The 111604-nt window shown below is 63.0% G+C and carries 110 protein-coding genes, 1 tRNA gene and 3 pseudogenes (1 of these 114 cut by a window edge); 57 read left to right on the top strand and 57 right to left on the bottom strand.

Annotated elements, in window-relative coordinates:
* On the bottom strand, nucleotides 1-243 hold the start of the coding sequence (locus AC0L25_RS04350; protein WP_473594340.1) for an HlyD family secretion protein. The gene continues 939 nt to the left of window position 1, outside the view; only the first 243 of its 1182 coding nucleotides appear in the window; its start codon is at nucleotides 241-243; its stop codon lies beyond the left edge, outside the window.
* 160 nt (nucleotides 244-403) lie between these two features.
* Here AC0L25_RS04350 and AC0L25_RS04345 point away from each other — a divergent pair, with 160 nt between their 5' ends.
* Complete coding sequence (locus tag AC0L25_RS04345) at nucleotides 404-1123, top strand: TetR/AcrR family transcriptional regulator (RefSeq protein WP_473594339.1); 720 nt, start codon at nucleotides 404-406, stop codon at nucleotides 1121-1123.
* A 98-nt stretch (nucleotides 1124-1221) separates the two neighbouring features.
* On the opposite strand, the gene yihA is transcribed toward AC0L25_RS04345, so the two are convergent.
* The 5 genes from yihA to rpmH form a co-directional block, all read right to left on the bottom strand.
* Nucleotides 1222-1881 (bottom strand): ribosome biogenesis GTP-binding protein YihA/YsxC, encoded by a 660-nt coding sequence (gene yihA / locus AC0L25_RS04340; RefSeq protein WP_473594338.1) that lies wholly within the window; start codon nucleotides 1879-1881, stop codon nucleotides 1222-1224.
* On the bottom strand, nucleotides 1878-2516 hold the full coding sequence (locus AC0L25_RS04335) for a CatB-related O-acetyltransferase (protein WP_473594337.1): 639 nt from the start codon (nucleotides 2514-2516) through the stop codon (nucleotides 1878-1880). The genes yihA and AC0L25_RS04335 overlap by 4 nt, the downstream gene beginning before the upstream one ends.
* 196 nt (nucleotides 2517-2712) lie before the next feature.
* Nucleotides 2713-4536 carry a membrane protein insertase YidC gene (gene yidC, locus AC0L25_RS04330; RefSeq protein WP_473594336.1) on the bottom strand — a complete coding sequence of 608 codons (1824 nt, stop codon included), beginning with the start codon at nucleotides 4534-4536 and terminating at the stop codon, nucleotides 2713-2715.
* 13 nt (nucleotides 4537-4549) lie between these two features.
* Nucleotides 4550-4903, bottom strand: a complete 354-nt coding sequence (gene rnpA / locus AC0L25_RS04325; RefSeq protein WP_473594335.1) for a ribonuclease P protein component — start codon at nucleotides 4901-4903, stop codon at nucleotides 4550-4552.
* A gap of 16 nt (nucleotides 4904-4919) precedes the next feature.
* Nucleotides 4920-5054: a 50S ribosomal protein L34 gene (gene rpmH / locus AC0L25_RS04320; protein ID WP_008833937.1), complete on the bottom strand. Its 135-nt coding sequence runs from the start codon at nucleotides 5052-5054 to the stop codon at nucleotides 4920-4922.
* 304 nt (nucleotides 5055-5358) lie between these two features.
* Between rpmH and AC0L25_RS04315 the strand changes: the two genes are divergently transcribed.
* The 3 genes from AC0L25_RS04315 (at nucleotide 5359) to AC0L25_RS04305 (ending at nucleotide 7476) form a co-directional block, all read left to right on the top strand.
* A complete protein-coding gene (locus AC0L25_RS04315) occupies nucleotides 5359-6846 on the top strand; it encodes an ATP-binding protein (protein ID WP_473594334.1) in 1488 nt (495 codons plus the stop codon).
* 152 nt (nucleotides 6847-6998) lie between these two features.
* Nucleotides 6999-7075: transfer RNA gene (locus AC0L25_RS04310), tRNA-Arg, on the top strand.
* A gap of 86 nt (nucleotides 7076-7161) precedes the next feature.
* Nucleotides 7162-7476: a hypothetical protein gene (locus AC0L25_RS04305; RefSeq protein WP_473594333.1), complete on the top strand. Its 315-nt coding sequence runs from the start codon at nucleotides 7162-7164 to the stop codon at nucleotides 7474-7476.
* A 68-nt stretch (nucleotides 7477-7544) separates the two neighbouring features.
* Here AC0L25_RS04305 and AC0L25_RS04300 read toward each other — a convergent pair whose 3' ends face one another.
* The 4 genes from AC0L25_RS04300 to AC0L25_RS04285 form a co-directional block, all read right to left on the bottom strand.
* Nucleotides 7545-7757 (bottom strand): hypothetical protein, encoded by a 213-nt coding sequence (locus AC0L25_RS04300; RefSeq protein ID WP_473594332.1) that lies wholly within the window; start codon nucleotides 7755-7757, stop codon nucleotides 7545-7547.
* 48 nt (nucleotides 7758-7805) lie between these two features.
* The gene (locus AC0L25_RS04295; RefSeq protein ID WP_473594331.1) at nucleotides 7806-9536 is read right to left on the bottom strand and encodes a hypothetical protein; all 1731 of its coding nucleotides are present in this window, start codon (nucleotides 9534-9536) and stop codon (nucleotides 7806-7808) included.
* 266 nt (nucleotides 9537-9802) lie between these two features.
* The gene (locus AC0L25_RS04290) at nucleotides 9803-10693 is read right to left on the bottom strand and encodes an NAD(P)-dependent oxidoreductase (RefSeq protein WP_473594330.1); all 891 of its coding nucleotides are present in this window, start codon (nucleotides 10691-10693) and stop codon (nucleotides 9803-9805) included.
* Nucleotides 10694-10758: 65 nt separating this feature from the next.
* Nucleotides 10759-11523, bottom strand: a complete 765-nt coding sequence (locus AC0L25_RS04285) for an SDR family oxidoreductase (RefSeq protein WP_473594329.1) — start codon at nucleotides 11521-11523, stop codon at nucleotides 10759-10761.
* 223 nt (nucleotides 11524-11746) lie between these two features.
* On the opposite strand from AC0L25_RS04285, the gene AC0L25_RS04280 reads away from it, so the two are divergent.
* The gene (locus AC0L25_RS04280) at nucleotides 11747-12142 is read left to right on the top strand and encodes a winged helix-turn-helix transcriptional regulator (protein WP_473594328.1); all 396 of its coding nucleotides are present in this window, start codon (nucleotides 11747-11749) and stop codon (nucleotides 12140-12142) included.
* 278 nt (nucleotides 12143-12420) lie between these two features.
* A complete protein-coding gene (locus tag AC0L25_RS04275) occupies nucleotides 12421-14292 on the top strand; it encodes a tetratricopeptide repeat protein (protein ID WP_473594327.1) in 1872 nt (623 codons plus the stop codon).
* A gap of 347 nt (nucleotides 14293-14639) precedes the next feature.
* On the opposite strand, the pseudogene AC0L25_RS04270 reads toward AC0L25_RS04275, so the two are convergent.
* Nucleotides 14640-14732, bottom strand: a pseudogene (locus AC0L25_RS04270) (RidA family protein); the annotation flags it as partial.
* Between the two features lie 108 nt (nucleotides 14733-14840).
* Here AC0L25_RS04270 and AC0L25_RS04265 point away from each other — a divergent pair.
* Nucleotides 14841-15371, top strand: a complete 531-nt coding sequence (locus tag AC0L25_RS04265; RefSeq protein WP_473594326.1) for a dihydrofolate reductase family protein — start codon at nucleotides 14841-14843, stop codon at nucleotides 15369-15371.
* A 51-nt stretch (nucleotides 15372-15422) separates the two neighbouring features.
* Here the strand turns inward: AC0L25_RS04265 and AC0L25_RS04260 are convergent, their stop codons facing one another.
* Both AC0L25_RS04260 and AC0L25_RS04255 read right to left on the bottom strand, forming a co-directional pair.
* A complete protein-coding gene (locus AC0L25_RS04260) occupies nucleotides 15423-16307 on the bottom strand; it encodes an alpha/beta fold hydrolase (protein WP_473594325.1) in 885 nt (294 codons plus the stop codon).
* 209 nt (nucleotides 16308-16516) lie between these two features.
* Nucleotides 16517-16699, bottom strand: coding sequence for a DUF1127 domain-containing protein (locus AC0L25_RS04255; protein WP_473594400.1), 183 nt, complete (start codon nucleotides 16697-16699; stop codon nucleotides 16517-16519).
* 204 nt (nucleotides 16700-16903) lie between these two features.
* On the opposite strand from AC0L25_RS04255, the gene AC0L25_RS04250 reads away from it, so the two are divergent.
* Entirely contained in the window at nucleotides 16904-18412 is a 1509-nt protein-coding gene (locus AC0L25_RS04250) for a winged helix-turn-helix domain-containing tetratricopeptide repeat protein (protein WP_473594399.1), read from the top strand.
* 46 nt (nucleotides 18413-18458) lie between these two features.
* Here the strand turns inward: AC0L25_RS04250 and AC0L25_RS04245 are convergent, their stop codons facing one another.
* Complete coding sequence (locus tag AC0L25_RS04245) at nucleotides 18459-18851, bottom strand: GFA family protein (protein ID WP_473594324.1); 393 nt, start codon at nucleotides 18849-18851, stop codon at nucleotides 18459-18461.
* Nucleotides 18852-19065: 214 nt separating this feature from the next.
* Between AC0L25_RS04245 and AC0L25_RS04240 the strand changes: the two genes are divergently transcribed.
* Both AC0L25_RS04240 and AC0L25_RS04235 read left to right on the top strand, forming a co-directional pair.
* Nucleotides 19066-19674 (top strand): ArsR/SmtB family transcription factor, encoded by a 609-nt coding sequence (locus tag AC0L25_RS04240; protein ID WP_473594323.1) that lies wholly within the window; start codon nucleotides 19066-19068, stop codon nucleotides 19672-19674.
* Entirely contained in the window at nucleotides 19665-20486 is an 822-nt protein-coding gene (locus AC0L25_RS04235) for an SRPBCC family protein (protein ID WP_473594322.1), read from the top strand. The genes AC0L25_RS04240 and AC0L25_RS04235 overlap by 10 nt, the downstream gene beginning before the upstream one ends.
* 112 nt (nucleotides 20487-20598) lie before the next feature.
* Here the strand turns inward: AC0L25_RS04235 and AC0L25_RS04230 are convergent, their stop codons facing one another.
* Entirely contained in the window at nucleotides 20599-21558 is a 960-nt protein-coding gene (locus tag AC0L25_RS04230) for a LysR family transcriptional regulator (RefSeq protein WP_473594321.1), read from the bottom strand.
* Between the two features lie 255 nt (nucleotides 21559-21813).
* Here AC0L25_RS04230 and AC0L25_RS04225 point away from each other — a divergent pair, with 255 nt between their 5' ends.
* Nucleotides 21814-22353 carry a YybH family protein gene (locus AC0L25_RS04225; protein ID WP_473594320.1) on the top strand — a complete coding sequence of 180 codons (540 nt, stop codon included), beginning with the start codon at nucleotides 21814-21816 and terminating at the stop codon, nucleotides 22351-22353.
* Between the two features lie 60 nt (nucleotides 22354-22413).
* Here the strand turns inward: AC0L25_RS04225 and AC0L25_RS04220 are convergent, their stop codons facing one another.
* On the bottom strand, nucleotides 22414-23082 hold the full coding sequence (locus tag AC0L25_RS04220) for an ArsR/SmtB family transcription factor (RefSeq protein ID WP_473594319.1): 669 nt from the start codon (nucleotides 23080-23082) through the stop codon (nucleotides 22414-22416).
* A 73-nt stretch (nucleotides 23083-23155) separates the two neighbouring features.
* On the opposite strand from AC0L25_RS04220, the gene AC0L25_RS04215 reads away from it, so the two are divergent.
* Both AC0L25_RS04215 and AC0L25_RS04210 read left to right on the top strand, forming a co-directional pair.
* The gene (locus AC0L25_RS04215) at nucleotides 23156-23347 is read left to right on the top strand and encodes a hypothetical protein (RefSeq protein ID WP_473594318.1); all 192 of its coding nucleotides are present in this window, start codon (nucleotides 23156-23158) and stop codon (nucleotides 23345-23347) included.
* A 3-nt stretch (nucleotides 23348-23350) separates the two neighbouring features.
* Nucleotides 23351-24610 carry an MFS transporter gene (locus AC0L25_RS04210; protein WP_473594317.1) on the top strand — a complete coding sequence of 420 codons (1260 nt, stop codon included), beginning with the start codon at nucleotides 23351-23353 and terminating at the stop codon, nucleotides 24608-24610.
* 89 nt (nucleotides 24611-24699) lie between these two features.
* Here AC0L25_RS04210 and secDF read toward each other — a convergent pair whose 3' ends face one another.
* The 3 genes from secDF to AC0L25_RS04195 all read right to left on the bottom strand — a co-directional run bounded on the left by secDF (nucleotide 24700) and on the right by AC0L25_RS04195 (nucleotide 30311).
* Nucleotides 24700-27255: a protein translocase subunit SecDF gene (gene secDF / locus AC0L25_RS04205; protein ID WP_473594316.1), complete on the bottom strand. Its 2556-nt coding sequence runs from the start codon at nucleotides 27253-27255 to the stop codon at nucleotides 24700-24702.
* A gap of 729 nt (nucleotides 27256-27984) precedes the next feature.
* Nucleotides 27985-28917 carry a polysaccharide deacetylase family protein gene (locus tag AC0L25_RS04200; RefSeq protein WP_473594315.1) on the bottom strand — a complete coding sequence of 311 codons (933 nt, stop codon included), beginning with the start codon at nucleotides 28915-28917 and terminating at the stop codon, nucleotides 27985-27987.
* Between the two features lie 254 nt (nucleotides 28918-29171).
* Nucleotides 29172-30311, bottom strand: coding sequence for a LacI family DNA-binding transcriptional regulator (locus tag AC0L25_RS04195; protein WP_473594314.1), 1140 nt, complete (start codon nucleotides 30309-30311; stop codon nucleotides 29172-29174).
* A gap of 619 nt (nucleotides 30312-30930) precedes the next feature.
* Between AC0L25_RS04195 and AC0L25_RS04190 the strand changes: the two genes are divergently transcribed.
* The 3 genes from AC0L25_RS04190 to AC0L25_RS04180 all read left to right on the top strand — a co-directional run bounded on the left by AC0L25_RS04190 (nucleotide 30931) and on the right by AC0L25_RS04180 (nucleotide 34637).
* Nucleotides 30931-31893: a sugar-binding protein gene (locus AC0L25_RS04190; protein WP_292516793.1), complete on the top strand. Its 963-nt coding sequence runs from the start codon at nucleotides 30931-30933 to the stop codon at nucleotides 31891-31893.
* A gap of 121 nt (nucleotides 31894-32014) precedes the next feature.
* Entirely contained in the window at nucleotides 32015-33559 is a 1545-nt protein-coding gene (locus AC0L25_RS04185; protein ID WP_473594398.1) for a sugar ABC transporter ATP-binding protein, read from the top strand.
* 82 nt (nucleotides 33560-33641) lie between these two features.
* On the top strand, nucleotides 33642-34637 hold the full coding sequence (locus tag AC0L25_RS04180) for an ABC transporter permease (protein ID WP_473594313.1): 996 nt from the start codon (nucleotides 33642-33644) through the stop codon (nucleotides 34635-34637).
* A gap of 239 nt (nucleotides 34638-34876) precedes the next feature.
* Here the strand turns inward: AC0L25_RS04180 and phnN are convergent, their stop codons facing one another.
* The 9 genes from phnN to AC0L25_RS04135 form a co-directional block, all read right to left on the bottom strand.
* Nucleotides 34877-35497 (bottom strand): phosphonate metabolism protein/1,5-bisphosphokinase (PRPP-forming) PhnN, encoded by a 621-nt coding sequence (gene phnN, locus AC0L25_RS04175; RefSeq protein ID WP_473594312.1) that lies wholly within the window; start codon nucleotides 35495-35497, stop codon nucleotides 34877-34879.
* Nucleotides 35494-36633: an alpha-D-ribose 1-methylphosphonate 5-triphosphate diphosphatase gene (locus tag AC0L25_RS04170; RefSeq protein WP_473594311.1), complete on the bottom strand. Its 1140-nt coding sequence runs from the start codon at nucleotides 36631-36633 to the stop codon at nucleotides 35494-35496. Before AC0L25_RS04170 ends, phnN begins: the two co-directional genes overlap by 4 nt.
* A 92-nt stretch (nucleotides 36634-36725) precedes the next feature.
* Nucleotides 36726-37433, bottom strand: coding sequence for a DUF1045 domain-containing protein (locus tag AC0L25_RS04165; RefSeq protein ID WP_473594310.1), 708 nt, complete (start codon nucleotides 37431-37433; stop codon nucleotides 36726-36728).
* 154 nt (nucleotides 37434-37587) lie between these two features.
* The gene (iolB, locus tag AC0L25_RS04160) at nucleotides 37588-38400 is read right to left on the bottom strand and encodes a 5-deoxy-glucuronate isomerase (protein ID WP_473594309.1); all 813 of its coding nucleotides are present in this window, start codon (nucleotides 38398-38400) and stop codon (nucleotides 37588-37590) included.
* A gap of 6 nt (nucleotides 38401-38406) precedes the next feature.
* On the bottom strand, nucleotides 38407-38625 hold the full coding sequence (locus tag AC0L25_RS04155) for a DUF3329 domain-containing protein (RefSeq protein WP_473594308.1): 219 nt from the start codon (nucleotides 38623-38625) through the stop codon (nucleotides 38407-38409).
* A 63-nt stretch (nucleotides 38626-38688) separates the two neighbouring features.
* Nucleotides 38689-39606, bottom strand: coding sequence for a myo-inosose-2 dehydratase (gene iolE / locus AC0L25_RS04150; protein WP_473594307.1), 918 nt, complete (start codon nucleotides 39604-39606; stop codon nucleotides 38689-38691).
* Between the two features lie 164 nt (nucleotides 39607-39770).
* On the bottom strand, nucleotides 39771-41621 hold the full coding sequence (iolD, locus tag AC0L25_RS04145; RefSeq protein WP_473594306.1) for a 3D-(3,5/4)-trihydroxycyclohexane-1,2-dione acylhydrolase (decyclizing): 1851 nt from the start codon (nucleotides 41619-41621) through the stop codon (nucleotides 39771-39773).
* Between the two features lie 35 nt (nucleotides 41622-41656).
* Nucleotides 41657-43591 (bottom strand): bifunctional 5-dehydro-2-deoxygluconokinase/5-dehydro-2-deoxyphosphogluconate aldolase, encoded by a 1935-nt coding sequence (locus AC0L25_RS04140; RefSeq protein ID WP_473594305.1) that lies wholly within the window; start codon nucleotides 43589-43591, stop codon nucleotides 41657-41659.
* A gap of 155 nt (nucleotides 43592-43746) precedes the next feature.
* The gene (locus AC0L25_RS04135) at nucleotides 43747-44592 is read right to left on the bottom strand and encodes a MurR/RpiR family transcriptional regulator (RefSeq protein WP_165848405.1); all 846 of its coding nucleotides are present in this window, start codon (nucleotides 44590-44592) and stop codon (nucleotides 43747-43749) included.
* 156 nt (nucleotides 44593-44748) lie between these two features.
* Between AC0L25_RS04135 and AC0L25_RS04130 the strand changes: the two genes are divergently transcribed.
* Complete coding sequence (locus AC0L25_RS04130) at nucleotides 44749-45858, top strand: Gfo/Idh/MocA family protein (RefSeq protein ID WP_473594304.1); 1110 nt, start codon at nucleotides 44749-44751, stop codon at nucleotides 45856-45858.
* Between the two features lie 321 nt (nucleotides 45859-46179).
* On the opposite strand, the gene AC0L25_RS04125 is transcribed toward AC0L25_RS04130, so the two are convergent.
* From AC0L25_RS04125 to AC0L25_RS04095, 7 genes are all read right to left on the bottom strand, one after another.
* Entirely contained in the window at nucleotides 46180-47271 is a 1092-nt protein-coding gene (locus tag AC0L25_RS04125; protein WP_473594303.1) for a 3-deoxy-7-phosphoheptulonate synthase, read from the bottom strand.
* Between the two features lie 214 nt (nucleotides 47272-47485).
* A complete protein-coding gene (locus AC0L25_RS04120; protein ID WP_473594302.1) occupies nucleotides 47486-48280 on the bottom strand; it encodes an SDR family oxidoreductase in 795 nt (264 codons plus the stop codon).
* 22 nt (nucleotides 48281-48302) lie between these two features.
* Nucleotides 48303-49304, bottom strand: a complete 1002-nt coding sequence (gene iolG / locus AC0L25_RS04115; protein WP_473594301.1) for an inositol 2-dehydrogenase — start codon at nucleotides 49302-49304, stop codon at nucleotides 48303-48305.
* Nucleotides 49305-49432: 128 nt separating this feature from the next.
* Nucleotides 49433-50200: an ATP-binding cassette domain-containing protein gene (locus AC0L25_RS04110; RefSeq protein WP_352959703.1), complete on the bottom strand. Its 768-nt coding sequence runs from the start codon at nucleotides 50198-50200 to the stop codon at nucleotides 49433-49435.
* A 2-nt stretch (nucleotides 50201-50202) separates the two neighbouring features.
* Nucleotides 50203-51279 (bottom strand): ABC transporter permease, encoded by a 1077-nt coding sequence (locus tag AC0L25_RS04105; protein WP_065011676.1) that lies wholly within the window; start codon nucleotides 51277-51279, stop codon nucleotides 50203-50205.
* A 254-nt stretch (nucleotides 51280-51533) separates the two neighbouring features.
* Entirely contained in the window at nucleotides 51534-52475 is a 942-nt protein-coding gene (locus tag AC0L25_RS04100; protein ID WP_473594300.1) for a sugar ABC transporter substrate-binding protein, read from the bottom strand.
* Nucleotides 52476-52855: 380 nt separating this feature from the next.
* On the bottom strand, nucleotides 52856-53887 hold the full coding sequence (locus AC0L25_RS04095) for a LacI family DNA-binding transcriptional regulator (protein ID WP_473594299.1): 1032 nt from the start codon (nucleotides 53885-53887) through the stop codon (nucleotides 52856-52858).
* A 161-nt stretch (nucleotides 53888-54048) separates the two neighbouring features.
* Between AC0L25_RS04095 and AC0L25_RS04090 the strand changes: the two genes are divergently transcribed.
* Genes AC0L25_RS04090 through AC0L25_RS04080 form a run of 3 tightly spaced genes read left to right on the top strand, consistent with a single transcriptional unit; the run spans nucleotide 54049 to nucleotide 56765 of the window.
* The gene (locus AC0L25_RS04090; RefSeq protein WP_473594298.1) at nucleotides 54049-55158 is read left to right on the top strand and encodes a fatty acid desaturase family protein; all 1110 of its coding nucleotides are present in this window, start codon (nucleotides 54049-54051) and stop codon (nucleotides 55156-55158) included.
* Nucleotides 55159-55215: 57 nt separating this feature from the next.
* Complete coding sequence (locus AC0L25_RS04085; protein WP_095494023.1) at nucleotides 55216-55530, top strand: Rieske (2Fe-2S) protein; 315 nt, start codon at nucleotides 55216-55218, stop codon at nucleotides 55528-55530.
* A 5-nt stretch (nucleotides 55531-55535) separates the two neighbouring features.
* Nucleotides 55536-56765 carry an NAD(P)/FAD-dependent oxidoreductase gene (locus AC0L25_RS04080; protein WP_473594297.1) on the top strand — a complete coding sequence of 410 codons (1230 nt, stop codon included), beginning with the start codon at nucleotides 55536-55538 and terminating at the stop codon, nucleotides 56763-56765.
* Between the two features lie 52 nt (nucleotides 56766-56817).
* Here the strand turns inward: AC0L25_RS04080 and AC0L25_RS04075 are convergent.
* The 7 genes and pseudogenes from AC0L25_RS04075 to hslV all read right to left on the bottom strand — a co-directional run bounded on the left by AC0L25_RS04075 (nucleotide 56818) and on the right by hslV (nucleotide 61848).
* A pseudogene (locus AC0L25_RS04075) lies at nucleotides 56818-57116 on the bottom strand (type II toxin-antitoxin system RelE/ParE family toxin).
* On the bottom strand, nucleotides 57117-57374 hold the full coding sequence (locus tag AC0L25_RS04070) for a type II toxin-antitoxin system ParD family antitoxin (protein WP_473594296.1): 258 nt from the start codon (nucleotides 57372-57374) through the stop codon (nucleotides 57117-57119). It lies immediately after the preceding pseudogene.
* A gap of 177 nt (nucleotides 57375-57551) precedes the next feature.
* Nucleotides 57552-58511 (bottom strand): DUF1402 family protein, encoded by a 960-nt coding sequence (locus AC0L25_RS04065; RefSeq protein ID WP_473594295.1) that lies wholly within the window; start codon nucleotides 58509-58511, stop codon nucleotides 57552-57554.
* Nucleotides 58512-58761: 250 nt separating this feature from the next.
* Entirely contained in the window at nucleotides 58762-60075 is a 1314-nt protein-coding gene (hslU, locus tag AC0L25_RS04060; RefSeq protein WP_473594294.1) for an ATP-dependent protease ATPase subunit HslU, read from the bottom strand.
* Between the two features lie 3 nt (nucleotides 60076-60078).
* Nucleotides 60079-60678: a DUF2585 domain-containing protein gene (locus tag AC0L25_RS04055; protein WP_352955012.1), complete on the bottom strand. Its 600-nt coding sequence runs from the start codon at nucleotides 60676-60678 to the stop codon at nucleotides 60079-60081.
* Between the two features lie 28 nt (nucleotides 60679-60706).
* Nucleotides 60707-61222, bottom strand: a complete 516-nt coding sequence (locus AC0L25_RS04050; protein WP_473594293.1) for a GNAT family N-acetyltransferase — start codon at nucleotides 61220-61222, stop codon at nucleotides 60707-60709.
* Nucleotides 61223-61296: 74 nt separating this feature from the next.
* A complete protein-coding gene (gene hslV / locus AC0L25_RS04045) occupies nucleotides 61297-61848 on the bottom strand; it encodes an ATP-dependent protease subunit HslV (RefSeq protein WP_029347417.1) in 552 nt (183 codons plus the stop codon).
* Between the two features lie 224 nt (nucleotides 61849-62072).
* On the opposite strand from hslV, the gene hisB reads away from it, so the two are divergent.
* The 10 genes from hisB to AC0L25_RS03995 all read left to right on the top strand — a co-directional run bounded on the left by hisB (nucleotide 62073) and on the right by AC0L25_RS03995 (nucleotide 68467).
* Complete coding sequence (hisB, locus tag AC0L25_RS04040) at nucleotides 62073-62672, top strand: imidazoleglycerol-phosphate dehydratase HisB (RefSeq protein ID WP_473594292.1); 600 nt, start codon at nucleotides 62073-62075, stop codon at nucleotides 62670-62672.
* Between the two features lie 4 nt (nucleotides 62673-62676).
* Nucleotides 62677-63153, top strand: coding sequence for a DUF2628 domain-containing protein (locus AC0L25_RS04035; RefSeq protein WP_473594291.1), 477 nt, complete (start codon nucleotides 62677-62679; stop codon nucleotides 63151-63153).
* Nucleotide 63154: 1 nt separating this feature from the next.
* The gene (hisH, locus tag AC0L25_RS04030) at nucleotides 63155-63805 is read left to right on the top strand and encodes an imidazole glycerol phosphate synthase subunit HisH (protein WP_473594290.1); all 651 of its coding nucleotides are present in this window, start codon (nucleotides 63155-63157) and stop codon (nucleotides 63803-63805) included.
* Between the two features lie 4 nt (nucleotides 63806-63809).
* Nucleotides 63810-64100: a DUF1330 domain-containing protein gene (locus AC0L25_RS04025; protein WP_023796919.1), complete on the top strand. Its 291-nt coding sequence runs from the start codon at nucleotides 63810-63812 to the stop codon at nucleotides 64098-64100.
* Between the two features lie 3 nt (nucleotides 64101-64103).
* On the top strand, nucleotides 64104-64853 hold the full coding sequence (gene hisA / locus AC0L25_RS04020) for a 1-(5-phosphoribosyl)-5-[(5-phosphoribosylamino)methylideneamino]imidazole-4-carboxamide isomerase (protein ID WP_473594289.1): 750 nt from the start codon (nucleotides 64104-64106) through the stop codon (nucleotides 64851-64853).
* On the top strand, nucleotides 64850-65686 hold the full coding sequence (locus AC0L25_RS04015; RefSeq protein ID WP_473594288.1) for an arginase family protein: 837 nt from the start codon (nucleotides 64850-64852) through the stop codon (nucleotides 65684-65686). Before hisA ends, AC0L25_RS04015 begins: the two co-directional genes overlap by 4 nt.
* On the top strand, nucleotides 65686-66477 hold the full coding sequence (gene hisF / locus AC0L25_RS04010) for an imidazole glycerol phosphate synthase subunit HisF (protein WP_473594287.1): 792 nt from the start codon (nucleotides 65686-65688) through the stop codon (nucleotides 66475-66477). The genes AC0L25_RS04015 and hisF overlap by 1 nt, the downstream gene beginning before the upstream one ends.
* 59 nt (nucleotides 66478-66536) lie before the next feature.
* Nucleotides 66537-66863: a phosphoribosyl-ATP diphosphatase gene (locus AC0L25_RS04005; RefSeq protein WP_473594286.1), complete on the top strand. Its 327-nt coding sequence runs from the start codon at nucleotides 66537-66539 to the stop codon at nucleotides 66861-66863.
* Between the two features lie 24 nt (nucleotides 66864-66887).
* On the top strand, nucleotides 66888-67847 hold the full coding sequence (gene coaA, locus AC0L25_RS04000; protein WP_258120878.1) for a type I pantothenate kinase: 960 nt from the start codon (nucleotides 66888-66890) through the stop codon (nucleotides 67845-67847).
* Between the two features lie 188 nt (nucleotides 67848-68035).
* Nucleotides 68036-68467 carry a GtrA family protein gene (locus tag AC0L25_RS03995; RefSeq protein WP_473594397.1) on the top strand — a complete coding sequence of 144 codons (432 nt, stop codon included), beginning with the start codon at nucleotides 68036-68038 and terminating at the stop codon, nucleotides 68465-68467.
* Nucleotides 68468-68493: 26 nt separating this feature from the next.
* Here the strand turns inward: AC0L25_RS03995 and AC0L25_RS03990 are convergent, their stop codons facing one another.
* The 4 genes from AC0L25_RS03990 to AC0L25_RS03975 form a co-directional block, all read right to left on the bottom strand.
* Complete coding sequence (locus AC0L25_RS03990; RefSeq protein ID WP_473594285.1) at nucleotides 68494-69111, bottom strand: alpha-ketoglutarate-dependent dioxygenase AlkB; 618 nt, start codon at nucleotides 69109-69111, stop codon at nucleotides 68494-68496.
* Nucleotides 69112-69224: 113 nt separating this feature from the next.
* On the bottom strand, nucleotides 69225-69704 hold the full coding sequence (gene lysM, locus AC0L25_RS03985; RefSeq protein WP_473594284.1) for a peptidoglycan-binding protein LysM: 480 nt from the start codon (nucleotides 69702-69704) through the stop codon (nucleotides 69225-69227).
* Nucleotides 69705-69892: 188 nt separating this feature from the next.
* Nucleotides 69893-70330: an alternative ribosome rescue aminoacyl-tRNA hydrolase ArfB gene (gene arfB / locus AC0L25_RS03980; RefSeq protein WP_473594283.1), complete on the bottom strand. Its 438-nt coding sequence runs from the start codon at nucleotides 70328-70330 to the stop codon at nucleotides 69893-69895.
* Between the two features lie 129 nt (nucleotides 70331-70459).
* Nucleotides 70460-72070, bottom strand: coding sequence for a phosphoenolpyruvate carboxykinase (locus AC0L25_RS03975; protein ID WP_473594396.1), 1611 nt, complete (start codon nucleotides 72068-72070; stop codon nucleotides 70460-70462).
* 342 nt (nucleotides 72071-72412) lie between these two features.
* Between AC0L25_RS03975 and AC0L25_RS03970 the strand changes: the two genes are divergently transcribed.
* The 15 genes from AC0L25_RS03970 to AC0L25_RS03900 all read left to right on the top strand — a co-directional run bounded on the left by AC0L25_RS03970 (nucleotide 72413) and on the right by AC0L25_RS03900 (nucleotide 91422).
* A complete protein-coding gene (locus AC0L25_RS03970; RefSeq protein WP_023796909.1) occupies nucleotides 72413-73114 on the top strand; it encodes a response regulator transcription factor in 702 nt (233 codons plus the stop codon).
* Nucleotides 73115-73136: 22 nt separating this feature from the next.
* Nucleotides 73137-74918, top strand: coding sequence for a stimulus-sensing domain-containing protein (locus AC0L25_RS03965; protein WP_473594282.1), 1782 nt, complete (start codon nucleotides 73137-73139; stop codon nucleotides 74916-74918).
* 3 nt (nucleotides 74919-74921) lie between these two features.
* Nucleotides 74922-75368, top strand: a complete 447-nt coding sequence (locus AC0L25_RS03960) for an HPr kinase/phosphorylase (protein ID WP_473594281.1) — start codon at nucleotides 74922-74924, stop codon at nucleotides 75366-75368.
* Nucleotides 75369-75530: 162 nt separating this feature from the next.
* Nucleotides 75531-75932 (top strand): PTS sugar transporter subunit IIA, encoded by a 402-nt coding sequence (locus tag AC0L25_RS03955; RefSeq protein WP_029347440.1) that lies wholly within the window; start codon nucleotides 75531-75533, stop codon nucleotides 75930-75932.
* Nucleotides 75929-76225, top strand: a complete 297-nt coding sequence (locus AC0L25_RS03950) for an HPr family phosphocarrier protein (RefSeq protein WP_095493998.1) — start codon at nucleotides 75929-75931, stop codon at nucleotides 76223-76225. Before AC0L25_RS03955 ends, AC0L25_RS03950 begins: the two co-directional genes overlap by 4 nt.
* A 249-nt stretch (nucleotides 76226-76474) precedes the next feature.
* Nucleotides 76475-77875, top strand: a complete 1401-nt coding sequence (ahcY, locus tag AC0L25_RS03945; protein ID WP_473594280.1) for an adenosylhomocysteinase — start codon at nucleotides 76475-76477, stop codon at nucleotides 77873-77875.
* Nucleotides 77876-78062: 187 nt separating this feature from the next.
* Entirely contained in the window at nucleotides 78063-80627 is a 2565-nt protein-coding gene (locus AC0L25_RS03940) for a sensor histidine kinase (RefSeq protein ID WP_473594279.1), read from the top strand.
* Nucleotides 80628-80635: 8 nt separating this feature from the next.
* Nucleotides 80636-82147, top strand: a complete 1512-nt coding sequence (tsaE, locus tag AC0L25_RS03935) for a tRNA (adenosine(37)-N6)-threonylcarbamoyltransferase complex ATPase subunit type 1 TsaE (RefSeq protein ID WP_473594278.1) — start codon at nucleotides 80636-80638, stop codon at nucleotides 82145-82147.
* A gap of 20 nt (nucleotides 82148-82167) precedes the next feature.
* Nucleotides 82168-82914 carry a nucleotidyltransferase family protein gene (locus AC0L25_RS03930; protein WP_473594395.1) on the top strand — a complete coding sequence of 249 codons (747 nt, stop codon included), beginning with the start codon at nucleotides 82168-82170 and terminating at the stop codon, nucleotides 82912-82914.
* Complete coding sequence (gene addB, locus AC0L25_RS03925) at nucleotides 82911-86030, top strand: double-strand break repair protein AddB (protein WP_473594277.1); 3120 nt, start codon at nucleotides 82911-82913, stop codon at nucleotides 86028-86030. The genes AC0L25_RS03930 and addB overlap by 4 nt, the downstream gene beginning before the upstream one ends.
* The gene (addA, locus tag AC0L25_RS03920; protein WP_473594276.1) at nucleotides 86027-89539 is read left to right on the top strand and encodes a double-strand break repair helicase AddA; all 3513 of its coding nucleotides are present in this window, start codon (nucleotides 86027-86029) and stop codon (nucleotides 89537-89539) included. Before addB ends, addA begins: the two co-directional genes overlap by 4 nt.
* A 74-nt stretch (nucleotides 89540-89613) precedes the next feature.
* Entirely contained in the window at nucleotides 89614-89937 is a 324-nt protein-coding gene (gene trxA, locus AC0L25_RS03915) for a thioredoxin (RefSeq protein WP_027152031.1), read from the top strand.
* Between the two features lie 224 nt (nucleotides 89938-90161).
* A complete protein-coding gene (locus AC0L25_RS03910) occupies nucleotides 90162-90443 on the top strand; it encodes a cupin domain-containing protein (RefSeq protein ID WP_065011517.1) in 282 nt (93 codons plus the stop codon).
* 125 nt (nucleotides 90444-90568) lie between these two features.
* Nucleotides 90569-90919, top strand: a complete 351-nt coding sequence (locus AC0L25_RS03905) for an MbcA/ParS/Xre antitoxin family protein (protein ID WP_077374772.1) — start codon at nucleotides 90569-90571, stop codon at nucleotides 90917-90919.
* Nucleotides 90920-90927: 8 nt separating this feature from the next.
* Complete coding sequence (locus AC0L25_RS03900) at nucleotides 90928-91422, top strand: RES family NAD+ phosphorylase (protein ID WP_473594275.1); 495 nt, start codon at nucleotides 90928-90930, stop codon at nucleotides 91420-91422.
* Between the two features lie 190 nt (nucleotides 91423-91612).
* On the opposite strand, the gene AC0L25_RS03895 is transcribed toward AC0L25_RS03900, so the two are convergent.
* From AC0L25_RS03895 to AC0L25_RS03875, 5 genes are all read right to left on the bottom strand, one after another.
* Nucleotides 91613-92938, bottom strand: a complete 1326-nt coding sequence (locus tag AC0L25_RS03895) for a bifunctional folylpolyglutamate synthase/dihydrofolate synthase (RefSeq protein WP_473594274.1) — start codon at nucleotides 92936-92938, stop codon at nucleotides 91613-91615.
* 125 nt (nucleotides 92939-93063) lie between these two features.
* Entirely contained in the window at nucleotides 93064-93990 is a 927-nt protein-coding gene (gene accD / locus AC0L25_RS03890; RefSeq protein ID WP_473594273.1) for an acetyl-CoA carboxylase, carboxyltransferase subunit beta, read from the bottom strand.
* Between the two features lie 94 nt (nucleotides 93991-94084).
* Nucleotides 94085-94924, bottom strand: coding sequence for a tryptophan synthase subunit alpha (trpA, locus tag AC0L25_RS03885; RefSeq protein WP_473594272.1), 840 nt, complete (start codon nucleotides 94922-94924; stop codon nucleotides 94085-94087).
* Between the two features lie 2 nt (nucleotides 94925-94926).
* Nucleotides 94927-96177: a tryptophan synthase subunit beta gene (gene trpB, locus AC0L25_RS03880; RefSeq protein WP_473594271.1), complete on the bottom strand. Its 1251-nt coding sequence runs from the start codon at nucleotides 96175-96177 to the stop codon at nucleotides 94927-94929.
* 87 nt (nucleotides 96178-96264) lie between these two features.
* Nucleotides 96265-96924 (bottom strand): phosphoribosylanthranilate isomerase, encoded by a 660-nt coding sequence (locus AC0L25_RS03875; RefSeq protein WP_473594394.1) that lies wholly within the window; start codon nucleotides 96922-96924, stop codon nucleotides 96265-96267.
* Between the two features lie 141 nt (nucleotides 96925-97065).
* Between AC0L25_RS03875 and AC0L25_RS03870 the strand changes: the two genes are divergently transcribed.
* Complete coding sequence (locus AC0L25_RS03870) at nucleotides 97066-97284, top strand: hypothetical protein (RefSeq protein WP_473594270.1); 219 nt, start codon at nucleotides 97066-97068, stop codon at nucleotides 97282-97284.
* A gap of 9 nt (nucleotides 97285-97293) precedes the next feature.
* Here AC0L25_RS03870 and AC0L25_RS03865 read toward each other — a convergent pair whose 3' ends face one another.
* The 4 genes from AC0L25_RS03865 to AC0L25_RS03850 form a co-directional block, all read right to left on the bottom strand.
* A complete protein-coding gene (locus AC0L25_RS03865) occupies nucleotides 97294-98052 on the bottom strand; it encodes a M48 family metallopeptidase (RefSeq protein ID WP_473594269.1) in 759 nt (252 codons plus the stop codon).
* A gap of 98 nt (nucleotides 98053-98150) precedes the next feature.
* Nucleotides 98151-98651 (bottom strand): DUF2852 domain-containing protein, encoded by a 501-nt coding sequence (locus tag AC0L25_RS03860; RefSeq protein WP_473594268.1) that lies wholly within the window; start codon nucleotides 98649-98651, stop codon nucleotides 98151-98153.
* 117 nt (nucleotides 98652-98768) lie between these two features.
* On the bottom strand, nucleotides 98769-99911 hold the full coding sequence (locus AC0L25_RS03855; protein WP_473594267.1) for a benzoate/H(+) symporter BenE family transporter: 1143 nt from the start codon (nucleotides 99909-99911) through the stop codon (nucleotides 98769-98771).
* Between the two features lie 4 nt (nucleotides 99912-99915).
* A complete protein-coding gene (locus tag AC0L25_RS03850; protein WP_473594266.1) occupies nucleotides 99916-100692 on the bottom strand; it encodes an alpha/beta hydrolase in 777 nt (258 codons plus the stop codon).
* A 211-nt stretch (nucleotides 100693-100903) separates the two neighbouring features.
* On the opposite strand from AC0L25_RS03850, the gene infC reads away from it, so the two are divergent.
* Both infC and AC0L25_RS03840 read left to right on the top strand, forming a co-directional pair.
* Entirely contained in the window at nucleotides 100904-101440 is a 537-nt protein-coding gene (infC, locus tag AC0L25_RS03845; RefSeq protein ID WP_077374810.1) for a translation initiation factor IF-3, read from the top strand.
* Between the two features lie 128 nt (nucleotides 101441-101568).
* A complete protein-coding gene (locus tag AC0L25_RS03840) occupies nucleotides 101569-102213 on the top strand; it encodes a methyltransferase family protein (protein ID WP_473594265.1) in 645 nt (214 codons plus the stop codon).
* A gap of 47 nt (nucleotides 102214-102260) precedes the next feature.
* On the opposite strand, the gene AC0L25_RS03835 is transcribed toward AC0L25_RS03840, so the two are convergent.
* Nucleotides 102261-102494, bottom strand: a complete 234-nt coding sequence (locus AC0L25_RS03835) for a hypothetical protein (RefSeq protein WP_473594406.1) — start codon at nucleotides 102492-102494, stop codon at nucleotides 102261-102263.
* On the opposite strand from AC0L25_RS03835, the gene AC0L25_RS03830 reads away from it, so the two are divergent.
* The 6 genes from AC0L25_RS03830 (at nucleotide 102441) to pheT (ending at nucleotide 107899) form a co-directional block, all read left to right on the top strand.
* A complete protein-coding gene (locus tag AC0L25_RS03830; protein ID WP_473594393.1) occupies nucleotides 102441-103016 on the top strand; it encodes a methyltransferase family protein in 576 nt (191 codons plus the stop codon). The two genes, AC0L25_RS03835 and AC0L25_RS03830, sit on opposite strands and share 54 nt — an antisense overlap.
* A 176-nt stretch (nucleotides 103017-103192) precedes the next feature.
* The gene (gene rpmI / locus AC0L25_RS03825) at nucleotides 103193-103396 is read left to right on the top strand and encodes a 50S ribosomal protein L35 (protein ID WP_006201248.1); all 204 of its coding nucleotides are present in this window, start codon (nucleotides 103193-103195) and stop codon (nucleotides 103394-103396) included.
* Nucleotides 103397-103489: 93 nt separating this feature from the next.
* The gene (gene rplT, locus AC0L25_RS03820) at nucleotides 103490-103891 is read left to right on the top strand and encodes a 50S ribosomal protein L20 (protein WP_006201247.1); all 402 of its coding nucleotides are present in this window, start codon (nucleotides 103490-103492) and stop codon (nucleotides 103889-103891) included.
* Nucleotides 103892-103986: 95 nt separating this feature from the next.
* The gene (gene pheS / locus AC0L25_RS03815) at nucleotides 103987-105072 is read left to right on the top strand and encodes a phenylalanine--tRNA ligase subunit alpha (protein ID WP_473594264.1); all 1086 of its coding nucleotides are present in this window, start codon (nucleotides 103987-103989) and stop codon (nucleotides 105070-105072) included.
* Entirely contained in the window at nucleotides 105069-105494 is a 426-nt protein-coding gene (locus AC0L25_RS03810; protein ID WP_473594263.1) for a GFA family protein, read from the top strand. Before pheS ends, AC0L25_RS03810 begins: the two co-directional genes overlap by 4 nt.
* Nucleotides 105491-107899 (top strand): phenylalanine--tRNA ligase subunit beta, encoded by a 2409-nt coding sequence (pheT, locus tag AC0L25_RS03805; protein ID WP_473594262.1) that lies wholly within the window; start codon nucleotides 105491-105493, stop codon nucleotides 107897-107899. The genes AC0L25_RS03810 and pheT overlap by 4 nt, the downstream gene beginning before the upstream one ends.
* Before the next feature lie 287 nt (nucleotides 107900-108186).
* Here pheT and AC0L25_RS03800 read toward each other — a convergent pair whose 3' ends face one another.
* A complete protein-coding gene (locus tag AC0L25_RS03800) occupies nucleotides 108187-109182 on the bottom strand; it encodes an aldo/keto reductase (RefSeq protein ID WP_473594261.1) in 996 nt (331 codons plus the stop codon).
* Nucleotides 109183-109278: 96 nt separating this feature from the next.
* Between AC0L25_RS03800 and AC0L25_RS03795 the strand changes: the two genes are divergently transcribed.
* The 3 genes and pseudogenes from AC0L25_RS03795 to AC0L25_RS03785 all read left to right on the top strand — a co-directional run.
* Nucleotides 109279-110169, top strand: coding sequence for a LysR family transcriptional regulator (locus AC0L25_RS03795; protein ID WP_473594260.1), 891 nt, complete (start codon nucleotides 109279-109281; stop codon nucleotides 110167-110169).
* 46 nt (nucleotides 110170-110215) lie between these two features.
* Nucleotides 110216-110794, top strand: coding sequence for a cytochrome b (locus tag AC0L25_RS03790; RefSeq protein ID WP_473594259.1), 579 nt, complete (start codon nucleotides 110216-110218; stop codon nucleotides 110792-110794).
* Nucleotides 110795-110866: 72 nt separating this feature from the next.
* Nucleotides 110867-111435, top strand: a pseudogene (locus AC0L25_RS03785) (YceI family protein); the annotation flags it as partial.
* Nucleotides 111436-111604 lie beyond the last annotated feature (169 nt).

Here is a 111604-nt window from a genome sequence, read left to right as displayed (position 1 = left end):
GGTTGAGATCATGAAGCGCCCGTCGGTCCAGTAATCGTAGCCATACCAGGCGCCTGCGCCCAGCAAGCCAAGCGCGATGATCGGCAACAGAAAGGAGCGTGCCGAACGCTTCTTTTTCGCCGGCGTGTCGGCCGGAGGACTTATTGCGGGCTCGGTCGGTGCATTCGGCGCCTCGATTGCTGGCACGACCTTGGCGTTGGGGAATGGGCGGACGTCGGCGGTGGGGGTTGCGTTCGAGGACATGGAATCACTCTTGGCATTTCTCTGGAAACGAGCCATCTCTCTGGGAAGTCAGTCAGACTGAACCGTTCGGTTCGATGTAAACGTTGACCTAGCGCAGGGAGAGGGCCATATCAAGAGTGATCGAACCGATCGGTTCGAATATTTTTCGAGGTGTGACGTTATGACCGAACCCGACAAGGACCAGTGCGATCTGCTGGATGGCCTGCGTCGCGGCCGCCCCGCGGCGGGACAGGACCCGGTCAAGCGCAGCCAGATCATCGAGGGCGCGCGTCGTGTCTTCATCGACAAGGGCTTCGAGGCGGCGTCGATGAACGACATCACCCGCGAGGCCGGCGTTTCCAAGGGCACGATCTATGTCTACTTCGCCAACAAGGAAGAACTGTTCGAAGCGCTGATCGAGGAAGAGCGCGGCACGATCTTCAAGAACATGTACGATCTGCTCGACCGCGCCGACGACCTTCGCGAGACGCTGGTGAAGTTCGGCAAGGTGCTGTCCCTCAAGATCACCTCGGCCAAGGTCGTCCAGGCGCAGCGCACGGTAATCGGCGCGTCCGACAGAATTCCCGAACTTGGCGCGCGTTTTTACGAGCGCGGCCCGAAACGCGGCCATGACAAGGTCGTTGCTTTTCTCAATGCCGCCATCGAGCGCGGCCTGCTCAAGATCGACGACGTCGATCTTGCCGCCTATCAGTTCACCGAACTGTGCCTTGCAGGTCTTTTTCGTCAGTGCATATTCGCCTACCGCACCAAAGCCCCGAGCCAGGATGAAATCGATCACATCGTCAGGTCTGGCGTCAGCATGTTCCTGAAGGCTTACGGCACCGAAAGGCTTGCCACGGAAGAAAGCACCCAGACGATTGCGCTAGAGGCAAAGTCCTAAAGCGCGTCGTGTTTGATCGGCCTCACGCGACGCGCTTTAGGTTGTTGTTTTATGCATGTCGTTATCGCAAGCCGCTGCACACTTTTGCGCGACATGCCCTAGCCACCATTGGCCGCCAGCACGATCGCCGCGCGCAATTCCTCGAGGCCCTCGATCTTTTCCGACGACGTGGCGAGGACGAACGGAAACGCGGCCGGCCGCTTCTTGATTTTCTGCAGTGTCTCTTCGATCAGCCGCGGCACACCGGCCGCCTTGATCTTGTCGGTCTTGGTCAGCACGATCTGGTACGACACCGCCGCCTTGTCGAGCAGCGACAGCACCTCATCGTCCTTGGCCTTGACGCCATGGCGGGCGTCAATCAGCACGTAGACCCGCTTCAGCGTGACGCGGCCCTTGAGATAGTCGAAGACGAGTTTCGTCCAGTCGTCGACCTTTTCCTTGGGCGCGGTGGCGTAGCCGTAGCCAGGCATGTCGACCAGCGCCATCGGCGGCAGGTCGGCGCCTTCGCCGGAAAATCCACCCGGAACGAAATAGTTGAGTTCCTGCGTTCGCCCCGGCGTGTTGGACGTGCGCGCCAGCCCCTTCTGGTTGACCAGCGCGTTGATCAGCGACGATTTGCCGACATTCGAGCGGCCGGCAAAGGCGATCTCCGGCGGCCCTTCCGGCGGCAGGAATTTCATCGCCGGCACGCCGCGGATGAAGATCCACGGCCGCGTGAACAGCTCGATGCCGATCACGGTCTTGTTCAACGCGTTCAAACCGCTGCCTCCAGAAGAGAAATATCGGCGCCACGAATGGCATTGAGGTTGCGGCTGATCTTTTCCACCGGCCAATCCCACCACGCCGCCGCCAAAAGCCGCCGGATGGTCCTGTCGTCGAAGCGCATCTTCACCACCTTGGCCGCATTGCCGGCGACGATCGCATACGGTGGCACGTCATGCGTCACCACCGATTTCGCCGCAACGACGGCGCCATGGCCGATCGTCACGCCGGGCAGGATCGCCGCTTCCATGCCGATCCATACATCATTGCCGACCACCGTGTCGCCGCGCAATTCCCTCGACCATGTCGCCGGGTCGAAACCTTCTTCCCAGCCATGGCCGAAGATGTTGAACGGATAGGTCGAAAAGCCGGACATGGCATGATTGGCGCCGTTCATGATGAAGCGCGAGCCCTCGGCGATGGCGCAGAACTTGCCGATGATCAGCCGGTCGCCGATGAATGGATAATGATGCAGCACGCACCGCTCGGCGAATTTGTCCGGCCCGTCCGGATCGTCATAATAGGTGAAGTCGCCGATCTCGATATTCGGCGCCGTGACCAGTCCCTTCAGGAAACCGACGCGGGTATGCATCGGGATCGGGTGCTTGATGTTGGGGTTCGGTCCGATCATGGTGTGGCTCCATCGACGAAATAACAGGCAAGGTCAAAATAGCGTGATCCGCCCGGCAGCACCAACCGCGTGCGCAGCGGATCATCCCTACCTGTTCATCGACGGAGCGCTCCTGAAACGACGGCGAGCTTATAGGTCGCGGCGGCGTCTACCGCCGCGCCGGGGCTTTTCTGGATTCGCAAAAAGCGAGCGCCGGCTACTCCGCCGGCGACGGTTTCTTCCGGAACAGCGCGACCAGATTGTCCCACAACTCGATCTTGGCGCCCTGACGCTTCATGATCACGCCTTGCTGGATGATCGAAAGCAGATTGTTCCAGGCCCAGTAGATAACGAGGCCTGCCGGAAAACCCGCCATCATGAACGTGAAGACCACCGGCATCCAGGTGAAGATCATGGCCTGCGTCGGGTCCGGCGGCGTCGGGTTCATGCGCATCTGCAGGAACATGGTCAGGCCCATGATCAGCGGCCAGACGCCGATCATCAACATGTCCGGCAGCGCGATCGGAATGAGGCCGAACAGGTTGAAGATCGAGGTCGGGTCGGGCGCCGCCAGATCCTGGATCCAGCCGAAGAACGGTGCGTGCCGCATCTCGATGGTGATGTAGAGCACCTTGTAGAGCGCGAAGAAGACCGGGATCTGCAGCGCCACCGGCCAGCAGCCGGCGAGCGGATTGATCTTCTCGGTCTTGTAGAGTTCCATCATCGCCTGTTGCTGCTTCATCTTGTCGTCCGCGTACTTCTCGCGGATCTCGAGCATCTTGGGCTGCACCTTCTTCATGTTCGCCATCGACGCGTAGGATTTGTTGGCGAGCGGATAGAAAACGGCCTTGACGACGACGGTGGTGGCCAGGATGGCCAGGCCGAAATTGCCGAAGAATTTGTACATCGTGTCGATCAGGTAGAACATCGGCTTGGTGATCCAGATGAACCATCCCCAGTCGATCAAACGGTCGAACAGCCTGATATGGCGATCTTCCGCATAGGCGTTGACCTTGGCGACTTCCTTGGCGCCGGCGAAGATTTCGGTCTCGACCGTCGCCGACTGGCCGGCATCAACGGTGATCGGGTCGGTCAGGAAGTCGGCCTGGTAGCGCGGGCGGCCGTCCTCGAAATAGGCGTAACGCGGCTGGAACGGCTGCTTCTCGGTCGGCACCAGCGTCACCGCCCAGTATTTGTCGGTGATGCCGAGCCAGCCATCGGTCGACTTGCCCGGCGTAAACTGCTTGTCCTCCTCGACGGCCGCATATTTGTGTTCCTGCAGGCCTTCTGTGCCGGTGACACCGATCAGCCCCTCATGCAGCACATAGATGCTGGCAACGGCAGGCTTGTCGAAGCGGGTGACACGGCCGTAATTCGACAGGGTGACTGAGGTTGAGCCTGAATTCTGCACCGTGTCCGAGACCGTGAACATGTAGTCGCTGTCGACGGAGAAGGTGCGCTTGAAGGTCAGGCCCTTGTCGTTGGTGAAGCTCAGCGTGACCGGAGTCGCCGGCGTCAGCGTCGCATTGCCGTCGACGGTCCACACCGTTTCCGGGCCCGGCACCGTGCCGGTCTTGTCGCTGCCGACAAAGCCGATCTCGGCATAGTAGCCCGTGGGCAGCGCTGCCGGGTTGAGCAGTTCGATCTCGGGCGAGTTCTTGTCGACCGTCAGCGTGTAGTGCTTGAGCTTGAGGTCGTCGAGACGGGCGCCGGTGAGGTTGATCGAGCCCTCCAGGCTCGGCGTGTCGATTCTGACGCGCTTGGTCGACGCCAGCGCCTGCTCGCGGCTGGCCAGCGTCGTGCCGTCGGTTCCCGGTGCATTGGGTGCATTAGGAATGGCGCCTTGCTGCGGCACCGGCGTTCCGCTGCTGCTCGGACTGGCGCCTTGGGTCGCCTTCTTCTGCTCCGCTAGCCGCTGCTCTTCGATACGAGCCGCCTCGCGTTGCGCCTCGCTGTGCGGCAGCACGTAAAAATACTGCCAAAGCGACAGGATCAGCACCGACAGCGCGATGGTGATGAAGAAGTTCCGGTTGTTTTCCATCGAAAGCCTTGGCCTATCGTGTTCCGCGCAATCGGCGGGAGAGTTCGGCCTTCAGCTGGCCGAACGGAATGGTAAGCACATCTTCGCGCCCGACGATGACATAGTCATTGCCAGGCTTCATGTCACCCGCGGCATGCGTGCGCACGGCTTCTCTCAGCCGCCGCCGGATGCGGTTGCGGACGACTGCGTTGCCGACCTTCTTGGTGACCGTGTAGCCGACGCGAGGCGCCTCTGCGTCGCTGCGGTCCAGAACCTCGACGAGAAAAAGCCGCCCGCGGCGCTTTTCGCCACGCCGGACGGCCAGGAATTCCGCGCGCTTCAGAAGCCGCTTGGGATGTGCTCCCACTGGCTTGCCGGTTGCGGGCAACGATCTCGTCTTCCGTTCAGGCGCTGAGCCGCTTGCGGCCGCGGTTGCGGCGGGCTGCGACGACGCCACGACCACCCTTGGTGGCCATGCGGGCACGAAAACCGTGCCGGCGTTTGCGGACGAGTTTGGACGGTTGGTAGGTACGCTTCATTTGTTTTAATACCGCGGGGTGCGGCCCTTCTTGATTCTGTTACTCTGTAACAGGAGCTTTGCCCGGCCGGCTTTGGCGCGATCGAAACCGCGCCGGGACGAATGGCCCGAGCGTGAGCGGGCTTATAGAAAGAAGGGTTTTGGAAGTCAATCCGGCGCCGACATCCGGCACCGTCAGGCCGATGGCTGAAGTGATGGCCGAAGTCTGGGCGGTCTTATCCCGTATTGGGACGAAGGATGAAATTGGCAAAAAAGCCGCAATGGCCTAATCTTGGCTGATCAATTGATCGTGAAGAAAAAGCAGCATGAGTGAAATCCCATCCGCGGAGGAAAGGACCGACGGGGCGACCGCGGCCGCCCGGAGGGTGCCGTTGTCGCGTGGATTGTCGACAAAGCTCCTGCTGCTCACCATCGTCTTCGTGCTCATGGCCGAAATCCTTATCTTTCTGCCCTGGATCGCCAGCTATCGGCTGAGTTGGCTGAAGGAGAGGCTGAGCACCGCCGCGGCCGTCTCGATCGTGCTGGTGCAGGGAGAGCCCGCCTCGCTGTCCCGCGCCGCCCAGAACGATGTGCTGATGGCGATCGGCGCCAAGGCGATCGCCGTGCGCGACGGCGGTGTCTCGCGGCTTCTGGTCGTGGCTGAGATGCCGCCGCATGTCGATGAACATATCGATATCGCCAATGTCGGCGTTGTCGAGGGCATGACCGGCGCTCTGGACACGCTGTTTTTCGGCGGCGAGCGGATGCTGCGCGTTTTCGGCCCGGTCGGCGACAGCGACAAGGAATTCGAGCTGATCATGCCCGACTATAGCCTGCGCAATGCCATGCTCATCTATTCGCGCAACGTAGCCTTTGTCTCGCTGCTGATCTCGCTGTTCACCGCCATGCTGGTCTATGCCGCCATAGATCTGATCATGATCGGCCCGATCCGGACGATGACGCGCTCGATGCTGGCCTTCTCCGAGGCGCCGGACGACCCCGGGCGGATCATCCGCCCTGCCGCCCGCGCCGACGAGATCGGGGTTGCAGAGCGTGAGCTTTCGCAGATGCAGGAGCGGCTGCAAAAGATGCTCTCCGAGCAGAAGCATCTCGCCGACCTTGGCCTCGCCGTGTCGAAGATCAACCACGACATGCGCAATATCCTGGCGTCGGCGCAGCTGATGTCGGACCGTCTGCGCCAGGTCAAGGACCCGACCGTGCAGGCCTTCGCGCCGAAGCTGCTGCGCGCGCTCGATCGTGCCGTGTCCTATTCGGAAGGTGTGCTCGCCTATGGCCGCACCCAGGAGCCGCCGCCCTCGCGCCGCAGGCTCAGGCTGCGCCAGCTGGTCGACGACGTCCACGGCCTTCTCGACACCGAAGGCGGCATCGAATTCGTCAATGCCGTCGATCTGGCTTTCGAGGTGGATGCCGATTCCGATCAGCTTTTTCGCGTGCTCACCAATCTTTGCCGCAACGCCGTGCAGGCGATGGCGGCGGACGCGGAAAGTGCGGTGGTGCGCCGGCTGGAGGTGTCGGCCGAGCGCGTCGGCAGCGTCAGCCGCATCACCGTCACCGACACCGGCCCCGGCCTGCCGCCGAAGGCGCGCGAGAACCTGTTCGCGGCGTTCCGCGGCTCTGCCCGCAGCGGCGGCACCGGCCTTGGCCTGGCGATCGCCCATGAACTGATCCGCGCCCATGGCGGCACGGTGGAGCTTCTCGAAAGCAGAGGCGGCCGCACCACATTCGCGGTCACCATCCCCGACCAGCCGGTCCGGCTCGACCAGGCCCGCAACAGCCTGCGCCGCCCGGCCTGATCCTTGCCCCGCCCGATCCTTGCCAAGGCACGAACAACAAAACTTTTGCCGGATCGGCTTGCTTTTCGGAAATTCAGTCGCTAGGGAACACGTCACATCGCGGCCGGTCGTTAAGGATCGGATCGCGGGCCATGCAAAGCATGGCCTGTTGCGCGCCCGTAGCTCAGCTGGATAGAGCACCAGACTACGAATCTGGGGGTCAGGAGTTCGAATCTCTTCGGGCGCGCCATTTTCTCCAAAATATGCAGGAACTTAGCCGCCAAAGTCTCGCCGATATCTTCCCAGCTTTGGCATCGGGAGATCATGGGATGTAAAATGCGTGCCTTCCCGGCGCGGCGCTTCGCGGAAAGCCTAGGAGAAACGATGCCTGTCCTGAAGGAACAAATTGCAAAACGTGTGAAGGGCCAACTCGCCGAAAACGAGGACTGGTGGTACCTGTGCTACGATACCGATGCAGACACTTACTACATTGAGCATGCGTGGGACCACGTGAACGCTTATAGGGTTAGCCAAGGCCATAACAGCGACACCGAAAGGCATCCGGTTGAAGGCTGGACGGGTCCAGGGTCTGAAAAGGTGAATGAGGCTCGGGCGAAGCTAGAGGAGCGCGCACGTGCTAACCGGACCTAAAGGCTAGAAGCCCCGCCGACGTGATCGGCAACGCCGTCCGCGCCTTGTGTTGTCCGGCTTCTGGCGGGCTATCCAGACTCGGCGGGAAAATGGAATGAACACTCGTCATCGCCTTCCACAGCATCCAGCGCAAGATCGACGACGCGCCTGAACACAGCATCCTCGGCCAAGGCCGGATTGTAACGGCGGGTCGCGAAGACGCCAAGCAGAGCAAGGTAAATGCCCTTGGCGAGCAGTTCGGCATCCGTCGCGTCGGCGCCCATGAGCGAAGGCTCGCTCACGAGATATCCGGTGCGCCGCGCCCGAACATTCTTCTTTCCGTTTCGCGATCAATCCCGGCGTGGATCGTAAGGCCTGGCGGCCCGTTGAGCGACGCGCTCGCGGTATCTCGCGTCGGTACCACTTCGGTTTTCCGGCTTGGTAAGCGTTTCGACAGGCTTCCCGAGGACGACCAGCAACGTGTCCCATTCTTCCTGGCCGAGCGTCTTGTAGCGGTACTCCAGACCCGGCGAAGCCAGGAGGTGCTCGATCTCAGGCCGTGCGAAAGAGGCCGCAGGGCCAATGCGGCGAAAGCCGCTTCGCACGGCATCGGTAGCCGCGGTCAGGTCGCTGAAGCCATACTTGCCCGGATCGTAGACGGAGTACTCGCGCAGCAGCCGCAACAGGTCGGGCACGGCATCGACGCCGCGGTCGCCCTGGCGCTCGATCAGGCCGGTGGCAAAGCGGCTGACCGCCGGATCGGCGAGAATCGCGCGCTCTTCCGGCAGAGGATCGGCGTATGCACCTACCGGGAGGCCGGCCAGGGCATTGATCCAGTGGCGCGCCTCCTTCTTGTCTGTGGCCGCGAGGTAGCGGCGGCCAGCGAGCCGCCGCAGATCGGCGGAGGCGCCATCGACCTGTTTGATGATCGCCCACAGCCCGTCTGAGGATCGCACCCGCGGGTCCTCCAAGACGCGAACCAGCAGACGCCGGTCGCTCTCACCGAGCGGCTGGTCGTTCGCGCGGAACGATTCCATCCACTGATTGGCGAGCGCGAACGCGGGATCGCTCCCTGGCTTACGCGGATCGTCGAGCGCTCTGGCAAGTTCCTTGCGCGTTCTCGTTTTCGCCGCTTCGATATTCACGCCGCGCGAAACGCTGGTGTGGTCAACTAGCAGCCGGTTGACCAGAACCTCGGCGTACATCCTTCCGTCACCGAGCCGCCGACGCGCCCAGCCGAACCGGAAGTTCTCGATCCCGCCCGAAGTCCCGATCAGCAATGGCGCCGCCGGAGCAAAGATCGACAGGATCGACTGCCGCAGCAGCACCTGTTCGCCGGCGTCAGTGATGGTGAGCGCCCTGCGGTGGGGTGCGGAGGGTTCAAGCGACCAGTCCCCCGATCGAGGCTTGGCATCGGGCATGGCGGGGCCGTCCTCGATCGCGATGGTGAAGTCGGGTTCGGGAGCGTCGTCGCTTTGCAGCAGCGCCTTGCCCTCTGACATCATCAGGTTCCATTCGGCTTCCAGCGCGCGCTGAGGGGCAAGCGGATCCGAGGCATCGTAGCGCCGCTCTTCCAGCAGGCCATGCCCGATGACGGTGCTTCGTTTGCCGGGCGTCGAGTCCGGCACGACGCGATAGGTATTGGAATGACCGCGAAGGGTCTGGACGCGAACCGAAGTGACGCCCGGGGTCTTGAGCAATGCCGCGCACAATGCATCGCAACGGCCCTCGAACGGGCGGGCGAGGAGAATGTCGCCCTTGAGCGCGATCGGTGCGCTCGACTGAATGTCCGGCTCCTCCAGGCTGGCCAGCATGCCGCTCGCCCAGGTGAGGCTTGGCTGGGGGATGGTCCAGAACAGTGCCAGCGTCGCGGCGCCCGACATGACGTTCAGAGGAACCCCTGAAAGGAAACTTCCGAGCAGCAAGCGGAACAGCGCGAAGGCGACGCCATACATGAAGGCCGTTGGCATCGACGCGAGGATGAGCCCCGGGATGATCAGGAAACTGCCGATGATGACCAGCCATGGCATTGTCAGCGCCACGAACGCGCCGACGCCGGTGATGATCAAGTAAGTCTTCATGCGCGGAACCTTACCGCGCATGACTCAAAAAATGATAAAGCTGCTGTTTTCGGGTCGGAGCCGTTTTTCGGCATCCGCCCATTGACGGATCTCGCTACGCTCACCTCAAAAAGCTGTCGATGGTCCGCCTTTGGGGCTCTGGCGCTCCATCACATGACCGACTCGGGTCGGAAGAGAACGTCAGCTTTCTAGCCCATCGCGCCCGAAAACCGGAAGGACAACAGACGGCCCATCGGCCTCGGCGACCATTCGTGACTATCGGGGACTCATGAGGCAAGCTGCCTCTCGGCCTGCGGCTTAGTCCTGATCATCTCGACCAGGCTCGCCTGGTCGGCATCGCCATAGCCCGATGCGACGGCTTTTTTTAAAAGTTGGAACATCGGCGCGATCAGTTCGGAGCTGACGCCCTGGCCCTCGCTGGCCGCGATAAAGTTGTCGAAGGCCGCCGCCTGCATTTCGAGGTTCGAGACGACATCGCTGCGGTAGTCGCCGCTGTCGATCCGCCGCGCCATGTCGGGCAGCCATGTCAAGACCGCCCCGAGCCAGTTGGTCAGCATCGGCAGGAATTTTTCCGCCGGCACCTTTTCCGATCCGGTCAGCGCGAAGGCATGCGTGACGCCCGAGAACAGGCCGTACATGGCGGTGAGCAGGGCAATGTCGTGCAACGGTGCCAGCCCGGCGTCGTCGCCGAGATATCTGGCTGCCCCTAGCGCGCCGAGCGTTTTCCCGTGCGCCTCGAACGCCGCATGCGCACCGCTGTAGAGGATCAGTGCCTCGGCTTGGCCGATCATCGGCGGAACCGCCATGATGCCGCCGTCGAGGTAGTCGGCGCCCTGGGTGGCTGCCCATTGTGCCATCTCGCGCGCCTGCGCCGGCGTGCCGTTGGTGAGGTTGACCAGCGTGCGGCCGGCAAGCGCATCCTTTGCCGGCTCGAACGCCTCATACACGGTATCGTAGACAAGCAGGCAGGCGACCACCAGTTTGCTCGCCTCGACGGCATCCTTGACGCTCGCGGCGGCGACAGCGCCTTTGGCCACGAGCGCCTCAGCCTTGGCCGGCGAACGGTTCCACACTGTGACGCTGAGGCCGCTTTTCAGGAGCGCCGCGGCCAGGGCCGAGCCCATGGCGCCAAGGCCGATGACGGATACGTCGGACATTTGTTTTCTTTCTTTTCGGTTCGATCGTGAAGTTACGCGGCGAGCTATGCGTGCGGCGTTCCTATTCACCCCATGGCCGGCGACAGGTCCTGGCCGAGGCCACCGTCGACCTTGATCCGCTCGCCGGTGGTGAAGGTGGCGTCGAAGGCGAGGAATAAAACGGTGCGCGCCACCTCCTCCGGCGTGCCGTGGCGCTTCATCGGCGTCACCTCGTCGCCGACCTTCATGAAGGCGGCGCGCTCTTCCGCCGAGGCGCCCGCAACGCCCATGGTCGGCGTGTCGATGAAGCCGGGACTCACGACGTTGACGCGGATTTTTCGCGGCAGGAGTTCCGATGCCAGCACCTTGCCGAAGGCGCGCAGCGCCGCCTTGCTGGCCGAATACACCGCCATGCCGGCGGTGCCGGAATCCTCGGCGATCGACGAGGTGAAGACGATCGCACCGCCCTCCTTGATCAGCGGTATGAGGCGCTGGGTGGTGAAAAATGCGCCCCTGGTGTTGACGTTGAACTGGCGATCGTAGGACGCTTCGGTGACCTGGTCGAACGGTTCCAGCTCCGACACGCCGGCGTTCACGTGCAGGAAATCGATCTCGCCGAGTTTCTGCCCCACCTCCGCGCTGATCAGGGCGATGTCGTCCATGCTGGCGATATCGGACCGGACCGCATGGACGCTGCCGCCAAGCGCCTGACGGGCGTCCGCGAGGTTCTTTTCATTGCGCCCCGTGATCAGGACGTCGGCGTCGCCGTCGCTCAACGCCTGCGCCACCGCCAGTCCCATTCCATGTGTGCCGCCGATGATAACGGCCTTCTTGCCCTGAAATCTGCTCATGATTCGTCCTTATCCCGGCGCGAGGGGCGCCGCGGTGTGTCGGTTTGAAACTGTCGGGGGCGGCCGCTTTTGCGAGCGAAAACTGTCCCAGTGGAAGCCTTGCCGCTGGCCTTCTGCCTGCATGCTTCGGCGTCCTTGCCCGAAGCTAGGCAGGTCCTTTCGATTGCGCAAGTACAGACAAAAAAGTAAGGTACCTACCAAAGCCTCAGAATTGGAGAGTTCCTTGGAAAAAAAACAAAGAAAACTGCCGGACAGTTGCGGATTGGGCCCCGCGCTTGCGGTGATCGGCGGTAAGTGGAAGGCACTTTTGCTCTGGCAGATACACCAGGCGCAGCCCTGCCGCTTCGGCGAACTGAAGAGGCTGCAGCCGGAGATCAGCGAGAAGATGCTGATCCAGCACCTGCGCGAGATGGAGGCAGACGGCATCATCCACCGCGAGGTGTTTCACCAAGTGCCGCCGCGCGTCGAATATTCGGTCACGCCGGAAGGCGCCGAGCTCGACCTGGCGCTCGCCCCGCTGGCGGAATGGGGCAAAAAGCACCAGGAGCGGACAGAAAAGGCGAAAGCCGGAGCGGCGCGGGCTGCCCAAACCGCGGCGGAAGGAGCCACGCTAGGGTAGCGCCGGATGTTGAAAATTTCCGCTCCGCGGATGAAGCGAAGCGGATTTATGTCGCCGTTTGAACGGGTTGAGGCTAGATCGGCAGCCTCGAACCGCGCCTCCGGACGAAGCAGATGATGGCTGACGAAGGTCAGAACGGCATAGGCCACAATCATCACGCATTTATGAGCTGTGTTGATAAGCCTATCCTGGATTATGGGTCTAATCTTGGGCCGTGCGTCGCCTTAAGTGTCAGTAGTTATAGTCCGTGCATGGCCCGCCGCTCAGGAACAATGCTGATGGAACGCAAGCTCGCGGCAATCATGGCCGCCGATATCGCCGGCTACAGCCTGCTGATGGCTGAAAACGAGGCTTCCACCTACGCGAAGCTGCGCGCTGTTTTTGATGAGCTCATTGACCCGACCATTGCCCGCCATGGCGGACGCATCGTCAAGACGACGGGAGACGGCTTTCTCGCGATGTTTCCCAGCGTCAACGAAGCGGTTGATGCGGCGCTGGCCATACAGGAAGGCTTCGACAAGGGCCCGTTCGAGCTGCGCATCGGCATCAATCTTGGCGATGTCATCGAAGATGACGGCGACGTATACGGCGACGGCGTCAATGTGGCCGCCCGTCTCGAGGCCATGTGCGATCCGGGGCAGATATTCGTCAGCGGCGCCGTGGTGATGGCGGCCGACCGCAACAGCGCGGACAGGTTCGTCCGCATCGGCCGCAGGCGGGCCAAGAACATTCCCGAACTTCTCAACGTCTACCGCGTAAGGCGCACGGGCTCTCCGTGGTCGCCATGGCGGCAGGTGCCGCAGGTGCTGCGCAGCACCGCCGCCCGCTGGTCTTATGGCGCGGCCGCCATAGCCCTCATCCTCATCGGCACCCAAATCCAGCCGCTGCCCCTGGCAGCCATGGTCAGCCGCATCCCGGCGGTCTTGTCGATGGACCAGAGCCGCGCCGACCCCCGGCCGTCAGTGGCGGTCATGCCTTTTGCCGCGATGAGCGGCAGTGGCGAGCAATCGTATTTCGCGGACGGACTGACCGAGGATGTGACGACAGCCCTTGCCCGCAATTCAGAGCTGCAGGTGATCGCGCGCGATTCCACCTACGCCGTGCACGGGCAGGATACGGACGTGCGCAAGCTCGGGGCGAAGCTCGGCGTTGATTATGTGGTTGAAGGCAGCGCCCGCCGTGAAGGCGACCAGCTTCGCGTGTCGGCGCAGCTGATCGATGTAAAGACAGGCGCGCACCTGTGGTCGCGCAGTTTTGACCGGCAGGTCGCCGACGTGTTCGCCGTCCAGAGCGAGCTGACCACTGAAATCGTCGCGCAGATCGCGCCCTATATCGGCAGGAGCGAGGCGCAGGCGGCAGCGGAGCGCCCGACCGACAATCTGCAGGCCTATGACCTCGTGCTGCAGGCCCGCAACCGCTACCGCCACGGCGCCAATGACCCGCAGGACATTCTGGAAGCGCGGGGCCTCTACCAGCGCGCCCTTGAAATGGACCCGTCCTATGCGGCCGCCCGCGCAGGCCTCGCGCTGACTTTTATCGCCAGCGTGGCGCAGAGCGGTGACGGCCGGGCAAACGCGCCGGAGCTCCATCTTGGGCTTAGCGAAGCCCGGCAGGCGGTCCGCCTCGATCCCAATCTTGGCCTTGGCTATCAGGTCATCAGCTTCGGGCTTGCCCTGCAGGGCGACTATTCAGGCGGCTTGCAGGCCGCACGGCGCGCTGTGGAGCTCAACCCTAACGATCCCGACAGCATGATGGCGCTTGCAAAGGCGCAGGTTCGCTTCGGGGAGTATGATGATGCCGTCGCCAACGCAGAGCGGGCCCGCCGCCTTCATCCTATGGCGCCCGAGTACTATGCCTATGTGCACGGGCAGGCGCTCTACGCGGCTGACCGCCGCGATGAGGCCTCCGCCGTTATAGAGGAATGCCTGATCCGGGCGCCGCGCGATGCAAACTGCCTTCTGATTCAGGCCGCTTTGCAGGCCGGGGGCGGAGAGGTCGAGGCAGCCCAGCAGACGATGGCAAAGCTGGTCGAGGCGCATCCGGCATTCTCGCTGGAAGCAGAGCGCGCCTACCGCCGGTTCGGTGACAGGCCGCTAATGGAAGAGTTCCTGCAGGACCTCGCACAGGCCAAGGCTCCTGAAAGCGCCTGAAAGTTTTGTACAGAGCGACTTCAATCACATAGCGGTGCCCAGTTTCATCTCGCGTCCCGCGCGCCATTTTCCGCCATTCCAGACGCCCCAACACCGAAAATTGCCGCCCATTGCCGCTGGAACTATCCGCGCGAGGAGCGCGAAATAGCCAAGAGGCGAGGAAGCGTAGTAACGGCGGTGATCGGTGCTGAAAAAGTTTGTATCGTTTGCGGCCGAATGACGTATTTTGGCCCAAGGCCAAGCTCGCATATTCATCGTTGGACGGACATCGCGGGCCCGTGCTGGGGCGCGCTGCCGTTTCCGTCGTCGGGGTACAATCGCCAATACAGAAACTGCAGGGCGAGCGATCAGCGCGTGTCCGCCGGATGCCTGCTCGTCGTCGAAGGGATGCGGGCGATGACCTTGATCTCGAAATCGAAGCCCGCAAGCCAATTGACGCCACCACCTTCCACACCGCTTCTGCCGATCGGCCATCGGTCGATCCAGCTTATAATCGATAACGCAATCAGAGCCGCGTGGATGTGCCGCGTAAGGAAAGGAGATGGATAATGGCTAAGCTCGTGTTCGGAATGAACCAGTCCCTCGACGGCTATGTCGACCACATGGCGTTTGCGCCAAGCCTCACGCTCTTCCGCCACTTCATCGAGGAGGCTCAGGGACAGGCGGGCAGTGTGTACGGTCGCCAAATGTATGAGATCATGCGCTACTGGGACGACGATCATCCTGAATGGGATGCAGAGCAACACGCCTTCGCGGCGGCGTGGCGGAACCAGCCGAAATGGGTCGTCTCGCGCTCGTTGAAGGCCGTCGGCCCCAACGCCAGGCTTGTTGGGAATGATCTTGAGGGCGCGATCCGCGAGCTGAAGGCCGAGCGCGCCGGGGAGATCGAAGTTGCTGGCCCTAACTTGGCGCGAAGCCTCACCGAACTTGGCCTGATCGATGAGTATCGAATCTACCTGCACCCCGTCGTGCTAGGCCACGGCAAGCCATATTTCGCCGGACCCCGGCCGCCGCTCCGCCTTATGACCGCTGATCGGATTGGCGAGGACGTGATCAGGTTGACCTACGTCCCTGCTTGATCTCGGGACTCGCGGGATGGAATCGCCGCCGACTCTGGTTTCGGGTTGGGCCTAGAGCGACCGGAATTGCGTGAGTCTCTTCTGTGTTCGCTTGATGAACTCCAGCATGAGGGAGAGTGCTGGTTCGGCATGCGTCTCGAGCAGGAAATGCCCGCCGTCGAAAATATGAGCCTCCATACGTGGTAGGTCCTGCATCCACGACAGCGTCTCGGCGATATCGAAATAGGGCTCGTGACGGCCCCATAGCATGAGTGCCGGCGGCTGCCATTTCTTGAGATAGCCGGCGATCGCATCGAAACGCGCGGCGTGGTTCTTATAATCGGCGATCAGCGCGCGGTGGGTCTCCATGCGGCCGGGAAGGTTCATCACCCTCCAGTCCTCGACCCAGGGTTCGCCTTTGATCGTGGCGACGACCTCCTCCGGCAGACCGACCGTATATTGCTCGCGCGTGAATTCAAAGGTCAGGTCGGGGGTTGCGGCCGCTTCGTTCTCTTTTGTCGGTTCTGACCAGAACTTCAATGCGGCGTCCCACAGGGGCCCGAAGCCGGTACGATGTGCGTTTGCGTTCTGGATGATGAGGCCCGAAACCAGCTCGGGCGCTTGCATGGCGATCTGCAGGCCCACAGCGGTGCCCCAGTCATGCACGTAGATGAAACGACGCCCGATCACGAGGTGGGCCAGCAATTCGGAAATTGCCTCGCTGATCGCGGCGAAGGAAGGTGTCGGCGGAACGTCGGACTGGCCATGGCCCGGGAGGTCGGGCGCGATCACATAGGCTGCGCCAGCCAGTCCCGGAATCACGTCGCGGAATGCACGTGCGGAGCTGGGAAACCCATGCAAGAGGAGCAAAGCGGGGCTGGATGGATCGCCCGCAGTGACGTAGGCGAGCTCGGTTCCACCGGAGAGACGCATTCGGCGTTGGGCGGGCAGGCTCATCTCAGGATCCCGTTTTGCCGGCTGGAATGGAGTTCAACTCAAACGAGCGGCGCGAGTTCCGGATGTTGCCGAAGAGCGTGTGGCCGGTTTTCCCCGTGGTCGGGCTATTTGTCAGTGTCCGCGCGGCGACCGGCGCGAGCGGGTACCGTTCCGAGATGCTTTTGGCGCAGAACGAGGTGAATCGGCTCGCGACCTTGCGGCGACGAGGATTATCGCCGCCAGAAGGGCTTGGCGATCTCTGCCTCGACCTGCCGTCTCGTCAGACCGATATCTTCGATCAAATGAGGATTGTCCTTCAACATTTGCTCAAGTTCCCAGCGAAAGCGCTTCCGCTCGTCCCAGGCCGCGACAATGCTTCGCAAGGTGGCCAGGCTGTAATGCCGCCGCGACATTTCCGCCGGCTCCACGGGCGTTTCCAGGCGCGCTGACCGATGCGGGGTCGATGCAAGAGTATCGTTCATAGCAACCTCCATGGGTTTGAAGGTCCGGAGACCCTCGACCTGAAAGAGGCTGAATTCTGCAGGATACGAACAGCGTCGTAATTAAGCTCTCCCAAATAGTTCTCAAAACTTCCAAACGGGCTATAAATGCGCCGCATGCAGGGATCGCGCTTTGCCTTTGGTCCGTTCGTGCTTGATTCCGGTGCGGGAACGCTGCTTCGCAACGATGTCCCCGTTGCCGTTGGCTACCGCGGGCTAAAGCTGCTTGCGGCGCTTGTCGGACGGCCCGGCGAAATCCTTGAGAAGGCCGAGTTGATGGACGCGGCGTGGCCGGGCACGGCCGTCGAGGAAGGCAACCTCACCGTCCAGATCGCGTCGCTGCGGAAGTTGCTTAGTCCGGCCTCAGACGGCGGCGAATGGATCGCTACGGTTCCGCGCGTCGGCTACCGCTTCACGGGGGCCGTCGAACAGCTCGGTGGCGCGAAACGAAAACCTTTGCCGCTGCCTGGCAAGCCATCGATAGCCGTGCTGCCCTTCGTTAATCTCAGCAACGATCCCGAGCAGGAATCCTTCGCGGATGGGTTGACCGAAGACCTGATCACCGACCTGTCCAGGATCTCCGGCCTGTTCGTCATCGCGCGCAATTCGGCCTTTGCCTACAAGGGAAAGGCGATGGACGTGCGCGATATCGCACGGGACCTTGGCGTGCGCTACCTGCTGGAGGGGAGCGCAAGACGCGCTGCGGGGCGCGTGCGCATCAACGCCCAGCTGGTCGACGCGGTGAGTGGCGACCATCTGTGGGCGGAACGCTTCGATCGTAGCCTGGAAGACATTTTTGCCGTTCAGGACGAGGTCACCGGCAAGATCGTGGAGGCGTTGCTCGGCCGGCTGCGCGCCCCGCCGCCACGCAATCGGCCAAAAAATCTCGAGGCTTACGATCTCTGCGTGCGGGCGCGCAAGCTGATGGATGATTCGCCGCAGACGGCGCGCGAAGCGCACCTGATGCTCACCCGCGCGGTTTCGCTCGATCCGGAATATGCCGAGGCCTATCGCTGGCTTGCCATGAACCACTGGATGGGGCGGGTGCATTCCGGCGGACCAACCGAAACGGCCCGTAGCGTTGCTTTGGAACTGGCGCGCAAAGCCGTGGCGATTGACCCCAACGATGCCGGCTGCCGCTGGGTTTTGGCCTACCTGCTTGCCTATGAGCGCAGCTTCGCCGAGGCAGATGCGGAATTCGCCAAGGCGATCGAACTCGACCCGAACGAGGCCGATGCCTGGGCGGCATTATCCGACATCGCGGTCCTGGCCGGACGGGTCGAGGAAGGCCTTGAGCACATTCGCAAGGCATTCCGGCTGAACCCGTTTCCGGCAAGCTGGTACTACCTGGCGCTCGGCCAGGCGCAATATGCGGCCGGCGAATACGAAGCCGCTGTCGAGACATTGCGCAGGGACGAGACTTATCGTACGAGCTCACGCCGTTTCCTGGCGGCAAGCCTTGCCCAACTGGGCCGGCTCGACGAAGCGCGCGCAGAGGCCGAACTGTTCCTCGTCGGCAACCCGCATTTCACAACCCGCCACTGGGCCACGACGGAGCCATTCCGCGACGCGGCGACGCTCGAGCATTTTGTTGATGGCTTCCGCAAGGCCGGCCTTCCGGAGTGACGTTACCGGCGTGACCTCCCAAACGCCTTCGCGCGGTTCGTGCGACCTACTCCTCAAAGCGGCTTGTGGCGTCACGATCGCGCTCGTAGCGTCTCCTGAGCGGAAACGGCGGCAACCAGGACTCGCGACGGATGATCCAGCTTTCGTAGGTTGGCATCAGTTGGTCAGGGGCATCCAGGGATCCCAGGTTCAACTCGATTTCGTCTGCGGTGCGACCGAAAATTGTCGAGCCGCAGCGGGGACAGAAAAACCGCCCGGCGTAGTCGCGCGTCTCGCCTTCGATCGTCACCGCATCCTGAGGGAACACCGCGGAAGCGTGAAAAAGAGTCCCATGATGCTTGCGGCAGTCGAGACAATGACAAATGCCGACCCGGTATGGGAGTCCCGACGCCACAATTCGGACGTTGCCGCACAGGCAACCGCCGGTGAATCGGTCCATGCTGCATCTCCCTCCAAAATCAAGCCGTCGGAAATGGCTACAACGAACGGCACGGTCATTGCAATTGCCCCGCTGCGGGCGGGGACGCGTCGTCTTCCTTAGCGGGCCTCGCACCAACCTTACCGCCCTTATTGGCACAAAGCGGGTCCTTTCGCTCTTGACAAGTATACTCGTCAAGGGCATTGACAGGAAAGTTTGTCAATACGAGGGCTGCATGCTCGATATCGAAGTCATAGATCGGCCGAGCGCGGCCGCCGCCGTGTTGGAGCCCGTTCGGAGTCAGCTCCTCTCGGAACTGCGCGAACCCGCCTCGGCCGCTGCCCTCGCCACGCGGCTCGGCCTCAAGCGGCAGAAGATCAATTACCACCTGCATGCTCTCGAGGAGCACGGCCTTGTCCAGATTGCAGACACGCGGAAGTGGGGTGGCCTGACGGAGCGGCTCATGGTGGCGAGCGCCACAAGCTATGTTGTCTCGACAACCGCGCTGGGCCCGGTCGGCGCCGATCCGGATCGTACCTCGGATCGGCTGTCGGCAAGCTACCTCATCGCGCTCGGCGCTCGGCTGGTGCGGGAGATCGGGGCTCTCCAGCGCGCCGCCACGGATGCCGGCAAGCGCCTGGCGACCTTGGCGATCGACACCGAAATCCGCTTCCGCTCCGCCGCCGACCGCGCCTCGTTCACGCTTGAATTGACTGAGGCCATCACCACGCTCGCGGCACGCTATCACGACGAAACCGCGCCACAGGGACGGTCCCATCGCCTTGTCGTGACGGCGCATCCATCACCAGCCAATCCGCAAGGAAAGGACGTTCAATGCCAGTAAAAAAAGATGCTGCCGGCAACCGCTCAGTCGAGGCGCAAGTCGATGTCCCCGGTACACCGGAGGACGTCTGGAACGCGATCGCAACCGGACCTGGAATATCTCAATGGTTCGTGCCGAGCGAACTCGAAGGCCGCATCGGAGGAACCGCCGTTTCGCATTTCGCTGCCGATGGAAGCATGGATGCGGTCGCCACCATCACAGCTTGGGAGCCGCCCAAGCGGTTTGTCGCAGAAGCACCGGGTGAGCCGGGAACAGTGGCGACGGAATGGACCGTCGAGGCAAAGTCCGGCGGGGTTTGCACCGTTCGCGTTGTCCATCGCTGGTTCGCGACTTCCGATGATTGGGATGATCAGTTCGAGGGCCACAGCTACGGGTGGATCTCCTTCTTCCGCTTGCTCCGCCTCTACCTCACGCATTTTCCCCCTTCTCGGCGCAGAAAGGGGCAGCACGGCTCGGCTTTTCAGCTCTTGGTCCCGTCCTCTCAACCTTTAGCCGATGCATGGCGACAACTGGTTGAACCCTTGGGCCTGGCGAATGCGACTGAACAACAACACGTGGTCACACCTTCGGACACGCAAGCATTCGAAGGCGTCGTCGAACGAACGGGGCCGCAAGACCATCCCGAGTTGGTGGTCCGGCTGGACCAGCCCGCGCCGGGCTTCGCGCACCTCTTTGCCTTGCCGATGGGCGGGATGACATACCTCTCCGTGCGGTTTTTCCTCTTTGGCGACGATGCAGCGAGCATTGCAAAACGGGAGGAGCCAAAGTGGCGAACCTGGCTTGAAAAGCATTTCCCAACTCCCGGGGAGTAGCGCTCCAGCGGAAACTGTCAGGTTCACCAACGCTGGGCGTCATTAATCTACCCTACAGCACGCCCGAACGGCATGGCGGCCGACGAAGCTTTGCGAGCTACGACTGCCGTCTTCAGGCGGGCAGGCCGCTGTAGTGCTTGTGCGCAGTCTGCTCCACTCCTGCAAGCAGATCGAACAGCCATGCCACACCCGCATCCATCATCGCGACCTTGGGAGCGAGGGCGTTGAGCCGGAAGCCGGGCAACGGCAAAGGGGCATCGAGGCTCAGGACGCCGAAACGCGCCGCATGCATGGCGACGAACCGCCGCGGCAGGGCCGAAATGAGGTCGGTCTCGGCTATGACCGCAAGCGCAAACATGAAGTTTGGAACAGTCAACGCAATCCGTCGCGCGCGGCCCAGCTTCGCCAGCTGTTCATCCACGAAGCCATAAGGATCGCCGCTGTGCGAAACGACCAGATGCTGCATGTCACAGTATCGCTCCAGGGTCGGATCACGCGCAAACGGATGTCCAAGGCGCATGGCAATTACAAAGTCTTCTTCGTAGATGCAGCGCTTTTCAAAGCGAGGCGGGATGTCATCGGACGGAATGATCGCGATATCGATGGCGTGCGCCTCGAGATCGACAATCGCGCTTCGCCAGACGCGGACTGGCGAGGGCAGGATCTGACGCACGCCGACGTCGATGCGTGGCGCACTCCGGCTGAGTTCGGCGAGAAGCGGGCGCAGGATCACGGCTGCGACACCGTCCGGTGCGCCGATTGCGAACCGGCGCACGGCAGTGGAGGGGTCGAAGGGTGCGGCAGTCGCCATGACGCTGCGCACGCGCGCCAGAACGTCAGCGATCGGCGCGGCCAGTTCCGTCGCACGGGCCGTCGGCACCACGCCCTTGGGCGTTCTTAGGAAGAGCGGATCATTGAGGAGCCGGCGCAGCCGGCCAAGCCCATGACTGACAGCCGATGACGTCAGATTAAGCCGGTCCGCCGCTCGGCCCACGTGGCCCTCTTCGAGCACGGCCTCGAAGAGGACGAGGAGGTTGAGATCGGTGCGCGAAAGGTCAATTTCGTTCAGCATATTCCTGAAATCATATCACTAGCTTCATCGAGATCAACGTGAAATTCTGCCGTCTGAGCGGCGCATAGCTCGGCCGAACGGAGCCTTGAGCGGGAAAACGGCCATGCCGGTGATGATGATTTCCGAAGTCGGCGGCCAGTCGCCGCAAGGGTATGACGGAAACGCCGGCCGGTTGAAGGATCCGCGATCGCATCGGCTCGACGGATGTCAGCGGGCTGCGGCTGCGGATCTGTACAAACATAGGAGAAATTGCTCATGCCAGTTTCACGACGTTCTGCACTCGTAGCGGGCGCCGGTCTCGCGTCGCTCGGGATCACGAAAGCCACAAGCGACTCTGCCCTTGCCCATCAGGTCTCCATCGCCGACGAGGAGGTCGCCACGCTCGTCAGGCAGACCGCGGAAGCCAATGCGGCGCTGATGCGCGGCGACATCGCCCGATACCGTGCGTTGATTGCGCTCACCGATGACTTCACGCTGATGTCGCCTTTCGGCGGAACGCCGACGCGCGGCGTGGACATGACGAGCGAGCGCTGGGAGGCAATGGGGCGTTTCTTCAGGAACGGCACGCTCGAACAAGAGCTCGTCCAAGCCTACGGCTCGGCCGACATGGTGGTTCTCGCGGTCATCGAACGCGGCCGCGGTGAGGTCGGCGGTCTGCCGACCCAGGACTGGCCGCTGCGCGTCACCTTGGTCTATCGCCGCGAAGGATCCGAATGGCGGCTCGCGCACCGACACGCAGACCCGCTCGTCCGGGGTATCAGCCTGGAGCAGGCCGCCGCGCTGGCCGGCAGCTGAAGGTCCACGCCAGACCAGCGTCGCAATCTCCCGACGCTCTCAAAGCTCCTCGCGTTTTTTTCAGGCCGCCGTCTCGACCGGCAGGCCGGCGGCTTTCCATTCGGGATAGCCGTCCTCGAGCCGACGGACAAGAAAACCCCGCGCTCGCAAGGCGGCGACTGCTTCGAACGACAGAACGCAGTAGGGGCCGCGGCAATAGGCGATCACTTCCCGATCCGCCTCTAGCTCGCCCAAGCGGCGCTCCAGCTCGGCCAGCGGGATGTTGAGGGCGCCTGGAAGATGTCCGACCGCAAACTCGTCCTCTGGCCGCACATCGAGAACCGTGACCATGCCGTCATGCAGTCTCGAGACGAGGTCGTCTCGCGATACGGGCTCCATCGCATCGCGAGCCCGGAAGTAGTCGGCCATGACGCGGCCGATTTCGGCCACGTTCCGCTCGCCGACGCGGCCGAGCGCCTTGATCAGCGCCACCACCTCGGCGTCGCCGGCGAGGCGATAGAGCACGTGCTTGCCGCGGCGCTGCGTCTCGACGAGGCGCGCCCGCCGCAGGATCTGCAGGTGGCGCGACGTGTTGGCGAAACTCAGATGAGCTCGCGCCGAGAGGTCCTCGACGCTGCGCACGCCTTGCGCCAGGTGCTCCAGAAGCTCGAGCCGATGCGGATGGCCGAGTGCCTGAGCCACTTCGGCAAGGCTCGCGTAGATCGCCTGTTTCGGTCCGGTGCTTGACACGGCTTCTCCTCAGTGAAACATTCAGCGGAATGATTGAATGTTTTTAGCCCATCGTAGCGAGGAGCACAAGACCATGATCCTTCGCCAGTTCCTTCACACCGATCCAGTCGGCGTCTCCTACCTGTTCGGCTGCGGCAACGAGGCCCTCCGGATCGAGGACGAAGCCGCGTTCATCCGCTTCATGCTCGCCGAGATTCCGCCGGCTCCGCCGGAGGCCGCGGCACTCCGCGCCGCCAATTCCGCCCTGGTTGCGGCAGCGGCCTGAGCCATGGACGAAGCGGCATCGGTCTCTGGCAAGGCGGGTTCACCCGTCAGGCTCGGCCTCAGGGAGAACTGGCCGCAATTCGCGCTGCTCGTCGTGATCAACGCCTTTGTCGGCGGGATGGTCGGGATAGAACGAACGGTGGTGCCGCTGATCGGATCGGAGGAGTTCCACGTCACCTCGACGACACTCATCGTCTCCTTCATCGTCAGCTTCGGCGCCATCAAGGCGCTGGCCAATCTGGTCTCGGGCCAGCTTGCCGATGCGTTGGGCCGCAAGCGCGTGCTCGTTTTGGGATGGCTGGTCGGCCTGCCGGTGCCGTTCATGATCATCTGGGCGCCGACCTGGGAATGGGTGATTGCGGCCAACGCATTGCTCGGCATCAACCAGGGCCTCGCCTGGTCGATGACGGTGATCATGAAAGTCGATCTCGTCGGACCGAAGTCGCGCGGCCTTGCCGTCGGTCTCAACGAGTTCGCCGGCTATCTCGCCATCGGGGTGACGGCATTCCTCACCGGCTATCTCGCCTCGCAATACGGACTTCGGCCAGTGCCGATCTATCTCGGCATCGGCTATGCCGTCCTCGGTGCCGCACTGTCGATCCTGCTCGTGCGCGACACGCGCGACCACGTTCGGCTGGAGGCTTCATCCCACGCGCAGCAGCCCGCGCCGATCAGTTTTCGTGAGGTCTTCGCGCTCACCTCGTTCGGGGATCGCAACCTGTTCGCCGCCTCGCAGGCCGGCCTGGTCAACAATCTCAATGACGGCATGAGCTGGGGCATTTTCCCATTGTTCTTCGCTTCCTTCGGCCTCGGTGTCGAGCGCATCGGCATCCTCAAGGCGATCTATCCCGCGACATGGGGTGTCTTGCAGATCGTCACGGGTCCCTTGAGCGACCGCTGGGGTCGCAAGGGCCTGATCGTCGCCGGCATGTGGGTTCAGGCCGCCGGTCTGTTTCTCACCGCGGCGACGCGCCAGTTCGAGTGGTGGATCGTCGGCAGCCTTCTGCTCGGCCTCGGCACGGCGATGGTCTACCCGAGCTTGATCGCAGCCGTCTCCGATGCATCGCATCCGACCTGGCGCGCCCGCTCGCTCAGCGTCTACCGGTTCTGGCGGGATCTCGGCTACGCGATCGGGGCGCTCTCCGCCGGCCTCATCGCCGACAGTTTCGGGCTGTCATCGGCGATCGCCTCGATCGCCGCGCTGACGTTTCTCTCAGGGGCAGTCGTGGCTGTCGTGATGCGAGACGGTCTAGCTGGCGCATGACCCCGAAAATAGGAATCGATTTTCGCAAAGATCCTGCGCCAGATCAAATGTGACAGCGACCTAAAGAGATGGCGCCGCCGATCGTTGCGTCACAAGGCCTGTCGCGCCGGCGGCTCTTTCGCCACTGCACCTTCCTCTTGGCTGAGAGCGCCCGGCCGGAGCTTGAACAGGATCAGCAGCGGCCCGGCGACGAAGATGGAGGAATAGGTCCCGGCGAGGATGCCGAAGATCATCGCGATCGTGAAGGACTGGATGACCTCGCCACCCCAGATCGAAAGCGCCGCCAGCGCAAACAGCGTGGTCACGCCGGTCAGGACCGTTCGCGCCAGCGTCTGGTTCATCGACAGATCGAGCAGCTCGGCAATCGGCATCCTTTTATAGCGGCGCAGGTTCTCGCGGACCCGGTCATAGACAACAACCGTATCGTTGATGGAGTAGCCGACAATGGTCAGGATCGCGGCTATCGAGGTCAAATTGAACTCTATGCCGGCGACGACATAGAAGCCGATCATCAGGATCACGTCGTGGAACGTCGAAATGATGGCGCCGAGCCCGAACTGCCACTCGAACCTGATCCAGATGTAGACGAGCATCGCCAGCAGCGAGGCGAGCACGCCCATTGTGCCGTTGAACGCGAGTTCGGAGGAAACCGTCGGACCGACAACCTCGACGCGGCGGAACTCGTAATCGGTTTCAAGCGCGCTTCTCACCTTCTCAACGGCGGATTGTTCGGCAATGTCGCCGCCCCCCTGGGTGCCGATGCGGATCAGCACGTCGCGGGCCGAGCCGAACTCTTGCACCTGCACCTCACCGAGTTCGAGGCCCGTCAGCCGCTCGCGGATGTCGCCGATGTCGGCCTGCTGGCCCTTCGCCTGCACCTCGATGCTCGAGCCGCCGCGGAAGTCGATGCCGTAGTTCATGCCGACGGTGAAGAACAGCACGGCCGAAGCGATCGACAACAGCAGGGACAGCGTGAAGGCGTATTTTCGGAATGCCATGAACGGCACGCGCGTGTCGTCCGGCACCAGCCGCATGACACCGCTGGGCATGGTTTTCGGCCGCTGCCGGCGAAGCCAGAACGCGACCAGCCAGCGCGTCAGCGTGAACGCAGTGAACACGGTGGTGACGATGCCGATGGCGAGGGTGACGGCAAACCCCTTGATCGGTCCTGAGCCGAGGAAGAACAGGATGACGGCGGCAATCAGCGTCGTCACATTGGCATCGACGACGGTCGCCAGCGCCTGTCTGAACCCGGAATCCATCGACTGCACGATCGAGCGCCCTTGGCGGTTCTCTTCGCGGACGCGCTCGAAGATGATGACGTTGGAGTCGACCGCCATCCCCATCGTCAGCACGATGCCGGCGATGCCAGGCAGCGTCAGCGTCGCCCCGAGCACCGACAAGACGGCGATGATCAGGGCGACGTTGGCCAGGAGCGCGATGTTCGCGATCAGTCCCAGCTTCCCATAGGCGAACAGCATGAAGCCGACGACGAGGATCCCTGCGATGATCGACGCGAACTGGCCCGCCTCGATCGAATCGCTGCCGAGGCTCGGACCCACGGTGCGTTCCTCGACGATGGTGAGGTCGGCAGGCAGTGCGCCGGCGCGCAGCAGGACCGCAAGGTCGTTCGCGCTTTCCACCGTGAAACTGCCGGATATCTGCCCGGTGCCGCCCAGGATCGGTTCGCGGATCTGGGGCGCGGAGATCACCTCGTCGTCGAGGATGATCGCGAACAGGCGCCCGACATTGGCCTGAGTAGCCTGACCAAAGCGGGTGGCGCCGCGGCTGTCGAAGCGAAACGAGACCACCGGCTCGTTGGTGCGCTGGTCGAAGGTCGCCTGCGCGTCGACGAGGTTTTCGCCGGAGACGATGATCCGGTTCTCGATCAGATGGGGAACCCGCGGCTCGTCCGTCGAATACATCACCGTCGAACCGGCAGGCGGGCGGCCGGAGATCGCCTCCTCGACCGGAATCGACTGGTCGACCATCTGGAAGGTCAACTTCGCGGTCTGTCCGAGAATATCCTTCAGCCGCTGCGGATCCTGCAGGCCCGGCACCTGGACCATGATGCGGTCCGATCCCTGGCGCTGGATGATCGGCTCGGTCGTGCCCAATTCGTTGACGCGCCGGCCCACCACCTCGATCGATTGTGTCAGCGCTGCGGCGATCCGGTAATCGATCCCGGCTTCGGTCAGCGTAAAACGCAGCAGGCCCGGTTCCGGCTCGGCCATCTCCATCTCGGTCACCGAACCGCTCATGAAAAGGCCGGTCGAGATCGGCTGCGCCAATCTTTCGAGCGCGGTCTTAGCAGCTTCGATCTGGCCTTGGTCGCGAATACGGACCTGGATGGAATTGGCGGTGCCGGTAAGCCCGGTATAGCCGATCTGGGCATCGCGCAGCGATGTGCGGACCTCGTCGCGTGCCGCTTCGAGGCGTTCGTTGGCGAGGTCCTGTCGATCGATCTGGAGCAGGATGTGCGAGCCGCCCTGCAGGTCTAGGCCCAGCGTCAGCTGCCGCTTTGGCAGCCAATTCGGCAGCGATGCCAAGGTGGAGGCGGGAACCAAATTGGGAGCTGCGTAGAGGACACCGGCCAGGACCGTCAGCCAGATGAGAATGGTCTTCCAGCGCGAAAAATGCAGCATGTTCTTGTCCGTTCAGCCCATATCGGGCGCAAACCGCCTTCGACAAGAGCTTTGGCGTTCCGATCGGCGAGCAACTCGACGACAGCCCGGGAACGCGATGTGAAAGTTTTGGGGTCGGGGGCCGCGGTCGCGCGGCCAGGATCATGCCCGGAGAAGCGGAGGCGCGCGCGCATCAAAGACGCGCATCGGCGACAGTTTCGACCGGTCCTCAGACCCTATTCCAATCTGTGCGGCTGACGCGGTTTCGAGCGGCAGGCGCAAATCCGCGATAATGCAAAAGGGCTTGCCGTTTCCGGCAACGGCAGGCGTTCCCGTCTTGAAATGGGGGGTGTCAGCTGCAACACGGCGCGCAATGTCGCGGACAAGGATGATTGCGACCGGCTTGGACGCAGCGAGCCTCATTTGCTCTTTAGCTACATCCTGTCCGGATTGGACAGCTGTGGTCGCAGGAATGGTCCAGATCAAAAAGAGGAGCGAAGCGAGCAGCCGCAGACCAGCGCTCGCACTGAGCAGAACGCCGGGTCTAGCCCGTCTTCGGCCGCTTCGTCTCATCTCATCGGTATGGTACACTGCGATTAATACGCTTTCGCCTTCGTTGCTGAGTAGGCGGCAGGCCGCACTCTTTGTCTAACTACAGCACTTGCATTGCGAATTGAAGCGCACCTTTCACGGACTCAAAGGTCAAGCGTTGCCGATGCGCTTCCCTTTTCGATGAAGTTGGACGTTGGCTCATGGCACTTTGCCCTCGGCCGGAAACAGCGACAACCAATACCGGGCGATGTCGTTGCGGCGCATGAAGGCGGCCTCCGGCCTGGACAGAACCGTCTCGATTATGGCTTCCAATGCCGCGGCCCGGTTGGGCTGGCCGGTCCATCGCGCATGGACGGCTATCGTCATCATGCGCCCGCCTTCTTCCCTGGCTTCCCTGATCAGGAAGTCCAGATAGGCTTCGACGTTGTCGACGAAGTCCTTGGGCGTCACATAGCCGGGGCTGACCAGATAGCGGCTGTCATTCAGGGTCTTGGAATAGGGGACGATCAGAAGGCGCCCGTTCTGTGCCGGCACGAAATACGGCAGGTCGTCGTTGCACGGATCCGAATCATACAGGAAGCCGCCTTCCTCGATCAGGAGGTCGCGGGTGTTGACGCTGGGAAAGGAACGGCTGTTCCAGCCGATCGGGCGCTCACCGAGCAGCTCGATGAACAGCGCAACGGCGCGCTGCAGATGGTCGCGCTCCTCGTCACGGCTCAGGGTCCATTGTTCGGTCCAGCGCAGGCCATGGCCGAGCAGATCATGACGCGATTGGCGCAGCCATGCCGTCACCTCCGGGTTGCGCCGCAGCGCCTCGGCACAGCTCGAGATCGTGGCGTGGACGCTGTGTCGATCGAGCAGCCTGGCGATGCGCCAGATGCTGACGCGGCTGCCATACTCGAAATGCGTTTCGGTGCCGAGGTCGCGGATGCCGGCCGGCGCCGCCAACGGATATTCGCCCCAGCCATCACTATGGCTGTCGCCCTCGAACAGCGAATATTCCGACCCTTCCTCGTAGCAGATCACGAGATTGACTGCGACCAGACGTCCGTCCGGCCAGATGATCTGCGGCGGCCGCCGGCCGTAACCGACGAAATCGCGCGGCGGGCCGGGGCGATGCTGGAGCTTCATGGCAGTACAACTCCTGGCGGGTTGCCGATCCGCCTGTACGGGTCAGCGAGCCCGATCAGATTTACCCTTGGATCCAGGATTTCGCCACAACCAGCCTGCAGCAAACCCTACGTCAATCCGCAGAAATTTGGATACAAGAATCCCGGTCCACCATGCCAGGCGACAATTTGGGGACCAACCGCCCTTTGCCGGGCGCCTGTTCGGCCTGGAGCGGCATCAGTGCGGCGCTTGCATTGATGGAAGTCTGGAGGTGCTCAGCGGGCTGTCAGTCCGTGTGTGCGCCCAGGCGCCACAGCACTGACCGATTCCCGCTCGACCAGCGGGCATTCAAGCTTGGTGATGGGGTAGCGGCCGCGGCCGGGCGGTGCGGAAACTTCCAATTGCTCGATCGCCCATTGCCCCATCGCCATATGCGGCAGGATCGACGTCGTCAAAGGCGGGAACAGATGGCGGGCGATTTCCTCGTCGTCATAGCCGATCACCGAAATATCCCCAGGGATGTGCAGGCCGGCTTCCTTCAGCGCTTCGTAGCAGCCGATCGCGGTACGGTCGTTCTGGCAGAAGATGGCGGTTGGGCGGTCCTTGAGCGCCAGAAGCTTGACGGTCGCGGCGTAGCCGGCGCTCGCCGACCAGTCGCCCTCGACCACCAGCTCCGCATCGAACGGGATGTCGGCCGTCGCCAGCGCCCGGCGGTAGCCCTTCAACCGATCCTGCGCCGCCTGCATCCACGGCTCGCCGGTGATGGTGGCGATGCGGCGGTGGCCATGGCTGATCAGGTGGCGAGTGGAGCTCTGCCCGCCGGCGATTTCGCTCGGCACCACGGCAGGGAAGGCGTAGTCAGCGGTGTAGCAGTTGAGCAGGATGACCGGGATATCGAGGCCGTAGAGATAGTCGGGCGCGACGATCTCACGCGTGAAGATGGTCATGTAGATCAGCGCCGAAATACCCCGCTTGGTCAGTGCCGCAATCGCGCGCGGCTCCATCACGGAATCACCCAAGGTCTGCGCGACCAGCACGACATTGCCGGCATTCCACGAGGCCTGGCGCGCCCCTTCGATGGCGACGACCGCTTCGGGACTGGTCGCCAGTTGATCGACCGCGAAGCCGATCACCCCGTCCAGCCCCTCGAACGAGGCGATAGGGCTGCGAAGAGCAGAGAAGGCTGGTGGCGCATAGCCGAGACCCCGCGCGGCCTCGATCACCCGTTCGCGGGTCTGCTGCGAGAGCCTTATGCCCGGCGTGTTGTTGAGGACGAACGAAACCGTTGCCTGCGAGCAGCCGGCGGCCCTGGCGATATCGGTCATGGTGACGCGACCCTTGGGATTCTTGGCCGATGGCTTTCGGCGCCGGGAGGCTTCAAGGGGAGGATCGCGCAGATCCGTCGGTTCGCTCATGGCATTGTGTTCCAAATTCCCGCCTTGTCTAACCAGAGGTCGTCCTGGACGTCGTTAACGACGGCAGGACGTCCAGCGGCGCTTCGCATTTATAAAACAAGCACTCGATTAATCATTATTATCATTCTGGTAGCCGAATGGCTAGGAGCGGAGAAAGCAATATGCGGTCCTGAAAAGATCGATTTCTCGGAACGGCGCGCAATTTCCAGCCCCTAGACGGCTTGGTCGTGACGGAAGCCTCCCTTTCTCACCACACGGCAGGCAGCCATTCGCCAACGGCACCGGGGTTTCTCACCAGAGACTAATACTATTTACTAATAGGCGTAAGCGTTCTATTGTCAATTCGTCAAGGCCGGCTCGGGACCGAATGGGCCATGACGGGAAGCAGGCGCGTGGCGCGGCATCCGCGGCTCTTGGGCCGGCTAAGCAACGCCACGCAATTACCGATATGTCAGACAAATCCGACTATACGAACAGCCAATGAGTCTCTAAAGTCCAAAATCGCGGCTGGAATGGCGCCGTTCTTTCGCTGCCAGCACCCCTTGAGGAGGAGGGCGTCCAAGCCGCATTCGACAAGTTCAGATCAGCGAAAATGACTGAATCAAATGGGAGGTTGAACATGAAATCTGCGATACGAAATGCGTCCGTCGCTGCCGCGGCCCTGGCTCTCGGTCTGTCCATCACGGCAATTGCCCGTGCCCAGGATAAACCGACGCTGGCCTTCGTCGTCAACGGCGCTTCCGATTTCTGGAAGGCGGCCGAAGCCGGCGTCAAGAAGGCGCAGGCCGAACTGCCCAACTACAATCTGGAGCTCAAATATCCCGAGCAGTCTTCGGTCGCCATCCAGCAGCGGCTGATGGACGATCTGGTGACGGCTGGCGTCAAGGCGATCATGGTTTCGGCAGTCGACCCCAAGACTTCGACCGACGGGCTCAACAAGATTGCCTCGGAGACGGCGCTGTTCACCACCGACAGCGACGCGCCGCAGACCAAGCGTATCGCCTATATCGGCTCGTCCAACATCGATGCCGGCAAACAGGCGGCCGAGATCGCCAAGAAGGCGATGCCCGACGGCGGCAAATGCCTCGGCTTCGTCGGCTTGCTCGGCGCCGATAATGCCAAGGAGCGCATCGAAGGCATGAAGGAAGGGCTCGCCGGCACCAAGATCGAGCTGATCGACGTGCGTGGCGACGACATCGACCAGGCCCGCGCCAAGAAGAACGTCGAGGACGCGCTGGTCGCCAGCCCCGACGTCACCTGCATGGTCGGCTTCTATTCCTACAACACGCCGCGCATCTATGAAGCGCTTCGCGACGCCGGCAAGCTCGGCCAGATCACGGTCGTCGGCTTCGACGACGATCCGATCACGCTGGGCGGCGTCAAGGAAGGCACCGTTGCTGCCACCGTGGTGCAGCAGCCCTTCGAATGGGCCTATCAGGGCATGAAGCTGATGGCCGCCTATCTCGAGGGCGACAAATCGGGCATTCCGGAGAACGGCCTGATCATCATCCCGACCAAGATCATCGGCAAGGACGATGTCGACGCCTATGCCGCCAATCTGAAGGCAATGTCCGGCAATTAGGACGAAAGCAGTTGCGCCGGCTCGGGGCCAGCCCGGGCCGGCGGCTCGCATTGACGAACCCTGCGAGGGTCGTCAGTCTGCAGATGTGGCCAGAACGGCCCACCGGCTGCTGTCAGGCATGATGAATTATTCCGACGCATCCATCGGCGCATCCACGATTGCCCCGTTCCTCAGTCTCGAGGGAGTGCGCAAGACCTATCCCGGCGTGGTCGCGCTGGACGGGTTTTCGATGGAGGTCAGGCCTGGCGAGGTCATCGGTCTCGTCGGCGAAAACGGTGCCGGCAAGTCGACGCTGATGAAGATCCTCGGCGGCGTGACCACCCCCGACACCGGCACGATCATCGTCGACGGCGTCGCCCATGACGGGCTGACGGTCGAGGCCAGCATCGGTTCCGGCATCGCCTTCGTTCATCAGGAACTCAACCTGTTCGAAAACCTCGATGTTGCCGCCAACATCTTTTTCGGCCGCGAGCCATTGCGCGCCGGTCCGCTTAGGCTTGTCGACCGCGCCAGGCTGCGCGCGCTATCGGCGCCGCTGCTCAAGAGGGTGGGCGCCAATTTTTCGGCCGACACGCCGGTATCGACGCTGTCGCTTGCCCAGCAGCAGATGGTCGAAATCGCCAAGGCGCTGTCGATCGAGGCAAGGCTGGTCATCCTCGACGAGCCGACATCGAGCCTGCCCCTTGCCGAAACCGACAAGCTGCTCGACGTCATCAAGGCGCTGAAGGCTGAGGGGATCAGCGTCATCTTCATCTCGCACCGTCTTCACGAGGTCGAGCGGGTCGCCGATCGCGTTGTCGTGCTGAGGGACGGCATGCTTGCCGGCACGCTGCCGAAGAGCGCCATCAACCACGACCAGATGGTCAAGCTGATGATCGGCCGGATGCTGAAGGAGCGGGAGAAGGCGGCAGAATCGGCGCGCCCGCCCGGTACCGTCGCCCTGTCGGCCATGGCCGTTCGCACCAGCGCCTATCCCGACCGACCAGTCGATCTCGGCGTCAGGCATGGCGAAATTCTTGGCCTGGCGGGTCTTGTCGGCTCCGGCCGGACCGAACTGGCGCGTGTGCTTTTCGGCATCGAGAAGGCACTTGGCGGTGCGCTCCAGCTTGATGGAAAAGATCTGGTTCTTGGTTCGGCCGCCGACGCTGTGGCCAACGGGATCTTCCTCGTCCCGGAAGACCGCAAGCTGACCGGCATCCTGCTCGATCTGTCGATTGCCCAGAATATTTCGCTCCCCAATCTGCCGGCGCATGCCCGGCGGTTCCTGGTTTCTGCCGGCGCCGAAGCCGTCACCGCCGAGAAGCAGAAACGCAATCTCGGCATCAAGGCACCGTCGGTGGCGACGCGCACCGGCACGCTGTCAGGCGGCAACCAGCAAAAGGTGGTGCTTGCCAAATGGCTTGCCATGAGCCCCAAGGTGATGATCCTCGACGAGCCGACGCGCGGCATCGACATCGGCGCCAAGGCCGAGATCTATGGGCTGATGCGCGCACTGGCTGATGCCGGTGTCGCGGTGCTGATGATCTCCAGCGACATGGAGGAGGTGATTGGCGTCTCTGACCGCATCGCTGTCATGCATGAGGGCCAGATCTCAGGCATTCTCGACAAGGAACAGTTCAGCCAGGAAAACGTGCTGCTGCTGGCCGTGGGCAAGCAACCGAGATAGTTTTTTGTTTGCGCAGGTCCTGGTTGCAAAACCGTAGAACACTTTTGCGGAACCTGCCTTGGCAGGCATTGGGGAGAAGACGATGAGCAAGAAAGATCTCGGCCTGCTGATCCTGATCCTTGTGGTGGGAGCGGTGGTGGCGATCATCAATCCGCGCTTCCTGCTGCCGATCAATCTCGCCAACACATCGAACCTGATCGGTCTGTTCGGCATCCTGGCGATCGGCCAGGCGTTCGTCATCATCACCGGCGGCATCGAATTGTCGGTCGGCTCGGTGGTCGCGCTGCTCGGCGTCCTGTTCGTCGATTTCATCGCCACGCGCGGCATGGCATGGCCGGTGGCGCTGCCGCTGATCCTCCTGCTCGGCGGCATCATTGGGCTGGCGCATGGCTGGCTGATCACGCGGCTCAAATTGCAGCCCTTCGTGGTGACGCTGTGCGGTCTGCTGATCTATCGCGGCGTCGCGCGGTTCTACACAGCCGACGGCACGGCGGGTTTTGCTTTCGGACAGAACTTTCCGGAACTCGAATTCCTGACCGCGGGGCGATCCTATGGCGTGCCGAACAGCTTCATCGCGCTGATCGTCATCGCCGTTGTGATGTGGGTGGTGCTGCACCGTTCGGTGTTCGGCCGCTATCTCTACGCCATCGGCAAAAACGAAGAAGCGGCGAAATATTCCGGGATACGCACCGGCCGCGTCGTCATGGCCGCCTATGTTATCTGCGGTGTGCTGACGGCGCTGTCGGCGATCTATTTCGCCATGTATACGCGCTCGATCTCGCCGGCGAGCCACGGCCAGTTCTATGAACTCTATGCCATTGCCGCAGCGGTGCTCGGTGGCTTCTCGCTGCGCGGCGGCGAGGGCTCGCTGATCGGCGTCATCCTCGGAACCGTTCTGCTGCAGGAACTGCAGAACCTCGTCAACCTGCTCGGCATCCCGTCCTCGCTCAATTTCGCGGTGATGGGCGGCGTGATCCTCATCGGCGTACTGGTCGATCAGCAATGGGGCGTGTACCGGGAGCGGCGGCTGATGCTGGAGGCAACCCGCAAGGGCGCGGCTGGTGCGGCCGCGGAGTAGCGCTTCACGAACCTTGAGTCGGCGGGACAGCGCCCCCCTCTGTCCTGCCGGACATCTCCCCCACAAGGGGGGAGATTGGCAGTTCTGCCCGACGGTGCCTTTTCTTCAGCGCTGGAGATCGGCGAAAGCCGATGCGACATCCAATCTCCCCAAGTGGGGGAGATGTCCGGCAGGACAGAGGGGGGCGCGAAGGATCGCTACAGATTAGTTTCTGCCCCGGCTGCATCCTCTGACCGATGTCAGGGTCGGTCCGAAAACCCCATCGCCTTGCGCAGCACATCGGCAAAGCGCTCGCCGGCCGCTTCACGCGGGCCGCTATTGTCGATCGAGGTGACGCCTGGCCCGGACAACGCCACATTGGCGCTGCGCGCCAGCCGCGCCAGCACTTCGCCGCGCGACTCGCGGCCGCGCATCGCCAGCCGCTCGGCCAGGATTTCCGGCGAAGCGGTGATCTCGACGACAGCCAGATTGGCATAGCGATCACGCAGCGCCGGGATGATGGCGCGGGAGACATTGGCGATGGCGACGCGGCCATTGGCGACCGACCAGTCGACTTCAGCCGGGATGCCGTAGCGCAGGCCATGCGCCTCCCACGAGATGGCGAAGGCGCCGTCCGCTTCGGCCTCGACGAAGGCCGCGTCGGCCAGCGTGTCGTGATCCTCGCTCGTCGTGTCGCTCGGCCGGGTGATAACCCGGCGTACGAACTCCAGCCGGGTCTCGTCGGCAAACAGTGCCCGGGCATAGCCGATCACCGTATCCTTGCCGGCGCCGCTCGGCCCGACGACGGCGACGAAGACGCCGTCGCGGATCGGAAACGCAGCGGCGGACAACTCACGCTCGATCGACGCCGACACCATCACGCGACCCGCCGTCCCTGCCGCCAGACCGTGCGGACAACCGGGACATGATCGTCGAGACGGACGCGAACCAGATCGGCGCGCCGGCCCTGCTCGATGACGCCACGGTCGGCGAGGCCGACCGCCTCGGCCGGGTTCTTCGAAACCATGGCCACCGCCTGAGGCAGCGAGATGCCGTCGACCACGTCGCCGAGGAAAAAGGCCGACTGGATCAGGCTGAAGGGGATGTAGTCGGACGACAATATGTCGAGCAAGCCTTCGCCGGCGAGTGTCCGAGCCGAAACATTACCCGAATGCGAAGCGCCGCGCATGACGTTCGGTGCACCCATCAGCACGCCGAGCCCTGCCTCCTTCGAAGCTTTTGCGGCCTCCTTGGTGGTCGGGAACTCAGCGACGCGGACACCCTGTTCGATCGCCTCATCGACATGACCTGTCGTGGCGTCGTCATGGCTGGCCAGCACGATGCCGCGCTGGTGGCAGGCGGCCGCGATGAAGGCGCGGTTCGGCCCCGAATTCGTCGCCGACTCCGCCATCCGCTTCTCGCAAAATTGCTGGAATTCGCGGTCCGTCAGCTTCAGCTTGCGCTGGTAGTAGTAGGCATAGGTTTCGAGGTCGACGAACTGGCGCTGTCCCGGCGCATGGTCCATAAGCGACGCCAGCTTGATCCTTTCATCGCCGTCGAAATGGGCGAAGGCGGCGAGGCAATCCGGCGCCGAAACCTCGCAGCGCAGATGGATGAAATGGTCGGCCCGCAGCCGGTCCTGCTGGACACTGTCCTCGATCGCATCGGCCAGCTTGCGCATGTCGGCCGAATTCATGTCGGCATCGTCGTCCATGCCGACGCGCAAGGCGTCGAGCACGGTGGTGATGCCGGCGGTTGCCACCTGCGCGTCGTGGGCGAGAACGGCGGCGATCGGATTCCAGCGCACCTTCGGCCGCGGCGCGTAATGACCTTCGAGGTGGTCGGTATGAAGCTCGACCAGCCCGGGAATGATGAAATCGCCGCCCATGTCCTCGCCGGTCCGGCCGGCGCCGGCATCGATCCCGGCGATCAGGCCGTCGCGCAGCACGATCGAGCCTTCGACGATCTCGTCGGCAAGCACGATGCGGGCATTGTTGAGAACGGTCTCGACGGTCATTTCAGGCAGTCCTTGGAGCATTTTGCAGCCAATTGGAATCAATGATTGGGGTGATTGGCGTCGCACAAATGCGGTTAAAACAAATAGTCGTTTCAGGCAGTTCTTCTGACCGGGCGGCGCCCGAGCGCGTGATGGGAAAGCACCATGAACGGGGCGCCAGGTTCGGTTTCGACAAACAGGGTCAGCGCGTCCACCGGCACCGGCCGTTGCAGGACCTTCGCAAACAGGCTGTCGATCGCTAAGCGAAGACGAGGGCTTTCCTGTGACGAGGCACGGCCGGACAGCGTCATATGGAACCGGAACGTCTCGAAGACATAGGGGTAGCCCCACTGGCAGAGATTGCGGAATTCATCCGGCTTCAGCGAATCAGGGCTGCGCCGTTCGATCTCAGCCTCGCTCAGCGGCGCGCGAAAACGGTCGAAGTCGCGCACGACGTCGTCGGCGAAGCGGTTGAGCGCCGGCAGCGGTCCTTCCGGCACCAGAGCGAAGAAGCCGTCGATCTGGCTGACGACCAGGCGCGGGATCATCACCACCGGCGTCGCCCCGGCAAAATTGTCCAGCGCCGCGCGAAGCGTGGCTTCCGTCTCGTTCGAGGCCAGCCGGAAGGGCGCCTTCAGCGTCGCATGAAAGCCGTAGCGGCGCGCCGAAGCGGTGTGGAAGGCGACTTCCGCCGCCGACAGCTCGCCCACGGCCTCGACCGGCCTCGTGGCGGCGCCGAACGGGTCGCGGCCGAGCCAGTTGGCGGCGATCCGCGCCAGCGGTTCGTCTTGCCGGGGGGTGAAATAGATAGCGTAGCGCATCGAAAGTCCTCGTCAACTCCCGCTGCCATAGGCGATTTGCATGACGAAATGACGAAGCTGATGATCGCTCCTGATAACAAAGTTGTTCAGGCGGGTCATTAGCCGACGATTTTTTCGCCTTGGGCCAGTTTGCCGACCCGGACGGGCAGCGCGATCAGGCCTTCATCAGCCATTCGTGCTCGGGCGCGTTGTGAAATTTCCACGTCCGCTTCGGCCCCGCCATGACGTTGAGGTAGTAGAGGTCGTAGCCATGGCAGGCGGCGCAAGGATGGTAGCCCTTTGGCACCAGCACGACATCGCCGTCCTCGATCGCCATCGTCTCGTCGAGCGAACGCGCGCCATTCCGATCGGCATCGGTGTAGACGCGCTGGAAGGCAAAGCCCTGCGGCGGGTTGAGCCGGTGGTAGTAGGTCTCCTCGAGATAGGATTCGGCCGGCAGATTGTCCTGGTCATGCTTGTGCGGCGGATAGCTCGACGTGTGGCCGCCAGGCGTGATGACCTCGACCACCAGCAACGAGTCGGCCGGCTTGCCTTCCGGCAGGATGTTGGTGACATAGCGCGTGTTGGTGCCCTTGCCGCGAACCTCCTGGCCCAGTTCTTTCGGCGCAATGATGCGGACCGGCAGACCGCCGCCAAGCCCCGGCGCCGAGCAGACCGCGAGTTCGAGATCGGTGTCGGCGCTCACCGACCAGTCAGAGCCCTGCGGCACATAGATCGACCACGGCTTGCCTTCGAAGGGCGACATGCGTTCGCCGAGCAGGCCGAGATCCTTGCCACCCGCCGTCGCCTTGCCCTTGCCGGTGACGAACACCAGGCAGACTTCACGGTTCGCGGTTTGTCCGGAGGCTGTTTCGCCCGGCCGCAGCCGATGCAGATCGAAACCGACATAGGTCCAGCCGGCATTTTGCGGCGTCACATGGGCGACGCGGCCATGGCCCTTATCGGCTTTAACCAGCAGTTTCGACATCGCGCTTCATTCCTTTGGTTCGGTATCGGCCGAATCCTTGCCGCCGTCGGCCGGCTTGTAGAGATAGAAGAACTGCCAGACGGCATAGCCGGCGAAGCCGAGCGCGACCGTGCCCCAGAACGGCGCGCCGGTGGCAAACTCGACCACGGCCCAGCCAAGGCAGACCGCGACGATTGCAACGCGCCGCCACAAGGGCCGGAAGAACGGATGCTCGGAGTCCTTCATCGGATCAGCCCCCACATCGGATCAGCCCCCCATCGGATCAGCCCGTCGCCGGGACTATTGCATTCAAGCATTGAGGAAGCCCTGTGTTTCAACCGTGTAGCCGGCAGCAATCATCACCCGCATCAATTCCTTGTAGCCGACTTGCGCCATCTTGAGCGGCGGATTCTTCTTCGGGTCCTGCTCGGCCTCGACGACGAACCAGCCTTCATAGCCGTAGTTCGCCAGCCTTTCCACGATGGCGCCAAAATCCAGTGAGCCGTCTCCCGGCACCGTGAAGGCGCCGAGCGCCACGGCGTCGAGGAAGGATTGCTTCTGGCGGTCAAGTTTCTCGATCACTTCCATGCGCACGTCCTTCACATGCACGTGGTTGATGCGTTGGTGATGGTTGTCGATGGCGCGCAGCACGTCACCGCCGGCAAAGGCCAGGTGGCCGGCATCGAGCAGCAACGGGATGCCTTCTCCCGAATAGCGCATGAAAGCATCGAGCTCCGGCTCCGTCTCGACCACCGCCGCCATATGATGGTGATAGGACAGCGGCATGCCCTGCTCGGCGCACCATTCGCCGAACTCGGTGAGGCGCCTCGCATAGGCCTTCATCTCATCGTCGGAAAGCCTGGGCTTGGTAGCGAGCGGCTTCGAGCGGTCGCCCTGGATGGAGCGGCCGACCTCGCCATAGACGATGCAGGGCGCGTTCACCGCCTTGAACAGCTCGATCATCGGCTGGATGCGATCCTTATTCCTGGCCATGTCTTCATCGACCAGCGTACCGGAGAACCAGCCGCCGCAAAGCGTCACGTCGGCCTCTTTCAGGATCGGCAGCATGATATCAGGATCGCTGGGAAAACGGCGGCCCATCTCCATGCCGGTGAAGCCCGCCGAGCGCGATTGCGCCAAGCACTCCTCCAGCGACACGTCATCGCTGAGTTCCGCAAGATCGTCGTTCCACCATGCAATGGGGGACATGCCCAGTTTGGCTTTCAAGTCGTCACTCCAATTTTCTTAAACTTGGATGTCAGCGCTGCCCCTCATCCGCCTGCCGGCACCTTCTCCCCGTAAGGACGGGGAGAAGGGACAAACGTCAACGTTTGCGACCCCCTCTCCCCGTCCTTACGGGGAGAGGGTAAGGGTGAGGGGCAGCGCCGACATCAATCTCCAATCTTCTGCATCTGCCGCTTTTCATCATAGGCTCGGCGCGCCGCGTTCACTTGCGGTCGTGTCGAGACTTCCGGCACGGCAACATCCCACCAGCTTCCACCGGCCTCGGTCGAAACCAACGGATCGGTGTCGATAACCAGCACGGTGGTCCTTGTATTCTTCTTTGCTTGCGCCAGCGCCGTTTCCAGCCCGGCGATCGACGAAACCTTCTCGGCGATGGCACCCAGGCTTGCCGCATGCGCGGCAAAGTCGATATCGGGCAAAATCTCGTGGCGTGCGTCCTTCAGCAGATTGTTGAAGTTGGCGCCGCCGGTTGCCATCTGCAGCCGGTTGATGCAGCCATAGCCTTTGTTGTCGAGCAGCACGATGGTCAGCTTGAGGCCAAGCATCACCGATGTTGCGATCTCGGAATTGAGCATCAGATAGGAGCCGTCGCCGATCATGACGACGACCTCCTCGTCGGGCTTGGCCATCTTGACGCCGAGCCCGCCTGCGATCTCGTAGCCCATGGTCGAGAAGCCGTATTCGGCGTGGTAGGAGCCGGGCGCGCCGGCTTGCCAGAGCTTGTGCAACTCGCCGGGCAGGCCGCCGGCGGCATGAAGCAGTATCACGCCGGAGCCCATGGCGCGCTGCACGGCGCCGATCACCTGCGCGTCGGACGGATAGGCGGCATTGGTCGACGCCGTCACCTTGCCGGCATCGGCCTGCCAGTCCCTCTTGCCCTTGGCCGCATTGTCGGTCCAGGCAGCCGGCGCCTTCCAGCCGTTCAGCGCCGCGCCGAGCTCGGCGATCCCTTCCGCCGCGTCTGCGACCAGCGGCAGCGCCTGGTGTTTTCCCGCGTCGAAAGGCTGGACGTTCAGCCCGATGATGGTCTTGCCGGAATTCTTGAACAGCGCCCACGAGCCGGTGGTGAAATCCTGCAGCCTGGTGCCGACGGCAAGCACGACGTCGGCTTCTTCAGCCAGCCGGTTGGCCGCCGAAGTGCCGGTGACGCCGACCGCCGCCATGTTGAGCGGATGATCGTCCGGCAGCGAAGATTTGCCGCCCTGCGTCTCACAGACCGGGATGCCGGCGCCTTGCACCAGCTTCCCCAATTCGCCGGAAGCCTGCGAATAAAGCACGCCGCCGCCGGCAATCACCAATGGCTTAGTCGCCCCCTTCAGCGCCGCCACGGCGGCGGCCAACTCCCCACGGTCCGGACGCGGTCGGCGCTGGGTCCAGACCCGTTCGGCAAAGAAGCTCTCGGGGTAATCAAAGGCCTCGGCCTGCACGTCCTGGCAGAGCGCCAAGGTCACCGGTCCGCATTCGGCCGGATCGGTCAGCACCTGCATCGCACGGTTGAGCGCCGGGATGATCTGCTCGGGCCGGGTGATGCGGTCGAAATAGCGCGACACCGGTCGGAAGCAGTCATTGACCGTCGCCGTACCGTCGGAGAAATCCTCTGCCTGCTGCAGGACAGGGTCGGGGATGCGATTGGCGAAGACGTCGCCGGGCAGAAACAGGACGGGCAACCTGTTTACATGCGCAAGTGCCGCCGCGGTCACCATGTTGAGTGCTCCGGGGCCGATCGAGCTGGTCGCCGCCATGAAGCGGCGACGGAAATTGGCCTTGGCATAGGCGATCGCCGCATGCGCCATCGCCTGCTCGTTATGGGCGCGGAAGGTCGGCAATTCGTCGCGCACCTGATAAAGCGCCTCGCCGATGCCGGCGACATTGCCATGGCCGAAGATCGCCCAGACGCCGCCGAAGATCGGCATTTTCTTGCCGTCGATCTCGGTCATCTGGCGAGCAAGAAACCACGTCAGCGCCTGCGCCATCGTCAGGCGGATTGTCTTGGTCATGGTGTTTTCCTCCGCAGTCCTTATGCCGCGCCTTCTTATGCTGCTTTGCGGCCGCGCGCGGCAAGCCATGCCTCGGTCAGCCTCTCGAAGCGCGACGCCATGTCAGCCACCGCCTCCTCGTCCGACATCTTGCCCGCAAGCCACTGTTCGGCTGCGTTGATGAAGATGGTGCGGCCGACGGCGAAGCCCTTGACGATCGGCGCGTTGGCGGTGGCGGCAAAGGCAGCTTCCAGTTCGTCCTGCGGCGCTTCCAGGCCGAGCAGCACAACCCCGCGGCACCATGGATCGTTCTTCAGGATCACCGCTTCGATCTTTGCCCAAGCCCCGGCTGAAGCCTGCGGTTCGAGCTTCCACCAGTCGGGCTTGATACCAAGCGCGTAGAGTTCCTCGAGTGCGCGCGGGATCGTCGTGTCATCGAGCTTGCCGTGCTTGCCGGCGATGATCTCGATGAGAAGTTCTCTGCCCACTTTCCGCGCGGCCTCGAACAGGCTTTTGAGCTTCTGCTGCTGCTCGGTCTTTAGCGCCTCGGGGTCGTCCGGGTGATAGAAGGACAGGCATTTGATGCAATGGTCGACCGGCCACTCGATCAATTGCGAGCCGATATCCTGCGAGAATTCGAAACGAAGCGGCCGAGATCCGGGCAATTCGACTGGCCGGCCAAGCCAGGCGAAAGGATGGCGGGCGAATTCGAACATCGCCTCGCGGCCGTATTTCTCGTCGAGCAGCATGCCGTAGCCGGCACGGCCGGCGGCGACCCTTGCCGCCGCTTTAACCGTCAGCACCTTGAAATCATGGATGCGCGACGGATCGGCGCCGGCTTTCGCGGCGACATCGTCAAGCTGGATTCGATGGTCGCAGGCCAGCGCCATCAGCGAGGGAATATCGCGCCGGCGCGTCGTCGCCCAATGGATATGGTTGATTGCCTCGTCCTTGCGAAGCGCTAGGTGCCTGCTGCCGTTCTTCAGGAAGAACTGCAATTCCTCAAAAGTCGGGTATTCCGGCGCGCAGAGCAGCCGCGACACGGCGAAGGCGCCGCAGGCATTGGCCCAGGTCGCCGCCGTCTCCAGGCTTTCCTCGCCGAGCCAGCCGCGCAGGAAGCCCGACATGAAGGCGTCGCCGGCGCCGAGCACATTATAGACCTCGATCGGAAAGCCCTTGCCGACAATGCCGTCTTCGAGATCGTCGCTGATCGGTCCGTCATAGACGATGCAGCCCATGGCGCCGCGCTTCAAGACGATCGTGGCCTTGGACAGCGAGCGGATGGTCTTCAACGCGCTCAGGCAATCATCCGCACCGGAAGCGATCATGATCTCTTCTTCGGTGCCGACGATCAGGTCGCAGTCGGGCAGAACCGACTTCAGCTGGGCGGAGACCCGGTCGGATTTCACGTAGCGCTCGAAGCCTTCGGCATGGCCGGCGAGACCCCAGAGATTAGGGCGGTAGTCGATGTCGAACACCATCTTGCCGCCTTTGGCCTTGATGGCGCGGATCGCCTTGCGCTGCGCGGCGTCGCTGTTGGGCCGCGAAAAATGCGTTCCGGTGACGACAATGGCACGCGCCGAAGCAATGAACGCTTCATCGATATCGTCTTCCGAAAGCGCCATGTCAGCGCAGTCGGAGCGGTAGAAGATCATCGGCGAGACGCCTTCGTCCTCGACCGACAGCAGCACCAGCGCGGTCAGCCGGTCCGGGTCGGTCCTGAGGCCGGCCACGGAAACGCCCTCGCGTGTCAGCTGCTCGCGGATGAAACGGCCCATCTGCTCGTTGCCGACGCGGGTGAGCAGCGCCGAGCGCAGGCCGAGCCTCGCCGTGCCGACCGAAATGTTGGCCGGACAGCCGCCGACCGACTTGGCAAACGAGGTGATGTCCTCCAGGCGCGAGCCGATCTGCTGGCCGTAGAGGTCGACGGAGGCGCGGCCAATGGTGATAACGTCGAGCGGCGCATGTTTCGCGTCCACGGCTTCGCCCATTCGAACCTCCATCAGCCTTGTTGTCTTGGTAACACATTGTTTGGGTAACACGCGCGAGCGGCAGCGTGGCGCCGACAATATGAAATAATAATTCCAATCCATAGTCAACATGGAACGCACATTCCTTTGCTGAAAAGTGCTGGCGCGATGGCCGCCTAAGCCTTGCGCTTCCTGCCCGCATCGCGGCGCTTTTCGCCAACCGCAACGGTCAGCGCCATGGCCAGCGCCATCGTTGCCGACAGCGAGCGGAAGCCGGCGAAATCGGCCTCGGCGACCTCGAACCAGACTTTGGCGAACTGGGCGAGCGGCGAAAAGGAACTGTCGGTGATCGCCACGATCGGCACGCCTTGCTCGGAAATGACACGCGCCTCCTCGATGGCCGCCGGGGCATAGGGTGAGAAACTGATGGCGATGACGGCATCCCTGGGCGAGGCAAAGCTGATCATCTCGGCGTTGAGGCCGGCGGCCGATTCGATCAGCTGGTTGCGGATCTTGAGCTTGCCGAGCGCATAGGCGATGTAGGAGGCGACCGGATAGGAACGGCGCTTGGCCAGCACATAGATGGTCTCCGCCTTTGCCAGCAAGGCTATCGCATCTTCGAAATGGTCTTCGTTCAACCTGCCTGAAATATCGTTGAGCGAGGTGCTGGCCGCGGCGACGAAGCCGTCGAAAATCGCCCGGTGACCAGCGCCTTCCTCGGCCTTGGCGCGCAATGCCGCCAGTCTTTCGTCATAGGACGAATTGCGTTCTCGCAGGCGTTCGCGAAACACCAGCTGCAGGCTTGTGAAGCCGTCGAAACCGAGCTGCTGGGCGAAGCGGATCAGGGTCGAAGGCTGGACACCGGCGGAGGCGGCAATGCTGGCGGCGGTGCCGAAGGCAATGTCGTCGGGATTGTCGAGCGCATAGGCAGCGATCTGCGCGATGCGCTTGGGCAGGCTATGGCGCCGTTCCAGGATCGTCGTACGCAGCGTCTCGAAATCGCGGGGCACCCGTTCGTCCATCGTCGCTCCGCCCAGGCTCATCAGTCGATGCCGTGTGTGCCCAATCATAGCGAGCCTGTGCAAGAAGGCCATAAAAAATGAGGCATGCGTTCCATTTCTGGTTAAAATGGACTAATTCATCCACACAAATCGTCCTGACAGCGGAGACAAAGGGAAATGGTCGGAGTCGGTCTTATCGGCACAGGCTTCATGGGCAAGTGTCACGCCATCGCCTGGAACGCGGTCGGCACCGTCTTCCCCGACGTGGCCAAGCCAAGGCTGGTCCATCTCGGCGAGGTCGACGAGGAGCTTGCCAAACGCCGTGCCAGCGAATTCGGCTTCGCCAAGGCCTCCGGCGACTGGCGCGCCGTCGTCGATGATCCGGATGTCGATATCGTCTCGCTGACCACGCCCAACCAGTTCCACCCGGAAATGGCCATCGCCGTCCTCGAAGCCGGCAAGCATCTGTGGTGCGAAAAGCCGATGGCGCCGAGTTTTGCCGAAGCGCAAGCCATGGCGGCGGCGGCGCAAAAATCCGGCAAGGTGGCCGCTCTCGGCTACAACTACATCCAGAACCCCGCCATCCGCCATATCGGTGCGCTGCTTGACGAGAAGATCATCGGCGAAGTCAATCATCTGCGCATCGAGATGGACGAGGATTTCATGGCCGATCCGGAGGCGCTGTTCTTCTGGAAGCACGAGGCGGCGTCCGGTTACGGCGCGCTCGACGATTTCGCCGTGCATCCGCTGTCGCTGGTCTCGGTGCTGTTCGGCCGCGTCGCCCGCGTCATGTGCGACATGGCAAAACCCTATGCCGATCGCCGCGTCGCATCAGGCGGGCGTCGCGCGGTCGAGACCTACGACATCGCCAGCGTGCTGATGCATCTCGAAAACGGCATTGCCGGCACGCTGTTGGTCAATCGTTCGGCCTGGGGCCGCAAGGGCCGCATCGCCATCCAGATCTTCGGCTCGAAGGGCTCGATCCTGTACGATCAGGAGCGGATGAACGAGTTCCAGCTCTATCTCACCGCCGACCGGCCGACCGAGCAAGGCTATCGCACCATCCTGGTGGCGCCGCATCACAAGCCCTACGACGCCTTCCTGCCGGCACCCGGTCACGGTCTCGGCTTCAACGACCTCAAGATCATCGAATGCCGCGAGCTTTTGACGCGGCTGGCCGGCAGGCCGGCGCGGATCATCGATTTCGACGAAGGACTTGAGATCGAGCGCACCGTGCATGCCATGGCGCGCTCATTCGAGGAACAGCGCTGGATGGATGTGAGGTAACGACCGTAGCCCTGCGATCCTAGCCTCCACGCCACCCATGCCAGGGCAGGGGAGAGCCTGTGTTGGAGAGTGCCAATTGTCGATATTGACGCCGCCCCTTATTGCCCTGCCGGGCATTTCTCCCCGTAAACGGGGAGAAAGAAGCTGACCGCCCCCTCGGCGCCCTTCCTGCAACGCTGTCGCCGGCGAAACCGTCGATAACGGCGTCTTTCTCCCCGTCACTATACGGGGAGAAAAGCCCGGCAGGGCAATGAGGGGCGGCGCCGGCCTTTCAAGCCAAGCAGCAAGGTAGCAACCGCCGCAAATTCCGTGCCAACCGCGTCAAGCGGCGCCCGGCCGGCTCGCCATTGTCGCGCGTCGCGCTGACCGGCGCCGCGCGACGGCGTCGGCAAGGCCGTGCAGCACCGTCTCGGTGGTTGCCCAGTCGATGCAGCCGTCGGTGATGCTCTGGCCATAGACCAGCGGCTTGCCGGGCATGATGTCCTGCCGGCCGGCGACGAGGTTGCTCTCGATCATGACGCCGATGATGCGCTCATCGCCTGCCGCGACCTGGCCCGCCACGTCAGCTGCCACCATCGGCTGGTTCTCCGGGTTCTTGTTGCTGTTGGCGTGGCTGACATCGATCATCAGCCGTGGCGCTACGCCGATCCGGCCGAGTTCCGCGCAGGCGGCAGCTATGCTCGTCGCGTCATAGTTCGGCACGATGCCGCCGCGCAGGATGATGTGGCAGTCCTCGTTGCCGGAGGTCGTCGCGATGGCGCTGCGCCCGCCCTTTGTCACCGCCATGAAATGATGCGGCTGGGCGGCGGATTTCACCGCTTCGGCGGCGATCCGCAAATTACCATCGGTGCCGTTCTTGAAGCCGACCGGGCAGGACAGGCCGGATGCAAGTTCGCGATGGATCTGGCTCTCTGTCGTGCGCGCGCCGATCGCGCCCCAGGCGACGAGGTCGGCAATGTACTGTGGGGTCGCCATGTCGAGGAATTCGGTCCCCGCCGGAAGGCCGAGATTGTTGACCGCGGAGAGCACGTTGCGGGCCAGTCTCAGTCCTTTGTCGATGTTGAAGCTGCCGTCCAGGTCAGGATCGTTGATCAGGCCCTTCCAGCCGACAGTCGTGCGCGGCTTCTCGAAATACACGCGCATCACGATCTCCAGCCGGTCCGACAGGCTCTCGCGCAGCCCCGCCAGACGGCTGGCGTAGTCGACGGCGGCGGCCGGGTCGTGGATCGAACAGGGGCCGACGACGACGACCAGCCGGTCATCGGCGCCGGTCAGCACGGCGTGGATGGCGTTGCGCGACGCGGCAACGGTGCGCGTCGCCGTCAGCGTGCGCGGTATCTCCCGCATCACCTGGTCCGGCGTACTCAATTCCCTTATTTCCTTGACCCGAAGATCGTCGGTGGTGGTCAACACGGCTTTCTGCTCCTGGTTGGGAGACCTGCCGGCTGAAACAAAAAAGCCGCCAGGTCTGGCGGCTGTTCGGATGTTGTTGCTGCAATCTTCAGATCGAGCGTAATCCTCCCGCCGCCAGCGAGCTGCCGTAGCTAAAGTACCAGAACGAGGCGGTCAGGTGGATCATGCGCGCCCCTATATCGGAAGCCGCGGCGTTTGTCACGCTCAGATGGTGCTACTCCGGCGACGACCCTGCAATATTCTGGTCGTAGTCGACCAGCGATCCGGTCATGACGCCTGATTGCGGGCTGACCATATAGCTGATCAGCCGGGCAAGTTGGTCCGGCTTCACCAACTGGCCCATCGGCAGCGCGGCCTCGGCCTTTTCCAGCCAGTCGTCCGGCGCGTCGTGCCATTTCTTCTGCACGATCGCCTCGCCCTCGGTGTCCATCCAGCCGGGCAGCACGGCGTTGCAGCGGATGCGATTGCTGCGGTAGGCATTGGCGACATTCTTGGTCAGCGTCGCCAGTGCGCCCTTGCTCGACGAATAGGGCGCCAGGAACGACTGGCCACAATGCGCCGACATCGACAGCACATTGACGATCGAGCCAGGCGCCTTGCGGTCGAGCAGGTGTGCCACCACACCCTGCATCAGGAAGAAGGGGCCGCGCACATTGGTCTGGAATATCTGGTCGAATGTTTCCTCGGAGGTCTCGACCAGTGAGCCGCGGGCCGAGGTTGCGGCGGCGTTGACCAGCGAATTGACGGTGCCGAAATGAGCGATCGCTGTTTCAACGACCCGCTTGCAGTCGGCCACCACCGAGACGTCCGCGCTGATGAAGATGGCGTCGACGCCGTTTTTCCCGAGCGCGGCGACCGCCTTGTCGCCCTTTTCCCTGGAACGGCCGACCAGCGCCAGAGCGCGGCAGCCCTCGTCGGCCAGCGTCTCGGCGACGGCGAAGCCGATGCCCTGCGCGCCGCCGGTGACGATGGCGCGTGTTTCTGAATTGCGACCGACGGAACCGTTCATCGCCTTGCTCCTGTCTTGATATTCAGATGGTCTTGTCGAGGCGAATGGTCTTGCCTTCGCTAGCCGATTTCAGCGCTGCGTCCGCAAGCCTCAGCGCGACGAGCCCGTCCTTGCCGCTCGGCGCCGCCTTCTTGCCTGATGTCGCCGCCGCGATGAAGGCGGTGATCTCGTTGGCATAGGCGTCGAGATAGCGGGTCATGAAGAAGTCGTGCAGCGGCGGGCGCGTGTAGCCTTTCTCATTGGCCAGTTCGATCGATACTGGTCGCTGGTTCTCGGCCGCAACCATGCCTTTCGAGCCATGCACCTCGATGCGCTGGTCGTAGCCATAGGTGGCACGGCGTGAATTGGAGATGATGCACTGCTTGCCGGATGCGGTTTCGAGAATGACGCTGACGCTGTCGAAATCACCGGCCTCGCCGATTTTTTTGTCGACCAGCACCGAGGCATGGGCACTGACCGCCACCGGCTCCTCGCCGAGCAGGAAGCGCGCCATGTCGAAATCATGGATGGTCATGTCGCGGAAGATGCCGCCCGAGCGGCCGATATAATCGAGCGGCGGCGGGCCGGGATCACGCGACGTGATGGTGACCATCTCGACCGTGCCGATGGCGCCGTCGTCGATCGCTTTGCGCACGGCGGCGAAATGCGGATCGAAGCGGCGGTTGAAGCCGACCATCAATGTGGCGCCGGCCTTGTTGACCACGGCCAGACACTCTTCCACTCTGCCAGCGTCGAGATCGATCGGCTTCTCGCAGAAGATCGCCTTGCCGGCCTTGGCGAACCGCTCAATCAGATCGGCATGGGTGTCGGTCGGCGTGCAGATGATGACCGCATCGATATCCCCGGCTTTTTCGATGGCCTCGATAGTGCGTACTTCCGCGCCATAGGCCGACGCCAGCTCCGTCGCCGCCTTCTCGAAGGCATCGGCAACTGCGACCAGCCTGGCCTGCGGATTGGAACCGACGGCACGGGCGTGGACCTTGCCGATGCGGCCGGCACCGAGAAGAGCGAAGCGGAGAGACATGGGATTTCCTTTGAGGATTGTTCGAAATGGAAGTGCGTCTTTACTGCACCGTTCGGGGCAAGGCGCGGTAGATTTCTTATTGCGGCTGATCGGCGGCGGGTTGATGACCCGCCGCGCCGGCATTCGCCCTAGGCGGCAAGTTCTGCCTCCCCGGTCTTGGCGCCGGTGATGTATGAGACGACATCGTTGCCGTCGGTGTCCTGCTTGCGCAGATTGGCGACGATGCGGCCGCGGCGGAACACGACGATGCGGTCGCAAAGGTCGAACACCTGGCGCATGTTGTGACTGATCAGGATCAGCGGCTCGCCATTGGCTTTCAGCGTGCGGATGATGTTCTCGACCTGCATCGTCTCCTGCACACCAAGTGCTGCCGTCGGCTCGTCCATGATGATGAGCTTGGACGCAAAAGTCGCGGTTCTCGCGATCGCCACGCACTGGCGCTGGCCGCCCGACATGTGGCGGATGGTGTTGGACAAGTTGGGAATCTTGACCGCCGTGCGGATCAACGCTGCCTCGGTCGCCTTACGCATGAACTTCCGATCGAGGATCGAGAAAGGCCCGAGATTGAAAAGCACCTTTTCGCGGCCGAGAAACAGGTTCGACGGCACGTCGAGATCGTCGGCGAGCGCAAGGTTCTGGAACACCGTTTCGATGCCCGCCTCGCGCGCTGCGATCGGGCCGGCGAAGTTCACTTCCTTGCCGTCGAACCAGACCTTGCCGCTGGTACGCTGCTCGACGGCCGTGATCTGGCGCACGAAGGTCGATTTGCCGGCGCCGTTGTCACCCATGATGGCGACATGCTCGCCCTTGCGCAGTTCGAAGTTCGCGCTTTCCAGCGCATGCACGCCGCCATAGTATTTGGTCAGGTTTTCGGTCTTCAGGACGATGTCTGACATGATCAAGCCCTCATTGCCCGCAGGCGCTGCCGCCACTGGTCGAGAACGACTGCGCCGATGATGATCACGCCCTTGACCATCTCCTGGTAGTAGGCGTCGAGGCGCAGGAAGGTGAAGCCGGAGATGATGACGCCGAAGATCAGCGCACCGATCACCGTTCCGATGATCGAGCCGCGGCCGCCCGACAGCGAGACGCCGCCGATGACAGCCATGGCGATCGCGTCCAGTTCGTACATCACGCCCATGCCGGCCTGAGCCGTGAGGTTCTTGGAGCTCAGCACTACGGCGGCCAATGAGGCGAGGATGCCGGCAATGACGAAGACGAGGATCTTGTGGTTCTGGACATTTATGCCGGACATGCGGGCGGCGTCCTCGTTGGAGCCGATGGCATAGCAGTGCTTGCCGTACCTGGTGTATGACAGGATCAGCTGGAACAAAATCGCCAGCGATATGAAGATGATGACAGGCATGAGCCCCTTGCCGATGGCGGCAAAACTTTCGGTGGGGAACGAGATCGGCTGCCCCTTGGACCACCATTTGGCGACGCCGCGCGCGGTGACCATCATGCCGAGCGTGGCGATGAACGGTGGAATGCGGGTGTAGGCGACGAGCGTGCCGTTGATCAGGCCCGCCAGCAGGCCGCAACCGATCGCTACGAGCACCGGCACGATCACCGGCAGGTCGGTCCAGCCCTGCTCGATGAACATCGCCTTGGGGTTAGGGTTGCCGTTGACCGTCGCCACCTGGGCGAAGCTCATCGCGATCATCGCCGTGGCGCCGACGACCGAACCAGAGGAAAGATCGATGCCGCCGGAAATGATGACCTGCGTCACGCCGATGGCGATGATGCCGACGATCGACACCTGCAGGATGATTATCTGCAGGCGCGCCTCGTTGAAGATCGTATCGACGTTGGCGCGGGTGTTGAATAGGAAGCTGTCGCCAAGAAAGACCCGGCCTATCAGCTCGAAGGCGCCGACGAGAATGATGAGCGCCAGGAAAACGTTGAATTCGGCAGGCCATGTGCGCTTCTTCGCATCATAGCTCAGTCCGCCGACGCCATGGGTTGTCTGTGCCAAATCTGCTTCCTCCGACCGCATCGGCCCGAAAATCGGAATCGATTTTCGGAAAGCACGATGCGTAGCCTCAAAGTTTTAGAGCGTTCTTTGTGCGTCCAAATGGACGCCCGCCGCTCTAATCGCAGTCGCCCTCCCGCCGTCTGTCCACAGGCGATGAGGGGAAGAGGAGCGGCGTTTCTTTGTTCTTCGAACACCGGATTCTCAAGAGGTCCGATGCTCTGCCGCCGCTCCCTATCGAAAAACGGTCCTCTGCCTCAGTTCTTCTGCAGGAACTTGTCGATGTTTGCCGGCGTGACCAGCTGGAAGGGGATGTAGACCTTCTGTTCAACGGCCTCGCCCTTGGAAAGCTTGAGCGCCGCGTCCAGCGCCCCGGCACCCTGGCCGGCCGCATCCTGGAACACGGTCACGTCGAGATCACCCGCCTGCATCGCGGCAAGCGCGTCCTGGGTGGCGTCCACGCCGCCGACGACAACCGACTTCATGTCGATGTTGGCAGCCTTCATGGCCTGGATCGCACCGATGGCGCTTTCGTCATTGTTGGCGATCACGCCATCGAACGGCTTGCCGGTCGACAGCCAGTTGGTCATCAGGTTCTGCGCTTCCTCGCGTTTCCAGTTCGACGTCTGCTTGTCGATGATCTTGATGAAGCTGCATTCCGGAGTGGCGATCACGTCGTCGATGTCCTTGGTGCGCTGCACCGCGGCTTGGTTCGACAGCTCGCCCATGATCACGTAGACATTGGCCTCGGTCTTGCCGGCTTCCTTGAACAGGCGGCAGACTTCCTGGGTTTCGAGAGTGCCTGACTCAACCTCGTTCGAAGCGACGAAGGCCTGGTTGTCCGGCAGCGTGTCGACATTGACCGGCTCGCGGTTGACATAGACCAGCGGAACATTGGCCGCAGCCGCGGCGTCCGACATTGCCTGGGTGGCTGAGGTGTCGACCGGATTGACGATGATCGCGTCGACGCCTGAGGCGACGAAGTTCTTGATCTGGTCGAGCTGCTTGGCGACGTCGTTCTGCGCGTCCTCGACCTGCAGTTCCACGCCCTCCATGCCCTTGGCCTGCTCAATCATGCCGTTGCGCAGCACGGTGAGAAAATTGTCGTCGAACAGCGCCATCGACACGCCGATCTTGGCAGCAAGGGCGGACGAGCTCATCAGCGCCAGGAATGCGGCGCCCAACAGCAATTTCTTCATTCTATTTCTCCTCCACAGAATTGGTGTCCGGCTGCACCGATCTACCCGGAATCCCCGATTTCTCAGGGAATCTCTCCCGATTGCCATCTCCGCTCCCGATGGCGATTCCGCGTCGACTGGAACGCCAAGCCCTCTGCTTGAAACAGATGTTCCGGAACGAAAGAACCAAAATACCTATCCAGTGAAATATTTATTCCATTCCGCGTGGGGGCGTCAAGGAGATTCCGAAATCGGATGACGGATTTTCGGATAACGCGGCTGAGGGTCGGCAAATCTTCTGCAAGAAACCATCAGGCTGACGGTTCACATCATTGCCGACGCATCGTGGTGCCCGATCTGAACCTGGATGAATTGTCTGAGCCCACATGTTTTGCCCGAACCTAGATGTTTTCCGGTAGATAGATATCGAAGGGCAGGAAGGTCTGGCCCGGCGCATTGGCAGCGCCTGCCTCGATGGCATGCGCCATCAGTCCGACAAGCTCACGACATAGTGCTGCCAGCGGCGTCGAAATCACCATGGTCAGGATGTTGTCGGCGAGCGCCGCGCGCGACTCGGCGTTGATCTCGTTGCAGACGACCACCGGCATATTTGCGGGCCTCGCTGCCCTGAGCGCCGAGACCGCGCCTTCCATGCCGCCGCCGGCGACGTAGCAGCCGGCAAGATCCGGGTACCGCGCCAGAAGATCGATCATCGCATCATGGGTCACCTGGTTGGCCTCTAGATTGACCAGCGTCTCCAGCACCGTGAATTCCGGCGCATGCTCGCGGAAGAATGATCTGAAGCCGATCTCGCGTAGCTCATGGCCATGGAAGCGATGGCTGCCGACAAAAAGGGCGACCTTGCCGGGTTTCTTCGCCGCCTTGGCGATCATCCAGGCCGCGGTGCGGCCGACCTTGCGGTTGTCGAGGCCGACATAGCCTTCGCGGATGCCGGCGGCAAAGTCGGACAGCAGGGAGAAGACGGGTTGCCCCCTTGCCTTCAGGGTCTCGACGGCTGCCGTCAGCGTCGGATGGTCCGGACCGACAAGGGCGACGGCCCTGGATTTCGCCGCCAGCTTGCGCATCTGGGCGGCGATCTCGTCGGGCGCCAGCGAACTGGCGAAGTCGATGGTTGCGACGCCGCGGAAGCGCTGCGATCGCGAAACCGCCAGTTCGAGCTCCCGCGCGAAATCGCTGTAGAAAACATCATTGCCCCTCAGCAGCAGAAAGCCGAGCCGATATTCCGGCAGTTCCTGGCGCATCCGCTGCTTGATCAGTCCGGCGGCGTGATAGCCGATTTCGGTTGCCGCCTCATAAACGCGGCGTGCGGTTTCCTCGCGCACCGGCAGGCGACTGTTCAGCACCCGGTCGACGGTGGCGACGCTGACGCCGGAGGCGCGCGCCAGATCGGTGATGGTCGGCCGTTTTGCCATGGCTGTCTCTTCGCTTGCCAAAGCAGTCTACATCATTCTGATGGGAAATGATAGAAACTATCTTCATGATATTGAGCCTATCATGGCTTGGCGTTATTTTACGACATAAGCACCTGTGGCAGAGGCACCCGTTCTGACGGATGCCGACGGAGGCAGCCTTAATGGAAGCGACACTATCCGCAATGCCGTCCCGGCGAGACTACAGCCTGCTCGGCCGCGACGCGAAGCTTGCCGTCGAGACCGGGCTGGCCGCGGCCGAGTGGTATCACACCGACGTGCCCCGAAAGCGGATGAAGGAGCTGATGCAGCGCTCCGACGGGCCGGCGATCCGCGACACCATCATCTGGCTCGGGGCCCTGATCCTGAGCGGCGCCGGCGGCGCCTGGTTCTGGGGAACGTGGTGGTGCGTGCCGTTCTTCTTCGTCTATGGCGTCCTCTACGGCTCTTCCACCGATTCACGCTGGCACGAATGCGGTCACGGCACCGCATTCAGGACGCAGTGGATGAATGATGCGATCTATCAGATCGCCTGCTTCATGATCATGCGCAATCCGGTGACCTGGCGCTGGAGCCATACGCGGCACCATACCGATACGATCATCGTCGGCCGCGATCCGGAGATCGCGGTGATGCGCCCACCGGACCTGTTGCGCGTCGCGCTCAATTTCTTCGGCATTGTCGATGCCTGGCATGCCATGAGCGACATGGTGCGCAATGCGGCCGGTATCATCAGCCCGGCGGAAAAGACCTTCATTCCGGAGCAGGAGCAGCCAAAGGCGATCCGCATCGCCCGCATCTGGACCTCGATCTATGCCGCGACCATCGCGCTGGCGCTTCACAGCGGCTCGTTCCTGCCGTTGATGCTGGTCGGTCTGCCGAGGCTTTACGGCGCCTGGCATCATGTCATGACCGGCCTGCTGCAGCATGGCGGCCTCGCCGAAAATGTCATCGACCATCGCCTCAACAGCCGCACGGTCTACATGAACCCGATCAGCCGCTTCATCTACTGGAACATGAACTACCACGTGGAGCACCACATGTTCCCGATGGTGCCTTATCACGCGCTGCCGAGGCTGCATGAGCTGATCAAGCACGACCTGCCGGCGCCGACGCCGTCGATCCTGGCCGGCTATCGCGAGATGATCCCTGCCTTCCTGCGCCAGCTGCGCAATGAGGACTATTTCCTCAAGCGCGAACTACCGTCGACCGCCAAGCCCTATCGCGAGGAATTCCACAACGATAACGATGCTGTCGCGGCAGCAGCGGAATGATATGCGCCCATGCCAGGCAACATGCCGGGCAAGTTGACCAAGCAAACGGGAGGGCCAATGAGCGACTGGGTCGAGGCCTGTGACGCCGAAGACATCGACGAAGAGGACGTGATGCGGTTCGACCATGGTGGCCGCACCTTCGCCATCTATCGCAGCCCCGACGACGAATATTTCGCGACGGACGGTTTGTGCACGCATGAGAAGGTGCATCTGGCTGACGGGCTGGTGATGGACGACATCATCGAGTGCCCGAAGCACAATGGCCGCTTCAACTACAAGACCGGGGCGGCCAGGGGCGCGCCGGTCTGCGTCAATCTCAGGACATACCCGGTCAAGCTCGACGCCGGCAAAATCCTCATTCAGATCGGGTGACGGTGATGGCGAAAGGGATGGTCATCATCGGCGCCGGCGAATGCGGCGGGCGGGCTGCCTTGGCGCTGCGCGATCTCTTCTATGACGGGTCGGTGACGCTGGTCGGCGACGAGCCGCATCTGCCTTATGAGCGGCCGCCGCTGTCGAAAGAAGCGATGGCCAGCGATGCGCCCGAGATCAAGGCGATCGCCAGCGACGAGGTCCTGGCCGGGAGATCAATCCGGCATATCCATTCGGTTCAGGCGGCGGCGATCGACCGCGCGGCGCATCTCGTGCACCTGTCGGACGGTTCGGCTCTACCTTACGACAAGTTGTTGCTGGCGACAGGTTCCTTACCGCGCAAGCTGCCGATGCCGGGCCTCGGCGCGCGCTGTGTCTATCTCCGGACCTTCAACGACGCGCTGGCCATTCGCGCCCATCTCAGCGTCGGAAATCGCATTGCCATCGTTGGCGGCGGCTTCATCGGTCTCGAACTTGCCGCCGCGGCGCGCAGGCTGGAGGCAACGGTCACCGTCATCGAGGTACAGCCGCGCATTCTGATGCGCGGCGTGCCGGCCGAGATCGCGCAGGTCATCCACCGGGCGCATGAAGCCGAAGGCGTCAAAATCCTGTGCGGCGACGGCATCGCCGCCATTGCCGATGACGGCGCCGAGGTGCGCATCGTGCTTGCCGGCGGGCAGGACATCGTCGCCGATCTGGCGGTGATCGGCATCGGCGCGGTGCCGGTGACCGGACTTGCCGCGGAGGCGGGGCTGACGATCGACAACGGCATAGCGGTCGATGCCGAGCTTCGCACCAGCGATCCGGACATCTTCGCCGCCGGCGATTGCTGCTCGTTTCCGCTTGCCGTCTATGGCGGCCGGCGCGTGCGGCTGGAAGCATGGCGCAACGCGCAGGAGCAGGGCGCGCTTGCAGCAAGGAACATGCTGGGCGCCGGTGAGGCCCACGCGGCGGTGCCATGGTTCTGGTCGGATCAGTACGGCCTGACCTTGCAGATATCAGGCCTGTCGGACGAGGGCAGCGAGGTCGTGCGACGCGACCTCGACGACGGCGCTTTCATCCTGTTCCACCTCGCCGAGGACGGCAGGCTGGTCGCGGCGAGCGGCATCGGCCCAGGCAACACGGTCGCCCGCGACATCAGGCTGGCCGAGATGCTGATCGCCAGGCGAGCAAAACCGGCGCCTGAGGCGCTCGGTTCGCAAACGGTCAAGCTGAAGTCGTTGCTGGCGGCGTGATCTGAGGGCGCGGCTGTCGTCGATATCCAATGACGGCAGTACTTTCGACCTGTCAGCTATCACCTTCGTCAAAAATGGCCTCGATGTCGCGGGCGCCATGCAAAATTCGCACGATGCGTATGGCAGCGCCTTCAACAGTGTAGAAAATCACATAACGCTGGAAAGCAACGGAGCGCAGACCGGACCACAGGGCAGGGCGGGGAACGCCGCCGTGCGGTGCGTCGGCAACTGGCTACAACGCGCCCTGAGAGCCGTTATAAAGCGCATCGCGGCTGCAGGGTTTTCGGCGTGAATATAGTCGCCAATTTCCTCAATGTCCTGCGCAGCAGCAGGGGCGAATATGACCGCCATTTATTTGCGGTTTCCGTCGCTGTACTTGGCTTCCAACCTTTCAAAAATCTCGTCGGCTGGAATACCGGGACCGCTCTCGACACCGGCCCGAATATCCTCACGAAGCGCGGCAAGCTTGGCTTTCCGCTGCGCCTCGCGTTCCTCGAGCAGGCGCAAGCTATCGCGCAGAACTTCACTGGCGCTGGCATAGCGGCCGCTCCCCACCAGTTCGCGCACCAGCGTCTCATAGCGAGCGCCAATATTGTAACTTGACGGCATAGGTCAGCCCTCCGATTATCGGATTATATCATTTTTTGATAAATCCACCGAGCCAAATCTGACGGTGGGCAGCGTGAGCCATACACGGCTTCCCGGCGGCGGATCGCAAGGGCAATGAATCACAGCGGACGGCGCAGCGGAGCGAATTCGGAAAGGCTCTCCTGTCTCGTGGCGCATCTAAAACAGCGCCTTCAGCTCCGGCAATTTGTCGTTGACCAGCCAGCCGTAGTAATTTTCCTCGGGCAGCTTTTCCGGTTCGCCCGCGGCGCGGCGCTTGTCGTTCTCGGCCTTCAGCGCATGGGCGCGCTGTTCCGGATTGCCGACATTGTAGAGTGTCGACGTGATGCCGGGATTGCCCGATATGTCGAAGCCGGCAATGCTCTGGTAGGCATCGATCGATTTCCGGATCGTCGCCGCGACATAATCCAATGTCAGGTCCGGATCCATGATGGTTTTGTAGACCGCGTTGGGATCGCCGACGTCGAGCTTCGGCAGGCCGGAAACCTCGTGCACGAGATCGCTCATCTGCAACGCTGTTAGCGGATTGAGCTGACCGAGGCCAAAAGTCTGGCCGGCATAATAAGGTTGGAAGAAAGTCGCGCCGAAGCGGTCGTCGGGGAAGCTCTCGCCGCCGACAGTCTTGCCGCGAAAGGACTGGTTCCACACCTGCTCGCGGCACTCCCAGAGCGCGTAACTGTCCGATTTGCCGGCGCATTCCTGGAATTGCGGCCGCTGCACGAAATCGGTGATGTCCTCGCCTTCATAGGCGAAGGCCAGCTTGCTCGACAGATAGGAGATCGCCTTGACGTAGTAGGTCTGCAGCCGGTCGTAGGCGTCGACATTGTAGGTGTGCTCGCCGACGATGGCGCCGACGATATGCATCGGGTCTATGCCATAGGTCGCCGCCGCTTGGCTGATCTTGCCGCGCAGGCCGGCGTCGTGCTGCAGCAGCGCATAGACCTTGCTGTATTTTGCCTGGAAGGTGGTGTTGGTGGCCTGGGTGCGCCGGCTTGAGGCGCCCGGTATGTTGGGCTGCTCGGCATGACTGTTGCCCGGCGGCACCATCGTCGCCGCTTGCGCGGCGAACATGGCTGTCGCCAGCGTCAGCCCGAGAATGACGAGGATCAGTTTTTTCATGCGCCGCCGCCTGTAACAGCGCATGACCCCCGGATTCGATTTTCGGGGGTCATGCCAAATCAAGTGCTACAGCGTCCCTTGCGCGCCCAAGGACGCGCGCTGTAGCTGCCGGGCAAACTAGGTAAAGCTGGAAGGGGAGTCGAGGGCCCCTTTGCCCGGCAAGGCAAAAGCTGGCCAGATGCTTCCATTTGGCCACACGTTTCAGGACTTGCCGGCTCCCCCGGCCCATCTCTTGTGGGATGATTGCCTGCTACAGGATGAAACGCGACAAATCCGTGTTTCTGGACAGGTCGCCGACATGCTTTTGCACATAGGCGGCGTCGATGGTCACCGCCGTGCCATGGCGGTCCGGCGCGTCATAGGAGATCTCGTCCAGCACCCGCTCCATCACCGTCTGCAGCCGCCTTGCGCCGATGTTCTCGACGCTGGCGTTGAGATCGACGGCGATGCCGGCCAGCGAATCGATGGCGTCGTCGGTGAAGACGAGATCGACGCCCTCGGTCTTCATCAGCGCGATATACTGCTTGATCAGGCTGGCCTCGGTCTCGGTCAGGATGCGGACGAAATCGTCCTTCTCCAGCGCCCGCAGCTCGACCCGGATCGGCAGACGGCCCTGCAGTTCGGGCAGCAGGTCCGACGGCTTGGCAACATGGAACGCACCCGAAGCGATGAACAGGATGTGGTCCGTCTTCACCGGCCCGTATTTGGTCGCGACCGTGGTGCCTTCGACAAGCGGCAGCAGGTCGCGCTGCACGCCTTCGCGGGAAACACCGGCGCCCATGCCGCCTTCGCGCGAGGCGATCTTGTCGATCTCGTCGAGGAAGACGATGCCGTCGTTTTCGGTCGATTCGAGCGCCCTGCGCACCACCTCGTCCTGGTCGAGCAGCTTGTCGGACTCGTCGCCGACCAGCACCGCGTAGGACTCCTTCACCGTCGTCTTGCGCGTCTTGGTTTTCTGGCCGCCCATCGCTTTCGACAGCATGTCGTTGATGTTCAACACGCCGATATTGGCGCCCGGCATGCCGGGGATCTCGAAGCCGGGCATGCCGCCAGTGCCGGTATCGCTCACCTCGATCTCGATCTCCTTGCTGTCGAGCTCGCCGTCGCGCAGCTTCTTGCGGAAACTGTCGCGCGTGGCCGGGCTCGCTGTCTTTCCGACGAGCGCTTCCAGCACGCGTTCCTCGGCATTGATATGGGCACGCGCCTTGACGTCCTCGCGCATCTTCTCGCGCACCAGCCCGATGGCGATCTCGACCAAGTCGCGGATGATCTGCTCGACGTCGCGGCCGACATAGCCGACCTCGGTGAACTTGGTCGCCTCGACCTTGACGAACGGCGCACCGGCAAGGCGTGCCAGGCGGCGCGAGATCTCGGTCTTGCCGACGCCGGTCGGGCCGATCATCAGGATGTTCTTCGGCATCACCTCTTCACGCATCTGGCCTTCGAGCTGCTGGCGGCGCCAGCGGTTGCGCAAGGCGATGGCCACGGCGCGCTTGGCGTCCTTCTGGCCGATGATGAAGCGATCGAGTTCCGAAACGATTTCGCGCGGCGAAAATGTGCTCATATCCTAAATTCCACTTTGCCACTGCCGGATGGACTCGAACGGATGCAGCAGCATGATCACGTTGAGTGTCAGATTGTCCCGGATGAGGTAGCCGACACCGAATTCGAAGATGACGGCCAGGGTCACGATCACCCATATAGGAAGCCTGCGCGCCATCACAAATCCCAGCACCATCGCCAGCGTGTCCGCCACCGAATTGATGATGCTGTCGCCGTAGTAATCCAGGGAAATTGTGCCGGCGCGATAGCGCTCGATGATCAACGGGCTGTTCTCGAGAAGTTCCCAGCCGCCCTCTATGACGACCGCAAATGCCAGCCTGAGCCCGATCGGCGAGCGCGGGAACAGAGCCCATGCCAGCGCATAGAACAAGAAGCCGTGGATGATGTGGGAGAATGTGTACCAGTCGGAAATATGCTGGGAATTCTCCGAGCTCTGCACGATGCCGTGCCACAGCTTGACATAGCCGCATGTGCAGATCGGCGTTCGGCCCATGCCGTAAAGGACTCCGGCCTGGAATATGATCAGGCCGAGGACGAGCAGAAGTCCCATCCGCCAGCTGTCTTCATAGGCCGAGACGGGTTTGTCGGCGCCGGTCGTGCTCATGCTGCTACTGCCCCTCTTCGGCGTCGCCCTATTCGGCGTCGCCCTCTTGTGCGTCGATTGCCATCAGCACGGCGTCGCCATATTCCGATTGCCTTCGATCGATAACTCGGAAACCGGCCTTTTCATAGGCGCGGATCGCTCGTCCGTTGGATGGATCCGGGTCGATGATGACACGCGGCGCTCCTTCCTCGAACAGCTGTTCCACGTACTGCCGGACAATTGCCGAGCCGTGGCCGCGTCCTATAAGCTCAGGCCTGCCGATCGACAGATCGAGGCCGACCGTACCGAACGGCTGGTCGCTATAGGGATGGCCGTCCTCCAGATGCGGGTCGTAGCTCTGCATGTAGCCGATCGGCTCGCCATCGAGCTCGATGATCAGCGGTTCGACGGAAATGCTGTCAATGTGTTCGCGGATCTGAGCGATCTCCGTCTCGGGATCATCCCACCACTCGGCGACATGCGGCTCGGCCAGCCATGCCGCGATCATCGGCAGGTCCGCCTCCGTCACCGGCCGAAAATCGTATCTATTTTCTTGTTTGGCCATGATCTCCTCCCGAACCGGAGGTCAGCGAAGCAAAAACCGGTTTCCACTTTTCGGGATCATGGCCAGCGGCCGGCTCAGCCGGCATCGAGCGTTTCGATGACGAAGTTGTTGTTGGTGTAGACGCAAATGTCGGATGCGATCTGCATCGCCTTGCGCGCGATCTCCTCGGCATCCTTGTCGGTGTCCATCAGCGCGCGCGCCGCGGCCAGCGCGTAATTGCCGCCCGAACCGATCGCCATGACGCCATGTTCGGGTTCGAGCACGTCGCCGGTGCCGGTCAGCGCCAGCGAGACCGACTTGTCGGCAACCAGCATCATCGCTTCCAGCCGGCGCAGATAGCGGTCGGTGCGCCAGTCCTTGGCAAGCTCGACGCAGGCCCGCGTCAATTGCTCCGGATATTGTTCGAGCTTGGCTTCTAGCCGCTCCAGAAGGGTGAAGGCGTCAGCGGTGGCGCCGGCGAAACCGGCGATGACATTGCCGCTTTTGCCGATGCGGCGCACCTTCTTGGCATTGCCCTTCATGATGGTCTGGCCGAGACTGACCTGGCCGTCGCCGGCAATCACCACCTTGCCGCCCTTGCGCACGGTCACGATGGTCGTGGCGTGCATGGTCAGTTCATTCGACATCTTCTGCTCCGATCAGCACCGATCCCGAAAAGGCGATTGGCGCGTTACGAGTGACTTGATCGACCATATGTATGCATAGGTCCGATGATTGCAAACCAGCCACCCGCCAGGCTCGATATCCCCTGGCATGGCAACTGGCAATCGCCGGATCATGCTGCTAGAAGGCTCTCGTTTTCAAGCATGTGGACGCTTGGAACGCCTGAACTCTGGACAAGGATGAGGTCATGCCGCCCCGTTCCGCCAACGCAAGCCGCAAGACCAAGGAGACCGACATCTCCGTATCGGTCCAGGTCGACGGCTCGGGAAAATCCGATATCTCGACGGGCGTCGGCTTCTTCGATCACATGCTGGACCAGCTGTCGCGCCATTCGCTGATCGACATGACGGTCAAGGCCAAGGGCGATCTGCACATAGACGACCACCACACGGTCGAGGACACCGGCATCGCGCTCGGCCAGGCGCTGGCCAAGGCCTTGGGCGAGCGGCGCGGCATCATGCGCTATGCCTCGATCGATCTCGCCATGGACGAGACGCTGACGCGCGCGGCGATCGACGTCTCCGGCCGTCCTTTCCTTGTCTGGAATGTTGCGTTCTCGTCGCCGAAGATCGGCACGTTCGACACCGAACTCGTGCGCGAATTCTTCCAGGCCCTGGCGCAGAATGCCGGCATCACCCTGCATGTCACCAACCACTACGGCGCCAACAATCACCACATCGCCGAAACCTGCTTCAAGGCGGTGGCGCGTGCGCTGCGCGCAGCGCTTGAAAGCGACCCGCGCCAGCCTGACGCGGTTCCTTCCACCAAGGGATCTCTGAAGGGATAAGGCCATGGCGATCTATGTCGTGATGGAACCGCCGGGCCGCGGCGAAAAGCCTGACACAACGGTCTTTGTCCGTGATGGGTTTTCCCTGATCGGCTTTCTCGTGCCGCCGCTGTGGCTGCTCTGGCACCGGTTGTGGATCGAGGCAGCGCTGGCGTTTGTCGCCATGGCTCTCCTTTCGACGCTTGCCGAAGGATTGAGCCTTGGGCTGGCCTGCCCGCTGCTGTCGCTGCTTGTATCGCTCTATGTCGGTCTGGAAGGTCAGGCCTTGCGGATTGCCGCACTGCGCCGTCGTGGCTGGCATGAATGGGGCGTCGTCGCGGCCGACAGGATCGACGATGCCGATACGCGCTATGTGCTGGAGGCCGAAGCGCATTCGGATGAGCAAGCGCCCCCCCAACGCATCGTCCCGGATGCTGCCCATGCCCGGCCAGCGCATATGGGCATCGCGCTAGGGTTGAACCACACTCCGGGAAGACCCTGACATGCGGGTCGCGATCATCGACTACGGCTCGGGCAATCTGCGCTCGGCCACCAAGGCCTTCGAGCGCGCCGCGCATGAAGCCGGTATCGCCGCCGCGATCGACCTGACCGCCGATGCCGAGCGTGTCAGAACCGCCGACCGCATCGTCCTGCCCGGCGTCGGCGCCTATGCCGATTGCGCGGCCGGGCTGTGCGCTGTGGCCGGCATGTGGGAAGCGGTCGAGGAGGTCGCGATCGGCAAGCGGCGGCCGTTCCTCGGCATCTGCGTCGGCATGCAGCTGATGTCGAAGCGGGGCCTGGAAAAGACCGTTACAAAAGGTTTTGGCTGGATCGACGGGGACGTCAAGGAGATCACCCCGGCCGATCCTGCGCTGAAGATCCCGCAGATCGGCTGGAACACGATCGAGCTCACGCGCAAGCATCCGCTGTTCTCCGGCATTCCAACCGGCGCCAAGGGATTGCACGCCTATTTCGTCCATTCCTATCATCTCGACGCCAGGAAAGCCGACGACGTGCTGGCGATTGCCGATTATGGTGGTCCGGTGACGGCCGCTGTTATCAGCGACAATCTCGCCGGCACGCAGTTCCATCCCGAAAAGAGCCAGGCGCTTGGCCTGGCGCTGATCACCAATTTCCTGCGCTGGAGGCCCTAGGATCATGAGCAAGAAAGGCTATTGGATGGCGATGGTCGATGTCCGCGATCCCGAGGGCTACAAGCAATATATCGAGGCGAACGCGGCGGCCTTTGCGAAATATGGTGCGAAGTTTCCCGTGCGTGCCGGGCGTTACGCGAACCCGGAAGGGCCGACAGGCAACCGCCACGTCCTGGTGGAGTTCGAGTCCTACGACAAGGCGATCGAGTGCTATGAGTCGCCTGAATATCGGGAGGCATTGAAGTACAGGCTTGCCGCCTCGACCGGTCACTTCGTCATTGTTGAAGGCGCCTGAACGGTGATCCTGTTCCCGGCCATCGACCTCAAGGACGGCAAGTGCGTGCGCCTGAAGCACGGCGATATGGCGACCGCGACGATCTACAATGACGACCCGGCAGCGCAGGCCAGGGCCTTCGAGCAACAGGGCTTTGAATGGCTGCATGTCGTAGACCTCAACGGCGCCTTCAAGGGCCAGAGCGTCAACAGCGCGGCGGTCGACGCCATCCTCAAGGCGACGAAAAACCCGGTGCAGCTCGGCGGCGGCATCCGCACGCTGGCGCAGGTCGAGGACTGGCTCGATCGCGGGCTGGCCCGCATCATTCTCGGCACGGTGGCGGTGCGCGATCCGGATCTAGTCAGGCAGGCCTGCAAGGCGTTCCCGGGCAGGATCGCCGTCGGCATCGACGCCAAGGGCGGCAAGGTGGCGGTCGAGGGCTGGGCCGAGGCCTCGAGCCTCGGCGTCATCGAACTGGCGAGGAAGTTCGAGGGCGCCGGCGTCGCCGCCATCATCTACACCGACATCGACCGCGATGGTGTGCTGACCGGCATAAACTGGGATGCCACCATCGATCTCGCCGAAGCGGTTTCAATCCCGGTCATCGCCTCCGGGGGGCTTGCCTCGATCGCCGACATCGTGCGCATGACCATGCCCGATGCGCAAAAACTCGAAGGTGCCATCTCCGGCCGCGCGCTTTATGACGGGCGTATCGATCCGGCCGAGGCACTGGCGATCCTGGCGGCAGGACCGGAGAGGGCGAGGGCGCGATGAAACTCTCGATCATCCTCGCACCCTATGACAGCGGCCTTTATCATGCCGGCTGTGGCCAGGGCCCCGACGCCATCCTTGCCGGCGGCCTCGTCGATGAACTTGCCTTTCGCGGCCACGATGTCGTCGTCGAGGACATCGGCGAGGTCGGCGATGCCCAGAAACGCGAAATCGCGACAGGTTTCGCGGTTTGTCGGGCAGTCGCCACCAAGGTGGATCTGGCGCGCGATGATGAGCGTTTTCCCATCGTGCTCGCCGGAAATTGCCTGACCGCCGCCGGTGCGGTGGCTGGCGACACCGCGGATTCGATCATCTGGATCGATCAGCACGGTGACCTCAACACGCCCGAGACGTCCGCCTACGGCTTTCTCGACGGCATGGCGCTGGCGACGACGCTGGGGCTCTGCTGGCGTCCAATGACGTCAGCGATTCCCGGCTTCAAAGCGATCGACCCATCGCGGTGCATGCTGCTCGATGCACGCGACCTCGATCCCGATGAAAGGCGGCTTCTGGAGACTTTGCCGATCATTCGCGCCCAATGGCCCGATGCACTCGACATTGTCGGAAAGCTCAAGGCGGCCGGCGCGGCCCAAGTACATTTGCATCTGGATCTGGATGTTCACGATCCCGATGTACTGCAGGTGAACCGCTATGCACGGCCCGGAGGTCCAAATCCGGAGCAGCTGCGGCAACTGGTTTGCGGGCTGGCCAAGTCGATCCCGATCGTCGGCGTCACCCTGTCCGCCTACGATCCTGCCTTTGACGCCAAAGGCGAGGTTCCGCCTGTCGTTGGGCAATTGCTTGGCGATTTTCTTGCCGCGCTTGCGAGGATCTGATGCTGAAAGCCCGCGTCATCCCCTGTCTCGACGTCAAGAACGGCCGCGTCGTCAAAGGCGTCAACTTCGTCGACCTGGTCGATGCCGGCGATCCGGTCGAGGCGGCCAAGGCCTATGACGCCGCCGGCGCCGACGAACTCTGTTTCCTCGACATCACCGCTTCGTCCGAAAATCGCGAGACCATCTTCGACATCGTCGCCCGCACCGCAGAACAATGTTTCATGCCGCTGACCGTCGGCGGCGGCGTGCGCCAGGTCGCCGACATAAGGAAGCTGCTTTTGGCCGGCGCCGACAAGGTATCGATCAACACGGCGGCGGTGAAGAATCCCGATTTCGTCGCCGAGGCAGCTGACAAATTCGGCAACCAGTGCATCGTTGTCGCCATCGACGCCAAGAAAGTGTCGGGCGAAGGCGAGGCCGATCGCTGGGAGATTTTTACCCATGGCGGACGCGAAAAGACCGGCATCGACGCGGTCGAATTCGCTCAGCAGATGGTCGATCGCGGCGCCGGCGAGATCCTGCTGACGTCGATGGATCGCGACGGCACCAAGGCCGGCTACGACATCGCGCTCACCCGCGCGGTCGCCGACGCGGTGCGTGCGCCTGTCATCGCCTCCGGCGGCGTCGGCACGCTCGATCACATGGTAGAGGGCATTCGCGACGGCCATGCCGGCGCGGTGCTGGCGGCATCGATCTTCCATTTCGGCACCTACAGCATTGCCGAAGCTAAGGCGCATATGGCCCGCGCCGGCCTGCCGATGCGACTGGACACCCCAGGTGATCGGCTCTAAAGCAAAGCGGGAGCCTGTTTTCAGGAAAGATATGCTTAAACAAGCAGATAGATGGCGCCATGGCTGAGTTTTCGCTCTCCGAGTTGGAGACAATCATCAGGGAACGCGCGCATTCCGGCGATCCGGATTCGTGGACGGCAAAGCTGTTCGCGCGCGGCATCGACAAGGCGGCACAGAAGCTCGGCGAAGAGGCGGTCGAAACGGTGATCGCGGCCGTTGGCGGTGATAGACAAGCCCTCGTTTCGGAAAGCGCCGATCTCATCTATCATTGGCTCGTCGTTCTGGGCGTCGCCGGCGTTCCGCTTGCCGATGTCCTGACCGAACTCGAACGCCGCACCGGTCGTTCGGGCATCGCCGAAAAGGCGTCTCGGCAGGACCGGGGCTGATCGCTGCGGAGGGTAGGAAACTCGATGGACCAGCTCGCCCCCACCGAGAAATATTCGCCCTTTCGTTTTTTCTCGGCGGAGCAATGGTCGCAGTTTCGCGCCGACACGCCGATGACGCTCGGCGAGGACGAGGTCCGTCGCCTGCGTTCGCTCAACGACCCGGTCGACCTCGAAGAGGTCAAGCGCATATATCTTTCGCTGTCGCGGCTTTTGTCGGCTCATGTCGAGGCGAGCCAGCTTCTGTTCAGGCAGCGCCAGGCCTTCTTCAACGCGATGGATGTCGTCAAAACGCCCTTCATCATCGGCATTGCCGGCTCTGTCGCGGTCGGCAAATCGACCACGGCTCGCGTGCTCAAAGAATTGCTGGCGCGCTGGCCGTCGAGCCCCAAGGTCGATCTGATCACCACCGACGGTTTCCTGCTTCCCAACGAAATCCTGCGCCGCAACAATCTGATGGAGCGCAAGGGCTTTCCCGACAGCTATGATGTCGGCGCATTGCTGCGTTTCCTGTCGGGCATCAAATCGGCGCAGCGCAATGTCCGCGCGCCAGTCTATTCGCACCTGACCTACGACGTCGTTCCCGGCGAGTTCCAGACCATCGACCGGCCCGACATATTGATCTTCGAAGGCATCAACGTGCTGCAGCCGGGCAAGCTGCCGAAGGACGGCAAGATCGTGCCTTTCCTGTCGGATTTCTTCGATTTTGCGATCTATATCGATGCCGAAGAGGAGCTGATCCATCAATGGTACATCGCCCGCTTCATGCGGCTGCGCGAGACCGCCTTCCGCAATCCGGACTCCTTCTTCCACCGCTATTCGCAACTTTCGCAAGCAGCGGCCCGCGCCATCGCCGAGGGCCTGTGGACCAACATCAATCTGAAGAATTTGCGCGAGAACATCCTGCCGACGCGAGCCCGCGCCGATCTCATCCTGCGCAAGGGCGCCAATCATCTGGTCGAGGAGGTGGCGCTCAGGAAGCTGTAACGAAGCGGTTAACGGCGCTTTAATGCATGTCGCGCAAAAGTGTGCAGCGGTTTTGCGATAACGACATGCTTAAAACAACAACCTAAAGCGCGTCGCATGAGGCCGGTCAAACGCGACGCGCTTTAGGCAGTGCCCGCTATCGTCGATTGCCATTCCAGAGCATTTGTCGGGAGCAGCCGGTGATCAAAATGCCTGCATTGCGCCGGCCTGACATTTCCGCCTGGCGCGGAACACTTGCTCCGCGCCAGCTTCTCAAATTCGCCTCGGTGGGACTTGTGGCCACAGTGCTCTATGCGCTTTGTGCCAGCCTCTTCACCAGTGCCGGGTCAAGATATCTGCCGCCGGCCACAGCCTCGGCCGCCGCCTATGCGGTCGCGGCAATATTCTCCTATCTCGGCCACAAGTTCTTCACCTTCATGTCGGCCGGCTCGCATCAATTCGAAGCGCCGCGTTTCGCCGTGCTGACCGGATTCGGCCTTGCCATGGCCTATCTTCTTCCGCTGCTCCTCGTCGGGCAACTCGGCCTGCCGATCGCAGTTCCGATACTGCTCACCTGCATTCTCATTCCCGTGGTCAACTTTGTCGTTCTCGAACGCTGGATCTTTTCATCCGGTGCTTAAACAAATACATAGACAGCGATACGGCTCTAGCCAGGATAGGTCACCCGCCGCAGCGTCAGGTTGATCCGCCCGCCATTTCTCAGCAGCGCCGAGGTCGACGGATAGATGCGGTCGACGCCGTGAAAACAGAGACGGCCTTCGCCGCCAAGCACGACGACGTCGCCGCTTTTCAGCCTGAACGATTTGGTGCCGCCCTCGCGCGTGCTCTGGCCGACCCTGAACAGGCAATCGTCGCCCAGTGAAACGGAGACGACGGGCGCGGAGAAATCGATCTCGTCGCGGTCCTGATGAAGGCCCATCTTCGCGTCGGGCGAATAGAAATTGACCAGGCAGGCCTCCGGCGGATGCGGATAGGCAGACACGTCCCGCCACAGCTCCAGCAGCACGTCGGGGATCGGCGGCCAGGGCATTCCGGTCACCGGGTGCGTCGGTTGGTAGCGATAGCCGCCCTCCTTGTCGGTGACCCAGCCGAGCGAACCGCAATTGGTCATGCGCACGCTCATCTCCTTGCCGGTGCGCGGCATGGCCGGCACGAACAGCGGCGCTTCCTGCACGACCCGTCTCACATCCTCGACCAGTGCTTCCTGCACCGCGCGGGACAGATAGCCGGGCATATGGCGGACGCCTTTGGGCAGAACGAGCATGGTCGCTTGATCCGTTGGTCTGGAAGGAATCAGAATGCCACCATCAAATGAAAACGGCGACCCGAAAGCCGCCGTTTTCGATTGGCCGTACCGATCTGGTTAGGCCGATCTGGTCAGGCCTGATCGAGGTCCGGGATGCGCAGGACCTGTCCCGGATAGATCTTGTCGGGATCGGTCAGCATCGGCTTGTTGGCCTCGAAAATGATCGTGTTCTTCGCACCCTTGCCCTTGCCATAGCTCTTTTCGGCGATCTTCCAGAGATTGTCGCCTTTCTTGACCGTGTAGAAGGTCGGTTCCTTGGCCGGGGCTGCGGGCGTGCCGGCCTCGGGTGCGGCGACCTGCAATTCATCCGCCTGCACCTTGGATACGCCGAGCGTGTTGCCGACGGCGATGACGGCCTTTTCGAAGATCGATTGATCTTTGACCACGCCTTTCAGGACAGCCGTATCGCCTTTGACGACGACTTCCACATTGTCGGTGCCGAGCGCGTGCGAATCGAGTTCCTTCTTGAGCGTATGGGCGGTCGGCTCCGGCTCATCGTCACCGAAGCCGAGCTTCTTGCCGACGTTCTTGACGAAATCAAACATGCCCATCTGCGGTCTCCCTTGCTGTGGCGAAACCGAACTTGCCATCTGCAACCTTGAATTGGAAGCCGCCTTGACCGCGCGATCGATGTCGCGCCTATCGCCTCGGCCCGAATAACGGGATCGATTTCGGAAAGCACGATAGGTCGGTACAAAATGTCAGGCGCGCCTTTGTACGTCCAAGGGGGCACGTTGCGCTAATCGTCGTCCACCCTGCCGCGCAGTTTCTTGATTGTGCCGCGCCCAGCCTTGGTCTTCAGCCGTCTTTCGACCGCGCCTTTCGACGGCCTCGTCTTCATGCGCGGCGGCGGCGGCGGTTCGGCGGCCTTGGCGACCAGTTCCGCAAGCCGCGCCCGGGCGTCCGCCCGGTTCTGCTCTTGCGTGCGGAAGCGTCCGGCCTCGATGACGATGACGCCATCCTTGGTGGCGCGCTGGCCGGCCAGCTTTATGGTTCGCTCGCGGACGCGCTCCGACAGGCCCGGCGCATTCGCCGCATCGAAGCGCAATTGCACCGCCGTCGCCACCTTGTTGACGTTCTGGCCGCCAGGGCCTGACGAGCGGATGAAGTCCTCGTGCAGGTCATCCGGATGGATCACCGCATCGTCGGCAATGATGATCTTGTCGTCGGCGTTCATGCCGCAGTCATGGCGCGGCGAACGAAAAAAGAAAAGGCCTGATCCCCCCGGCGTCGGGCGTTCCCGGTCCCGGGTCGGGCCTTCCCGATCCCGGTCTGGGCCTTGAGGCGCAGGGTACCCAGCCGGCGATTATTCCGCGGCTTCGCGCATCCGCGGCGCGGCGCCGAGCACAATGGCGTCGACATGAGGCTCGAATTTTTCGAAATTGATGGCGAACATGCCGACCAGCCTCGCCGCCTGCAGGTCGTAAGCTGAGGTATCGGCCCAGGTCGATCTCGGATCGAGAATGGCGCGGTCGACGCCCGCAACCGCCACCGGCACGTCGAAACCAAAATTGGGGTCGGTGCGGAAATCGGCCCCTTTCAGCGAGCCATCGAGCGCCGCGGCAAGCAGCGCCCGCGTCGCCTTGATCGGCATCCGCTTGCCGGTGCCGTAGGCGCCGCCGGTCCAGCCGGTGTTGACCAGCCAGCAATCGACACCGTGATGAGCGATGAGTTCGCGCAGCAGATTGCCGTATTCCGACGGATGGCGCGGCATGAACGGTGCGCCGAAACAGGTCGAAAACGTCGCTTCAGGTTCGGTGACGCCCTTTTCGGTCCCAGCCACCTTGGCGGTGTATCCGGAGAGGAAATGATACATCGCCTGCGCCGGGGTCAGCCGAGCGATCGGCGGCATTACGCCGAATGCGTCGGCGGTCAGCATGATGATGTTTTTCGGGTGACCGGCGCGGCCTGTCTTGCTGGCGTTGGGGATAAAATGGAGCGGATAGGCGCAGCGCGTGTTTTCCGTGAGACTGCCGTCGTCGAAATCCGGCACGCGGCCCGCATCGAGCACCACATTCTCCAGCACCGTGCCGAAGCGTTGGGTGGTTGCGAAGATCTCCGGCTCGGCTTCGGCCGAAAGCTTTATCGTCTTGGCATAGCAGCCGCCTTCGAAATTGAAGATGCCATGCGGACCCCAGCCGTGCTCGTCGTCGCCGACCAGCGTGCGCGACGGATCGGCCGACAGCGTCGTCTTGCCGGTTCCCGAGAGGCCGAAGAAGATCGCCGCATCTCCGCCGGTGCCTTCATTGGCCGAGCAATGCATCGGCATCACGCCCTTGGCCGGCAACAGATAGTTGAGCACGGTGAACACCGATTTTTTCATTTCGCCGGCATAGGAGGTGCCCCCGATCAGCACGATCATGCGCGAGAGATCGACGGCGATCACCGTTTCGGTGCGGGTGCCGTGGCGGGCGGGATCGGCGCGAAACGACGGCAGGTCGATGATCGTCATGTCAGGCACGAAATGCTCGAGCTCGGCGGCTTCCGGGCGAATGAGCAGATTGCGGATGAACAAGGAGTGCCAGGCAAACTCCGTGACGACCCTGGTCGTCAGCTTCAAGTCTTCATCGGCGCCGCCGACCAGGTCCTGCACATAAAGATCCTTGTCAGCCGCATGGGTGCGAAAATCGGCGAGCAGCGTGTCGAACTGGGCCGGCGAAATCGCCTTGTTATTGTCCCACCATACGTGCGGTCCGGTGGTCTCGTCGCGCACGACGAATTTGTCCTTGGGCGAGCGGCCGGTGTGCTGCCCGGTCTCGGCTACGAGCGCGCCATGCGCGGTGAGCCGGGCCTCGCCGCGGCGGATCGCTTCCTCGTAAAGGACAGCCTCGCCGAAATTATAGCGCACCGCGCCGGTGGTCTTCAGGCCGATCCGGTCGATCGCCCATGCGGGATTGCGTTTGCCGGCTTCCGACATGAGGGGTCCCTTCTTCAATTGCAGCATCCTGGCCGGCGAATTTCCGGAGCCCCCACGAAGGAGACTGTAACGGTCAGAACCAGAAAAGCCAAATGATATCAAATAATTAATCGATTTAAAAATTTTGAAAGTTGTTTAAATCGTTTATATGTGCAAAAAACCGGGCGGTTGCCCAAGGATTGGCGGTTTTTATCAGTCCAATCCATGTTGAGCTGAGATTGTGGCCGCCGGCATGCCGCTCGTGACAGCGGACGAAGCCTGTGCCACATTTTGTACCTAATTTGTCCTGCAAAAGCCCCTTCTCGACCAAAGAAGGGACAGCTCATGAGGGAGCCACTTGAAATGGCAACAATCGCGCTTGTCGACGACGATCGCAACATTCTGACGTCGGTGTCGATCGCCCTCGAATCGGAGGGGTATCGCGTCGAGACCTACACGGATGGGGCGTCGGCGCTGGAAGGTCTGGCGGCGCGACCGCCGAATCTCGCCATCCTCGACATCAAGATGCCGCGCATGGACGGCATGGAGCTTCTGCGCCGGATGCGCCAGAAATCCGACCTCCCAGTGATCTTCCTGACGTCCAAGGACGACGAGATCGATGAGCTTTTCGGCCTCAAGATGGGTGCCGACGACTTCATCCGCAAACCGTTCTCGCAGCGTCTTCTGGTCGAGCGGGTTCGCGCCGTGCTGCGCCGTGCCAGCGCACGCGAGGCATCGGCCAAGACGCCCAACCAGCAGGCCCGTTCGCTCGAGCGCGGCCAGCTTGTCATGGACCAGGAGCGTCACACCTGCACCTGGAAAGGCGAGCCGGTGACGCTTACCGTCACCGAATTCCTGATCCTGCATTCTCTGGCCCAGCGCCCCGGTGTGGTAAAAAGCCGTGATGCGCTGATGGATTCGGCCTATGATGAGCAGGTCTATGTCGATGACCGCACCATCGACAGTCACATCAAGCGGCTGCGCAAGAAGTTCAAGGCCGTCGATGATGACTTCGAGATGATCGAAACCCTTTACGGAGTCGGATATCGGTTCCGCGAAGCATGAATTCAGCGGGGGCTGCTATTCGATGGCAGTGGACGTAGAGCGAGTGAAACGGACGGGCGCCCGGCGCCCGTCGCGGATTCTGCCGGCATTCCTGTCAAGAATCACGGTGCCGATGCGCCGCTTCCTCGGCCACCACATCTTTTCCAGCCTGACGCGACGCATTCTCTTCCTCAACCTCGCCGGCCTCGCCGTCCTGGTCACCGGCATTCTCTACCTCAACACGTTTCGCGACGGGTTGATCGATGCCCGCGTCGAAAGCCTGATGACCCAGGGCGAGATCATCGCCGGCGCGATCGCGGCATCGGCGACGGTCGAGACCGATTCGATCAGCATCGATCCGGAAAAGCTGCTTGAACTGCAGGCCGGCGAAAGCCTGGGCCCCGGCTCCGATCAGCTCGACAATCTGGATTTTCCGATCAATCCGGAGCGCGTCGCGCCGGTGCTCAGGCGCTTGATTTCGCCGACACGGACGCGCGCCCGCATCTATGACCGCGACGCCAATCTGCTGCTCGATTCCCGCCATCTCTATTCGCGCGGCCAGATCCTTCGCTACGATCTGCCGCCGACCGACAAGGAAGAGCCCGACCTTCTGGAACGTATCCAGAAATTCGTCTTCGACTTCTTCCGCAACACCGCGCTGCCGGTCTACCATGAACAGCCGGGCGGCAATGGCGCTGCATTTCCGGAGGTGGTCAAGGCGCTTACCGGCAGCCCGTCGACCATCGTGCGGATCTCCGAACAGGGCGAGCAGATTGTTTCGGTCGCCGTGCCGATCCAGCGCTTCCGCGCCGTCCTCGGCGTGCTGATGCTGTCGACGGAAGGCGGCGACATCGACAAGATCGTCGCGGCCGAGCGCAAGGCGATTCTGCGCGTCTTCGGCATCGCCGCCCTTGTCACCGCCATCCTGTCGATGCTGCTCGCCTCGACCATCGCCAACCCGCTGCGCCGGCTGTCGGCGGCGGCGGTCAGGGTGCGGCGCGGCGTCAAGAACCGCGAGGAAATCCCTGATTTCTCCGACCGGCAGGACGAGATCGGCAATCTGTCGATCGCCGTGCGCGACATGACCAATGCGCTCTACGCCCGCATCGAGGCGATCGAAAGTTTCGCGGCTGACGTCTCGCACGAGTTGAAGAACCCGCTAACCTCGCTGCGCAGCGCGGTGGAGACCCTGCCGCTGGCCAAGAACGATACGTCGCGCAGCCGGCTGATGGAGATCATCCAGCACGACGTCAGGCGGCTGGACCGTCTCATCACCGACATTTCCGATGCCTCCCGTCTTGACGCCGAACTCGCGCGGGAAGACGCAGGAACCGTGGATCTCAAGAAATTCATCACTGATCTGGTCGACGTTTCGCGCACTGCCACGCGCAACAAGAAGACGGTCGACATCGAGTTCAAGGTCGCCAAACTGCCGCAGGGCGTCAAAGGCTATTTCGTCGCCGGTCATGATCTGAGGATCGGCCAGGTAATCACCAATCTGATCGAGAATGCCCGCTCCTTCGTTCCTGAAGAGCGCGGCCACATCGCCATATCGCTAGCGCGCGCCGGCAAGGTCAACATCATCACCGTCGACGACAATGGTCCCGGTATAAGGGCCGACAACATCGACCGCATCTTCGAACGCTTCTACACCGACCGGCCGGCCGGCGAGGCGTTCGGCCAGAACTCAGGTCTTGGCCTGTCGATCAGCAGGCAGATCGTCGAAGCCCATGGCGGCACGCTGACCGCCGAGAACATCCCGGGCACCAAACCCGGCGAGATCAAGGGCGCGCGCTTCGTCGTGACACTGCCTGCGGAAGGCTGATCTGTGCGCGCTGAAAACATTCATGGAACGGCGCTGCTGATCGGCGAGCGCGGCGTCCTCATCACCGGACCGTCCGGCGCCGGCAAGACGACGCTGGCGCTGACACTCCTGGATCATTGCCGCGCGCGCGGGCTGTTTTCGCGGCTTATCGGCGACGACAGGCTGCTCGCCGCGGCCCACGCCGGGCGGCTGGTCTGTCGCGTGCCGGCGACCATCGCCGGTCTCGCCGAAGTGCCTGGGTTCATGCCGCGCCCGCTGCCGTTCGAGCCGGGTGGAGTGATCGACCTGCACGTCCGGCTGGTGCCGAAGGCAGAAATGGCCCGTTTCCAGGAGGAGATCAGCGAGTCAGTGGCAGGCTGTCCGGTGCCGCGTATCGACCTTGCCGAGCGCAACGCCGCCACGGCCTTGCCGGCGGTGATGGCTCGGCTGTCGATCGCGCCCTTTTTATGATCCGATTCCGGTTTTTTGCTGCAATGCGTCAAAATGGCCTGGGCCGGTGCAATTTTGGGCTTGTCAACGCGCCTCGCGTCGACAAGATAGCGCTCCCGCCGCCTAGAATGGCCGGCGAGCATGAAACGCCTATGAAGCGGCGATGACGGGAGCCATCAAAGAATGATCGGACTCGTGCTTGTAACGCACGGTCAACTGGCCGCCGAATTCCGCCATGCCGTGGAACATGTCGTCGGGCCACAAGACAGTTTCGAGACCGTGGCGATCGGCGCCGATGACGATATGGAGCAGCGCCGCAGTGACATCGTCGACGCCGTTGCCCGTGTCGACACCGGGGCGGGCGTCATCGTTTTGACCGATATGTTCGGCGGCACGCCCTCCAATCTCGCCATTTCGGTGATGGAATCCGGTCGTACCGAGGTCATTGCCGGCATGAACCTGCCGATGCTGATCAAGCTGTCCAGCATTCGCAAGGGCGACAATATGAGCGCAGCGCTGGACGAGGCGCAGGCGGCCGGCCGCAAATACATCAATGTCGCCAGCCAGCTCCTGAGCAGCAAATGAACGCGCTGTCGGCCAAGAAGGGTGACATCGTCCGGGAATTTCCAATCGTCAACCAGCGTGGCCTGCATGCCCGCGCCTCGGCGAAGTTCGTTCAGGTCGCCAGCGGCTTCGACGCCTCCGTCCAGGTCGAGAAGGACGGCGTTACGGTTGGAGGCACCTCGATCATGGGCCTGATGATGCTGGCAGCAAGCCCCGGCTACTCGATCCGCGTCACCGCCAGCGGCCCGGAGGCCGAGCAGGTGATCGACGCGCTGGAGCAACTGGTCGCCTCCCGCTTCGGCGAGGAGTCCTGACCCCCACAGCGCCGCGCCTCATTTGGACGCGCAAAGGACGCTTTAGCACTTTGAATTGTGCATCGTGCTTCCGGAAACCGATTCCGATTTCGGACCGGGGCGTCTCCGGAGACATGCACGGATAAAGATTTCTTTATATCCCATTGTCGTCAGACCGACGATCTGCTAGTCAGGCCGGCAACTCGCGCCCTTCGACACGCCTTCCGGCGTGGGCGCATCCCGAAGACAATTCTTGATCGGAGCACTGCCATGACGGGTAGCAATGACTATGTGGTCGCCGACATCTCGCTTGCCGGCTGGGGCCGCAAGGAGATCGAGATCGCCGAAACCGAAATGCCGGGCCTGATGGCCTGCCGCGAAGAATTCGGCAAGGCGCAGCCGCTCAAGGGCGCGCGCATCACCGGCTCGCTGCACATGACCATCCAGACGGCGGTGCTGATCGAAACGCTGAAGGCGCTCGGCGCCGATATCCGCTGGGCCTCCTGCAACATCTTCTCGACCCAGGACCATGCGGCCGCAGCCATCGCCGAGGCCGGCATTCCGGTCTTCGCCGTCAAGGGCGAGACGCTCGAGGACTACTGGGTCTACACCGACAAGATCTTCCAGTGGGCCGATGGCGGCACCTCCAACATGATCCTCGACGATGGCGGCGACGCCACCATGTACATCCTGATCGGTGCGCGCGCCGAAGCCGGCGAGGATGTGCTCTCCGATCCGGGCAGCGAGGAGGAAGAAATCCTGTTTGCCCAGATCAAGAAGCGTATGGCGGCATCGCCCGGTTTCTTCACCAAGCAGAGGGAAGCGATCCGCGGCGTCACTGAAGAGACCACCACCGGTGTCAACCGGCTCTATCAGCTGCAGAAGAAGGGCCTGCTGCCGTTCCCGGCCATCAACGTCAACGATAGCGTGACCAAGTCGAAATTCGACAACAAATACGGCTGCAAGGAATCGCTGGTCGACGGCATTCGTCGCGGCACCGACACGATGATGGCCGGCAAGGTTGCGGTCGTATGCGGCTATGGCGACGTCGGCAAGGGCTCTTCGGCGTCGCTCAAGGGCGCCGGCGCCCGCGTCAAGGTCACCGAGGTCGATCCGATCTGTGCATTGCAGGCGGCGATGGACGGTTTCGAAGTCGTCACGCTCGAAGACGCCGCCCCGACCGCCGACATCATCATCACCACCACCGGCAACAAGGATGTCGTCACCATCGACCACATGCGGGCGATGAAGGACATGGTGATCGTCGGCAATATCGGCCACTTCGACAACGAGATCCAGGTGGCGTCGCTGCGCAATCTGAAGTGGACCAACATCAAGCCGCAGGTCGACATGATCACCTTCCCGGACGGCAAGCGGATGATCCTTTTGTCGGAAGGCCGCCTGCTCAATCTGGGCAACGCCACCGGCCATCCGAGCTTCGTCATGTCGGCGTCCTTCACCAACCAGGTGCTGGCCCAGATCGAGCTGTACACCAAGCCCGGCCAGTATCAGAACCAGGTCTATGTCCTGCCGAAGCATCTCGATGAAAAGGTCGCGCGCCTGCATCTCGACAAGCTCGGCGCCCGGCTCACCGAGCTGTCCAGCGAACAGGCCGCCTATATCGGCGTGACCCCGCAGGGACCGTTCAAGCCGGAGCACTACCGCTATTAACCACAGCTGAAATTACCACTAGATATTGAGGCCGGGCGATTGACTTTCGCCCGGCTTTATTTTTGCGCCGATTGATTCTTCACGCCGATTCGCGCAAGCGCTATGGTGCTGATTCGCGGGTCCGGGGACGAGGGCCGACGCCCGCATCAGGGCGGTCTTGCATTCAGGCGGCGAAGAGGACCAGGACATGCCGGGGGATTACCCGCCTTGCGCGGGACAGGCCGTTTCCGGCGGCCACAACGATTCGGTGACCACGGGTTCCGCTGCCAGAGGCGGAAGCCTCTTATGGCGCACTGGCACCCGCGTCGGAAAATTGTTTGCTTCCTCCGCGCTCGTCGGTCCGCTGCTTGGCACTTCGGCACATGCTGGACCCGCTGCTGCGTCCAAAGCCGGGCTGTCGGTCAGCACCGTCGAGGTCATGCAACTCGCCATGTTTGTCGGCGTCATGGGCGCCGCACTTGTCTCAGCCATTTTCCTGATCCGCGAACGGGCGCGCACCTCGGCGCAGAATGTCGAACTCAGAGCCCGCCTGGCCGACGTCAACGCTGCGCTGCAACGCTCCGAGGCGCTGCTCAACCTGCGCGGCCAGCGTGTCGTCGTATGGGCCTCGGAAAACAAGAAGCCCGAGCTCGTCGGGACATTGCCGGTTGAAAGCGGCGCTCCGGAAGACCGTGCCGCCTTCCTCGCCTTCGGCCGTTGGCTGATGCCGCGCTCGGCGGCGGCGCTCGAAAATGCTGTGGCGGCACTGCGGGAAAAAGCGAAGCCGTTCGATCTCGTCCTTGAATCGCAGGCCGGTGCGCCGCTCGAAGTGCACGGGCGCAAGAGCGCAGCACACGTGGTCGTCCGTTTCGTCTCGCTTTCAGAAACGCAGCGAAGCGAGGCCAGGCTGAAAATCGAGAACCAGCGTCTCGCCGCCGACTATGACACCATGCTCGGCCTTCTCAACGCACTCAGCATGCCAGCATGGCTGCGCACGGCGAACGGGCGGCTGAAATGGGTTAACCGCGCCTATGCCAAAGCGGTCGAGGCGGAAAACGCCGAAGCGGCGGTTCGCGACGCGAAGGAATTCCTGGGTGGCCAGGCGCGCGATGCGATCGCTGCACAGCACAAATTGCATCCCGTCTTCGACCAGGCGCTTTCCACTGTGATCGAAGGCGACCGCCGCATGTTCGCCGTCACCGACTTCGCCGGCGCGGACGGTTCGGCGGGTCTTGCCTGCGACACCAGCGCCATCGAAACCATCCGTAACGAATATGAGCGGACCGTGCGCAGCCACGCCGACACGCTCGATCAGCTCAACACCGCCGTGGCGATTTTCGATACCGACGAAAAGCTGCGGTTTTTCAACCAGGCGTTCCAGAAACTATGGGGTCTCGACAGCGGCTTCCTGCACAGCGCTCCCGACAACGCCTTGTTGCTCGACCGGCTGCGCAGCGAAGGCAAGATCGCCGAACAGCCCGAATGGCGGCGCTGGAAGGAAAGCCTGCTTGGCGCTTATCGCGCGGTCGAGTCGCAGGAACATTGGTGGCATCTGCCGGACGGCAAGACCATCCGCGTCGTCGCCAATCCGCAGCCCAAGGGCGGCGTGACCTGGGTGTTCGAAAACCTGACCGAGAAGATGGACCTCGAAAGCCGCTACCAGACCGCGGTGCGGGTCCAGGGCGAGACGCTCGACAACCTTGCCGAAGGCGTGGCCGTGTTCGGCCCGGACGGCAGGCTAAGATTGTCGAACCCGGCATTTGCAGCACTTTGGGGGCTGGACGCTGATGCCGCCAAGCCCAACGTTCACGTCTCCACGATCCGCGATCTGTGCGACCGGCGCGCCGCCGACAGCCCCTGGCGCGGGTTCGTTGCCGCTATCACCAGTTTCGACGACGAGCGCCGCGACCGCTACGGCCAGACCGAACTGAACAACGGCACCGTGCTGCGCTACGCGATGATCCCGCTGCCCAACGGGCAGGTGATGATGACCTTCGTCGACGTCACCGACAGCGTCAATGTCGAGCGGGCGTTGAAGGACAAGAACGAGGCGCTGGAAAAATCCGACCAGCTCAAGAACGAGTTCGTGCAGCACGTCTCCTACGAATTGCGCTCGCCGCTGACCAACATCATCGGCTTCACCGAGCTTCTTTCGCTGCCGTCGACCGGGCCATTGAGCCAGAAGCAGCGCGAATATGTTGAGCATGTCAGCTCGTCTTCCTCGGTCCTGCTCACCATCGTCAACGACATCCTCGACCTGGCGACCGTGGATGCCGGGATCATGGAGCTCGATATCTCCGAAGTTCACGTCGACCGGACCATCGCTGCCGCTGCCGAGCTTGTTTCCGACCGGCTGGAGGAGCATGCAATCAGGCTCAAGGTCGATGCCGCCACCGCGCCAAAGACGTTCCACGGCGACGAAACCCGCATCCGCCAGATCCTCTACAATCTGCTGAGCAATGCCGCGAACTACGCTCCGGAGGCGAGCACCATCACGCTCGCCTGTCGCTCGCTTGCCGAAGGCGTGGAATTCTCGGTTCACGACGATGGTCCCGGCATGCCGCCGGACCTGCTCGATTCGGTGTTCCGTCGCTTCGAACCGCGCACCAATGGCGGCCGCCGGCGCGGCGCCGGCCTCGGCCTGTCGATCGTCAAGAGCTTTGTCGAGCTGCATGGTGGCAGCGTCCGCATCGAGACCGGCAAGGACATGGGCACCACCGTCATTTGTGCCTTTCCCGACACGCCGTCCGGCATCCGCGCGGCGGCCGAGTAGCGCGCTCGATGGGAGGCATGGTGCTGGAGCGTTTTCTCGCCGACGAGGCTGCGACCGCAAGGCTGGGCGAGGATCTGGCCATGTCGCTGCGCACCGGCGACGTGCTGGCTCTCAGAGGCGATCTCGGCGCCGGCAAGTCGAGTTTGGCGCGGGCGCTGATCAGGGCAATGACCGACGATGCCGGTCTCGACGTGCCGAGCCCGACCTTCACGCTCGTCCAGAGCTATGAAGCGCGCATTCCCGTCCACCATTTCGACCTCTATCGCCTGTCCTCGGCGTCCGAACTGGACGAGCTGGGTTTCGACGAGGCGCTGGCGCAAGGCGCTGCCCTGGTCGAATGGCCGGAACGGGCAGAGGCCTATCTGCCAAACACTTCGGTCCAGATTGAGCTGCTCCATCAGGGCGACGGCCGCCTGGCGAGACTGACGGGACAAGGCGCTGCCTTCGAGCGCGCGGCGCGATCGCTGGCCATGCGCGATTTTCTGGAAAGAGCTGGCTGGGGCGAAGCACAGAGACGATATTTTATCGGCGACGCCTCGGCCCGCTCCTATGAGATCGTCTCGCTGGCCGGCCTGCCGCCGCGCGTGCTGATGAACTCGCCGCGGCTGGTGCTCGGGCCGCCGGTCCGCGACGGCAAGCCCTATGCGGTGATCGCCCACACTGCGCAATCCGTCGCGGCCTTCGTCGCCATCGACCGGGCATTGCGAGCCAGTGGCGTCAGCGCCCCGGAAATCCACGCGCAGGATTTGGACCAGGGCTTTCTTCTCCTCGAGCATCTTGGCTCGGAGGGATTTCTCGGTCAGCGCGGTCAGCCGGTGGCTGAGCGCTACGCAGCGGCGGCCGAACTGCTTGCCATGATGCATGGCAAGACGTGGCCCGACCGCATCGAGGCCGCGCCCGGTGTCGTTCACGATGTACCGCCTTTCGACCGCGACGCGATGATGATCGAAGCTGAATTGCTGGTCGACTGGTATGTGCCAGCCATCACAGGCAGCCCGGCAAGCGATGCCTTGCGCGCCGGCTATGTCAGGGAATGGAATGCGGTCCTCGACCGGCTGGCGGGACGCGAATACACGCTCATGCTGCGCGACTTCCATTCGCCGAACATCATCTGGCGCGGCGAGCTTACCGGCCACGATCGCCTCGGCATCATTGATGTCCAGGACGCGCTGATCGGACCGTCCGCCTATGATCTCGCCTCGCTCGCCATGGATGCGCGCGTTACGCTTTCGCCTGAGATCGAGCGGCGGACGCTCGATGCCTATATCGCTGCGCGCCATAAGGCTGGCGCTTTCAACGAAGACGAATTCGTCGAGACTTATGCGATCATGGCGGCGCAGCGAAATTCGAAGATACTCGGCATTTTCGTCCGGCTCGAAAAGCGCGACGGCAAGCCCTATTATCTAAAACACCTGCCGCGCATTCGCGACTATCTCCGGCGGGCGCTGGCGCATCCCGGGCTGGCCAGCTTGCGGGATTTCTATACCGCCCACGGCCTGTTGGAGGAACGGTCGCTGTGACGACACGCCTCAAAACCGCAATGGTGCTTGCCGCCGGACTGGGAAAGCGCATGCGGCCAATCACCGACACGATGCCGAAGCCGCTGGTCAAGATATCAGGCAAGACATTGCTCGACTGGAGCCTGGACAGCCTGGCTCGCGCCGGCGTCGACAAGGCCCTGGTCAACGTCCATTATTTTCCCGAACAGATCGTCGCCCATGTCGCCTCGCGCCGCGCCCCGCGGGTCGTTATTTCCGACGAAAGCGAAAGACTGCTCGATTCTGCCGGCGGTATCGTCCATGCTTTGCCGGAATTGGGAGGGGCTCCCTTTTACATTGTCAACGCCGACACCTTCTGGATCGACAGCGGCGTGCCCAACCTTGCCCGCCTCGCCCTTGCATGGGACGCGGCGAAAATGGATATTCTGCTGATGCTCGCGGATATCCAGTCAGCAACCGGACACAGCGGCGGCACGGATTTCCTGATGTCGCCGGACGGCGCCTTGCGGCGTTCGAAAGGCGACCCGGCAGGCCTGATCTATGCCGGCGCGGCGATCGTCCATCCCAGGCTTTTCAAGGATGCGCCGGCCGGGCCGCATTCCCTCAACGCCTATTTCGATGCGGCCATCGCTGCCGGTCGCCTGTTCGGCATGGCGATGCATGGCCGTTGGATCACCGTTGGCACGCCCGACGCCATTCCGTTGGCGGAAGCGGCGGTTGCCGCCGCTCTTGCTGAGTCGCCCAGCGCTTTTCCCGAGTCGACCAGCGCCTTCACTGAGTTGAAATGAGCGGCTCCCGCCGCGTTTTCTCGATCCCGCCCGGAGCGCCGTTTCTGCCGACGCTGGCCGAGGCCCTGCTGACAGGGCGGCTTGTCCCCGGTTTCCGCTTCAACGGCGACCCGCTGGCGCTGGCCGACGCCACCATCTATGTGCCGACCCGCCGCGCCGCGCGGGCGCTGCGCGGCGTCGTCGTCGACCGTCTGGGTGGCCGCTCTGCGATCCTGCCGGTCATCCGGCCGCTCGGCGAGTTCGACGAGGACGAAGCTGCATTCGAGGCCGACGCATCGGCCGCGATCGACCTCGCACCGCCGATCGCCGCGATCGAGCGCCTGCTGCTGCTGTCGCCGCTGGTGCGCGCCTGGAAACGCCGCCTGCCAGCGCATGTCGCGGCACTTTTCGACGAAGAGATCGTCGTGCCGGCGTCGGCCGCCGACGCCATCTGGCTGGCGCGCGACCTGGCCCGGCTGATGGACGAGATCGAGACGGAAGGTACGGACTGGACCAAGCTCGCCGATCTGGTGACGGGCAATCTCGCCGGCTGGTGGCAAGTGACGCTCGACTTCCTGAGTATCGTTACCGAAAACTGGCCGAACCTCCTTGAGGAGCGCAATCGCTCCAACCCTGCCGCGCATCGCAATGCGCTGATAAGGCTGGAAGCAGCGCGGCTGAAGCGCAATCCGCCCACCGGGCCGGTGATCGCCGCCGGCTCCACCGGGTCTATTCCCGCCACCGCCGAACTGCTTGCCGTGATCGCCGGCCTGCCCAGCGGCGCCGTCGTGCTGCCCGGCCTCGACCTGATGCTGGATGAGCCGTCGTTCCAGGCGATTGCCGCACCCGGCGCCAGGCCGGCCTTGCTTGGCCACCCGCAATACGGCCTGGCAAAGCTGATCGGCAAGATCGGCGTGCTGCGCGACGATGTCGAGGAGATCGCCGTTGCCGAAAGGCCGCTCGCGCTGCGTGCCGCACTTGTCGGCGAGGCGCTGCGGCCGGCGGAAACCACCGAGCTCTGGGCCGAGACGCGCGCGCGCTTCACGGCGGCCGAGATCACCGAGGCCCTCGCCGGTGTGACGCTTCTCGAAGCCGCCAGCGAACGCGACGAAGCGGTGGCGATCGCCGTCGCGCTCAAACGGGCCGTCGAGCAGCCCGGCCAGCGCGCCGCACTTGTCACCGGCGATCGCGCCCTGGCGCGGCGCGTCTCAGTCGAGCTGCTGCGGTTTGGTGTCGTCGCCGACGATTCGGGCGGCACCCCGCTCACCAACACGCCAGCCGCCGGCCTGCTCAGGCTGGCGCTTCAGGCCGCGTTCCGCCCCGGCGATCCCGTGGCCCTGCTGTCGCTGCTCAAGCACCCGCTGCTTGGCCTCGGCCTGGAACGCACAGGCGTCCGTCATGCGGCGGAGATCGTCGAACTGGTGGCGCTGCGGGGCGGCACCGGCCGCCCCGACATCGCATCGCTGCCGGAACTCTTCGAGGCCCGTCTCACCGGTCTGGGCGATACCCGCCCGCCGTTCTGGTTTTCCCGCCTGACTGTGCGAAATATCGAGCGCGCCCGCGAATTGCTCGTCCGCCTTGCCGCTGCGCTGGCGCCGCTGATCGCTTTTCGCAGTCAAGCCGAAGCCGATCTTGCCGAATTGACCCGAGCCAGCGTCGTCGCGCTCGAAAGCCTCGGCCGCACCGCGGATGGCAGCCTGAGCGAACTCTATGCAGGCGACGCCGGCGAAAAGCTCGCCGAGCTTCTGCGTGGGCTGGTCGCTGCCTCGGCGTCGTTCTCCTTCGCGGCGGCCGAATGGCCCGATGTGATGGAGGCGCTGATCGCGCCCGAAACCGTCAAGCCGGCACAAGGCACCGACAGGAACATCGCCATCTGGGGTGCTCTGGAAGCCCGGTTGCAGAACGTCGACACGCTGGTCATCGGCGGGCTCAATGAGGGCGTGTGGCCGCGCAAGCCGGAAAGCGACCGCTTCATGTCGCGGCTGATGAAGACCGGCATCGATCTCGAGCCGCCCGAACGGCGCATCGGCTTGGCCGCCCATGATTTCCAGATGGCGATGGGGACCAAGAAAGTGGTGCTGGCGCGCTCCGCCCGCTCGGGCGACGCGCCGGCGGTGCCGTCGCGCTGGCTGCAACGCCTCCTGACCTTCATCGGCAAGGACCATGCGGCGGTGCTTCGCCGGCGTGGTGATGAATTCCTGTCCTGGGCCCGTGCGCTCGACGCCGGCGAAAGAAGAGACTTCGCGCCGCGACCGCAGCCGAAGCCGCCGCTGGCTGTGCGGCCTCAGCACTTCTCCGTCACCGAGATCGAGACGCTGCGGCGCGACCCTTATGCGGTCTATGCCAGGCGGATCCTCGGCCTGATGCCGCTCGATCCTGTCATTCGCGATCCGGGCGCTGCCGAACGCGGCACGCTGTTTCACGCCATCCTGCATCTCTTTTCGCGGACAGTGGCCGACCCGCTTGTGCCGGAGGCGCTGGCCGGTCTCATCGCCGCCGGCCGCGCATGCTTTGCCGAGGCGGCCCTTCCTCCCGATGTCGAGGCAGTGTGGTGGCCGCGCTTTGAAAAGCTTGCCGCCGGCATCATCGAATGGGAGCGCGGCCGCGCCTTCGCCGTGACGCGGCGCCACGCGGAGGAACGCGCCGAAAAAACCGGCGTCGGCCAGTCCGGCGTGACGCTGTCCGGCTATGCCGATCGCGTCGACCTCCTGGCCGGCGGCATGGCCGACATCCTCGACTACAAGACCGGCTCCTCGCCGTCCAAGGCGCAGGCCCATACGCTGCTTTCGCCGCAACTGGCGCTTGAGGGCGCGCTGCTCAGGCGCGGCGCTTTCAAGGGGCTTGGCGCGCGCGAGCCGTCGCAGCTGGCCTTCATCAGGCTGAAGCCGAACGGCGAGGTGTTCGAGGAATCCATCCTCGAATACAATCGCAAGCCGCGAACCGCAGCCGATCTTGCCGAGGAGGCCTGGGCGCGTCTCGAAAACCTGCTGATCCACTATGCCGACCCGACGACCGGCTATCTTTCGCGCGCGCTGCCGTTCCGTGAGGGCGAGACCGATGGCGACTACGACCATCTTGCCCGCGTGCTCGAATGGTCTGCCGGCGGCGACGCCGACGACGAGGGAGGGGATGCATGAAGAAGGCCTATCCCATCCCGACCGATACCGCAGCCAGCCAGGCAAGCGCCTCCGACCCACGAAATTCCGCCTGGGTGTCGGCCAATGCCGGATCGGGCAAGACCCATGTGCTGGCCCAGCGCGTGATCCGGCTCTTGCTGCGCGGCACCGACCCATCGAAGATCCTGTGCCTGACCTATACCCGCGCCGCCGCCGCCAACATGTCGAACCGGGTGTTTTCGACATTGTCGGAATGGACGGCGCTTGGCGACGTCGAACTGGCGGCAAGGATAGAGGCGCTGGACGGTCGCCAGCCCGATCGCGAAACGATGCGCCGCGCCCGCCGGCTGTTCGCCGAGGCGCTGGAAACACCGGGCGGGCTGAAGATCCAGACTATCCACGCCTTCTGCGAATCAGTGCTGCACCAGTTTCCGCTGGAGGCCAACATACCGGCCCATTTCGAAATGCTCGATCCGCAGATGGAGGCGTCGCTCTTCGCCGCCGCCCGCCGCGACATGATCTCAGGCACGGCCGGCGGCGATGCGGGACTGGCCGAGGCTTTCGCCACCATTCTGGAACGCGGCGGCGAACACGGGCTCGACGCCTTGCTAGCCGAGATCGTGCGCAAGCGCGACGGTTTGCGCGCCTTCATCAGCGCGGCCGGCGGCGATGGCTTCCGGGCGCTGTTCGACGAGTTTAGGTTTCGCGCCGGCCAGACCGCCGAAGGCCTGGCGGCGTCCGTCTGGCCGCTGCCGGGCTTCCTGCCGGACTATTTCATCACCTTTGCCCGCGCTGCCGAAGCCGCCGATGCCCGCCTCGTGCTGAACAATTTGCTGCCCTACGCCCATCTTGCCTTCTCAGAGGACGATCCGGTTCGCCGGCTGCAATTGCTGGCAAAAGCCTTCCTGCGGGCGGATGGCGAGCCTTATGAGCCGGCAAAGACCTTCAAGAAGGCGTTGCTCGACCGGTTGCCGGATCTTGCCGAGCGCTATCTCTTAGCGGCCGATGCCATCCTCGAAATCTCCGACCGGCTGGCCTTGTTCAGGATGCTGGAGGGCACACGTGCCGCGCTGACCATCGCCGACTGGCTGATCGCCCGCTACGAGCACTTGAAGCGCGCCCGCGGCTTCCTCGACTTCAACGACCTCATCACCCGAACGGTCAATCTTCTGGCGCGGCCCGACGCCGGTCCATGGGTGCAATACAAGCTCGACCAGGGCATCGACCATATCCTGCTGGACGAGGCGCAGGACACCAGTCCCGACCAGTGGGAGGTGGTGAAACGGCTGGCCGAGGAGTTCTTTGCCGGGCTCGGCGCGCGCGACACGGTCCACCGCACGGTCTTTGCCGTCGGCGACGAAAAACAGTCGATCTATTCCTTTCAAGGAGCGGCGCCCGACTCCTTCGCCGACTCAAGGCTGCTGTTTTCCGGGAAGGTGCGCGACGCCAACGCCGCCTTCGCCGACCTCAAGTTGACCTGGTCCTTCCGCTCGACCGACGACGTGCTTGCGGCGGTGGACCGTGTCTTTGCCGACCCGGCCGTGCGGCGCGGCATCAGCCACGATCCCGACCCGCTGAATCACAAGGCGATCCGCGCCGATGCACCGGGCTATGTCGAGGTCTGGCCGTCGATCGGCGCCGATGTCGTCGACGAACCCGACGACTGGACCCAAGCCGTCGACCACGCCCATGCGCCGGCGGTGCGTGTTGCCGAAAACGTAGCGGCAACCATTGCCGGCTGGATCGGCGCTGGCGAGATCATCGAAGGCCGCGGCAAGAAGCTTCGGCCCGGCGACGTGCTGGTGCTGGTGCGCAAGCGCGATCGTTTCGTCCATGCGCTGACGCGCGCACTGAAGCGCCGCGACATACCGGTCGCCGGCGCCGACCGGCTCAGCCTGCCCGGCCATATCGCGGTGAAGGACCTGATCGCGCTCGGCCACTTTCTCGTCCAGCCTGAGGACGATCTGTCGCTCGCCGCCGTGCTGCGCAGCCCGATTTTCGATGTTTCGGAAGAGATGCTTTTCGCGCTAGCCGGCGAGCGGCCGTCCGGTCTCTCGTTAGTCGCTTCGCTGCGTAAGCAAGCCGGCGAAAACACTGCCTTGGCCGCAATCATTGCCCAACTCGACACATGGTCTGATGAGGCCGCCTTCAAGCCGGTGTTCGAATTCTATGCCGGGGCTCTCGCCCGCGACGGCCTGCGCAAGAAGATGATCGCGCGGCTCGGGCCGGAAGCCGGCGATATCCTCGACGAGTTCCTGAGCTTCTGCCTGGCCGAGGAACGGACCGGCCTGCCGGGACTGGAATCCTTCCTGTCGACGCTGGAAAATGCCGGCCCCGAGATCAAGCGTGAAATGGACCAGACCCGCGACGAGGTTCGCGTCATGACCGTGCATGCCGCCAAGGGCCTGGAGGCGCCTGTGGTGTTCCTGGTCGATGGCGGTTCCGCCCCGTTCAGCGACCAGCATCTGCCGCGACTGATGCCGTTCGATGGCTCGGGCGACCATTGGGACGGCAAGGGCTATCTCTGGCGCTCGGCCAGCGATGTCGCCAATGGATTTTCGCGGGCCGCTTCGGTCCGCGCTCGCGAGCTGGCCGACGACGAATACCGCCGGCTGCTCTATGTCGGCATGACCCGCGCCGAGGACCGGCTGATCGTCTGCGGCTATCACGGCAAGCGGGCACCGAACGCCGGCACGTGGCATTCGATCGTCAGTCGCGCGCTGGTCGGCGCCCCCGAAAGCGCTGAGCGGCAACACCCCGCCACCGGCGAGACCGTGCATCGCTTTCACGTGACGAAATTGCCGCCGGTCGCACAGGCAGCCGCCGAAGAAGCGCGGCAGACGCATCAGTTCGAGCCGTTGCCGAAAACCCTGTTCCAGCCCTTGCCGCCCTTCGAGGACCTGCCGCGCCCGCTGTCGCCGTCCGGCGCCTCGGCGCTGATCGACGAGGCCAAGCAAGCGGTGATCGACACCGGCTCGCCGGTGCTGGACGCTGAGAAGGAGCCCGGCTTTGCGGTGATGCGGGGGCTGGCGCTGCACAAATTGCTGCAGATGCTGCCCGGCATTGCCGAGACCGACCGCCGCGATGCCGCGGAACGCTACCTCAAGCGCGCCGGGGCGCAATGGCCAGAAACCGAGCGCGACAAGGCCTTGGCCTCGGTGGCGGCGATCCTTGCCGACAGCCGTTTCGCGCCATTGTTTGCATCATCGTCGCGCGCTGAAGTCGCGGTCATGGGCAGCCTGGAGGTGAAGGGCAAGCTGCGCTCGATCTCCGGCAAGATCGACCGGCTGGCGGTCGCATCAGGCAAGGTCTCGATCGTCGATTACAAGACCAACCGGCCGGCGCCTGCAACCCTGGCGGACGTTCCACCGGCCTATGTCCTGCAGCTCGCGCTCTATCGCGCGCTGCTCCAGCCGCTTTACCCCGAGCATGAGGTCTCGGCGGCGCTGCTGTTCACGGAAGCACCACGCTTGATCGAGCTGCCGCCGGCGGTCATGGACGACGCTCTTGCCCGACTCACGGGAGCGTGACACAACAGTTGCTTGAAGAAGGGCACGATCACCCCCACATTTGGTGCGACAATAACTCTCGAAAGGATTTTCGCATGGCCACCGTCAAGGTCGACAAGAGCAATTTCCAGACCGATGTACTTGATGCCAAGGAGCCGGTCGTGGTCGATTTCTGGGCGGAGTGGTGCGGCCCGTGCAAGATGATCGCCCCGGCGCTGGAAGACATCGCCATTGAACTCGGCAGCAAGGTGAAGATCGCCAAGCTCAACATTGACGAGAATCCCGAGCTCGCGGCGCAGTTCGGCGTGCGCTCGATCCCGACGCTGATGATCTTCAAGGGCGGCGAAATGGCCGACATGAAGGTCGGCGCGGCGCCGAAGACGGCGCTGTCGCACTGGATCAACGGCAATCTCGCCTGATCCGACTGAGAAGTCGCAGACAAGCCCGGCCCTCGCGCCGGGCTTTTTGTTGGCGTCATCTACAGCGCCGCGCGTCCCTTGGACGCGCAAAGGACGCTGTAGCACCTGATCTTGCGCATGACCCAGAAAATCGAATGCGATTTTCTGGGTCATGCGCTGGTCCGCCCTGGCACTCGCCACTTGCCGCCTCATGTTCTTGTCTGGCTTAAAGCAGGAGAACCCCCATGACCGGATCCGCTAAGGCCACCGTGTTCATCGACAACGAACGCGTCATCGTCACCGAATACCGCTTCGCGCCAGGCGACAACACCGGCTGGCACCGTCATGGCCACGATTATGTCATCGTGCCGCTGATGGACGGCAAGCTCAAGCTCCTGACCAAGGACGGCGAATCCTTCGCCGAAATGAAGAAGGGGGCGCCCTATTTCCGCAAGGAGGGCGTGGAGCATGACGTCATCAATGCCAATGAGGGCGAGTATGCCTTCATCGAGATCGAGCTGAAGTAACGCGGGAGCAGGCCCTCGCAACATCGCCGGTTGAGGCAGGACCGTATTGGGAAGAGTCCGCTTGAATGCCACTCACATTGACGCTACATTACGTCAGAAAATGTGTGGATTGAAGGAAGGCTGAGATGGCTCTGGTCCAGTACGCGGACGGTGGGTTCTTTGCCCCAAGAAAAATCGCCGAGGCGCTGCGCACCACCAGCGAGGAAGTGGCCCGGACTGCCGGCCTCGGTCGCGACGCCGTTCAGCGCAAGGAACGCATCCGTTCCGACAGGACGCAGCGCCGCCTGCGCGAGATGGTTGAAATCATCAACAAGGTCGAACCGCGCTTTGGCTCCGCGCTGATGGCGTATGCCTGGTACCGGTCCGAGCCTCTGCCCGGCTTTTCGGGGCAGACGGCCATGCAGCTTGTGCGCGGCGGGCGGGCGGCTGAGGTGCTTGAATATGTCGATGCGATCGATGCCGGCGTTCACGCCTGACACAACTGATGCACTACCGCGGCAAACTGTTTCGGGCGATCAACCCAATCTACGCACGTGAACCGCTCTCGGGGCGCGGCGCCGCATTGTTTGGCGGGCGGTTCAACCCGAAGGGCACGCCGGCGCTTTATACGTCGCTGACCGTCATAACCGCTCTGCGCGAGGCCAACCAGGTCGGCAATCTCCAGCCGACGACGCTCGTTTCCTATGACGCCGAAATCGCAAGTGTTTTCGACAGCCGCGACGAGGCCGCGCTCAAGGATGAAGGGTTGGATGCAACAGCTCTTGCCGACAGCGCGTGGCGGGATCAGATGCAGGCAAGCGGAGAAGCAAGAACGCAGGCTTTGGCGCGCCGATTGATCGCGAAGGGCTATCCAGCCATGCTTGTTCGCAGCTTTGCGGCCGGCGCTGTCGGGACGGATCTCAACCTCGTTCTATGGAAATGGGGTGATGATCCTCCGTGGCGGCTCGCGCTGATCGACGACGAAGGCAGACTGTCGTGAGAAGCGCAATGACTTGGCAATCGCTCCCGCGTTCTGGAGCGTCCAGCTTTCGATAAAACCGCCGAACCGCTCTCTAAGTATCTGTTTTAGGCAATTCCTTAGGGAAAGCGCTACGCGTTTTTCCCGGGAAAGCCGCGATGCAATTTTCCTGGAATGCTGGCCTATTGGTACGGAGGTCCGGCAGAATAGATCAGGTCGGCGGCGTGCCGTTTTCGGCCAGCACCGCGCCGGCCAGATAGAGCGAGCCGCTGATCAGGATGCGCGGCGGCGGTCCGTCCCATGTGTCGCGCAGCAGCATCAGCGCATTGGCGACGGAGCTCACCGGTTCGGCCGACAGGCCGGCCTCGACGGCGCGGATCGCCAGTTCGTCATTCGGCACACTGGCCTCGCTGAGGCTCACCGGTACCGTGTAGACATGCCGCACCAGGCCCTTGAAGGCTCGGAAATAGCCGCTCTGGTCCTTGGTGTTGATCATGCCGGAAATCAGGAACAGCGGCCGCGGGTTCTTTTCCTCCTGCTCGGCAAGTGCTTCGGCGACGACCACACCGGCGCCCGGATTGTGGCCGCCGTCGAGCCAGATGTCGGCGCCCTTTGGCGCCAGTTCCGTCAGTCTGCCTTGCGGCAATTTCTGCATCCGCCCCGGCCAGGTGACATTGGCCATCGCCTGGTCGGCGACGCGATGGCTGATCTCGAAGCCCGCCGCCTTGGCTGCCGCAATCGCCGCCGCCGCATTGGCGAACTGATGGCGCCCTGGCAGCCGCGGCGGCGACAGGTCCATCAATCCGTCTTCGTCCTGATAGACCATGCGGCCGTTTTCCTCGAAGGCGAGGAAATCCTGGCCGTAGACGAAGGCGGGACAGTCGAGCCGCTCGGCGGTCTCGATAAGCACCTGCAGCGCCGTCTCGCTTTCCTGCGCGCCGATGACCACCGGACAACCGCTTTTGATGATGCCGGCCTTTTCGGCGGCGATCAGTTCGACACGGTCGCCGAGAAAGGATTCGTGGTCGAGCGAGACCGGCATGATCACCGACACCGCCGGCTCGGTGATGACATTGGTGGCGTCGAAGCGGCCGCCGAGGCCGACCTCGATGATGACGGCATCTGCCGGATGTTCGGAAAACAGCAGGAAGGTGACGGCGGTGAGGATTTCGAAGACGGTGATCTTCTGGCCCTCATTGGCCTTGGCGACGCGGGCGATGGCGTCGGCGAACACCTTGTCCTCGACCAGCCTGCCGCCGCCATCGGCGGCCAGCCGGTAGCGCTCATGCCAGTGCACCAGATGCGGCGATGTGTGGACATGGACGCGGTGGCCGGCCGCTTCGAGTAGCGCCCGCGAAAACGCGGCGCAGGAGCCCTTGCCGTTGGTGCCGGCGATGTGGATGACCGGGGGCAGATGCTCTTGCGGATTGCCCAGCCGCTCCAGCAGCCGCGAAATGCGGTCGAGCGAAAGATCGAAGCCCTTCGGATGAAGCGACATCAGGCTTTCGATTTCGCGGTCGGCGGCAAGCGTGGTCATGGGAGAATCCTAGCGCATGACCCCGAAAATCGAAAATCGATTTTCGGAAAGGATCATGCGCGAAATCAACATGCTACAGCGCCACAGATGGCGCGCAATCGCGGTTCGCGACGACGGATGTCGCGTCAGGCTTGCGGGCGTGCTTCCGCCGGGAGCGCCACCGGCGGCAGGATTTCCGGCTCCAGCGGCTTTTCTTCTTCCGGCAGCTTGAGCAGCATCTTCAGCAGCCGAGCGATCGTCTGGCGCATCTCCAGCCGCGACACCACCATGTCGACCATGCCGTGCTCCATCAGATACTCGGAGCGCTGGAAGCCGTCGGGCAGCTTTTCCCTGATGGTCTGCTCGATGACGCGCGGCCCGGCAAAGCCGATCAGCGCGCCGGGCTCGGCGATATGCACGTCGCCCAGCATGGCATAGGAGGCAGTGACGCCGCCGGTGGTCGGGTTGGTCAGGACGACGATATAGGGAAGGCCGGCTTCCTTCAGCCGATCGACGCCGATCGTGGTTCTCGGCAATTGCATGAGCGACAGGATGCCTTCCTGCATGCGGGCGCCGCCGGAGGCCGCGAACAGGATCAGCGGCCGCTTGCGTTGCACTGCGACCTCGAAGCCACGAACGATGGCGTCGCCTGCGGCCATGCCGAGCGAGCCGCCCATGAAGGCGAAGTCCTGCACGGTCACCACCACCGGCAGGCCTTCGACGGTGCCCAGTGCATTGATGATCGCGTCCTCCAGCCCGGTCTTGGCCTTGGCGTCCTTCAGCCGGTCGGTGTAGCGCTTCTCGTCGCGGAATTTCAGCGGATCCTGCACCACCTTGGGGTTTTCGAGCATCTCGTACTTCCCGTCGTCCATGAAGAATCTCAGCCGCTCCTTGGCCGAGATCTTCATGTGATGGCCGGAGGACGGGATGACGAACTGGTTCTGCTCCAGGTCCTTGTGGAAGACCATCTCGCCGGTCTCGGGATCCTTGATCCAGAGGTTCTCAGGCATGTCGGTGCGCCGGCCGAGCATCGAATTGATCTTCGGGCGAACGTAGTTGGTGATCCAGTTCATCGCTTCGGCTCCTGTCCTGACGAAGAATTAGACCATGATCCCGAAAAGTGGAAACCGGTTTCGCTGGAGATCATGGTCAACCAGAAGATCAAGACTATTCGGCGGCAGCAAGGCGAGCCGCACGCACGCCTTGCGAAAGCCCACTGACCAGCGTGGCGACCGCCTCGGCCGGGTCGGCGGTCTTTTCGCCCTTCGGCCCCAGAACATTGGCGACCGCATTGACGATCGCGGTGCCGACGACGACGCCATCGGCATTGGCGCCGATTACGCGCGCCTGCTCGGCGGTCTTGACGCCGAAGCCGACGCAGACCGGCAGGTCGGTATGGCCCTTGATGCGCCTGACCGCCGCCGCCACCTTGCCGGTGTCGGCAAGCGCCGAGCCGGTGATGCCGGTCATCGACACGTAGTAGACGAAGCCGGAGGTGTTCTGCAGAACTTTGGGCAGGCGCTTGTCGTCGGTGGTCGGCGTCGCCAGCCGGATGAAATTGATGCCGGCCTTCAGCGCCGGAATGCACAATTCCTCATCCATTTCCGGCGGCAGATCGACGACGATCAGCCCGTCTATGCCGCTGGCCAGCGCGTCGCTCAGGAAGCGGTCGACGCCGTGGATGTAGATCGGATTGTAGTAGCCCATCAAAACGATGGGTGTTTCATTGTCGCCAGCGCGGAATTCCGACGCCATCTTCAGCGTCTTGACCAGCGTCTGGCCGCCTTTCAGCGCGCGCAGGCCGGCCGCCTGGATCGCCGGGCCGTCGGCCATCGGGTCGGAAAACGGCATGCCCATTTCGATGATGTCGGCGCCTGCCTTGGGCAGCGCCTTCATGATCGACAAAGCGGTGTCGTAGTCGGGGTCGCCGCTCATGAAATAGGTGACAAGCGCCGGGCGGCCTTCGGCCTTCAGCTTAGCCATGCGGCGGTCGATGCGGGTGGTCATGATCAGATCTCCATGCCCAGCATATTGGCCACCGTATGCACATCCTTGTCGCCGCGGCCGGACAGGTTGACGATGACGATCTGGTCCTTGTCCATGGCGGGCACGATCTTCACCGCATGCGCAATGGCATGGGCGGATTCGAGCGCCGGAATGATGCCTTCGACGCGTGTCGTCAGCTGGAACGCCTCCAGCGCCTCGTCATCGAGAACAGGCACATAGTCGACGCGGCCGGAGTCGCGCAGCCAGGAATGCTCCGGCCCGACGCCCGGATAATCGAGGCCGGCCGAAATCGAATGCCCGTCCATGATCTGCCCGTCGGCGTTCTGCAGGAGATAGGTGCGGTTGCCGTGCAGCACGCCGGGCGCGCCGGCACTCATCGAGGCGCAATGCTCGGTGCCATCCAGGCCGCGGCCACCGGCCTCGATGCCGATGATCTTTACGCTGCGGTCGTCGAGGAAAGGATGGAACAGGCCGATGGCGTTCGAGCCGCCGCCGACAGCGGCGATGATCGTGTCCGGCAGCCGGCCTTCCTGCTCGAGGATCTGTGCGCGCGCCTCGGTGCCGATCACCGACTGGAAGTCGCGCACCAGCTCCGGATAGGGGTGCGGGCCGGCGGCGGTGCCGATCAGGTAATAGGTGTCCTCGACATTGGTCACCCAATCCCGAAGAGCTTCGTTCATGGCGTCCTTGAGCGTACCGTGGCCGGCGGTCACTGGCCGCACCTCGGCACCGAGCAGCTTCATCCGGAAGACGTTCGGGCTTTGTCGGGCGACGTCGGTGGCGCCCATATAGACCACACACGGAAAACCGAAACGCGCCGCCACTGTTGCCGAAGCGACGCCGTGCTGGCCGGCGCCGGTCTCGGCGATGATGCGCTTCTTGCCCATGCGCTTGGCCAGCAGGATCTGTCCGAGGCAATTGTTGATCTTGTGCGAGCCGGTGTGGTTCAAATCCTCGCGCTTGAAATAGACCTTTGCGCCGCCCCCAAGACCCTTCGCCGAGGAAACCTCGCGAAGATGCCGGGTCAGGCCTTCGGCGAAATAAAGCTTCGACGGCCGCCCGGCATAGTGGGTCGAAAGATCAGTCAGTTCGGCCTTGAAATCCGGATCGTCCTTGACATCATTCCAGTGCCGCTCGAGGTCGAGGATCAGCGGCATCAACGTTTCGGCAACGAAACGACCGCCGAAGATGCCGAACATGCCCTGCTCGTCGGGTCCGGTGCGGAAGGAATTGGGTATCGCCGGCTTGTTCATCGCCGATCTCCTAGCTTGTGGTTTGGAGCATGTCCTTGTCGGAAAACCGGTTTCCACTTTTCCGGGACATACTCCGGGTTCTATCCTTCAGGCGGCGCGGGTATCCCGCGCGGCTCTGACGGCCCGGAAAAACTGTTCGATCAGCGCCGGATCCTTGACGCCCGGCGCACTTTCCACACCCGAGGAAATGTCTAATCCGGGCGGGTTGGCAAGCCGAAGGGCATCGCCGATATTGGCGGCGTTGAGCCCACCGGAAAGCATGTAATCGACGCCTGCGTCAAGGCCGGCCAGAACGCGCCAGTCGAAGGCAATGCCGTTGCCGCCCGGCAGTTCCGAACCTTTCGGCGGCTTGGCGTCGAACAGGAAACGGTCGGCTATGCCGACGAAGGGTATTATCCGCTCCAGGTCGGCAGCCTCGCTGACCGGCAGCGCCTTCATCACCGGCAGGCCATAGCGGGCCTTGAGCTGCGCCACCCGCTCCGGCGTTTCCGAGCCATGCAGCTGCAGCATGTCAGGCTGCATTTTCTCGACGATTTCATCCAGGAACGCGTCACCGGCGTCGACCGTCACGGCAACCGCTTTGGCCTTGCCGACTGCCGCTTCGCGCAAGCGGCCGGCTTCCGCCGGCTCGACATAGCGCGGGCTTTTGGCGAAGAAAATGAAGCCGACATGGCTGGCGCCGCCGGCCAATGCCGCGGCCAACGCCTTGTCGGTCTTCAATCCGCATATCTTGATGTCGAGCGCCATGGCGCGGAATTGGCACGAAACGGCAAAAGAGTCGAGAAAAAGCATCCTGTTTGCCGCCAGCGCGGAACGCGCTACCTTCCTAAGACAAGAGAGCGGAACGCGCTACCTTACTTCAGATAGTAGAGGCGGGAGCAAACAAGCATGGCAGACGAGACCGTCGCCCAACTCAGGCAGAAGATCGCGCAGGCCCGCGAGGTCATCGCTCATCTGATGGACAAGGCCGCCTTCAATGGCGCCGAGGCACACCGCGCGCTCGACTATTTCAGCAACGATGCCTTCGAGAAGAATTTCTTGCCATGGCCGCGCCATACCGACGAGGGCTTGCGTCCTGAAGAGCTCAACGCTGCCAACGACGATTGATCCGACGATCTACTCGAACATGATCGCTTGCAGCGCGCCGCCATTGCGCTTGAGCCAATCCTTGCAGCGCTCGGTGTCCGGGCAGAGCTGCTCGCACAATTTCCAGAATTTCGGGCCGTGGTTCATCTCCTTGAGATGCGCCACCTCATGCGCGACGAGGTAGTTTATGACCGGTCGCGGCGCCATCATGATGCGCCAGGAGAAGGACAGGTTGCCGTCCGACGTGCATGATCCCCAGCGGCTCGACGTGTCCTTGAAGCGGACTGCCTTGGCGCGCTTGCCGACCGCCCCGGTATGCTTGACCACCAGCGCCTCGATCTCGCGCTTGGCTTCGCGCTTGAGAAAATCGGCGACGCGGCGCGGCAGGTGCACGCGATCGCCATGCACGATCATCAGCGGACCGCGTTCGTCGCGCGACAGCGTGACGGTCCCGCGTTTCGAAGGCTCATGAACGATGCGATGCGGCACGCCGCGCACCGGTATCTTGATGCCCGGCCGCACCTGAGGCCGGTTGGGCACCTTGGCCAGCCGCTGCTCCAGCCAGTCCTGGTGGCGGTCGAGGAATTTTTCCACCTCCCCCCGCCGCAGGCCCGGCGGCACGGTGATGCGCAGACCACGGCCGCCGGAATCGATGCGCAGCGTCAGCCGCCGTGCCCGGTCACTCTCGACGATCTTGAGCGGCAGCGTGCGGCCGGCAACACAATGCTCCCGCTCCACGACGGGGGTGGGCCTGGGTTTGGTCAGGTTGCGGAAGAAGCCGAATGACATGGCGGGACGATACGTGATTCGAGGAAAACGAATAGAACAAAAAAGAAACGGCGCCGCTGACGCGACGCCGTGTTTGATTATTTATCGGGGCAAGTGCGTTACTCGTCCAATAGGCCTGGCGTCGATTTGCCACCGTTGCCAGTCCCCGTCGAGCCGGTCGATCCACCGGTCGAGGGGCCGCCAGTTGTAGGAGATGTCGGCTTGTTGCGGTTGGCCATGAAGCGATCGAACTCTTCCTGGTCCTTGGCGCGACGCAATTCCCTGGCATATTCGTCGAACTCGCTCAGCATCTCGTCGAGCTTGCGGCGCTCTTCATTGAGCCGCTCGAGTTCCTTTTCGCGCCAATCGTCAAAAGCCACGTTGCCGGTGCGGGCGGAGCCGTGGCCCCAGCGCGCCGCTCTGTCGGAACCGCGGCGGCAGCCGGCGAAGATGCCGTCGGTGGCTCGGTTGACGTCGCGCTTGAAGCCGTCAAGCCGGTCGCCCCAGATAATGTAGGCGAGCATGGCGAGGCCGAGCGGCCAGAACACCATGAAGCCGATCACCATCAGAGCGATGGTCGCCGGCGTCCAGGCCGGACGGATCAATGCAGATGTGTTCATTTTCTCCCAATCCTTCAGTTGGAGACAGCCAATCCCGGCTGCGTGGAATCGAAATGGGATGGAAAAAACGGCGATTCAAGACAGCGCCGGCCAAAACCGGACAAGCATTTGAAATGCTTATCGCTTTTTGAGCGTTTCAAGGAAAAGAACGACCAGGCCCGCAATCAGCCCCCAGAACGCCGCGCCAACGCCGAAAAGCGTCAGCCCCGAGGCGGTGACGGCAAAGGTGACGGTGGCGGCCATGCGTTCGCCGTCTTCCTTCAAGGCGATCGACAGCGCGTTGGCGAGCGGCGCCATCAGCGCCAGTCCGGCCACCAGCACAATTAGGCTCTGCGGCAGCACGGCGAAGATCGCCACCAGCGAGGCGCCGAAAATGGCGAAGACGAGATAGGCAAGCGCGTAGAAGGGACCGGTCTTCCAGCGCTCGCCCGGATCGGGATGCACATCGGGGCCGGTGCAGATCGCCGCCGAGATCGCCGCCAGATTGGTGGTCGAGGCCCCGAATGGCGCCGACAGCAGCGAAAGCAGGCCGGTGACGCCGATCAGCGGGCCAGGTTGCGGGTGATAGCCCGCGGCCCTCAGCACGGCGAGGCCGGACAGGTTCTGCGAGGCCATGGTGACGAGATAAAGCGGCAGCGCCAGGCCGATTATCGCGGTGACGGTGAACTGCGGCGCAATCAGCGTCAATGTCGAAAGTTCCGGGGTCGGCAGGCCACCGACCCGGCCGGTGAGGAAGGCGGCAGCGCCGCCGCCGACCAGCACCGCCAGCACCGAGAGCGCCGGATTGAACAGGCGGATGACAAAGAAGGCGGCGACCAGCGGCGGGATCAGCCACGGGTCGAGCGGAATGGCCTTCACCGCATTGATGGCGAAGGTGACGACGATGCCGGCCAGCATCCCCGACGCGACCGAGGCCGGTATCCTGGCGATCAGCTTGGTCAAAGGCCCGAACAGGCCGGTGGCAATCAGCAAAATCCCGGTGACGATGAAGGCGCCGACGGCCTCGCCGATCGAAAAGCCGCTCGATGCCGCGATCAGCGCCACCCCCGGCGTCGACCATGCGGCGATGACCGGCATCCTGGTGCGCCATGACAGCCACAGGCTCTCGATCGCCATGGCGAGGCAGATCGCCGTCACCCAGCTCGCGGTTTCGACCTGCGTCGCGCCGACCGCCTTAGCGGCGGCGATGACGATGGCCAGCGTGCCGCCGAAGCCGATAATCGCTGCGACGAAGGCAGATACCGGAATGGAAATGCGCATGTCCCTAGCCTGCCTGCCGCACCATGGCGTCGACCGCCCGCACCAGCATGTCGAGATCCTGAGGCCGCGACAGACGGTGGTCGCCGTCGGGGATCAGCGACAGCGTGACGTCGTCGGCCGGCAGCAGGCCGACCAGTTTCAGCGCATGGCTCGGCGGCACGTCGGCATCGGCCAGCCCTTGCAATATGTGGACGGGGCAATGGGTGTCGATCGGCCCGTTCATTGTCAAATTGTTGCGACCGTCCTCGATCAGCGCTCGGGTGTAGATGTAAGGCTCGGCCGAATAGTCCGACCGCTCCGCGAAAAAACCCTTCTTGGCAAGATCGCGCTTCTGCGCTTTGGTCAGCGCCGGCTCGACCAGCTCTGCGGTGAAATCCGGCGCCGGCGCCAGCAGCACCAGGCCGGCGATAGGGTTGTGGCCTTCCTTGTGCAATTCCTGGCGCAATTCCTGGACCATGCGCAGCGCGATCCATGCGCCCATCGACGAGCCGACCAGGATTTGCCTGCCCTGCGTGAAATGATTGAAGACGGCGAGGCTTTGCGAAAGCCAGTTCGAGATGGTGCCGTCGGCAAAGGCGCCACCCGATTCGCCATGACCGGAATAGTCGTGGCGCAGGAAAGCCCGGCCTTGCCCGCTCGCCCATTCCGCCAGCTTCTCGGCTTTGGTGCCCAGCATGTCCGACTTGTAGCCGCCGAGCCAGACGATGCCTGGCGCGGCACCCGCAGCGCGCCTGACAGCGATGCTGGTTCCGTCGACGTCGAGAAAAACCGGTGCGGTCATGGCTCACTCCTCACGCAGGTCTTTTGACACAGCTGGCGGTTCAACGAAAAGTGCTCGGCAACTTTCTTCGTTTGGTACAGGACTGAAGTCAGGGAACAGGTGATTTCCTGTGAACGCTGTGCTATTGACTCCGGCCGCGCGCTCACCACATTGGCGCGTTCGCAATCTGAACTGAAATCCCCGAACGAAACGGCTCAAGGAGACCACGACCATTCGCAGACCTTTCAAAGCAACGGCGCCCACCAAGGAGGGCCCGCGCTCCAACCGTGACATCCGGGTTCCCCGAGTCCAACTTATCGACGCCGAAGGCCACAACCATGGCGATGTTTCCATCAACGACGCATTGCTGCTCGCCGAAGAGGCTGGGCTCGATCTGGTCGAGATATCGCCCAACGCAGTGCCGCCCGTCGTAAAAATTCTCGATCTCGGCAAGCTGAAATACGCCAACCAGAAGAAGGCGGCCGAGGCGCGCAAGAACCAGAAGGTCATCGAGATCAAGGAGATCAAGATGCGCCCGAACATCGACAGCCATGATTACGAGACCAAGATGAAAGCGGTCCGGCGGTTTTTCGAGGAAGGTGACAAGGTCAAGCTGACATTGCGCTTTCGCGGCCGCGAGATGGCGCATATGGAACTCGGCATGCAGCTTCTGAATAAAGTTCGCGAGGAAGTGGCGCCCATCGCCAAGGTCGAAGCCGAACCGAAGCTCGAAGGCCGCCAGATGATGATGGTGCTGGCGCCCCGCTAAAGCGATCCCGTCCAAAGCAAAGGCCGCTTCGGCGGCCTTTTGTTTGTTTTTGCCTTCGCCATGATTTCTCCGCAAGTTGCATCGACAAGGATTCCGGTTGCCGGTCCTCGCGGCGAAAGGATTGTCCCATGGCCGCTGCGGCACGTTCTCCGATTGAAAGGTCGTTCGACGAAATGGGCCGCTATCAGCGGCGCCGGCGCGTCCTGCTGGCGCTGCTGATCGGTGCTTTTTGCGCTTTGCTGATCTTCGGCGGCTCCACGCACGATGAACTAGGCCACGAACGCATAGAGGGGCAGTACGGGATCGCCCTGATACTGATCGGGATCGGCGGCCGGCTCTGGTCGATCCTCTATATCGGCGGCCGCAAGTCGGCCGAAGTGGTTGCTACCGGCCCATATTCGGTGATGCGCAACCCGCTGTATTTTTTCTCCACCGTAGCGGCCGCCGGCATCGGCGCCCAGACCGGCAGCGTGATCGTCTCGGTGGCGTCGGCGGTTTTGTGCGCGGCCGCGTTCTACATCGTTACGCTGCGCGAGGAACGGCATTTGACGACCGTGCTCGGGGCGCCGTACAAGGACTACATCGCACGGGTGCCGCGGTTTTTTCCCAATCCCCGGCTTTATCGCGATCAGGCCCAGGTCACCTTCACACCGCGCATCTTCAATCACACGCTGCGCGATGGCCTGATGTTCCTGGCTTCCATACCGTTTTTCGAACTCATCGAGTCCGGACAGGAAAGCGGTGTAATTCCCGTCCTCTTCTGGCTGTATTAGCTGCGGATGCCCGGCAAAAGAGGCGACATGCATTAAATACACCTGAATCATCCTGCAAAGGCGTCCCGGCGATCGGCGGGGGCGCCTGTTTCCTTGGCCAGGCGCTGCGATCGCTGGCGAAACTCCTCGACGATCGGATTCCCGACATGCTTAACGAAGTTAAATCGGCGCGGGCCGAACAAGCGCAGGCCAGGCGTGCGCTGGGCAGATATCAGCACGCACGCAGGATGGTGCTTGCCGCCCTCGTGGTCGTCATGTTCGCGGCGCTGCTGTTTGGCCAATCTGCTTTTCCTCCCGAAAGCGTGCCGCACGAAACGATCGAAATGGTCGGCGTACTGCTGATCTTTCTTGGCATTGTCGGGCGCTTGTGGTCGACGCTCTATATCGGCGGACGCAAATCCTCAGAGGTGGTTACCGGCGGACCCTATTCGATCACCCGCAATCCGCTCTATGTCTTCTCCTCGATAGCTGCCGCCGGCGTCGGCGCGCAGATGGGCTCGATCACTGCGGCGATCGGCTTCGCGGTGATTTGCGCTGCCGCCTTTCATGTCGTCATCCTGCGCGAAGAGAAGTTCCTGAAAGAGGCCTTCGGTACTCCATTCCAGGTCTATATGGCACGGGTGCCGCGCTTCTTCCCGAAGCTTTCGCTGTATCAGGAAGGCGACACCGGCAGCTTCAAGCCGCGCCTGCTGCGGACGACGCTGCTGGACGGACTGGTGTTCCTCGTTGCCATGCCGTTTTTCGAATCGATCGACGGCGCCCAATTATCAGGCATACTGCCGGTGCTGTTTCGTTTCCCATAGGCACAGGTGTTGCTAAGCACTGGGTGTTGCGCGCCGGCCCGCTTTGACGTATAGCACCGCCGTTCCCAAAAACCGCCCGGCAGGGCATGCCGTGGCGGTTTCATTTGCTTTTCGGGCTTTGGTCGGCCTGAAGCGAACAAAAAGCGCGATGATGCGCACATAAACGGAGTAGCAAAATGCCCAAGATGAAGACCAAGTCAGCCGCCAAGAAGCGGTTCAAGATCACAGGTACGGGTAAAGTCCTGTCGGCTGCGGCCGGCAAGCGTCACGGCATGATCAAGCGTTCCAACAAGTTCATTCGAAATGCCCGCGGCACGATGGTTCTGGCTGAACCGGATGGCAAGAAGGTCATCAAGAATTTTCTGCCGAACGGCCTCTAAGGCATTCGGTCTGGACACGCATTTGTTTTACGCAATTCCGAACGGAAAACCGCTAGACACTTTTCCTGGAATTGCTTTTAAGGAGATCATGACATGGCACGCGTAAAAAGAGGCGTCACCTCGCACGCCAAGCACAAGAAGGTCCTGAAAGCCGCCAAGGGCTTTTATGGCCGCCGCAAGAACACCATCCGCATCGCCAAGCAGGCGGTGGAAAAGTCGCTGCAGTATGCCTACCGCGACCGCAAGAACCGCAAGCGTTCGTTCCGCGCTCTGTGGATCCAGCGCATCAATGCCGCGACCCACGAGCATGGCCTGACCTATGGCCGCTTCATCGACGGTCTCAACAAGGCCGGCATCGAGATCGATCGCAAGATCCTGTCGGACATGGCCATCCACGAGCCGCAGGCATTTGCCGCACTTGTGGCCAAGGCCAAGGTCGCGCTCGAATACCTCAAGAACACCACGCCGAACGCTTTTGAAAGCGCTGTCGCCTAAGCCAGCGCTTCCCAAGCATTCGCAATTCTGATTTTGGGGAACCCGCGCTGGCACGGCTGGCGCGGGTTTTCTTTGCTTCCAATCGGGCCTGAAACATGAGTGACATGGAAACTCTCGAAAATTCCCTGATGACCGACATTGCGTCGGCGGCCGACGAGCAGGCGATCGAAGCCGTGCGTGTTTCAGCGCTCGGCAAGAAGGGCTCGGTCTCAGAAATGCTGAAGACGCTCGGCTCGATGAGCGCAGAAGAGCGCCAGATAAAGGGCCCGGTGATCAACGGCCTCAAGAACCGCATCACCGAGGCGCTTACCGCTCGCCGCGCCGAGCTGAAGGACGTGGCGATCGCGGCACGGCTCGCGGCGGAAAAGGTCGACGTCACATTGCCGGTGCGGCAATCGCCGGCCGAGCGTGGCCGCATCCATCCGATCAGCCAGGTCAGCGACGAGATTGCCGCGATCTTCGGCGACCTCGGCTTTGCCATCGCCGAAGGTCCCGATATCGAGACCGATTACTACAATTTCACCGCGCTGAATTTCCCGGAAGGCCATCCGGCGCGCGAGATGCACGACACCTTCTTCTTCCAGCCGGACGAGAACGGCGAGCGCAAGCTTTTGCGCACCCACACCTCGCCGGTGCAGATCCGCACCATGGAGACGCAGAAGCCGCCGATCCGCATCGTCATTCCCGGAAAAACCTACCGGCAAGATTCCGATGCCACGCATTCGCCGATGTTCCATCAGGTCGAGGGGCTGGTGATCGACAAGTCGGCCAACGTCGCCAACATGAAGTGGGTGCTGGAGGAGTTCTGCAAGGCCTTCTTCGAGGTGCCGCAGGTCAAGATGCGCTTCCGGCCGAGCTTCTTCCCGTTCACCGAACCCAGCATGGAGGTCGACATCCAGTGCGACCGTTCGCGGCCGGGCGAGGTGCGCTTCGGCGAAGGCTCCGACTGGATGGAGATTCTCGGCTGCGGCATGGTCCACCCCAATGTGCTGAGATATGGCGGGCTCGATCCCGACGAGTATCAGGGCTTTGCCTGGGGCATGGGCATCGACCGCATCGCCATGCTGAAATACGGCATGCCGGACCTGCGCGCCTTCTTCGACGCCGATGTGCGCTGGCTGTCGCATTACGGCTTCCGGCCGCTCGACATGCCGACGCTGTTCGGGGGCTTAAGCGCATGACAGCGGCCCATACCGGCGGCTGCCGCTGCGGCGCCGTGCGGTTCGAGGCTTCGGCCGAACCGCATCATGTCAGCTACTGCCATTGCGGCGATTGCCGGCGGGCCAGCGGCGCGCCGGTGTCGGCTTTCGTCGGGTTCATGACTGAACAGGTCGCCTTCACGGGCAAGGCGCTGAAGATGTTCGAGAATGGCCCGGTGACGCGCTCCTTTTGCGGCATCTGCGGCTCGCCGATCGCCTATGTCGACGAGCGGCTGGCCGATCACATCTATTTCATGCTCGGCGCCATGGACATGCCGGCCTATTTCAGGCCGACCCGCCATGCCCATGTGCGCGAGCAACTGCCCTTCCTGCACATGCCGGACGACTTGCCACGCCATTTGAAGACCAGCGTGCCCAGACCATCAGACGGAACACAGTCATGAAACTCACCCTCTCCTGGCTCAAGGATCACCTCGAGACCGATGCCTCGCTGGCCGAGATCGTCGAGCGGCTGACCTCGATCGGCCTCGAAGTCGAGCATGTCGACGACAGGGCGAGCCTGAAGCCCTTCGTCATCGCCAAGGTGCTGACGGCGGAGCAGCATCCTGATGCCGATCGGCTGCGCGTGCTGACGGTCGATACCGGCGACGGCGAGCCACCGGTGCAGGTCGTCTGCGGTGCGCCCAATGCCCGCGCGGGCTTGATCGGCGCCTTTGCAGCACCTGGCACCTATATTCCCGGCATCGACGTGACGCTAACGGTCGGCAAGATCAGGGGCGTCGAAAGCCACGGCATGATGTGCTCCGAGCGCGAGCTGGAATTGTCCGACGAGCATGACGGCATCATCGATCTGCCGGAGGATGCGCCGGTCGGCACCAGCTTCGCCGCCTATGCACATCTCGACGACCCGTTGATCGAGATCAACCTGACGCCGAACCGGCCGGATGCGACCAGCGTCTATGGCATCGCCCGCGATCTGGCGGCGAGTGGGCTCGGCCGCCTCGTCGGCGGGGCGATCATGCCGCATGCCGGCAGCGGCATGTGCCCGGTGAAGGTGACGATCGAGGCGCCGGAGCTCTGCCCCGGTTTTGCGCTGCGCCTGGTGCGCGGCGTGAAAAACGGCCCGTCGCCGAAATGGCTGCAGCAAAGGCTGATCGCCATTGGGCTCCGGCCGATCAGCGCGCTGGTCGACATCACCAATTACGTGACCTTCGACCGCGGCCGGCCGCTGCATGTGTTCGACGCGAGGAAGGTCGCTGGCAATCTCACCGTGCGGCGCGCGCGGAACAATGAAAAGGTGCTGGCGCTCGACGGCCGCGAATACACGCTGACGCCTGACATGTGCGTCATCGCGGACGAGGACGGCGTCGAATCGATCGCGGGCATCATGGGCGGCGAGCATTCGGGCTGCGACGAGAACACGTCAGACGTGCTGATCGAATCCGCACTTTGGGATCCGATGACCACGGCCCGCACCGGCCGAACGCTCGGCATCATCAGCGATGCGCGTTACCGGTTCGAGCGCGGCGTCGACCCGGAATTCATGGTGCCCGGCGTGGAGCTGGCGACCAAGCTGGTGCTGGATTTGTGCGGTGGTACGCCGACGGGAATCGAGGTGGCCGGCTATGCCGGCCATGTCGAGAAGATCGTTTCCTTCCCGCTGTCGGAAGTGAAGCGGCTGACCGGCATCGAGGTGCCCAGGAACGAGAGTCTCGCCATCCTTTCGCGCCTCGGCTTCAAGCCGGAAGGCGCGGGCGATGTCGTCGATGTAGCGGTGCCGTCCTGGCGGCCGGATGTCGACGGCAAGGCCGATCTGGTCGAGGAAGTTATGCGCATCCATGGCGTCGACAATATCGCCCCGCAGCCGCTCGGCGCGCATGATGCCGTCAATGCCAAGATCCTGACTGTGCTGCAGGTCCGCACCCGCGCCGCCAAGCGGGCGCTGGCCGTGCGCGGCATGATGGAGGCCGTCACCTGGTCGTTCATTCCGGCAAAGCATGCCGAACTGTTTGGCGGCGGCCAGACCGCGCTCAAGCTCGCCAATCCGATCGCCGCCGACATGTCCGACATGCGGCCGTCGCTGCTGCCCGGCCTGATCGCCGCCGCGCAGCGCAATGCCGACAAAGGCATCGGCGATGTCGCGCTGTTCGAAGTGTCGGGCACCTATGAGGGCGATGCGGCCGACCAGCAGCGGCGCGTCGCCGCCGGCGTGCGGCGCGGCACGGCCAAGCTCGAAGGCTCCGGCCGTCATTGGGCAGGCAATGCCGGTCCGGTCGGCGTGTTCGACGCCAAAGCCGACGCGATCGCAGCACTCGAAGCCTGCGGCGCGCCGGTCGAGCGGCTGCAGATCGAGGCCGGCGGCCCCGCCTGGTATCATCCCGGCCGTTCCGGCACCATCAAGCTCGGGCCTAAAGTGATTTTGGGAACGTTTGGCGAATTCCATCCCAAGACGCTGGAGGAACTGGACGTCTCCGGGCCGCTCTGCGGCTTCGAAGTGTTCGTCGATGCCGTGCCCGAGCCGAAGGCCAAGCCGACGCGGACAAAACCGAGGCTGGAACTGTCCGCCTTCCAGGCGGTCAAGCGCGACTTCGCCTTTGTCGTCGACCAGGCGGTCGAAGCCGGCACGCTGACCCGCGCCGCACTTGCCGCCGACAAGAAGCTGATCACCAACGTCTCGGTCTTCGATGTTTTCGAAGGTGCGTCACTGGGTGCTGCCAAGAAGTCGATCGCCATCGAAGTATCGATCCAGCCGGTGGAGAAGACGCTGACCGATGAGGATTTCGAGGCGCTGGCAAAGCGTATCGTCGAGAATGTGCACAAGCAGACCGGCGGCGTGCTGCGCGGCTGAGACGATGGACCATAGAGGTCTGACTGTCGGCGGGACAGCGCCCCCCTCTGTCCTGCCGGACATCTCCCCCACTTGGGGGGAGATTGGCAGCTTCGCCGTCCCACTCAGTTTCCTGCGTTGATAGTTAGCGAAAGCGGAGGAGATCCGATCTCCCCCCTTGTGGGGGAGATGTCCGGCAGGACAGAGGGGGGCGCTGTCCCGCCAACGTCTCGCAATCTTCTGCAACGCGGCATTCGAACAAAAAGGACGCCGAAGCGTCCCTCTCGGTTGTCTCTGACGTCCAATGCTCACCCGTTAACCAGCGCCAGCGCCTCCTCGGTGTAGCGCTTGCCGGTGACCTTCTCCGGCGACAGGGCGTCGCCGATGGCGGCCACCTCGGCCCGGCTCAGCACGATCTGTGCCGCTGCCGTGTTTTGCTCGAGGTGGCGAATCTTGCGGGCGCCGGGGATCGGCACGATGAAATCGCCCTGATGCAGCACCCACGCCAGCGCCAGTTGTGCCGGTGTCACGCCCTTGTCGGTGGCCATATTTTCAAGCGTGGCAATGACCGCCGCATTGGCCGCCATGGCATCGGCCTGGAAGCGCGGCAACCCACGGCGCCAGTCGTCGGCGCCGAGAACCTCTGGCTTGGCGATCGTGCCGGTCAGCAGGCCGCGGCCGAGCGGGCTGTAGGGTACAAAGCCGATGCCGAGCTCGCGGCAGACGGCAAGCACCTCTTCTTCCGGATCGCGGCTCCACAGCGAATATTCGCTCTGCACGGCTGATATCGGATGCACGGCATGCGCCCGGCGAATGGTCGCCGCACTCGCCTCCGACAGGCCGAGCGCGCGCACCTTGCCCTCGCGCACCAGCTCAGCCATGGCGCCGACCGTATCCTCGATCGGCACGTTCGGATCGACACGATGCTGATAGTAGAGGTCGATCACCTCGGTGCCCAGCCGCTTCAATGACGCTTCGGCCACCGCCTTGACGTGTTCGGGACGGCTGTCGACGCCGGCCATGCGCTCGACGCCATTGCCTTCTTCGAGAATCTTGAAGCCGAACTTTGTCGCGATCGTCACCTGATCGCGCACCGGCTTCAACGCCTTGCCGAGCAGGATCTCATTCTCGTACGGGCCGTAGACTTCGGCCGTGTCGAAGAAATTGACGCCGATCTCTACGGCACGGCGCAGTGTGGCGATCGCGTCCACCTCCGGCTGGCCGCCATAGCCGAAGCTCATCCCCATGCAGCCGAGGCCGACCGGATAGACGTCAAGTTCATTTCCAAGCTTGCGGGTTTGCATCACGCGTCTCCTTGTTGTGATGCGGCAGAGATAGCGCCTTGCAACGCGTTCGATAATCGGCTCTCATCCGCACGGGCTGTTCTAAAAGATAGATCAATGAACCGAACTCACCTCTCACAGCTTGCAGTGTTTGCTACCGTCGCCCAGTGCGGCAGCTTTCGCGGTGCCGCCAAGGAGCTTGGCATTGCGCCCTCCGCAATCAGCCATGCGGTTTCAAGCCTGGAAGCGCGTCTTGGCGTGCGGCTCCTGGCGCGCAGCACGCGCAGCGTCGCCCCGACCGAGGAAGGCGCGCAGCTGCTCGAGCGGCTGAGGCCGGCGCTGTCGGAGATCGATCTGGCGCTGGAATCGGCGCTCGAGGCGCGCGACCGGCCGGCCGGCAATCTCAGGCTGACCGTGCCGCGCACCGCAGCCCACTTGGCGCTGACGCCGCGGCTCGGCGCCTTTGCATCGGCCTATCCGGACATCGTCCTGGAGATCGTCATCGAAGACCGCTTCACCGATGTGGTCGAAGGCGGCTTCGACGCCGGCGTCCGGCTCGGCGAGAGCCTGCAGCGCGACATGATCGCTGTGCGCATCGGGCCAAACCTTCGCGGCGCCGTCGTCGGCGCGCCATCCTATTTCGCGACCATGCCGAGGCCGCGCTACCCGCACGATCTCGCCGGTCACCGTTGCCTCCGCTTTCGCTTCTCCAGCGGCATCCTCTACCGCTGGGAATTCGAGAAGGACGGCGAGGAGATCGAGATGGCGGTGCAAGGGCCGCTGATTCTCGACGAGGACCATCTGATCGCCCATGCGGCGGTCGACGGCGCCGGGCTCGCCTTCCTGTTCGAGGATTATGTTCGCGATGCCATTGCCGCCGGCAAGCTCATTCGCGTGCTGGAGGACTGGTGCCCGCCGTTCGACGGTTTCTTCGTCTACTACCCGAGCCGCCGCCAGATGCGGCCGGCGCTCAGGGCCTTCGTCGATTTCTTCAAGACGGCGGGATAGACTGTCGGCAGTGGAAGAAAGCCGGGGCCGCGATCGTTTGCTGGCCATGCCCGCATTGATCACAAACGACACCACCCGCTACGGCTGGGCGGCGATCGTCCTTCACTGGCGGATCGCCGCGATCTTCATCGGCCAGTTCGTGCTCGGCGTCGTCATGATGCGGCTGTCCAGCCAGCGCACCGCCTTCGAACTGATCCAGCTGCACAAATCCTTCGGCTTTCTGCTGCTCGGGCTGGTCATCCTGCGCATCGCCTGGCGTGTCGGCAATGCGGTGCCGGCGCTGCCGCGCTCGGTCGGGCCTTTCGAGCGCCGCGTGGCGCCACTCGTCCATTTCGCGCTTTACGGCTTTCAGCTCGCGCTGCCGCTGTCCGGCTGGGCGCTGGTGTCGGTGTCGATGCTGGAGATCCCGAGCATGCCGTTCAACCTGTTCGTCATGCCGGACCTGCCGCTGGCTGAATCAGACGCGGCGGAAAGCTTCTGGACCTCGGCGCATTGGTATCTCGCCTATGCCGGCATCGGACTTGTCGCCTTGCATTTCGCTGCGGCGCTGCGCCATCATTTCTGGCTGAAGGACACGGTACTGACGCGCATGGTCACGCCTTCGTCGGATCACAGCGCGGAATAGAGCAGGCGGCTCATTCGTTAATGGGGCGAGGACGCAAAAAAATGCGTTGCCTCCAAAAAAGGGATCACGTCCATGGTTGCGCGCATCTTCGGATTTGCGGCGCTCGCTGCTTGCCTTGCCATGCCTGTTTTCGCGGCGGCCGCTCTCACGGACGCCGCCGGCAGCTACACGATCAACCCGGCCAGTTCCAGCATCCGTTTCTGGGCAAGGCCGGCGGCGGCGGGCTCGATGGCGCCTTCGCCCGTTTCAAGGGCAGCATTCGCATCGACAACAGTGATGTCGGGCGCTCCCGGGTCAATATCACCATCTTTCCCGAAAGCGTCGGCACCGGCCAGAGCCGCGTCGACGCCTTCCTTCGATCCGACGCGGTGTTCGACGCCGCCAACAACCCGGAAATCCAGTTCCGCTCGACCAGCGTGAAACGCACCGGAGACACGTCAGCCGTCGTCACCGGCCGTTTGACGGCGCGCGGCAAGACCTTTCCGGAAAAATTCACGGCCGAGCTCGCCGGCCTCAAGGCTGGCACGATCAGATTCCACGTCACCGGCAAGGTGCTGCGGTCGCGCTACGGCATGGATGTCGGCACGCCGATCTATTCGAACGTCGTCGACTTCGACATGACGCTGACCGGCAAAAGGGGCTGCGCGCTTCTTCCTCGCCCCCGCGAGAGCGGGGGAGAGGTGGGGGGGGGGGGGGGGGGGGGGGGGGGGGGGGGGGGGGGGGGGGGGGGGGCGGGGGGGGCGGGGGGGGGGGGGGGGGGGGGGGGGGGGGGGGGGGGGGGGGGGGGGGGGGGGGGGGGGGGGGGGGGGG

The organism is Mesorhizobium sp. WSM4813 (assembly GCF_055811555.1).
The sequence above is the reverse complement of the archived record's forward strand: the minus strand, read 5'-3'. Positions and strand labels throughout refer to the sequence as shown.

Excerpts from the sequence above, each read along its gene's own strand:
- AC0L25_RS04345 (WP_473594339.1), top strand. The coding sequence starts at position 404 with ATGACCGAACCCGACAAGGACCAGTGCGATCTGCTGGATGGCCTGCGT.
- AC0L25_RS04335 (WP_473594337.1), bottom strand. The coding sequence starts at position 2,516 with ATGATCGGACCGAACCCCAACATCAAGCACCCGATCCCGATGCATACC.
- yidC (WP_473594336.1), bottom strand. The coding sequence starts at position 4,536 with ATGGAAAACAACCGGAACTTCTTCATCACCATCGCGCTGTCGGTGCTG.
- rpmH (WP_008833937.1), bottom strand. The coding sequence starts at position 5,054 with ATGAAGCGTACCTACCAACCGTCCAAACTCGTCCGCAAACGCCGGCAC.
- AC0L25_RS04315 (WP_473594334.1), top strand. The coding sequence starts at position 5,359 with ATGAGTGAAATCCCATCCGCGGAGGAAAGGACCGACGGGGCGACCGCG.
- AC0L25_RS04305 (WP_473594333.1), top strand. The coding sequence starts at position 7,162 with ATGCGTGCCTTCCCGGCGCGGCGCTTCGCGGAAAGCCTAGGAGAAACG.
- AC0L25_RS04295 (WP_473594331.1), bottom strand. The coding sequence starts at position 9,536 with ATGAAGACTTACTTGATCATCACCGGCGTCGGCGCGTTCGTGGCGCTG.
- AC0L25_RS04290 (WP_473594330.1), bottom strand. The coding sequence starts at position 10,693 with ATGTCCGACGTATCCGTCATCGGCCTTGGCGCCATGGGCTCGGCCCTG.
- AC0L25_RS04285 (WP_473594329.1), bottom strand. The coding sequence starts at position 11,523 with ATGAGCAGATTTCAGGGCAAGAAGGCCGTTATCATCGGCGGCACACAT.
- AC0L25_RS04275 (WP_473594327.1), top strand. The coding sequence starts at position 12,421 with ATGGAACGCAAGCTCGCGGCAATCATGGCCGCCGATATCGCCGGCTAC.
- AC0L25_RS04265 (WP_473594326.1), top strand. The coding sequence starts at position 14,841 with ATGGCTAAGCTCGTGTTCGGAATGAACCAGTCCCTCGACGGCTATGTC.
- AC0L25_RS04260 (WP_473594325.1), bottom strand. The coding sequence starts at position 16,307 with ATGAGCCTGCCCGCCCAACGCCGAATGCGTCTCTCCGGTGGAACCGAG.
- AC0L25_RS04255 (WP_473594400.1), bottom strand. The coding sequence starts at position 16,699 with ATGTCGCGGCGGCATTACAGCCTGGCCACCTTGCGAAGCATTGTCGCG.
- AC0L25_RS04250 (WP_473594399.1), top strand. The coding sequence starts at position 16,904 with ATGCAGGGATCGCGCTTTGCCTTTGGTCCGTTCGTGCTTGATTCCGGT.
- AC0L25_RS04245 (WP_473594324.1), bottom strand. The coding sequence starts at position 18,851 with ATGGACCGATTCACCGGCGGTTGCCTGTGCGGCAACGTCCGAATTGTG.
- AC0L25_RS04240 (WP_473594323.1), top strand. The coding sequence starts at position 19,066 with ATGCTCGATATCGAAGTCATAGATCGGCCGAGCGCGGCCGCCGCCGTG.
- AC0L25_RS04235 (WP_473594322.1), top strand. The coding sequence starts at position 19,665 with ATGCCAGTAAAAAAAGATGCTGCCGGCAACCGCTCAGTCGAGGCGCAA.
- AC0L25_RS04230 (WP_473594321.1), bottom strand. The coding sequence starts at position 21,558 with ATGCTGAACGAAATTGACCTTTCGCGCACCGATCTCAACCTCCTCGTC.
- AC0L25_RS04225 (WP_473594320.1), top strand. The coding sequence starts at position 21,814 with ATGCCAGTTTCACGACGTTCTGCACTCGTAGCGGGCGCCGGTCTCGCG.
- AC0L25_RS04215 (WP_473594318.1), top strand. The coding sequence starts at position 23,156 with ATGATCCTTCGCCAGTTCCTTCACACCGATCCAGTCGGCGTCTCCTAC.
- AC0L25_RS04210 (WP_473594317.1), top strand. The coding sequence starts at position 23,351 with ATGGACGAAGCGGCATCGGTCTCTGGCAAGGCGGGTTCACCCGTCAGG.
- secDF (WP_473594316.1), bottom strand. The coding sequence starts at position 27,255 with ATGCTGCATTTTTCGCGCTGGAAGACCATTCTCATCTGGCTGACGGTC.
- AC0L25_RS04200 (WP_473594315.1), bottom strand. The coding sequence starts at position 28,917 with ATGAAGCTCCAGCATCGCCCCGGCCCGCCGCGCGATTTCGTCGGTTAC.
- AC0L25_RS04195 (WP_473594314.1), bottom strand. The coding sequence starts at position 30,311 with ATGAGCGAACCGACGGATCTGCGCGATCCTCCCCTTGAAGCCTCCCGG.
- AC0L25_RS04190 (WP_292516793.1), top strand. The coding sequence starts at position 30,931 with ATGAAATCTGCGATACGAAATGCGTCCGTCGCTGCCGCGGCCCTGGCT.
- AC0L25_RS04185 (WP_473594398.1), top strand. The coding sequence starts at position 32,015 with ATGAATTATTCCGACGCATCCATCGGCGCATCCACGATTGCCCCGTTC.
- AC0L25_RS04180 (WP_473594313.1), top strand. The coding sequence starts at position 33,642 with ATGAGCAAGAAAGATCTCGGCCTGCTGATCCTGATCCTTGTGGTGGGA.
- AC0L25_RS04170 (WP_473594311.1), bottom strand. The coding sequence starts at position 36,633 with ATGACCGTCGAGACCGTTCTCAACAATGCCCGCATCGTGCTTGCCGAC.
- AC0L25_RS04165 (WP_473594310.1), bottom strand. The coding sequence starts at position 37,433 with ATGCGCTACGCTATCTATTTCACCCCCCGGCAAGACGAACCGCTGGCG.
- iolB (WP_473594309.1), bottom strand. The coding sequence starts at position 38,400 with ATGTCGAAACTGCTGGTTAAAGCCGATAAGGGCCATGGCCGCGTCGCC.
- AC0L25_RS04155 (WP_473594308.1), bottom strand. The coding sequence starts at position 38,625 with ATGAAGGACTCCGAGCATCCGTTCTTCCGGCCCTTGTGGCGGCGCGTT.
- iolD (WP_473594306.1), bottom strand. The coding sequence starts at position 41,621 with ATGACCAAGACAATCCGCCTGACGATGGCGCAGGCGCTGACGTGGTTT.
- AC0L25_RS04140 (WP_473594305.1), bottom strand. The coding sequence starts at position 43,591 with ATGGGCGAAGCCGTGGACGCGAAACATGCGCCGCTCGACGTTATCACC.
- AC0L25_RS04135 (WP_165848405.1), bottom strand. The coding sequence starts at position 44,592 with ATGGACGAACGGGTGCCCCGCGATTTCGAGACGCTGCGTACGACGATC.
- AC0L25_RS04130 (WP_473594304.1), top strand. The coding sequence starts at position 44,749 with ATGGTCGGAGTCGGTCTTATCGGCACAGGCTTCATGGGCAAGTGTCAC.
- AC0L25_RS04120 (WP_473594302.1), bottom strand. The coding sequence starts at position 48,280 with ATGAACGGTTCCGTCGGTCGCAATTCAGAAACACGCGCCATCGTCACC.
- iolG (WP_473594301.1), bottom strand. The coding sequence starts at position 49,304 with ATGTCTCTCCGCTTCGCTCTTCTCGGTGCCGGCCGCATCGGCAAGGTC.
- AC0L25_RS04110 (WP_352959703.1), bottom strand. The coding sequence starts at position 50,200 with ATGTCAGACATCGTCCTGAAGACCGAAAACCTGACCAAATACTATGGC.
- AC0L25_RS04100 (WP_473594300.1), bottom strand. The coding sequence starts at position 52,475 with ATGAAGAAATTGCTGTTGGGCGCCGCATTCCTGGCGCTGATGAGCTCG.
- AC0L25_RS04095 (WP_473594299.1), bottom strand. The coding sequence starts at position 53,887 with ATGGCAAAACGGCCGACCATCACCGATCTGGCGCGCGCCTCCGGCGTC.
- AC0L25_RS04090 (WP_473594298.1), top strand. The coding sequence starts at position 54,049 with ATGGAAGCGACACTATCCGCAATGCCGTCCCGGCGAGACTACAGCCTG.
- AC0L25_RS04085 (WP_095494023.1), top strand. The coding sequence starts at position 55,216 with ATGAGCGACTGGGTCGAGGCCTGTGACGCCGAAGACATCGACGAAGAG.
- AC0L25_RS04080 (WP_473594297.1), top strand. The coding sequence starts at position 55,536 with ATGGCGAAAGGGATGGTCATCATCGGCGCCGGCGAATGCGGCGGGCGG.
- AC0L25_RS04070 (WP_473594296.1), bottom strand. The coding sequence starts at position 57,374 with ATGCCGTCAAGTTACAATATTGGCGCTCGCTATGAGACGCTGGTGCGC.
- AC0L25_RS04065 (WP_473594295.1), bottom strand. The coding sequence starts at position 58,511 with ATGAAAAAACTGATCCTCGTCATTCTCGGGCTGACGCTGGCGACAGCC.
- hslU (WP_473594294.1), bottom strand. The coding sequence starts at position 60,075 with ATGAGCACATTTTCGCCGCGCGAAATCGTTTCGGAACTCGATCGCTTC.
- AC0L25_RS04055 (WP_352955012.1), bottom strand. The coding sequence starts at position 60,678 with ATGAGCACGACCGGCGCCGACAAACCCGTCTCGGCCTATGAAGACAGC.
- AC0L25_RS04050 (WP_473594293.1), bottom strand. The coding sequence starts at position 61,222 with ATGGCCAAACAAGAAAATAGATACGATTTTCGGCCGGTGACGGAGGCG.
- hslV (WP_029347417.1), bottom strand. The coding sequence starts at position 61,848 with ATGTCGAATGAACTGACCATGCACGCCACGACCATCGTGACCGTGCGC.
- hisB (WP_473594292.1), top strand. The coding sequence starts at position 62,073 with ATGCCGCCCCGTTCCGCCAACGCAAGCCGCAAGACCAAGGAGACCGAC.
- AC0L25_RS04035 (WP_473594291.1), top strand. The coding sequence starts at position 62,677 with ATGGCGATCTATGTCGTGATGGAACCGCCGGGCCGCGGCGAAAAGCCT.
- hisH (WP_473594290.1), top strand. The coding sequence starts at position 63,155 with ATGCGGGTCGCGATCATCGACTACGGCTCGGGCAATCTGCGCTCGGCC.
- AC0L25_RS04025 (WP_023796919.1), top strand. The coding sequence starts at position 63,810 with ATGAGCAAGAAAGGCTATTGGATGGCGATGGTCGATGTCCGCGATCCC.
- AC0L25_RS04015 (WP_473594288.1), top strand. The coding sequence starts at position 64,850 with ATGAAACTCTCGATCATCCTCGCACCCTATGACAGCGGCCTTTATCAT.
- hisF (WP_473594287.1), top strand. The coding sequence starts at position 65,686 with ATGCTGAAAGCCCGCGTCATCCCCTGTCTCGACGTCAAGAACGGCCGC.
- AC0L25_RS04005 (WP_473594286.1), top strand. The coding sequence starts at position 66,537 with ATGGCTGAGTTTTCGCTCTCCGAGTTGGAGACAATCATCAGGGAACGC.
- coaA (WP_258120878.1), top strand. The coding sequence starts at position 66,888 with ATGGACCAGCTCGCCCCCACCGAGAAATATTCGCCCTTTCGTTTTTTC.
- AC0L25_RS03995 (WP_473594397.1), top strand. The coding sequence starts at position 68,036 with ATGCCTGCATTGCGCCGGCCTGACATTTCCGCCTGGCGCGGAACACTT.
- AC0L25_RS03990 (WP_473594285.1), bottom strand. The coding sequence starts at position 69,111 with ATGCTCGTTCTGCCCAAAGGCGTCCGCCATATGCCCGGCTATCTGTCC.
- lysM (WP_473594284.1), bottom strand. The coding sequence starts at position 69,704 with ATGGGCATGTTTGATTTCGTCAAGAACGTCGGCAAGAAGCTCGGCTTC.
- arfB (WP_473594283.1), bottom strand. The coding sequence starts at position 70,330 with ATGAACGCCGACGACAAGATCATCATTGCCGACGATGCGGTGATCCAT.
- AC0L25_RS03975 (WP_473594396.1), bottom strand. The coding sequence starts at position 72,070 with ATGTCGGAAGCCGGCAAACGCAATCCCGCATGGGCGATCGACCGGATC.
- AC0L25_RS03970 (WP_023796909.1), top strand. The coding sequence starts at position 72,413 with ATGGCAACAATCGCGCTTGTCGACGACGATCGCAACATTCTGACGTCG.
- AC0L25_RS03965 (WP_473594282.1), top strand. The coding sequence starts at position 73,137 with ATGGCAGTGGACGTAGAGCGAGTGAAACGGACGGGCGCCCGGCGCCCG.
- AC0L25_RS03955 (WP_029347440.1), top strand. The coding sequence starts at position 75,531 with ATGATCGGACTCGTGCTTGTAACGCACGGTCAACTGGCCGCCGAATTC.
- AC0L25_RS03950 (WP_095493998.1), top strand. The coding sequence starts at position 75,929 with ATGAACGCGCTGTCGGCCAAGAAGGGTGACATCGTCCGGGAATTTCCA.
- ahcY (WP_473594280.1), top strand. The coding sequence starts at position 76,475 with ATGACGGGTAGCAATGACTATGTGGTCGCCGACATCTCGCTTGCCGGC.
- AC0L25_RS03940 (WP_473594279.1), top strand. The coding sequence starts at position 78,063 with ATGCCGGGGGATTACCCGCCTTGCGCGGGACAGGCCGTTTCCGGCGGC.
- tsaE (WP_473594278.1), top strand. The coding sequence starts at position 80,636 with ATGGGAGGCATGGTGCTGGAGCGTTTTCTCGCCGACGAGGCTGCGACC.
- AC0L25_RS03930 (WP_473594395.1), top strand. The coding sequence starts at position 82,168 with ATGGTGCTTGCCGCCGGACTGGGAAAGCGCATGCGGCCAATCACCGAC.
- addB (WP_473594277.1), top strand. The coding sequence starts at position 82,911 with ATGAGCGGCTCCCGCCGCGTTTTCTCGATCCCGCCCGGAGCGCCGTTT.
- addA (WP_473594276.1), top strand. The coding sequence starts at position 86,027 with ATGAAGAAGGCCTATCCCATCCCGACCGATACCGCAGCCAGCCAGGCA.
- trxA (WP_027152031.1), top strand. The coding sequence starts at position 89,614 with ATGGCCACCGTCAAGGTCGACAAGAGCAATTTCCAGACCGATGTACTT.
- AC0L25_RS03910 (WP_065011517.1), top strand. The coding sequence starts at position 90,162 with ATGACCGGATCCGCTAAGGCCACCGTGTTCATCGACAACGAACGCGTC.
- AC0L25_RS03905 (WP_077374772.1), top strand. The coding sequence starts at position 90,569 with ATGGCTCTGGTCCAGTACGCGGACGGTGGGTTCTTTGCCCCAAGAAAA.
- AC0L25_RS03900 (WP_473594275.1), top strand. The coding sequence starts at position 90,928 with ATGCACTACCGCGGCAAACTGTTTCGGGCGATCAACCCAATCTACGCA.
- AC0L25_RS03895 (WP_473594274.1), bottom strand. The coding sequence starts at position 92,938 with ATGACCACGCTTGCCGCCGACCGCGAAATCGAAAGCCTGATGTCGCTT.
- accD (WP_473594273.1), bottom strand. The coding sequence starts at position 93,990 with ATGAACTGGATCACCAACTACGTTCGCCCGAAGATCAATTCGATGCTC.
- trpA (WP_473594272.1), bottom strand. The coding sequence starts at position 94,924 with ATGACCACCCGCATCGACCGCCGCATGGCTAAGCTGAAGGCCGAAGGC.
- trpB (WP_473594271.1), bottom strand. The coding sequence starts at position 96,177 with ATGAACAAGCCGGCGATACCCAATTCCTTCCGCACCGGACCCGACGAG.
- AC0L25_RS03875 (WP_473594394.1), bottom strand. The coding sequence starts at position 96,924 with ATGGCGCTCGACATCAAGATATGCGGATTGAAGACCGACAAGGCGTTG.
- AC0L25_RS03870 (WP_473594270.1), top strand. The coding sequence starts at position 97,066 with ATGGCAGACGAGACCGTCGCCCAACTCAGGCAGAAGATCGCGCAGGCC.
- AC0L25_RS03865 (WP_473594269.1), bottom strand. The coding sequence starts at position 98,052 with ATGTCATTCGGCTTCTTCCGCAACCTGACCAAACCCAGGCCCACCCCC.
- AC0L25_RS03860 (WP_473594268.1), bottom strand. The coding sequence starts at position 98,651 with ATGAACACATCTGCATTGATCCGTCCGGCCTGGACGCCGGCGACCATC.
- AC0L25_RS03855 (WP_473594267.1), bottom strand. The coding sequence starts at position 99,911 with ATGCGCATTTCCATTCCGGTATCTGCCTTCGTCGCAGCGATTATCGGC.
- AC0L25_RS03850 (WP_473594266.1), bottom strand. The coding sequence starts at position 100,692 with ATGACCGCACCGGTTTTTCTCGACGTCGACGGAACCAGCATCGCTGTC.
- AC0L25_RS03840 (WP_473594265.1), top strand. The coding sequence starts at position 101,569 with ATGGCCGCTGCGGCACGTTCTCCGATTGAAAGGTCGTTCGACGAAATG.
- AC0L25_RS03830 (WP_473594393.1), top strand. The coding sequence starts at position 102,441 with ATGGTGCTTGCCGCCCTCGTGGTCGTCATGTTCGCGGCGCTGCTGTTT.
- rpmI (WP_006201248.1), top strand. The coding sequence starts at position 103,193 with ATGCCCAAGATGAAGACCAAGTCAGCCGCCAAGAAGCGGTTCAAGATC.
- rplT (WP_006201247.1), top strand. The coding sequence starts at position 103,490 with ATGGCACGCGTAAAAAGAGGCGTCACCTCGCACGCCAAGCACAAGAAG.
- pheS (WP_473594264.1), top strand. The coding sequence starts at position 103,987 with ATGAGTGACATGGAAACTCTCGAAAATTCCCTGATGACCGACATTGCG.
- AC0L25_RS03810 (WP_473594263.1), top strand. The coding sequence starts at position 105,069 with ATGACAGCGGCCCATACCGGCGGCTGCCGCTGCGGCGCCGTGCGGTTC.
- pheT (WP_473594262.1), top strand. The coding sequence starts at position 105,491 with ATGAAACTCACCCTCTCCTGGCTCAAGGATCACCTCGAGACCGATGCC.
- AC0L25_RS03800 (WP_473594261.1), bottom strand. The coding sequence starts at position 109,182 with ATGCAAACCCGCAAGCTTGGAAATGAACTTGACGTCTATCCGGTCGGC.
- AC0L25_RS03795 (WP_473594260.1), top strand. The coding sequence starts at position 109,279 with ATGAACCGAACTCACCTCTCACAGCTTGCAGTGTTTGCTACCGTCGCC.
- AC0L25_RS03790 (WP_473594259.1), top strand. The coding sequence starts at position 110,216 with ATGCCCGCATTGATCACAAACGACACCACCCGCTACGGCTGGGCGGCG.